Below are 115,343 nucleotides of genomic sequence, written 5' to 3' on the forward strand. Positions count from 1 at the left end.
CGCCGACCGCAGGCCTGGGCACTGTCAGAAACGGCCTCGGCCGGACAAGCCCTAGTACTTGCGGACGGTGGCGGCCTCGGCCAGTGCCAGCAGGGCGGCGCGGGCCCGCTCGTCCGCCAGCGGCGCGGCGGCCAGCGCGGCCAGCGACTGGCGCATCAGCTCCTCGATCCGCCGCTCCACCTTCTCGGCCGCGCCGCTGCGCTCCACCAGGGCGCGCAGCCCGGCGACCTCCTCGGGCGCCAGGTCCGGCGCGCCGAGCCGCTCGTCCAGGTGGCGGGCGTCGGCGGCGGGCAGGGCGCGCATCGCGTGCGCGACCAGCAGTGTGCGCTTGCCCTCGCGCAGGTCGTCCCCGGCCGGCTTGCCGGTGACCGCCGGGTCGCCGAAGACGCCCAGCAGGTCGTCGCGGAGCTGGAACGCCTCGCCCAGCGGCAGGCCGAACGCCGAGTACGCCTCGACCAGCTCCGGTCCGCCCCCGGCCAGCAGCGCCCCGACCTGCAGCGGCCGCTCGATCGTGTACTTCGCCGACTTGTAGTGCAGGACGGTCTGCGCCCGCTCCAGGGCGCCCTCGTCGGTGGAGTCGCCCGCGACCGGCTCCAGCACGTCCAGGTACTGGCCGACCATGACCTCGGTGCGCATCAGGTCGAACACCGGCTTGGCGGCCAGCACCGCGGCCGGCTCCAGGCCCGAGCGCAGGAACAGCTCGTCGCACCAGATCAGCAGCAGGTCGCCGAGCAGCACCGCCGCCGAGGCGCCGTACTGCTCGCGGTCGCCGCGCCAGCCGCTCTCCCGGTGCAGCGCCTCAAAGCGGCGGTGGACGGAGGGCAGGCCGCGCCGGGTGTCGCTGCGGTCCATCAGGTCGTCGTGCACCAGGGCGCTGGCCTGGAGCAGCTCCAGGGCGGCCGCCGCGTGTGCGATCCCGTCGTTTTCGGACGGTCCGCCGGCACCGCGCCAGCCCCAGTAGCAGAAGGCCGGGCGCAGCCGCTTGCCGCCGTCCAGCAGGAAGTCGCGCAGCGCGTCGGTGGCGGGCGCGAGCTGCGGGGAGATCTTCCCCAGCAGGGCCGACTGGCCGTCCATGAACCCGGCGAGGGCGGCGTTGACGCGGGTCCGCACGTCCTCCAGATCAATGGGGTTGGCCGGCCGGTTGCTGGACGAGGTCACGATGAGGCTCCGGGGGTCGCTGGGATGCGGCAAGCCTAGCCGGGCGGCCGGGAACGGCCGTACGGACGGCGGTCCGGCGCGGGCTCCGGCGGGCCTCCGACCGGCGTTCGAACAGAAGCGGAACCCCGTCCACCAGGTGTCTCAATCAGTGGACCCGAGTTGTCCGTGTCCAGCGCGTCACGGTTAACCTGCCAGCATGGCACTCGGTATCGCTTCCACCAGACCAGACCGCGCGCTGACGGTTCGCGAGCTCCTGGCGGCCGGCAAGCGGTCCTTCTCCTTCGAGTTCATGCCCCCGCGGACCGAGGTCGGCGAGCAGCGGCTGTGGGACGCCATCCGGCGGCTCGAACCGCTCGACCCCAACTTCGTCTGCATGACGTACGGGGCGGGAGGCTCCTCGCGCGAGCGCACGGTCAACATCGTCGGCCGGATCGCCACCGAGACCACGCTGACCCCGGTCGCCCACCTCACGGCGGTGGACCACTCGATCGCCGAGCTGCGCAACATCATCGGCCAGTACGCCGACCAGGGGGTGCGCAACGTCCTCGCGGTGCGGGGCGACCCGCCCGGCGACCCGATGGGCGAGTGGGTCAGCCACCCGCAGGGCGTCACGTACGCGTACGAGCTGGTCGAGCTGATCAAGGGCATCGGCGACTTCTGCGTGGGTGTCGCGGCCTCGCCGAACATGCACCCGCGCTCGACCGACTGGGACGAGGACATCCGCCACTTCGTCGCGAAGATCCGGTCCGGGGCCGACTACGCGATCACCCAGATGTTCTTCGAGGTCGACGACTACCTGCGGCTGCGCGACCGGGTCGCGGCGGCCGGCTGCGCGACGCCGATCATCCCGGAGATCATGCCGGTCACGAACGCCAAGCAGCTGGACCGGTTCCCCCAGCTGAGCGGGGCGGCCTTCCCGGCCGAGCTGGAGTCCCGGCTGCGGGCCGTGGTCGACGACCCGGCGGCGCTGCGCGAGGTCGGCATGGAGCACGCCACCGCGATGTCCGAGCGCCTCCTCGCCGAGGGCGCACCCGGGCTGCACTTCATCACGCTCAACCACTCGACGGCGACGCTGGAGATCTACCAGAACCTCGGCCTGCACCAGCGCTGAGCCGTCCGTACGCGGCCTGCCCGGCTCCCGCCCGAGCCGGGCGGGAACGCGATGCGGTGCCCGGGCCGTTGAACCGGTACAGTCGCCGCACACGCGCGGCGGGCGCGGGCACGCGACTCGGAGGTAGCGGGCGGATGGGCATCGGATACCTGCTGCTGTACGGCGCGTTGGCGGTGGTGGCGCTCTGGCTGGTGGCCGAGCTGCTGCTGCAGAACCGGGCCCCGCTGCACTGGCGGGCCCTCGCCCTGGCCGGGTTCCTCGGGGTGGCCGGGGGCATGGCGCTCGGCTCCGTCGTGGTGATCGGCGCGGGCGCGGCGATGTTCGCGGTCGGCCAGGTCTTCGTCACCCTCTCCGTGAAGCGCGGCTACGGGTCCGGCTGGTCGCTGCGCAAGCCGGACGGGACCCTGCCCGGCCCGCTCGCCAAGGTCCCGCTGCTCGGCGCCCTGACCGGCGGGGCGGCGGCCGTGGCGGCCGCCGCGGTGGCAGCGGACCGGATCGGCGAGGTCGGCGCGGTCGAGGAGGCCGTGGTGGCCGCTCCCGTCGCGGTCGCGGAGGACGTCCCGGCCGTCGAGCAGACCGCCGCCTTCCAGATGCAGGAGCTCACCCAGGACGGCGTCTACGCCGCCGGGTACTACGAGCAGCAGCAGCCCGCCCAGGACCCTTACGCCGGGGCCTACCAGTCCGGCTACGACGTCCAGCAGCAGCAGCCTCAGCCGGACGCCTTCGGCTACGAGCAGCAGCAACAGCAGCAACAGCAGCAGCAGTGGCAGGGCCAGCAGCAGCCCGCCTTCGCCTACGACCAGGGCTACGGCGGCTACCAGCAGCAGCCCCAGCAGGATCCGTACGGAGGCTACGCCCCGCAGCAGGACCAGTACGGCGGCTACCAGCAGCAGGCCCAGCCGGACGCGTACGGCTACGAGCAGCAGCAACAGCAGCCGGAACAGCAGCAGTGGCAGCCCGAGCAGGGCATCCCCGCGCAGCAGGCCTACGACTACGGCTACCAGCAGCAGCCCACCTGGCAGCAGCAGGGCTGACCCGGCCCGGGCCCGCGACGGACGTCGGGCCGGACAGGCCCTACGCGGGCCCGATCAGGTTGGCCGCGACGCAGGCGGACATGCCGACCCGGGCCAGGCCGCCGCCGGGGTGTGCGGTGCCGCCGATCAGATAGCGGCCCGGGGCCGGCTCGTTGGCCGCCTGGAGGTACCCGCCGTGCAGGCCGGCCAGGGCGGGGCGGGGGACGGAGCCGCGCCAGGCGCCCGTCTCGCGCTCGGTGTCGGCGGGGGTGCGGACGACCCGCCACAGGATCCGGTCGCGCAGCGGGATCCCGGCGGCCTCCACGGCGGCGACCATCCGGTCGGCGCAGCGCTCGCCGACGGCCGGGTCGGACCAGTCGGTGCCGGTGGTCCCCACCGTGGCGGTGAGGACGACGCTCTCGTGCGCACCGTCCGGCCGCAGCGACGGATCGTCAGGACGCAGGACCTGCACGGTCGGCCGGTCCGCCGGCGGGAGGCCGTCGAAGACCGCGGCCGCCTCCGCGGCGGGGTCGGTGGCGTGCACCACCGTCCGGTGCGCGGTACCGGCCGGCCGGGCGCCGCGCAGGGCGAGCAGCACGCAGAGCCGGCCGGGCGGCGGCGCCTCCCCGAGGGGCTGCGGGCCGGTGTCGGTGATGCCGGTGATGCGGGAGGTCCGGGTGTCGGCGGCCGAGACGACCACGTCGGCGGGCAGCTCCCCGCCCTTCGCCAACCGGACGCCCACCGCGCGCCCCCCGTCGAGCAGCACCTCCTCGACCGGGCTCTCGAAGCGGAACGCCACTCCGCGCTGCTCGCACCGGCGGTACACCGCGTCCGCCAGTGCGCGGATGCCGCCGCCGACGTACCAGACGCCGAAGGACTGCTCCATGTACGGCAGCACCGTCGCGCTCGCCGGAGCGGTCCGCGGATCGAGGCCGAAGCGCAGCGCGTGCTCGTGCAGCAGGGCGGTGAGCCCCGGGTGGCCGCCGAGCTCGCGGGCGGCCACGTCGGCGAGGGTCCAGGGCGCGCGGCGCAGCCGGGCCAGGCCCCTGCGGGGCGGGGCGGGGTACGGATCGGTGTGGAGCGGGGTCGGGTCGGCGGGGAGGGGCTCCTCCAGCAGGGGGCGCCGGGTGGCCTCCCACACCGTCCGGCCGTGGTTCATCACCTCGCTCCAGCGCGCGCCCGAGCCGGGGTCGAACGCAGCGTCCAGGGCCTGGATCACACCGCCGCGGGAGGCGTTGGGCAGCAGCAGGCCGGTGCCGTCGGGGAACAGGTGCCGGCTCTCCGGGTCGACCGGGGTCAGCTCGACCAGCTCCTCCAGCGGCTCCCGGCCGGTCTTCAGCGCCAGGTCGCGGTAGACCGCGGGGAGGGTGAGCAGGCCAGGGCCGGTGTCGAACGCGAAGCCGTCGCGCTCGTACCGGCCGACCATGCCGCCGTAGGTGCCGCCCGCCTCGCAGACCGTGACCCGGTGTCCGAGGGTGGCCAGCCGGGAGGCCGCCGCGAGCCCGCTCATTCCTGCGCCGATGATGACGATCCGTGCCATGGCACCCGATCCTATGGCGCGTAAGCCCCCTGCTCCGGACGGGTGCCCGCCGCGCGGGCGGCCCGGCGCTCGCGGCGGCGGGCCCGGAACCGGCGGATCCGGCTGATCGCGAACCAGACCAGCAGCAGTCCGACGGCCAGCAGCACCGCGGAGATCGAGGCGGCCAGCCAGGGGTGGAAGATCGCCAGGGTGACCAGGGCGGCGACCGAGACGTCCTCGGCCAGGCTGACCGCGATGTTGCTGGCCGGCTCGGGCGAGGTGTTGACCGCCATCCGCAGCGAGGCCTTCACCAGATGGCTGACCAGCGCCGTGGTGCCGCCCATCGCGCCAGCCGCGACCTCGCCGAGCGAGCCGGGGTCGGCACTGGCCAGCAGCGCGCCGACGGTGGCGCCCGCGATCGGGCGGATCACGGTGTGGACGGTGTCCCAGAGCGAGTCCACGTACGGGATCTTGTCGGCCACCGCCTCCAGCAGGAACAGCACGCCGGCGGCGATCAGCACGTCGGTGCGCTCCAGCGCGGCCGGCACCGACTCCGCGTCGGCGAAGCGGCCCAGCAGGCCGAGCAGCAGCACCACGGCGTACGCGTTGATCCCGCTGGCCAGCCCGCTGGTGAAGATCAGCGGAAGGATCGACATCGGTCCCCTCCTTGCAGTGCCGACCGGTACGCCCGGTCTCGCCGTACCGTACCGGGACGCGCGGCGGGCGCCGCCCGGTTCCCGGCCCAGGCCCGGGGCATCGGGGACCGGGGCATCGGGGACCGGGGCACCGGGAGGCCGGGGCACCGGGGGGAACTGAGTACGGATACTCAGAAACGCGGTTGAGTACCTCAACGGATGGCCTCCGACCTGCGCAGACGGGAAAGTAGTGGCACCGGGACAGCGGCGCGTCGGGCGCCTCGGCCCGGGACGCGGACAGGTGTCGTCCACCCGGTCGGGGAAGGCCGGCGGAGGGCATCGAGGGGTCCGCACCGGAGCCGGTCAGGGTCCGCGCACCGCCGACACGGGGCGGCGGAGCGCGCCGGGGGGACCGGCTACCCGGGGAGTTCCGCAGCGCCGCCCTGGGGGGACGGCGCTGCGGCAGGTTCGGGGCGGCGGCAGACGGCGGGACCGGGACGGGGGTAGCCGGCGGCCGGGTGCCGCCCGCACCCGTGTCCGAGACCGGTACGGGCATGCGAATCCACCGGAGCCCGTTGTCAGTGGTGCCCTTCACGATGGAGGGGTACGGACCACCCGGCCCGTGCGCTGCCTCGGATCGGGGGAGACCATGACCATCAGCCACCCGGAGCCCGTCACCGCCCGCCTCCACTCCGCCGCCCAACCCGCCGACCGCCGCCCCGCCGGGGACGTCCACCCGGTGCTGCGCCGGGTCGGCGCCCCGCCCGCCGCCCTCGACCTGCTGACCGACGCGCACCGCACCCTCGCCCGGGCCCGCGACCTGGAGGACCCGCTGGAGCGCTACGCCGCCGCGCACCTCGCGGCGCTGCGCACCGTCGCGGCGGTGCTCGCGGTGCGCGGCCGCCCGGAGAAGAGCCCCCGCCGGCGCAAGGCCATCCGCAGCGCCTGGGAGGTCCTGCCCGAGATGGCGCCGGAGCTCGCCGAGTGGGCCGTCTACTTCGCGGCCGGCGCCCGCCGCCGGGCCGCCGCCGAGGCCGGGATCCGCGGCGCCGCCTCGGCCCGGGACGCCGACGACCTGATCCGCAACTCCGCACTCTTCCTACGACTGGTCGAACGCCTGCTCGGCCTGCATCCGCGGCCGCCGGCCCCGCGGCTGCCGCTCGACGAGGGCGCGGGGTAGCGGGCGCCGGGCGGTCCGACCCGGGGCGTGCCCGGTGACCAGCGGCGCGGCCCGGGCGCCCGGCCGGTCTAAGGTGGTGGCATCCAGATCGATCTGCACGTGCCAAGGAGTTCCACCGTGTACCCGACGCGTCCCCGCAGCGCCCTGCGTACCGCCGTGGTGTGGGAGGTGGTGCGGGCGGCCCTGGAGAAGCGGGCCGCCGAGCTGGACCAGCCCGTGCTCGACGTGGTCGACACCGGCGGCGGCACCGGCAACTTCGCCGTGCCGGTCGCGCGGCTCGGCCACCGCGTCACCGTGGTCGACCCCAGCCCGGACGCGCTGTTCGCGCTGGAGCGCCGGGCCGCCGAGGCCGGGGTGACCGACCTGGTCCGCGCCGTCCAGGGCGACACCCAGACGCTGCCCGAGCTGGTCGCCCCGAAGAGCGTCGACGCGGTGCTCTGCCACGGCGTGCTGGAGGTCGTGGACGACCCGGCCGACGCGCTCGGCAGCCTGGCCGGCACCCTGCGCACCGGCGGCCTGGTCAGCCTGCTGGCGGCCAACCGCAACGGCGCGGTGCTGGCACGCGCGCTCGCCGGCCACTTCAACGATGCTCGAACCGTCCTGGAGGCCGTGGACGGCCGCTGGGGCGAGGGCGACCCGATGCCGCGCCGCTTCACCGGCGACGAGCTCGCCCGCCTGGCGACCGGCGCCGGCCTGCGGGTGGAGTCGGTGCACGGCGTGCGGGTCTTCGCCGACCTGGTGCCCGGCGTACTGGTGGACGCCGAGCCCGGCGCGCTGGACGCCCTGCTCAAGCTGGAGGAGGCCGCCGCCGGGCAGCCCGCCTTCCACGCCGTCGCGACCCAGCTGCACCTGCTCGCCACCCTGGCCTGAGCCGCCGAGCGAGGGCCGCCCCGAGAGCCCTGGGCGGCCCTCGCTTCGCACACCCGTCCACCGGCCGTCCGGCGGCCGTTCCCCGGCCGGTCTCCCGACCATCTCCTCCCCGTCTCCTCGGAAGCTCCCCAGCTCCCGGCCGATTCCATCGGGTCGGGCACTTGTCCGGGGGCCGCCGCGTTGAGCCCAGTGCAGCCCAGGACCCGCTGAAGTGGCCCGGCCCACGCGTGGCCGACCACCCCGCAACGGGACCCTGGACCGTATGATCTGGGTAAAGCCGGAAAGCATGACAGCCGGATGCATGGGGCATATGGACGACACGGGCCGGGTCCTCCGCACAGGCGTCCGACCGTTTGTTCTGAAGGCTGATTGGACTTTGCCACCCCGACCGGGGCGGTGGACCGGTCGCATCCGCGACCGACGAGTAGGAGGACTCCGTGCCGCTCTCGGAGCACGAGCAGCGACTGCTCGACCAGATGGAGCGAGCGCTGTATGCCGAAGATCCCAAATTCGCGTCGGCGCTTGAGGGAACCGGGCTGCGCACCTACACCCGTCGGCGGGTCTACCTGGCCGTGGCGGGCTTCGTGGTCGGCGTCGGCCTGCTGATGGGTGGCATGGTCGTCCCCGACCAGATCTGGGTCAGCATCGTCGGCTTCCTGGTGATGCTCGGATGTGCGGTCTTCGCCGTCACGGGCTGGCGGCGCGGGCCCGCCGGACAGGGCTCGGGCCCCCGCCCGGCCGCCGCGCCCCGCCGCAAGGCCGGGATGATGGACCGGGTGGAGCAGCGCTGGCAGCGCCGCCGGGACGAGCAGAGCGGTCTCTGAAACCCCGCTGAACGACAGATGCCGAGGGCGGGCAGTCGAATCGATTCGACTGCCCGCCCTCGGCATCTGTCCGTGCGCCGTGCTCAGGAGGGCTTCCGCCCGCTCCGGCGCAGCCTCCCCCAGGCCCGGCGGACCGGTCCGGTGACGGCCCCGGTCACCCGGCCGACCCGGCGGCGGCCTGCCAGCCGGGCGGCCAGCACCGCGTCGGCCGTCCGCCACCACAGCTTGGCCGAGGAGGGCGGCAGCAGCACCGCGCGGACCCGCTCGGTCCGCTTGGCCCCGGCCCGCAGGCCGTTCCTGGCGGTCCGGACGTCCGCCGCCAGCGGGGCGGCGACCTCGGCGGACCGGGCGTAGAGCACCCGCTCGGTGGCCAGCGCCACCCGCCCGGCGGCGGCGGCCGAGGTCTCGTCGAGCTCGGCGGTCTCGGCGATCCGGCGGGCGGCCGAGCGCGGGGTGCGCGAGTCGTCCGGCGGGATGCCGAGGTCCCAGGCGGAGTCGGTCAACTCCTCCCAGGCGGCCAGCACCTGTGCGTCGGTGAGCTCCGCCGCGCCGTCCGCGCCGGGTCGGCGCCGGCCGCCCGCGCCGAGCCGGCGACGGCGCAGCAGCGTCCGCCAGACCATCGGGGTGAGCAGCAGGGCGATCAGCAGCAGGACACCGCCGAGGGTGCCGAGCACCTGCCCGGAGAGCAGCCAGGACTCCGCGGCGGCACCGTCGGAGGCCTTCTTCTGGTCCCCGCAGTCACCCGTTCGGCGCAGCTTCGCGTCGCAGTCGCTGCTGCTGGAGGGCACCGGCACGGGCGCCGTGCTCTGCGGGAGGGCGGTCGGCTGCTGGGTCGGCGCGGTGACGGGGGCGGCGACCGGGTCGGTGTATCGGGGCTCCACGCCGCGGCTCTTGGTGGGCTCGAAGCGCATCCAGCCGTAGCCCTGGAAGTAGAGCTCGGGCCAGGCGTGGTACATCAGCCCGGTCACCACGTACCGGTCGGCGCCCTTGGCCTCGCCGGGGGTGAAGCCGACCGCGACCCGGGCGGGGATGTTCAGGCTGCGGGCCATCGCCGCCATGGTGGAGGCGAAGTGCACGCAGAAGCCCTTGCGGTCCCGCAGGAAGGTCTCGATCGCCGCGTTGCCGGATCCGCCCTTGATCGCGGTGGTGTACGTGAAGTCCGGGCCGGTGAACCAGTCCTGCAGCGCGAGCGCCTTGTCGTACGGGGTCGCGGCCTTCCTGGTGACGGCGATCGCCTGCTCCCGGACCACCGGCGGCAGGTCCTTGGGCAGCTCGGTGTAGCGCTCGGCGATCCTCGCCGGGGCCGCGCCGGCCTGGCGCAGCTCGGTGGCGGTGGGCCGGACGTCCAGGGCGGTGACCTTGTAGCTCAGGCCCTTGATCGCGTTGGGCTTGTCCCTGGCGGGCAGCACACTGCCGGTGAGGGTGTCGAGCTTCCAGTCGGAGAACCTGGGGACGGTGACGCTCTTGGCCGGGTACGGCATCGGCAGCCAGGCCGAGTCCAGCCGGTCGCTGATCCGGAACTCGCCGGGGACGGACAGCACGTTGAGGTCGCTCTGCCCCTCGGGGAGGGGGAGGGTCTCCCGGAGGTCGGCCGTGCCGGACCCGCTGAGCTTCCACTCGGTGCCGTCGAACGCGTCCAGCGAGCCGGTGCGCAGGTAGGCGGTGTCGGCGAGGGAGCCGTCCATCGTGTAGGTGAGCAGCTCGTCGTTGCTGGACTTGGTCACGTTGGAGGCGAGCGTGACCAGCGGGTCGAGGGTGGTGACGGCCCCGCCCCCGAGGCCGCCGGCGGCGGCGGGGCCGCCGTTGCCGCGGATCAGGCCGAAGTCCCAGCGCGGCAGGAAGGCCGGCAGCAGCAGCGCGACCGCCAGTGCCAGCACGCCGACCCGCTGGCCGCCGAGGCTGAGCGCGCCGCCGCCCTCGGTACCGCGCGAGCTGCCGCGGAAGACCCGCCCCCAGCGGGAGATCCGGTCCTGGCCCTCGGCGAAGAGCAGCAGCAGGTAGCCGCCGGCCGCGAGGGCGAACCAGAGCCAGCCGCCGCCGTTGCCGGCCAGCCCGTTGCCGATCGAGAAGAGCGCCAGCAGCGGGAGCCCGGCCAGCGCGGAGCGCCGGTAGGTCACCGCGACGGCGTCCACGACGATGGCGATCAGGCCGACCGAGGCGACCAGGATCAGCCGCAGGCCCGCGTTCGGCGGTGCCGGGATGGCGTACTCCTGGATGTCGTCCAGGCCGGTCGAGAGCACGTGGTCCAGGGTGCGCAGCGACTGCGGCCCGGGGATCAGGCCGCCCCAGAGGGCGCCGTCCGCGGCGAAGCCGATCAGCAGCAGCAGGAACAGGACGGCCAGCTGCCCGACCGGCACCGTCCAGCGGTAGAAGGGCGTCCGGCGCAGGCCGGCGCCGGCCGCGGCGATGACGGCGATCACCAGGAAGGCGTGGGTGATCCAGCCCTTGGTGGTGAGCAGCGGGGTCAGGCAGAGCGCGGCCAGTGCGGTGGCCAGCGCCGAGTACCCGGTCAGTTTGGCCCGAGCGGTCACGCACCGGCTCCTTGTCGGTAGGGGGAGGGCGCCTCGGTGCGGTCGGCGGCCCGCCACAGGTCGGGGACGGAGTCCCCGGCGCGGACGGGCAGGACCGTCCAGCCGGCCTCGCGCAGTTGCTGGACCCGGGCGCGAAACTCGTCGCCGCCGGTCTCCGGGGCGAGCAGCCGCAGGCCGGCCCAGGTGCCGGTGTCCAGGACGAAGGCCACGGCGCCGCCGGTGCGGTTGCGCAGCCTGGCCAGCCGGGCCGTCTGCGGCTCGTCGAGCTCGCCGAGGACGGCGACCAGCAGGCCCTCGCCCCCGGCCCGCAGCGGCTCCTCGGCGCGGGACAGCCCGCCGCCGTCGGAGAGGTCGACCACCGCGAGCGCGTCGAGGATCAGGCCCGAGGTGTCGGCGGCGCTGCTCCGGCCGCCCGCGTCCGGTCCGGGCACGCTGTGGCCGATGTCGGTGAGCAGGCGGGTCTGGTAGCCGCGCTCCAGCAGGTGGACGGCGACCGAGGCGGCGCAGCCGACCGCCCACTCGAAGGAGGAGGCCGGACCGCTGCCCCGGTGGCCCGCCTCCCGGGTGTCCAGCAGGACGGTGGCCCGGGCCCGCTGGGGCTGCTCCTCGCGGCGCACCATCAGCTCGCCGTACTTGGCGGTGGACTTCCAGTGCACCCGGCGCAGGTCGTCGCCGGGGCGGTACTCGCGCAGGATCACGTCGTCGTCGCCGGCCAGCGCGAGGCTGCGGGTGTGGCTGTCGCCCTGCCCCGCCCACTCGCCGCTCAGCCGCACCTGCGGCAGGGCCTGGACCTGCGGCACCACGGTGAGCACGTCGGAGGCGGCGAACGAACGATTCACCTCGCACATGCCGAACGGGTCGGACAGCCGCAGCTGGAGCGGTCCGAGCGGGTAGCGGCCGCGCAGGTCGGAGCGGACCCGGTAGGAGACCTCGCGGTTGCCGTGCGGCTCGACCCGGTCCAGCACGAAGCGCGGGCGCGGCCCGAGCACGTACGGGACCTTGTCCTCCAGCAGCAGCAGGCCGGTGGGCACCCGGGAGACGTTGTCGACCCGCAGGTGGACCCGGGCCTCCTGGCCGGCCACGGCGCGGCGCGGGCTGAGCCGCCGGCCGCTGGCCACCCGGTAGCGGGTGTTGGCCAGCAGCAGTGCGGCCGCCAGCGGCAGTGCGGAGAGCAGCACGCCGACGCGCAGCAGCGCGTCCTGGTTGAGCAGGTACGCGCAGATCACCGCCGTCACGCCGGCGGCGAGGAAGGAGCGGCCCCGGGTGGTGAGGCCGCGCAGGCCGGCGCGCAGGCCCGACGGTGCGTCGGACGGGCCCACCTCAGCCCCTCCGGACGGCCGGGCCGCCCTGCGGGCGCGGCAGCGGCAGGCGGGCGACCAGGTCGGCCACGATCTGCTCGGAGGTGCGGCGGCTGAGCTGGGTCTCGGCGGTCGGCATCAGCCGGTGCGCGAGCACCGGGACGGCCAGGCGCTGGATGTCGTCCGGGGTGACGTAGTCGCGGCCGTCCAGCGCGGCGGCGGCGCGGGCCGCCCGCACCAGGTGCAGGGTGGCGCGCGGCGAGGCGCCCAGGCGCAGCTCGGGGCTGGTGCGGGTGGCGGAGACCAGGTCGACGGCGTAGCGGCGGACCGGGTCCGCGATGTGCACGGTGCGCACCAGCTCGATCAGCTTGAGGATGTCGGCGGCGTGCGCGACCGGCTGGAGGTCCTCCAGCGGGCTGGCGCCGGAGTGCACGTCGAGCATGGCGAACTCGGCCTCGGGGCTCGGGTAGCCCATCGAGATCCGGGCCATGAAGCGGTCCCGCTGGGCCTCCGGGAGGGGGTAGGTGCCCTCCATCTCGACCGGGTTCTGGGTGGCCACCACCATGAACGGCGAGGGCAGCTCGTAGCTGGTGCCGTCGATGGTGACCTGGCGCTCCTCCATCGACTCCAGCAGCGCGGACTGGGTCTTGGGCGAGGCCCGGTTGATCTCGTCGCCGACCACGATCTGGGCGAAGATCGCACCCGGGCGGAACTCGAAGTCGCGCTGCTGCTGGTCGTAGATGTTGGTGCCGGTGACGTCCGAGGGCAGCAGGTCGGGCGTGAACTGGATGCGCCGCACGGTGCAGTCGACGGACCTGGCCAGCGCCTTGGCCAGCATGGTCTTGCCGACGCCCGGCACGTCCTCCAGCAGCAGGTGGCCCTCGGCGAGCATGACGGTCAGCGCGATCCGGACGGCCTCCGGCTTGCCCTCGATGACGCTCTCGATGTTGGCCCGCACCCGGTCCACGACGGCGCCGAGCTCGGGCAGGCCGACCCGGTGGTACCCGTCGGCCCCCTGGTCGCCCCCCGCACGACCCTCAAGACCGGCCTGATCGTTGTAGCTCGTCACCCGTACGCTCCCTGGCACACCGTGCCCCCCTCACCCCGAGGCGGGCCCCCACCCCATGCTTGACGCGGCCCCTCCGGGAGCGGTTCCGTGGGGGAGCCGGTACCGGGGTGTGGCCTGCGGCCTGGCCGCCCCAGGTGGTTCGGGGCCTGACCGGCAGGCGCATTCTCCCCCGGCCGGTGGCCAGAAGTCACCATCCGGCCCGGAAGCACGGGGGAAACACCGGCGGGGCGGCGCGCAGGCGTCGACCGGACGGCGGGGAGGGGCGGCGGATCCGCGGGCAACGCCGGTCGGGCGCGGCGGGGTTGCCGGGGGATCACCCCGGCGGAGGCCCGGACGACGCTGGCCGGGCCCACGGGACGGCCGGGCTCAGTGGATCTCGCGGAGCAGCCCGGTGTGGACGTCGAAGACGAAGCCGCGGACGTCGTCGGTGTGCAGCAGGAAGGGCGAGGTGCGCACCCGCTGCATGGACTGGCGGACGTCGCTGTCGAGGTCGACGAAGGACTCGACCGCCCACTGCGGGCGCTGGCCGACCTCCTGCTCCAGCTCGCGGCGGAAGTCCTCGGTGAGACCGAGCAGGCCGCAGCCGGTGTGGTGGATCAGCGCGATCGAGCGGGTGCCCAGGGCGCGCTGGCTGATGGTGAGGGAGCGGATGGTGTCGTCCGTGACGACGCCGCCGGCGTTGCGGATGACATGGGCGTCGCCCAGTTCGAGGCCGAGCGCCGCGAACAGGTCGAGTCGGGCGTCCATGCAGGCCACCACGGTGACCTTCTGGACGGGGCGGGCGTCCATGCCGCCGTCTCGGAAGGTCACCGCGTACTCGCGGTTGGCCGAGACGAAGCGGTCGATGATGTCGGATCCGGTGGTGTCGGCAGCGGCGGTCGGCGTGGGCCGGTCGGGGGTCACTGTCATATCGGAGACGTTAGTGCGATTCCGCTGCCGATGGTGGGGCCGAGGCCTACAGAGCGCGAGGCTGTGACCGAGTGCATATCGACAACGGCCGGGCCCGGTGGGGCGTTCTGTCCGGGTTTGCCCGTCCCTGGTGCGGGCGGCGTACGGCGGCCGCGCGGGCAGGGGCGCGCGGGGGCGCCGCGCGGACCGGGGGCCGCCCCCGACGGGCCGCACCGGACGGCCGCGACCTGCGGTGATCCGTACCGCCGCCTGGGTGGTGCGCCGGAGCGGGCCATTGACTGACGGGGCGTGGGCGATAGAGTTGCGGCGCAGTGGAGCACAGCCGCCGGGGCCCGTCAACCGGGCCTTTTCCGGTCGGTGCGGCGGCCGACGCGGCCCGTGGCCTCCACCCGCTCCCGTGCCTCCTGGCGCACCTTCCCCGGTGCCGGGCGGTCACGATCTTCCCCAGTGAGCGGGCGGGGACCACGGGCCGCGTCCGCCCGGCCGCAGGCCCTTGCGTCGGCTCCGGTGCGCGGTGGGCCAAAATGGTCGAAGCTCCCGGACCTCGGGCGGCTTCGCACCGAAGAAGGGCGCCACAGCGCATGAGCACCAACGATCCGGCCCCCAAGCACGTCCCCGTGATGCTGCAGCGGTGCATGGACGCGCTCGCCCCGGCGATCTCGCGACCGGGCGCGGTGGTGGTCGATGCCACCCTCGGCCTCGGCGGGCACAGCGAGGCCCTGCTGACCCAGTTCCCGGAGGTCCGGCTGGTCGCGGTGGACCGCGACCCGGCGGCGCTCAAGCTCTCCGGCGAGCGGCTGGCCCCCTTCGGAGACCGCGCCACCCTGGTGCACGCCGTCTACGACGAGATCCCCGAGGTGCTGGAGCGCCTGGACATCCCCGAGATCCAGGGCGTCCTGTTCGACCTCGGCGTCTCCTCGATGCAGCTGGACGAGGCCGAGCGCGGCTTCGCGTACGCCCAGGACGCCCCGCTCGACATGCGGATGGACCAGACCCGGGGGCTGAGCGCGGCCGAGGTGCTGAACACCTACACCCACGGCCAGCTGGCCCGGATCCTCAAGGTCTACGGCGAGGAGCGGTTCGCCGGGAAGATCGCCTCGGTGATCGTGCGGGAGCGCGAGAAGGAACCGTTCACCACGAGCGCGCGTCTGGTGGATTTGGTACGCAACGCCATCCCGGCCGCCACCCGGCGCACCGGCGGGAACCCGGCCAAGCGCACCTTCCAGGCGCTGCGGATCGAGGTCAACGGCGAGCTGGAGGTGCTGGACCGGGCGATCCCGGGCGCGCTGGACGTGCTGGCACTGGGCGGGCGGATCGCCGTGATGTCCTACCAATCGCTGGAGGACCGCCTGGTCAAGCAGTACTTCGCGGCCGGGGCGACCACCACGGCCCCGCCCGGGCTGCCGTTCGTCCCGGAGGAGCACCAGCCCTGGCTGAAGCTGATCACCCGCGGTGCCGAGATGGCCACCGAGGAGGAGATCGAGGAGAACCGGCGTGCCGCACCCGTGCGGCTGCGGGTGGCGGAGAGGATCAGGGACCGAAGCACCCGGCGCTGACCAGGCAACGGGCGGTCCGAGGGGCGGAGGAAGAACACAGTGGTGGCGCCGGTGGTTGGCGGTGGGCCCCTCCTGCCCGAGGGCGGGCGGGGCGGACGGGCCCGGGCGGGGAGCGGCGTGCTCCCCGGTCAGGGCAGGGCACGGATCACGGTCCGGCCGGGGCGGCGACCCGTCCGGGGACGGACGCCCTTCGCGGTCCTGGTGGTGGTCCTGCTGACGGCGGGCCTGCTCGGACTGCTGGCGCTGAACACCGCGCTCAACGAGGGCTCCTTCGAGCTGTCCAGGCTGCAGAAGCAGACCACCGTGCTGACGGACGAGCAGCAGGGCCTCCAGCACCAGATCGACCAGGGTTCCGCACCGGACGCGCTGGAGCGCCGGGCCCGCGAGCTGGGGATGGTGCCGGCCGGCGGCATGGCCTTCCTCCAGGAGGACGGCACGGTGCTCGGCAAACCCGGCGCGGCCCAGGACAACCCACCGGTCAAGCGCTCCACCACCGAGCCGTGGCCGGGCGGGCAGCCGAAGCCGGGCGCCCAGCCGACCGCCCCGGCCGGCGGTGACACCACCGTCCAGATCAACCCGGTGGCGCCGGCCGCCCCGAGCGGGGGTGCTGGCCGATGAGCACACCCCGACAGCCCTCCGGCGGGTCCGGCGGCACCGGCGGCCGCCGTCCGGTGGCCAAGGGCGCCCCGCCCCGCCAGGCACCCCGCGGCCAGAGCGACCGGGCCCAGGGCGACCGGGCCCAGCCCGGCAGGCCGCAGGCCCCCAAGGCGCAGCCCGGCAAGGCCCAGCCCGCGAAGCCGCAGCCCGCCCGGGCCAAGCAGCCCCCGAAGGCCCAGCCCGCCCAGGGCCGGGACCCGAAGGCCGCCGCCGCCCGGACCCCGCGGACCCCGCAGCAGCGCCGCCCGGAGGGCCGCCCGCCCGCCCGCGGCCAGGCGCCGGCCAAGGCCCGTCCGAAGCCCCGCCCGCCGCTGCGCCCGCAGCCGAAGGCGATCCGACTGGCCGACCCGCGCCGCCGACTGCGGGTCATCACCGTGGTCATGTCGCTGGTGTTCTCGGTCTTCGCCGGCCGCCTGATCCAGCTCCAGCTGCTGGACTCGGACGCCCTGGCCGCCGACGCCAACACCAACCGCTACCAGAACATCCCGATCACGGCCGAGCGCGGCTCGATAACGACCGCCGACGGCGTGGCGCTGGCCACCACCGTCGACGCGTACGACATCACCGCCGATCCGGCCATGTTCACCCCGGAGGCCTCCGGCATCCCGGACGCCCCCGAGCAGGCCGCCGCGCTGCTGGCGCCGATCCTGGGCGTGCCCAAGGAGAAGATCGCCGCGGACCTGCACACCCCCAAGACCCGCTACAAGCGGCTCGCCGCGCAGCAGACCCCGGACACCAAGAACCAGATCAGCGACCTCAAGTCGAGCCTGGAGCGGCAGGCCGGCTCCAAGGCCTGCGCCGCCCAGCGGCGGCTGCTCAACAAGTCCACCGAGGAGGGCGGGCGGACCAGGCTGGACAACGAGTGCGTCAACCCGCTGGCCGGCGTCTTCAACCGGGAGACCCAGAAGCGCGTCTACCCCTCGGACGGGCTGGCCTCCAACCTGGTCGGCTTCGTCAACGCCGAGGGCGAGGGCGCGGGCGGTCTGGAGTCGCAGTACCAGTCGGTGCTGGCCGGCAAGGAGGGCCGGAGCAGCTACGCCCAGGCGGGCGGCCGGCTGGTGCCCACCGCCGGGGGCTCGCTGGACCCGGCCGTGCCCGGCACCGACCTGCGGCTGACCGTCAACCGGGACATCCAGTGGGCCGCCCAGCGCGCCATCACCGACCAGGTCGCCAACGCCGGGGCGGAGAAGGGCTATGTCGTCGTCCAGGACGTGAAGACCGGCCAGGTCCTCGCGATGGCCACCTCGCCCGGCCTCAACCCCAACGACCTGCGCTCGGCCAAGCCGGGCCAGCTCGGCAACGCGGCCCTCCAGGACGTCTACGAGCCCGGCAGCACCGCCAAGCTGCTGACCATGGCCGCCGTGCTGGACGCCGGAAAGGCCACCTGGGACACCAAGGTCACCGTCCCCAACCGGCTGGTCCGCGGCGGCCAGGAGTTCAAGGACGACGTCAACCACGAGACCTGGTACCTGACCCTCGCCGGGGTGCTCGCCAAGTCCTCCAACATCGGCACCATCGAGGCCGCCGAGCAGCTCGGCGCCACCCAGCCGGAGTCCAACAAGATCCTCTACGACTACCTGCGCAAGTTCGGCCTCGGCGAGACCACCGGGCTCGGGTTCCCCGGCGAGACGGCCGGACTGCTGGAGAAGCCCGAGGACTGGAAGGCCTCCAAGCAGTTCACCATCCCGTTCGGCCAGGGCCTGTCGGTCAGCGCCATGCAGGCGACCTCGGTGTACTCCACCATCGCCAACGGCGGTGTGCGGGTGGCGCCCGGCGTCGTCCAGGGCACCACCTCGCCGGACGGCCGGTACACCCCGGCCGCGCCCGGTACGCAGACCCGGGTGGTCAGCGAGGAGACCGCCAGGACCCTCACCGAGATGCTGGAGTCGGTGGTCTCCGACGAGCAGGGCACCGGCGGCAAGGCCGCCATCCCCGGCTACCGGGTGGCCGGCAAGACCGGCACCGCCGATCGGGTGGACCCGAAGACCGGCGGATACCGCGGCTACACCGCCTCCTTCATCGGCTTCGCCCCGGCCGACGCGCCCCGGGTCACCGTCTCCTGCACCATCCAGGACCCGGTCAACGGCCACTTCGGCGGCCAGCTCTGCGGGCCGGTGTTCAAGCAGGTGATGGAGTTCACGCTGAAGACCCTGCAGGTCCCGCCGAGCGGTAGCGAGGCCCCCAACCTGGCCGTCGACTGGAAGCCGTGATCGACCATGAACGACAAGCGGGCCGGTTTGGACGACGGCGCGGCGAAGGCCCGGTTTGGCCCTGGACACCCTTCGGCGGATAGCCTTCCCGCCGTGCCGAAACCCGATCAAATCACCGTGAGCCCGCCGCGCCCCGCCCGGGCCGGGGCCCTGCCGCTCGCCGAGCTGGCCCGTCTGCTGGGCCTCGCGCCCGTCGAGGGGGGCCCGGTCACCGGCGTCACCCACGACGCCCGCGCGGTGCGCCCCGGCGATGTGTACGTGGCCTTCCCGGGCGCCAACCACCACGGCGCGGCCTTCGCGGGCCAGGCCGCCGCGGCGGGCGCGGTGGCGCTGCTCACCGACCCGGCGGGCGCCGAGCTGGCGGCCGACACCGGCCTGCCGCTGCTGTTGGTCGACCGGCCCCGGGCCCGGATGGGCGAGCTGGCGGCCGCCGTCTACGGCCGGCCCTCCGAGCGGCTGCTGATGATCGGGCTGACCGGCACCAACGGCAAGACCACCACCTCCTACCTGGTCGAGGGCGGCCTGCTCGGCGCCGGGCGCAGCCCGGGGGTGATCGGCACCGTCGAGATGCGGGTCGGCACCGAGCGGATCAAGAGCGAGCGGACCACCCCCGAGGCCACCGACCTGCACGCGATCCTCGCGGTGATGGGCGAGCGCGGCGCGGACGCGGTGACCATGGAGGTCTCCAGCCACGCGCTGGTCTACGGCCGCACCGACGGCGTGGTCTACGACGTCTCCCTGTTCAACAACCTCACCCCCGAGCACCTCGACTTCCACCCGGACATGGAGGACTACTTCCAGGCCAAGGCCCGGTTGTTCCAGCCCGGAAAGTCCCGGAGCGGCGTGGTCAACCTGGACGACGCGTACGGGCGCCGGCTGGCCGCCGAGGCGAAGATCCCGATCACCTCGTTCTCCGCGACCGGCGCGCCCGAGGCCCACTGGCGGGCCGTGGACGTCCAGCTCGGCCCGGTCGGCTCCACCTTCCGGGTGCTCGGCCCCGACGGCGCCGAGGCGGACGCCTCCGTGCCGCTGCCCGGCCCGTTCAACGTCGCCAACGCGCTGGCCGCGATCACCCTGCTGGTCACCGCCGGACTGCCGCTGGAGCAGGCCGTCGCCGGGATCGCCGCGGTACCCGGGGTGCCCGGCCGGCTGGAGCGGGTGGACGCCGGCCAGCCGTTCGTCGCGGTGGTCGACTACGCGCACAAGCCGGACGCCCTGCAGGCCGTCCTCGGCTCGCTGCGCGAGGTCACCAAGGGCCGGCTGCACGTCGTCGTCGGGTGCGGCGGCGACCGCGACCCGCACAAGCGCGGCCCGATGGGCGCCATCGCCGCCCGGCTCGCCGACACCGCCCTGCTGACCAGCGACAACCCGCGCAGCGAGGACCAGTTGGCGATCCTCGCCACCATGCTGACCGGCGCCGCCTCGGTGCCCGAGGCCGAGCGGGGCGCCGTCCTGGTCGTCCCCGACCGGGCCGAGGCGATCGGGCTCGCGGTCGCCCGCGCCCAGGCCGGGGACACCGTGCTGGTGGCCGGCAAGGGCCACGAGCTCGGCCAGTACGTACGAGACGAGATCCGCCCCTTCGACGACCGGGAGGTGCTGCGCGAGTCGATCGTGCGGACCACGGCCGCCCGGGGCACCGGAGGAGTAGACCAGCCGTGATCGCACTGACCCTCGCAGAGGTGGCCGCAGCAGTCGGGGGCACCCTGGACGGCGCCGACCCCGACACCGTGGTGACCGGACCGGTCGAGGTCGACTCCCGAAAGGTGCGGCCCGGCGGCCTGTTCGCGGCCTTCGTCGGCGAGCACGTGGACGGCCACGACTACGCCGACACCGCCGTCGCGGCCGGCGCCGTCGCGGTGCTCGCCTCCCGCCCGGTCGGCGTGCCCGCCGTGCTGGTCGACAGCGTGGTGGACGCGCTCGGCAAGCTGGCCAGGGCCGTGGTCGCCCGCGCCGACGACACCACCGTCGTCGCGCTGACCGGCTCGGCCGGCAAGACCAGCACCAAGGACCTGATCGCCCAGCTGCTCCAGCGCCGCGGCCCGACCGTCTACCCGCCCGGCTCGCTCAACAACGAGATCGGCCACCCGATGACCGCGCTGCGGGTCGAGGCCGGCACCCGGCACCTGGTGATGGAGATGGGCGCCCGGCACAAGGGCGACATCGAGTACCTGACCTCGATCACCCCGCCGCGGATCGGCCTGGTGCTGAACGTCGGCACCGCGCACGTCGGCGAGTTCGGCTCCCAGGAGGCGATCGCCGAGGCCAAGGGCGAACTCGTCGAGGCGCTGCCCGCCGACGGCGCGGCGATCCTCAACGCCGACGACCCGCTGGTGCGCGCGATGGCCTCCCGCACCAGGGCCAGGGTGGTGTTCTTCGGGGAGTCCCGGGAGGCCCACGTCCGGGCGCAGGATGTTCGCCTCGACTCCACCGGACGGCCATCGTTCACGCTGACCACCCCGGCCGGTTCCGCACCCGTGCAGCTGCGCCTGTACGGTGAGCACCACGTCTCGAACGCCCTCGCCGCCGCTGCGGTGGCGGTGGAGCTCGGGATGTCCGTCGACGACACCGCCGAAGCGCTGAGCGAGGCGGATGCGCTGTCCCGCTGGCGCATGGAGGTCGTCGACCGGGCCGATGGTGTCACCGTCGTCAACGACGCCTACAACGCGAACCCCGACTCGATGCGGGCCGCGCTGCGGGCGCTGGTCTCGATGGGGGGACGCGGCCCGGAGCGCCGCCGCACCTGGGCGGTGCTCGGCGAGATGCGGGAGCTCGGCGAGGAGAGCCTGGCCGAGCACGACGCCATCGGGCGGCTCGCGGTACGGCTGGACGTCACCAAGCTGGTGGCGGTCGGCGGACGCGAGGCGGCCTGTATGGAACTGGGCGCGAGGAACGAAGGTTCGTGGGGTGAGGAGTCGGTGCTGGTGTCCGACGCGGACGCGGCGGTCGAACTGCTGCGCAGTCAGCTTCAGCCGGGGGATGTGGTCCTGGTGAAGGCCTCCCGTTCGGTGGGTCTGGAGAAGGTGGCCGAGGAACTGCTCGCGGACGGTGCCGCATCATGATGAAGCAAGTCCTCATCTCCGGCATCATCGGTCTGGTCCTGTCGCTGCTCGGCACCCCGGCCCTGATCAAGCTGCTCGCCAAGAACGGCTACGGGCAGTACATCCGCGACGACGGCCCCAAGGCGCACCACAGCAAGAAGGGCACGCCCACCATGGGCGGCATCGCCTTCATCCTGGCGACGCTGATCGCGTACTTCGGGACCAAGGCGATAACGGGCGAGGCCCCGACCGCCTCCGGGCTGCTGGTGCTGTTCCTGACGGTGGGCCTGGGCCTGGTCGGCTTCCTGGACGACTACATCAAGGTCGTCAAGCGCCGCTCGCTCGGCCTGCGGGCCAAGGCGAAGCTGGTCGGCCAGTCGGCCGTGGCCCTGGTCTTCGCGATCCTGGCGCTCCAGTTCAGCGACAGCCGCGGGCTCACCCCGGCCTCCCAGCACCTGTCCTTCGTACGCGACTTCGGCTGGTCGATCGGCCCGGTGCTGTTCGTCATCTTCGCGTACTTCATGATCGCCGCGATGTCGAACGGCGTGAACCTGACGGACGGTCTGGACGGCCTCGCCACCGGCGCCTCGGTGATGGTCTTCGGCGCCTACACCTTCATCGGCGTCTGGGAGTACGGGCAGAGCTGCGCCTACACGATCTCCGCCACCGCCAGCTGCTACGACGTCCGCGACCCGCTGGACCTCGCGGTGGTCGCCGCCGCCCTGATGGGCTCCTGCTTCGGCTTCCTCTGGTGGAACACCTCGCCCGCGAAGATCTTCATGGGTGACACCGGCTCGCTCGCCCTCGGCGGCGCGCTGGCCGGCCTGGCGATCTGCTCCCGCACCGAGCTGCTGCTCGCGCTGCTCGGCGGCCTGTTCGTGATCATCACCCTCTCGGTGATCATCCAGGTCGGATCCTTCCGGATGACCGGCAAGCGCGTCTTCAAGATGGCGCCGCTGCAGCACCACTTCGAACTCAAGGGCTGGAGCGAGGTCCTGATCGTGGTTCGGTTCTGGATCATCCAGGGCCTCTGCGTGGCGGTCGGCCTCGGCCTCTTCTACGCGGGATGGGTTGCCGGATGACCGACCTCCAGTGGACCGGACTGCCGGTCACCGTCGCCGGACTCGGGGTCTCCGGCATCAGCGCCGCCCGCGCACTGCACGGCCTCGGCGCCCGGGTCACCGTCGTGGACGGCGGCTCCGGCGCGGGTCTGCAGGCCCGCGCCGACGAGCTGGCGGCCGAGGGCATCACCGTCCGGCTCCAGGACGGCGACAGCCTGCCCGAGGGCACCCGGCTGATCGTCACCTCGCCCGGCTGGCCGCCGAGCAGCCCGCTGTTCGCCGCCGCCGAGGCGGCCGGCACCGAGGTCTGGGGCGACGTCGAACTCGCCTGGCGCCTGCGCAGGCCGCTGGAGTCCACCGGCGAGCCCGCCCCCTGGCTGGCCGTCACCGGCACCAACGGCAAGACCACCACCGTCCAGATGCTCGCCTCGATCCTCACCGCCGCCGGCCGGCGCACCGCCGCCGTCGGCAACGTCGGGGTCTCCGTCCTGGACGCGGTGCTCGCCGAGGAGCCCTACGAGGTGCTCGCCGTCGAGCTCTCCAGCTACCAGCTGCACTGGGCGCCCTCGCTGCGCCCGTACGCGGCGGCCGTGCTCAACCTGGCCCCCGACCACCTGGACTGGCACGGCTCGATGGAGGCGTACGCCGCCGACAAGGGCCGGATCTACGAGGGCAACGTCGTCGCCTGCGTCTACAACCTGGCCGACCCGGCCACCGAGGCGCTGGTCCGCGAGGCCGACGTCGAGGAGGGCTGCCGGGCGATCGGCTTCGGCCTCGGCGCGCCCGGCCCGTCGAACTTCGGCCTGGTCGACGGCCTGCTGGTGGACCGCGCCTTCGTGCCGGACCGGACCAAGAACGCCGCCGAGCTGGGCTCCGTCGAGGACGTGAACCCGCCGGCCCCGCACAACATCGCCAACGCGCTCGCCGCGGCCGCCCTGGCCCGCGCCTACGGCGTGGACGCCAAGGCCGTCCGGGAGGGCCTGCGGGCCTTCCGCCCGGACGCGCACCGGATCGCCGAGGTCGGCGTGGTCGACGGGGTCACGTACATCGACGACTCCAAGGCCACCAACACCCACGCCGCCGCGGCCTCGCTGGCGGCCTACCGGCCGATCGTCTGGATCGCCGGCGGCCTGGCCAAGGGCGCCGCCTTCGACGACCTGGTCCAGGGCGCGGCCGAGCGGCTGCGCGCCGTGGTGCTGATCGGCCAGGACCGCGCGGTGATCCGCGAGGCGCTGGCGCGACACGCGCCGGATGTCCCGGTGATCGAGGCGGCCGAGGGCCAGACTGGCGCGGTGGCGATGGCGGAGGTGGTCCGCACGGCCGCCTCACTCGCCCAATCGGGTGACACGGTGCTGCTGGCCCCGGCCTGCGCGTCGATGGACATGTTCACCAACTACGGCGAGCGCGGCGACCTGTTCGCCGCCGCGGTCCGGGAGCTGTCGCCCCGCTAGCGGGACCGGGCGGGGCCGCCGGCCGGCAGCCCCGCCGCGCGGCCCGCCCGATCGCCGGGCGCGGCAGGCGGGCCGTCGGCACCGGGCCGGGAGCGACCCCGCGCAGGGCGCTTCGCAGAAGAGGAGAACGTGGTGGCGGGTCAGGGCAGGGCGGGCGGTCCCGGCGCGCCGGAAAAGGGCGCCGCCCACCCGCTGAGACTGATCTCGGCCACCACGACCGCCTACAAGTCGGCCGGCCCGCTGGCCCGTGTGCAGGCCTTCCGGGCCCGGCTGCGGTACACCCTGGAGCGGCCGCTCACGCCCTACTACCTGATCCTCGGCTCGGTGCTGCTGCTGGTGGTGCTCGGCCTGGTGATGGTCTTCTCCGCCTCGCAGATCCTGGCCCTCGGCCAGCACCGCTCCGCGCAGTTCTACTTCCTCAAGCAGCTGGTCGCAGCCATGCTCGGCGCGGTGCTGCTGATCGGCTTCGCCAGCGTGCCGGTCGCGGTGCTGCGGGTGATCGTCTACCCGGTGCTGCTCGCCGTCATCGGCGCGCTCGCGCTGGTCGCGGTGCCCGGCGTCGGGGTGGAGGTCAACGGCAACCGGAACTGGCTGGATCTCGGCTTCTTCCAGTTCCAGCCCTCCGAGTTCGCCAAGCTCGCCCTGGTGCTCTGGGCCGCCGACCTGCTCGCCCGCAAACAGCGCAACGGCACTCTCGACCAGTGGAAGCACCTGCTGGTCCCGCTGGTGCCCGGCGCCCTGCTGCTGCTCGCGCTGATCATGCTCGGCGGCGACATGGGCACCTCGATGATCCTGGTGGCCATGCTGTTCGGCCTGCTCTGGATGGTCGGAGCCCCGCTGCGGCTGTTCGTCGCCACCGTCGGGGTCGCGGTCGTGGTCTGCACCGCCCTGGTGGTCACCGTCCCGCACCGGGCCGAGCGGCTCTCCTGCATCGGCGTCACCAAGCTCGATCCGAACGGCGCCTGCTTCCAGGCCCTGCACGGCGTCTACTCGTTCGCGCTCGGCGGCCCCTGGGGCTCCGGCCTCGGCGCCGGGGTCGAGAAATGGGGTCAGCTGCCGGAGGCGCACACCGACTTCATCTTCGCCGCGACGGGCGAGGAACTCGGACTGGTGGGGACGCTGTCGGTGATCGGTCTCTTCGCGGCACTAGGCTACGCGGGTATCCGTGTGGCCATCGGTACGAAGGACCCCTTCGTCAGGTACGCCGCGGGAGCCGTCACCACCTGGATCATGGCGCAGGCCGTGGTCAACCTGGGGTCGGCGCTGGGACTGCTGCCCATCGCGGGCGTCCCGCTCCCGCTGTTCTCCTACGGCGGTTCCGCCATGCTGTCGGCCATGAGCGCGATCGGTGTGCTGCTGTGCCTCGCACGCAGCACCCCGGGTGCGAAGGCGGCCCTGGCCGCCCGGAGCAAAAACTCCCGGTTCAGGAAACGACTGGTCCGGGTGCTGCCACGACGACGAACCACAGCGCGCCCGGCCCCGGTGCCGGCACGCAGGGAGCGGTGAATTTCGGTGCATGTCGTACTCGCCGGCGGGGGGACCGCCGGTCACATCGAGCCGGCCCTCGCCCTCGCGGACGCCCTCCGCAGGCACGACCCGTCCATCGGGATCACCGCCCTGGGCACCGAGCGCGGCCTGGAGACCCGGCTGGTACCCGAGCGCGGCTACCAGCTGGAACTGATCCCGGCCGTTCCGCTGCCCCGCAAGCCCACCCCCGAGCTGATCACCGTTCCGGGCCGGCTGCGCGGGACGGTCCGGGCCGCCCAGGAGATCATCGAGCGGGTCAAGGCGGACGCGGTGGTCGGCTTCGGCGGCTATGTCGCGATGCCCGCCTACCTGGCCGCCAAGCGGGCCGGTGTGCCGATCGTGGTGCACGAGGCCAACGCCCGGCCCGGTCTGGCCAACAAGATCGGCGCCAGGTACAGCGACTTCGTCGCGGTCTCCACGCCGGACAGCAAGCTGCGGGACTCCCGCTACATCGGCATCCCGCTGCGCCGGACCATCGCCACCCTGGACCGCAACGCGGCCCGCCCGGAGGCCCGCCACTACTTCGGCCTCGACCAGCGGCTGCCCACCCTGCTGGTCTCCGGCGGCTCGCAGGGCGCACGCAGGCTCAACGAGACCGTCACCGCCATCGCGCCGCGGCTCCAGCAGTACGGCGTGCAGATCCTGCACGCGGTCGGCCCGAAGAACGAGCTGCCGCAGGTCGACGACATCCCCGGGATGCCGCCGTACCGCGCGGTGCCGTACGTGGACCGGATGGACCTCGCGTACGCGGCGGCCGACCTGATGCTCTGCCGGGCCGGCGCCATGACGGTGGCCGAGCTCGCGGCGGTCGGCCTGCCCGCCGCCTTCGTGCCGCTGCCGATCGGCAACGGCGAGCAGCGGCTGAACGCCCAGCCGATGGTCAAGGCCGGCGGCGGCCTGCTGGTCGACGACGCCGAGCTGACCCCGGACTGGGTGCTGCAGAACGTGCTGCCGGTGCTCACCGACCCGCAGCGGCTCTGGGACATGAGCCGCGCCGCCGCCGAGTTCGGCCGCCGGGACGCCGACGAGCTGCTGGTCGGGATGGTGTACGAGGCGATCGAGGCTGCGCGGGGCGGCCGCCGTCGTGGCTGACGGTCGCCTCGCCGACCCGCCTCCGGCCCGACGGGCCGGAGGCGGACACCCCCGGGACGAGGTGGAGTTCGAGGCCGAGGAGTACGCTCCCCGGCTTCGGCTCTCCCGGCGGGGCGTCCTGGTGCTGGGCGCGCTCGGCGCCGCGGTGCTGGGCGTGCTGACCTGGGTGCTGTTCCTCTCCTCGGTGCTGGACGTGCGCAGCGTCGCGGTGCAGGGCGTCCAGGACGACCGGCTGACGGCCGACCAGGTCCGCGCCGCGATCGGCGGGGTCGGCTCCGGCCCGCTGGCCCGGGTGGACCTGGAGGACGCCAGACGGCGGGTCGAGGCGATCCCCCGGGTGGCCTCGGCCGAGGTCTGGCGCGGCTGGCCGCACACCCTGCGGGTGAAGATCACCCAGCGGAAGGCGGTGGCCGCCGTCAAGGGGGAGGACGGCCGGTTCACCCAGGTCGACGCGGTCGGCGTGAGCTTCGCCACCGAGTCGGCCGCCCCCGAGGGGGTGCCGGTGGTGGAACTGCAACTCAGTCAGCAGGCGAAGGACGTCGAGGCGGTGATCACCCGTCCGCAGCTGGTGCAGGGCGCGGTGATGGTGGCCGCGCGACTTCCGGCCGAAGTGGCGCAGCGGGCCGGGGCGGTGCTGGTGCACTCCTACGACGACATTCAGCTGCAGCTCAACGGGGGTGCGACGGTGCGCTGGGGCAGCCCGGAACAGAGCGATCGCAAGGCCCGGGTCCTGGTGGCGCTGCTGCATCAGAAGGGTACGAACTTCGATGTGAGCACTCCGGACGCGCCGGCGGTGTCGGGATGATCCGGTAGGTTCTCTGTCTGGGGGAGGGGTTGACGCCTTTGGGTGTCGGCCCGAACCTAGGTGGTCACCCCGGTTTCATTAGCCGGTTGATGATCACATAGGCTCAAAAGAAAAAGGGAAGCTCGGCGTGTTCGTTGAAACACGAGCCCGGCGCGACCTAGTGTCCTGTGTCACCAGACTGTGTTCTCTGGCGATGTGACGGAGGCACAGCACTAACCCTAAAGGTCAAGTTTAGGGTTGGGGTCGGCGGTCGGCATTTCGGACATTCAGTCAGAAACCAGGCTCCCTACCCATCGACATCCGTCGGCACGGCATCCCACAGGCGCCGAGCCGACCCGGAAATTCGAGGCGAGAGGCCTTCGACGTGGCAGCACCGCAGAACTACCTCGCAGTCATCAAGGTCGTCGGTATCGGCGGCGGTGGTGTCAACGCCATCAACCGGATGATCGAGGTCGGTCTCAAGGGCGTCGAGTTCATCGCGATCAACACCGATGCGCAGGCCCTCCTGATGAGCGACGCCGACGTCAAGCTCGATGTGGGCCGTGAACTCACCCGGGGCCTGGGCGCCGGCGCCAACCCCGAGGTCGGCCGGAAGGCCGCCGAGGACCACCGCGAGGAGATCGAGGAGGTCCTCAAGGGGGCCGACATGGTCTTCGTGACCGCGGGCGAGGGCGGCGGCACCGGCACCGGCGGCGCGCCCGTCGTGGCCAACATCGCCCGCTCGCTCGGCGCCCTGACCATCGGCGTGGTCACCCGCCCCTTCACCTTCGAGGGCCGCCGTCGCGCCAACCAGGCCGAGGACGGTATCGCCGGCCTGCGCGAAGAGGTCGACACCCTCATCGTGATCCCCAACGACCGGCTGCTGTCCATCTCGGACCGCCAGGTCAGCGTGCTGGACGCGTTCCGCTCCGCCGACCAGGTGCTGCTCTCGGGTGTCCAGGGCATCACCGACCTGATCACCACCCCCGGTCTGATCAACCTGGACTTCGCCGACGTCAAGTCCGTCATGTCGGACGCCGGTTCGGCGCTGATGGGCATCGGCTCCGCCCGGGGTGAGGACCGTGCCAAGGCGGCCGCCGTGATGGCGATCTCCTCGCCGCTGCTGGAGGCGTCCATCGACGGCGCCCGCGGTGTGCTGCTCTCCATCTCCGGTGGCTCCGACCTCGGCCTGTTCGAGATCAACGAGTCGGCCCAGCTGGTCAGCGAGGCCGCCCACCCCGAGGCCAACATCATCTTCGGCGCGGTCATCGACGACGCGCTCGGCGACGAGGTCCGGGTCACCGTGATCGCGGCCGGCTTCGACGGCGGGCAGCCGCCCGCGATCGTCCGCGACCCGGTGGTCAAGGCCACCCCGGCGACGCCCCCGGCGGGTACGCCGAGCGCCGCGCCCGAGCGCCCGGCCGGTCGGCCGCCGTACGGGAACATCGGTTCGGTGACGTCCCGCTCGGACCACGACGGTTCGGCCGGCTCCCGGCAGGCCGAGGCTCCGGCCACCGCGACCGCGGCCCCGGTGCCGCCGCAGGTGCAGCCGGCCCGCCAGCCGTTCGTGGAGAGCCCCGCCGAGGAGCTCGACGTCCCGGACTTCTTGAAGTAGTCCGTGGTGGAACACGCAGTACGCAACGGTGCTCACTTCGCCTTCACCGACCGGTGGGGCGGGGTGAGCACTTCGCCGTACGGGGAGTTGAACCTCGGCGGCGCGGTGGGGGACGACCCGCAGGCCGTCCGGGAGAACCGGGCGATCGCGGCCCGCTCGCTCGGGCTCGACCCGGCGGACGTGGTCTGGATGAACCAGGTGCACGGCGCGGAGGTCGCGGTGGTGACCGGGCGCCAGCCCCAGGGGCAGGCCCCGACCGTGGACGCGGTGGTCACCGACCGGCCGCTGGCGCTGGCGGTGCTGACCGCCGACTGCACCCCGGTCCTGCTGGCCGACCCGGTGGCGGGCGTGGTGGGCGCGGCCCACGCGGGCCGGCCCGGGCTGGCGGCGGGCGTGGTGCCCGCGGTGGTCCGGGCGATGGTGGAGCTGGGCGCCGAGCCCGGGCGGATCACCGCCGCCACCGGCCCCGCGGTCTGCGGCCGTTGCTACGAGGTGCCGGCCGCGCTGCGGGCCGAGGTGGCCGAGGCGGTGCCGGCCGCGTACGCCGAGACCTCCTGGGGGACCCCGGCCCTGGACGTGGCGGAGGGAGTGGCGGCGCAGCTGGCCGCTGCGGGCGTCACCGAGTTGGTGCGATCATCTGTCTGCACCCTCGAATCCGCCGATCACTACTCCTACCGTCGCGAGCAGCGGACGGGTCGGCTCGCGAGCTACGTCTGGTTGGGCTCTGAACTCTCATGACGAACGACATCTACGGACCGTTCCCGGGCAGCGCCGAGTTCTCGGCGGCCCTGACGGAGGGCCAGCGGGCCCGGTACGAGGAACTCGGGTCCAACCTCGAGGTCGTCGAGCGCCGGATCGCCGACGCCTGTGCGGCCGCGGGGCGGGCGCGGGACGAGGTCAGGCTGGTCGTGGTGACCAAGACCTACCCGGCCGAGGACTCCGCGCTGCTGGCCGGGCTGGGCGTCACCGATGTCGCGGAGAACCGCGACCAGGACGCCGGGCCCAAGGCGGAGCAGTGCAGAAACCTTCCGCTGGACTGGCACTTCGTCGGCCAGCTGCAGACCAACAAGGTCCGCTCGGTGGTCCGGTACGCGAACCACGTGCACTCGGTGGACCGCGCCCGCCTGGTCGGCTCGCTCTCCGCCGCGGTGCTCAAGTCGGAGCGTCCGGAGCTGGGCTGCCTGGTGCAGGTGGCGCTGGACAAGGAGAGCGGCGAGGGCGAGGGCCGGGCCGGGGTCGCACCAGAGGACGTCGCGGCGCTGGCCGACGCGATCGCCGACGCGCCCGGGCTGCGGCTGGACGGTGTGATGACCGTCGCCCCGCTCGCCGGGCCGCTGGCCGGCGACCCGGCCCGCGCCTTCGAGCGGCTGGCGGAAATCGCAACCGCCGTACGCACGGCCCATCCTGCTGCCACGATGGTTTCCGCAGGAATGAGTGGTGACCTGGAGCAGGCGATTGCCGCCGGGGCGACACATGTGCGCGTCGGAACGGCGGTACTCGGAGTGCGGTCACCCCTCAGGTAACGTCACCGGGTAGTAGATCAGACTGCAGGACAAAATAGGACAGAAACTAGCAGCTTTCCAGAGCGCTAGCGAACCGTGGATCGCAGCTCCGCGGCACCCACCCACGATCTCTGACCGGCCGTCGGCCTGACGGTCCGTCGCGGGCGGGCCGCGGGTATCCGCAGACGGGGCCGGACGGCCCGGTCGTCGGGACGGAGTCGATCCACCACGGAGCAGGCGGAGCGAGCGACCATCGACGGCGCGCGTTCGCGAAGCGACCACCGAGCGCAGCGAGGTGGGCATGAGCGGAGGAGACAGGAGCATGGCCGGCGCAATGCGCAAGATGGCGGTCTACCTCGGCCTCGTGGAGGACGAGACGTACGACGGCCAGGGGTACGACCCCGACGACGACTACGACGCGGACCCCGAGCCGATTCGCACGGGGCGGACGGAGGACATCCCCCGCCCGGCGTCGCCGGCGCCCGCCCCGGTCTCCTCGATCACGCCGCAGCCGGTGCCGGCCGCGGTACCGATCCGGCAGGAGCCCCCGAGGATGGCCCCAGTGTCGTCCATCACACCCGAACGCCGCCACAACCTGGAGAAGAGCGCCCCGGTGATCATGCCCAAGGTAGTGAACGAACGAGAGCCCTACCGCATCACCACGCTGCACCCCCGGACCTACAACGAGGCCCGTACGATCGGGGAACAGTTCCGTGGCGGCACCCCTGTGATCATGAATTTGACCGAGATGGACGACACCGATGCGAAGCGGCTCGTAGACTTCGCCGCTGGACTCGTCTTCGGTCTGCACGGCAGTATCGAGCGCGTGACGCAGAAGGTGTTCCTGCTGTCTCCTGCTAACGTCGATGTCACGGCGGAGGACAAGGCTCGGATCGCCGAGGGTGGGTTCTTCAACCAGAGCTGACCCGGCCACGACTTTACGTGTGGATCTGATCGACAGTGAGTTAACGACAGGCGACAGGCCGAATGGCCCGAGTACAGGGGAGAGGGAAGCGCGATGGGGATCGTGTGGGCGGTGCTCTACTACGCGCTGACCGTCTTCCTGGTGTTCCTGCTTGTGCGGCTGGTGATGGACTGGGTCTTCCAGTTCGCGCGTTCGTGGCGGCCCGGCAAGGCCATGGTCCTGGTCCTGGAGGCCACGTACACTGTCACGGATCCGCCGCTCAAGCTTCTTCGGCGGTTCATCCCGCCGTTGCGTCTCGGGGGCGTGGCGCTCGACCTGTCCTTCTTCGTACTGATGATCATTGTGTATGTCCTGATCTCGCTTGTGCGGCCCTAGTCGTAGGTGAGCGATGCGACAGGATGCCGGTGTGCCGACGATCACGTTGAGGTGAAGAGATGCCATTGACCCCCGAGGACGTTCGGAACAAGCAGTTCACGACCGTCCGCCTGCGCGAAGGCTATGACGAGGACGAGGTCGATGCCTTCCTCGACGAGGTCGAGGCGGAGCTGACCCGCCTTCTCCGCGAGAACGAGGACCTGCGCGCCAAGCTGGCCGCCGCGACCCGTGCCGCCGCGCAGAACCAGGCCAACATGCGCAAGGAGCCGCCGCAGGACTCGCGTCCCGGCGCCCCCGTGCCGGCCGCCATATCCGGCCCGCCGGTCCCCGGGCAGCAGGGCCCCGGCCCGCAGCAGATGGGTGGCCCCGGCGGTCCGCAGCAGATGGGCGGCCCGCAGCAGCAGCAGCAGATGGGCAACCAGCCGCTCGGCCTGCCGTCCGGCGCGCCGCAGCTCCCGTCCGGGCAGGGCGGCCCGATGGGCGGCCCGCAGCAGCAGATGAACCAGACCATGGGCGGCCAGCAGCAGCTGGTCCAGCCGATGGGCGGTCAGATGCTCCAGCCGATGGGCGGCCCGATGGGCCAGCAGGGTCCCGGCCAGGGCAACCCCATGGGCCAGGGCATGGGCCAGGGCATGGGCCAGCAGCAGATGCAGCAGATGGGCGGCCCGATGGGCGGCCAGCAGCAGATGGGCGGCCCGATGGGCGGCCCGATGCAGCAGCAGGGCCCCGGTGGCGACAGTGCCGCCCGCGTCCTGGCGCTCGCCCAGCAGACCGCCGACCAGGCGATCTCCGAGGCCCGTTCCGAGGCCAACAAGATCGTCGGCGAGGCGCGCAGCCGAGCCGAGGGCCTGGAGCGCGACGCCCGTGCCAAGGCCGACGCCCTGGAGCGGGACGCGCAGGAGAAGCACCGCGTCGCGATGGGCTCCCTGGAGTCCGCCCGGGCCACGCTGGAGCGCAAGGTCGAGGACCTGCGGGCGTTCGAGCGTGAGTACCGGACGCGCCTGAAGTCCTACCTGGAGACCCAGCTGCGCCAGCTGGAGTCGCAGGCGGACGACTCGCTCGCCCCGCCGCGCATCCCGGCCACCGCCTCGCTGCCGCCGGCCGCGTCGTCGATGGCTCCGGCCGGTGCGTCCGCGATGAGCAGCGGTGCCCCGAGCTTCGGTGGCAACCAGCCGTCCTTCGGTGGCAACCAGCCGTCGTTCGGCGGGCAGAGCTCCTTCGGTGGCAACAACGGTGCGCCGAGCTTCGGCGGGCAGTCCTCCGGTGGCAACTCCGGTGCGCCGCAGATGGCCCCGGCCGGGATGACCCAGCCGATGGCCGCCGTCCGCCCGCAGCCGCCGCAGCCGATGCAGCAGGCGCCGGCGCCGATGCGCGGGTTCCTGATCGACGAGGACGGCGACAACTGAGGTTGTAGCCGGGCACTTCGAGGGCGCCCCCGTCTGACCTTCCGGGTCATGGCGGGGGCGCCCTCGTCGGTGTGTCCGGGTTCGGCCGGATCGGGGGCGGTCGGGCCGGGGGCGGTTCCCCAGGGGCGGGCCGGCGCTCGGGCCGGGTACGGCGAAGCCGCCGCCACCCGGGGGTGACGGCGGCTTCGGGGCTTTCCGGTCAGGCCTTGCGGAGCTGGAAGGCGAGGCCGAGGGCCTCGTCGGAGAAGGTCTCCGACTCCCAGTCGGCGGCGCCGGCCGCGAAGTCGGTGGCCAGCACCTCCTCGGCGACCAGCGGGCCGTGCTCGGCGATCGCCTCGGCGGTCTCCTCGTTGGCGGCCCGCCAGCGCAGCACAATCCGGTCGGAGACGTCCAGGCCGGAGTTCTTCCGGGCCTCCTGGATCTGGCGGATGGCGTCGCGGGCGACGCCCAGGCGCTTGAGCTCCGGGGTGATGTGCAGGTCGAGCGCGACGGTGGCGCCGGACTCGTTGGCGACCGCCCAGCCCTCGCGCGGGGTCTCGGTGATGACGACCTCGTCCGGGCCCAGCTCGATCCGCTCGCCGTTCAGCTCCACGCCGGTGGTGCCGGTCGAGCGCAGCTCGGCGGCGAGCCGGGCGGCGTCGGCGGCGGCGACCACCTTGGCCACGTCCTGCACGCCCTTGCCGAAGCGCTTGCCCAGCGCGCGGAAGTTGGCCTTGGCGGTGGTGTCGACCAGCGAGCCGCCGACCTCCGCCAGCGACTCCAGGGCGGAGACGTTGAGCTCCTCGGCGATCTGCGCGCGCAGGTCCGCGGGCAGCTCCTCCCAGCCCTGGGCGGCGATCAGCGCCCGGGAGAGCGGCTGGCGGGTCTTCACCCCGGACTCGGCGCGGGTGGCCCGGCCGAGCTCGACCAGCCGGCGCACCAGCGCCATGTGGCGCGAGAGGTCGGTGTCGATCAGGGTCTCGTCCGCCTGCGGCCAGGTGGCCAGGTGGACCGAGGCCGGGGCGTCCGGGGTGACCGGGACGACGAGGTCCTGCCAGACCCGCTCAGTGATGAACGGGGTGAGCGGGGCCATCAGCCGGGTGACCGTCTCCAGGGCCTCGTGCAGGGTGGCGAGCGCGGCCGCGTCGCCCTGCCAGAAGCGGCGGCGGCCGCGGCGGACGTACCAGTTGGAGAGGTCGTCGACGAAGGCGGAGAGCAGCTTGCCGGCCCGCTGGGTGTCGTAGGCCTCCAGTGCCGCGTCGGTCTCCCGGACCAGGGTGTTCAGCTCCGAGAGCACCCAGCGGTCCAGCTGCGGGCGGTCGGCCGGGGCCGGGTCGCCCGGGGAGGGGGCCCAGCCGGAGGTCCGGGCGTACAGGGCCTGGAAGGCGACGGTGTTCCAGTAGGTGAGGAGGGTCTTGCGGACCACCTCCTGGATGGTGCCGTGGCCGACCCGGCGGGCCGACCAGGGCGAGCCGCCGGCCGCCATGAACCAGCGGACGGCGTCGGCGCCGTGCTGGTCCATCAGCGGGATCGGCTGCAGGATGTTGCCCAGGTGCTTGGACATCTTGCGGCCGTCCTCGGCCAGGATGTGGCCCAGGCAGACGACGTTCTCGTAGCTGTTCTTGTCGAACACCAGGGTGCCGACGGCCATCAGCGTGTAGAACCAGCCGCGGGTCTGGTCGATCGCCTCGGAGATGAACTGCGCCGGGTAGCGCTTCTCGAACAGCTCCTTGTTCTGGTACGGGTAGCCGTACTGGGCGAAGGGCATCGAGCCCGAGTCGTACCAGGCGTCGATCACCTCGGGCACGCGGGTGGCGGTACCGGAGCACTCGCGGCAGTCGAAGGTGACGTCGTCGATGAACGGGCGGTGCGGGTCGAGGCCGCTCTGGTCGGTGCCGGTGAGCTCGGAGAGCTCGGCCAGCGAGCCGACGCAGGCCAGGTGGCCCTCCTCGCAGCGCCAGATCGGCAGCGGGGTGCCCCAGTAGCGGTTGCGGCTCAGCGCCCAGTCGATGTTGTTGTTCAGCCAGTCGCCGAAGCGGCCGTGCTTGACCGTCTCCGGGTACCAGTTGGTGGCCTCGTTCTCGCGGATCAGCGCGTCCTTGACGGCGGTGGTCCGGATGTACCAGGACGGCTGCGCGTAGTAGAGCAGCGCGGTGTGGCAGCGCCAGCAGTGCGGGTAGCTGTGCTCGTACGGCAGGTGGCGGAAGAGCAGGCCGCGCTCCTGGAGGTCCGCGACCAGCGCCTCGTCGGCCTTCTTGAAGAACTGGCCGCCGACCAGCGGGACGGCCGGATCGAAGGTGCCGTCGGCGAGCACCGGGTTGACCACGGGCAGGCCGTAGCGGCGGCAGGTCGCGAGGTCGTCCGCGCCGAAGGCGGGGGACTGGTGGACGATGCCGGTGCCGTCCTCGGTGGTGACGTAGTCGGCGTTGAGGACGTAGTGCGCGTTCTCGATCTCGACCAGGTCGAACGGGCGCCGGTAGGCCCAGCGCTCCATCTCGGCGCCGGTGAAGGACTGGCCGGTGGCCTCCCAGCCCTCGCCGAGGGCCTTGGCCAGCAGCGGCTCGGCGACGACCAGCCGCTCGTTGCCGTCGGTGGCCACCACGTAGACGACCTCGGGGTGGACGGCGGCAGCGGTGTTGGAGACCAGGGTCCAGGGGGTGGTCGTCCAGACCAGCAGCGCGGCCTCGCCGGCCAGCGGGCCGCCGGTCAGCGGGAAGCGGACGAAGACCGAGGGGTCGACGACGGTCTCGTAGCCCTGGGCCAGCTCGTGGTCGGACAGGCCGGTGCCGCAGCGCGGGCACCAGGGGGCGACCCGGTGGTCCTGGACCAGCAGGCCCTTGTCGAAGATCTGCTTGAGCGACCACCAGACGGACTGCACATAGGACGGGTCCATGGTGCGGTACGCCTCGTCGAGGTCGACCCAGTACCCCATGCGGGTGGTCAGCTCGGTGAAGGCGTCGGTGTGGCGGGTCACCGACTCGCGGCACCTGGCGTTGAACTCGGCGATGCCGTACGCCTCGATGTCCTGCTTGCCGGAGAAGCCGAGCTCCTTCTCGACGGCCAGCTCGACCGGGAGGCCGTGGCAGTCCCAGCCGGCCTTGCGGGCGACGTGGTAGCCCTTCATGGTCCGGTAGCGCGGGAAGACGTCCTTGAAGACGCGGGCCTCGATGTGGTGGGCGCCGGGCATGCCGTTGGCGGTCGGCGGGCCCTCGTAGAAGACCCACTCGGGGCGGCCCTCGGACTGCTCCAGGCTGCGCTGGAAGACCTTGTTGTCCTGCCAGAAGGAGAGGATCTGGTGCTCCAGCACAGGCAGATCGACCTGTGCGGGGACGGAGTTGTAGGTGGTCATCGCGGTTGTCATACCTCCGGCGGATGTGGACGGGATCCGACGGAGGGACGAGACGGCATGCCGCCCCGCGGTACCACCCTCCTTGGCCGCAGTACTGCTCGCGGCCCTCTTGTTTGGGCTTGCTGCCGGGTCTAGTAGGCCGGTGGCCGTTCTTCCGGCGGCTCCGGGGTGATCTTCCCGCCGCGCACGCCCCCGGGCTCACACCGTCCCCGGGTCTCTGCTGGCTGCGTGCGTCGGTACTCGTCCCATCTGCGCCTTGCAGGCCCAGTGTATCGGCCGCGGCAAGTCGGTTTGCCCGGCGCGCAGGGGTGCGGTTAGCCGGGGGTGTTCTGGGCACAACTCAGGTCAGCGCGCGGGGCGGGGCGGCTGTGACGGCTGCCTGGGTGGGATCATTGTGAGGCGCCGGTATGTCAGGTTGTGACCGGTTTTGATGGGGATTATCGTTCCGGCACTGGAAGCCGCCGGGAACCGGCGGCTCGATTCGTTCGTAGATGGGGTCGAAGCCATGGCTGAGAAGGCAACCGGCGCGGGCACCGCCACCAAGCGGGCACGCAAGGCCGTGGCAGGCGATCCAGGGGAGGGGACCGTGACCACTACCGCACGGCACAAGACCAGCACCGACAGCGCCCGGGTGGCGGCGAGCCGGGTCCGGACACCGGTGGTGACCGGGGCCCGCGGCGGCGCCGAGTCGGTGGACCCGGCCGAGCTGCCGGTCCGCCCGGGCGAGGACCCGTGGACCTCCGAGGAGGTGCACGAGCTGCACGCCGAGCTGATCAGCGAGCTGGACCGGCTGCAGAACGAGATCGACGCCTCCGAGGCGGCCATCTCCGGGCTGATGCGCGACTCCAACGACGGAGCCGGCGACGACCAGGTGGACGCCGGTACGAAGAACATCTCGCGGGAGAGCGAGCTGGCGCTGGCCAACAACGCCCGGGACAGCCTCGCCCAGACCGAGCGCGCGCTGACCCGGCTGGAGGGTGTCGGCTTCGGCACCTGCGAATCCTGCGGCCAGGCCATCGGCAAGGCGCGGATGCAGGCCTTCCCCCGGGCGACGCTCTGCGTCCAGTGCAAGGCCAAGCAGGAACGCCGCTGACCGGGGCGACGCGGGGGGTCGGGCTTGCCGTACGCTCGACCCCGTAACGTCGCCCGACTCGTCGCGATCGACGATCGTCGGCCCACACTCCCCCACCCTTCGACCGGGGGGACCCCCATCGGCAGCGGAGCGGATCATCAGTACGCAAGGTTCCCCTCAGACGCGGGACGAGTCCGTCCCGACCCCCGCCGACGTTGTCGAGGAGGCCGTGGCCGAGCCCGATGAGGCGGTCGCCGCGACCGGGGAGGCGGCGGCGCCGAAGGGCCGCCGCCGGATCGGCGTGCTGCTGGTCGTCGCCCTGCTCGCCTACCTGATCGACCTCGGCAGCAAGCTGCTGGTGGTCGCCCGGCTGGAGAACCACGCGCCGATCAAGGTCATCGGCGATGTGATGACCTTCCAGGTGATCCGCAACTCCGGCGCGGCCTTCGGCATGGGCCAGGCGCTGACCGTGGTGTTCACGATGATCGCGTCGGCCGTCATCGTCGTGATCTGGCGGATCGCCCGCAAGCTGTACAGCCTGCCCTGGGCGATCGCGCTCGGCCTGCTGCTCGGCGGGGCGCTCGGCAACCTCACCGACCGGCTGTTCCGCGCCCCGGGCGTCTTCCGGGGCCACGTGGTGGACTTCATCTCCGTCCAGCACTTCGCCGTCTTCAACCTGGCCGACTCGGCGATCGTCTGCGGCGGCATCCTCGTGGTGCTGCTCTCCTTCCGGGGCAGCAACCCGGACGGGACCGTCCACCAGCCGGCCAAGGGCGAGTAGCGGCCGTCCCCGGGGCCGGCCGCCGCCGGGCGTCGGGGGCGGGCCCCGCAGTCCGGCATACTCGTACGGGTGAGTACCGCAGCGCAGATCCGCAGCCTCCCCGTTCCCGACGGCCTTGAGGGCGAGCGCCTCGACGCCGCCCTCGCCCGGATGTTCGGCTTCTCTCGGACCAAGGCCGCCGAGCTGGCCGCCGACGGCAAGGTGACGCTCGACGGCGCCGTGGCCGGCAAGTCGGACCGGGTGACGGCCGGCTCCTGGCTGGAGGTCGAGATCCCCGCCCCCGCCGCGCCCGTGCAGATCGTCGCCGAGCACGTCGAGGGCATGCGCATCGTCCACGACGACGAGGACATCGTGCTCGTCGACAAGCCGGTCGGCGTCGCCGCCCACCCCAGCCCCGGCTGGACCGGCCCGACCGTGATCGGCGGCCTGGCCGCGGCCGGCTACCGGATCTCCACCTCGGGCGCCGCCGAGCGCCAGGGCGTCGTGCACCGCCTGGACGTCGGCACCTCCGGTCTGATGGTGGTCGCCAAGTCCGAGCGCGCCTACACCGACCTCAAGCGGCAGTTCCACGACCGGGTGACCGAGAAGAAGTACCACACCCTCGTGCAGGGCCACCCGGACCCGATGAGCGGCACCGTGGACGCGCCGATCGGCCGCCACCCCAGCTCCGACTGGAAGTGGGCGGTCACCAAGGACGGCAAGGCCTCCGTCACCCACTACGACCTGATCGAGGCCTACCGGGCCGCCTCGCTGCTCGACATCAAGCTGGAGACCGGCCGCACCCACCAGATCCGGGTGCACATGTCCGCGCTGCGCCACCCCTGCGTCGGCGACCTCACCTACGGCGCCGACCCGACGCTGTCCAAGCGGCTCGGGCTGAGCCGGCAGTGGCTGCACGCCGTCTCGCTGGCCTTCGAGCACCCGGCCGACGGCGAGTGGGTGCAGTTCTCCAGCGAGTACCCGGCGGACCTGCGCAAGGCGCTGGACATCATCTCCTCCGAGAGCTGAGGGGTGCGGCCATGAGTGCCTTCGCGGCGCGGATCCGGGTGGCCGGGGGCGAGGACGACCTGGCGCTGGTGCACGGCGTGCGGCGCGCGGTGTTCATCGTCGAGCAGGAGATCCCCGAGGACGAGGAGTGGGACGACCTCGACGCCACCTCCGAGCACCTGCTCGCGGTCGGCCCGCAGGGGGAGCCGCTCGGCACCGCCCGGCTGATCCACGGGGAGCAGGCGCTCAAGCTCACCGGCGGGATCGAGGGCCGGGTGCTGCTCGGCCGGCTCGCGGTGGTGAAGGCGGCGCGCGGCACCGGGCTGGGCGCCGAGCTGGTGCGGGCGGTGGAGGCGGCCGGACGCGCGCGGGGAGCGCGTGAGGTCGAGCTGCACGCCCAGGTCCAGGCGCTGGGCTTCTACGAGCGGCTCGGCTACGCCGCCGAGGGGCCGGTCTACGACGACGCGGGGATCCCGCACCGGACCATGACCCGGGTCCTTTAGGGCCTGTCTTCAAGCCCCTAGGTCCCGTCCCGTCCCCTTCCCTCCTCCGTCCGTGGGCGGGGGAGGGCGGCGTGTGGTGCGGGCGGCCCACGGGTGGCCCGGGGGTGTTCCGGCGGCCTTTATCGGACGCCTACCGGCCCGGCGGATACGATCACCGACCATGGAGCTCGGTGGGGCGTGGCGCCGGTGGCGCGGCCGTGGGACGACGGCCGGACGGAGGCTGCTGGCCGGTGCCGCGGCCCTGGTGCTGGTGGCCGGGGTGGGTACGGCGGTGGCCGTGGGGGCCGGCGGGGAGCAGGCGGTCCGCCAGGAGGATCGTTTCCTCGCCATGCCGGAGACCCCCGGCAGCGACCAGCAGGTCCAGCTGGACACCTCCTTCTTCACCGCGGGCGCGGGCGCGGGCCCGCGCCCGGCGATCCTGCTGGCCCACGGGTTCGGCGGGTCCAAGGAGGGCGAGCGGGAGCGGGCCGAACAGCTCGCCCGGCAGGGCTACGCCGTCCTGACCTGGTCGGCCCGCGGCTTCGGGCGCTCCGGCGGCCGGATCGGCCTCAACGCGCCCGACCGGGAGGTGGAGGACGTCCGGCACCTGGTCGACTGGCTCGCCCAGCGGCCCGAGGTGCGCCTGGACGCCGCAGGCGACCCCCGGGTGGGAATCACCGGCGCCTCGTACGGCGGCGCGGTGGCGCTGCTCGGCTCCGCCTACGACCAGCGGATCGACGCGGTCGCCTCCCAGATCACCTGGTGGAACCTGGCCGACGCGCTGTTCCCGCAGGGGGTGCAGGGCTCGGGGGCCGTGGACGGGGTGTTCAAGAAGCTCTGGGCCGGCATCTTCTTCACCACCGGTGCGGCCGGCGACCTCGGCCCCTCGGGCGGCGCGCCGCGCGGCGGCACCCCGCCGGAGCCGGCCCCGGACGGCCCGGTCGGCTGCGGGCGGTTCCTGGACACGCTGTGCCGGATGTACGACCGGGTCGCCACCGCCGGGCACGCCGACGCGGAGGCCGTCGCCCTGCTGGACCGCTCCAGCCCGAGCTCGGTGGCCGACCGGCTCAAGGCGCCCACCTTGGTCGTCCAGGGCCAGCAGGACTCGCTGTTCCCGCTCGACCAGGGCGACGCGATCGCCCGGGCCGTCGCCGCCAACGGCGCACCGGTGGCCGTCGACTGGTTCGCGGGCGGCCACGACGGCGGCACCGACACCAGCGAGCGGGTGGACGACCGGGTCGGCGCCTGGTTCGACCGCTACCTGAAGAACCCCGCCGCCCCGGGCGCGGGCGGCGACACCGGTCCGGCGTTCCGGGTCACCCGCACCGGCGGCGTCGACTCCACCGGATTCCAGGCCGTGCTGCGCGGCGCCACCGCCGACGCCTACCCCGGCCTCGGCGGCACCGGCTCGCGCACGGTGCCGCTGACCGGCCCCGAGCAGGCCTTCGCCAATCCGCCCGGCGGCGCCCCGCCGAACATCTCCACGCTGCCCGGCATCGGCGCGCTCAGCCAGGCCGCCGCGCTGGGGGCCGGGATCTCGCTGGACTTCCCCGGACAGCACGCCACCTTCGACTCCGCGGCGCTGGACGGCGCGCTGCACCTGACCGGGCAGCCGACGGTCGCGGTGAAGGTCCAGGCCGACCGGCCGGACGCGGTGCTGTTCGCCAAGCTCTACGACGTCGGGCCGGACGGCAGGCAGACGCTGCCGCAGCAGCTGGTCGCCCCGCTGCGGGTGACCGGCGCCGACGCCCCCGGCGGACGCACCGTCACCGTCGCCCTGCCCGCCGTCGACCACACCTTCGCCGCCGGGCACCGGCTGCGGCTGGTCCTGGCCGGCACCGACCTGGCGTACGCCTCGCCCGCCGAGCCGGCCGCGTACAAGGCCGCCGTGGCCGGGGCGCTCACCGTGCCGACAGTGGACGCGCTGGTCACCGAGGCCGCGCCGCTGCCCGCCCGGACCTGGCTGCTGCCGCTGGTGGCCGTCGCGGTGGCGGCGGCGCTGCTGCTGGTGCCCCGGCTGCGGCGGCGGGGCCGGCCGCGCGGGCCCGCGTTCGACCCGGCGCTGGCCGGCGTCCCGCTGCAGATCACCGGCCTCAGCAAGCGCTACAAGGGCGCCGCCGACCGGTACGCCGTCCGGGAGCTGGGCTTCCGGGTGGAGCAGGGCCAGGTGCTCGGCCTGCTCGGCCCGAACGGCGCGGGCAAGACCACCACGCTGCGGATGCTGATGGGCCTGATCAGGCCCGACGAGGGCGAGATCAGGATCTTCGGGCACGCGGTGCGCCCCGGCGCGCCGGTGCTCTCCCGGGTCGGCGCCTTCGTCGAGGGCGCGGGCTTCCTGCCGCACCTCAGCGGCCGGGCCAACCTGCGGCTGTACTGGCAGGCCACCGGCCGCCCGACCGAGGACGCGCACCTCGACGAGGCACTGGCCATCGCCGACCTCGGCGAGGCGCTGGACCGGGCGGTGCGCACCTACTCGCAGGGCATGCGCCAGCGGCTGGCGATCGCCCAGGCCATGCTCGGCCTGCCGGACCTGCTGATCCTGGACGAGCCGACCAACGGGCTGGACCCGCCGCAGATCCGCGAGATGCGCGAGGTGATGATCCGCTACGCGGCCGCCGGACGGACCGTGATCGTCTCCAGCCACCTGCTGTCGGAGGTGGAGCAGAGCTGTACCGACCTGGTGGTGATGGACCACGGCCGGCTGGTCACCACCGGCGCGGTCGCCGAGATCGTGGGCGGTGGCGAGCTGCTGCTGATCGGCACACCCGCCTCGTACGGCCCGCAGGAGCTGGCGGTGGCCGCCGACAAGGCGGGCGAGCTGGCGGGCGTCGGCTCGGTGGACGCGGTCGAGGGCGGGCTGCTCGTCCGGCTGGACGGCATGCCGGCCAGTGAGCTGCTGGCCGAACTGGTCCGGCTGGGGGTGCCGGTGGAGCGGGCCGGTCCGCACCGCCGGCTGGAGGACGCATTCCTGTCGCTGATCGGAGGTGCCGCATGACGACGGCCGTTTCGCCGGACCACGCGCCCGGGTACCGGGCGGGCCGCACGCTCCCGCTGCGGATCGAGGCCATGCGCCAGCTGCGGCGCCGGCGCACCATGGTGATCGGCGGGGTGCTGGCGGCGATGCCGTTCGTGATCCTGGCGGCGTTCCAGATCGGCGGCACCCCGAGCCGGGCCGACCGGACCACCTTCATCGAGCTGGCCACCGCCTCCGGGCCCAACTTCGCGACCACCATGCTCTTCATGGGCACCGGCTTCCTGTTGGTGATCCCCGTCGCGCTGTTCTGCGGGGACACCGTGGCCTCCGAGGCGAGCTGGTCCTCGCTGCGCTACCTGCTGGCCGCGCCGGTGCCGCGGGCCCGGCTGCTGGCCCGCAAGTTCGCGGTGGGGCTGGCGTTCTCGGCGGCGGCCGTGGTGCTGCTGCCGGCGATCGGACTGCTGGTCGGCACCGCCGCGTACGGCTGGGGGGACCTGCGGCTCCCGGCCGGGGCGAGCCTGTCGGCGGGGGAGGCGCTGCCGCGGCTGGCGGTCGCGGTGGCCTTCGTGTTCCTGAGCGAGATCGTGATCGCCGCGCTGGCGTTCTGGCTCTCCACCGCCACCGACGCGCCGCTCGGCGCGGTCGGCGGGGCGGTGTTCGCCTCGATCATCACCGGGGTGCTGGACGCCGTGACCGCGCTCGGCGACCTGCGGGAGTGGCTGCCCGCGCACTGGCAGTACGCGTGGGCGGACGCCCTGCAGCCGCAGCTGGAGTGGGGCGGCATGGTGCAGGGCGTGTCGCTGTCGCTCTCCTACGCGGTGGTGCTGCTCGCGCTGGCCTTCCGGGGCTTCGCCCGCAAGGACGTGGTGTCCTGACGCCGGGTGGCTGCCGGACGCCGGGTGGCTGCCGGACGCCGGGTGGGGCCGGGGCGGCCCCACCCGGGCGGGCTCACTTGACCGGCGAGTAGACCCGCTCGATCTGCTGGGTGCCGGTACGGGTGCGGTAGGAGCGCGTCCACTTGGTGGTGGCGTCCTTGCGGGTCCGGTCGGACAGGACGTAGTAGTCCATCTGGGTCTGGCCCGGGGTGATGTCCAGGACGCCGTAGCCGTGCGAGTCCAGGTCCACCCACTTGATGTGCGGGTTGGCGGCCTTGATCGCGGCGGCGGCCGCCAGCGAGATGGTCTGCGGTGCGACCTTGAGGATGTCGTCGATGTTGTCGGAGGTGACCGAGGTGACCACGAACTCGGTGGCGGCGCTGCCCGAGAGCGGGTAGGTGGCGGCCTCGTTCGGGACGTCCGACGCCCAGGCGGAGTGGATGTCACCGGTCAGGAAGACGGTGTTGTTGATGCCGTTCGACGTGAGGTGGCCGAGCAGCTCGCGGCGGTCGTGGGTGTAGCCGTCCCACTGGTCGGTGTTGATCGCCAGGCCCTCGCCGGGCAGGCCGAGCAGCTTGGCCAGCGGGCGCAGGATGTAGTCGGGCAGCGAGAAGAAGGCGACCGGGGAGATCATCACCTCGTTGCCGATCAGCCGCCAGGTGGTGTCGGAGGCGGTGAGCCCGGCCTTCAGCCAGTCCATCTGGGCGCGGCCGGTGATGGTGCGGTCCGCCGAGTCGACGTCGCCGTTGCCGACCTTGACCTGCTGCGAGCGGAACGAGCGCTGGTCCATCAGGTGCAGGTCGGCCAGCTTGCCGTAGCGCAGCCGGCGGTAGGTGGTGCCGGCGACGGACGGGCGGACCGGCATCCACTCGAAGTAGGCCTGCTTGGCGGCGGCCATCCGGTTCGACCAGTCGCCCTCGGTGCCGGGGGTGTGGTTCTCGGCGCCGCCGGACCAGGCGTCGTTGGCGAACTCGTGGTCGTCCCAGATGGCTATGGTCGGGATCTGCGCGTGCAGCGCCTGGAGGTCCTCGTCGGTCTTGTAGCGGCCGTGCCGGGTGCGGTAGTCGGCGAGGTCGAGGATCTCGTGGGTGGGCGCGTGCGGGCGGACGACGGTGCCGCGGGCGCAGAACTCGCCGGTCTTGTACTCGTAGATGTAGTCGCCGAGGAAGAGGAAGGCGTCGAGGTCGCCCCGGGCCGCGAGGTGGCGGTACGCGGAGAAGTAGCCGGCCTCCCAGTTGGCGCAGGACGCCACGCCGAACCGCAGGCGGGCGAGGGCGGCGTTGGCGGCCGGGGTGGTGTGGGTGCGGCCGACGGGGGAGACGGTGCCGCCGGCGCTGAAGCGGTACCAGTAGGCGGTGTCCGGGGTCAGACCGCGGACGTCGGCCTTGACGGTGTGGTCGGCGGCGGCGGTGGCGGTCACCGTGCCGCTCGCCGCGATCCGGGTGAAGGCCTTGTCGGTGGCCAGCTCCCAGCGGACGTCGGTGTCCGGGCCGGTGGCGGAGCCGGGGACGGCCTCGGGAGTCGGGGTGACCCTGGTCCAGAGCAGGATGCCGTCGGGCAGCGGGTCGCCGGAGGCGATGCCGTGGAGGAACTGCGGGGCGGTCGCGGCCTCGGCGGTGGTGCCGAGGGCGAGCGGGAGGGCGGCGGCGCCGGCCACGAGGGCGGTGGCCTTCAGCACCTGGCGGCGGTGCGGGCGGGCAGCGGTCATGTCATCGACAAGGTCAGTCACGGCGGACAGGCTACCGGGCGGTAATGATGCGTTCCATATGTTGAACTGACTGTTTGTCGCTGATTCACCGGCGTGTGACGTCCCGCCACCGGTGCGGGTGCGCGAGGTCACCCGGCGGTCATGAGCGATGATGGGGACACCCCCCGACCACCGCTGCAAGGAAGTCCGACCGTGGCCCAGATCCTGCTCCTCCACTCCGTCTACGGGCTGCGTCCGGCCGTCCACGCCGCCGCCGACCGGCTGCGGGCCGCCGGACACACCGTGCACACCCCCGACCTGTTCGACGGCAGGACCTTCGAGGACGTCGAGGAGGGCATGGCGTACAAGGAGGAGCTCGGCAGCGACGAGCTGCTCCGCCGGGCCGTCACCGCCGCCGCGCCGCTGCTCGGGTCGGACGCCGCGCTCGTCTACGCCGGCTTCTCGCTCGGCGGCTCGCTCGCGCAGAACCTCGCGCTGGCCGACGAGAAGGCGCTCGGGCTGCTGCTCCTGCACGGCACCTCGGACATCCGGGAGGACGCGGCCACCTCGATCCCGGTCCAGCTGCACATCGCCGAGCCCGACCCGTTCGAGCCCGAGGACTGGCTGAACGCCTGGTATCTGGGCATGCGCAAGGCCGGTGCGGACGTGGAGGTGCACCGGTACCGGGGTGCGGGCCACGTCTTCACCGACCCGGACCTGCCGGACTACGACGCCGAGGCGGCCGAGCAGACCTGGGCGGTGGCGCTGGACTTCCTGGCGGAGCTGGACGACCAGGCGGGCTGACCGGGCGGGCGGTGCTGACGGGCTGTCGGCTTTGTCGTTCGGGGTGTGGTGGGGGGTGGTTGACATGCGTCGTATGGACCTTGCGCGGGCGTTTCGTACCGGTACGGATGTGCCGAAGGCCCGTGCTGGCCGGCCTGTGGGCGCCCGGCCGGGCGGGCGGTCGTGAGCCCCGAGGGGGTGCCGCCGGTGCCCGCGTTCGATCCCGAGCTGGGGGCGGCGCTGGCGGCGTTGGGGGGTGCCCGGGGGCGTGCGCTGCGGGAGCCGTTCACCCCGGAGAACCTCGCCGACCGGCAGCAGCGGGACGCCGCGACCCGGCCGAGGCCGACGCTTCGGGAGCTGCGGGCCGACGGCCGGTTCGAGGTCGAGGAGCTGCGCGCGCCGGGTGCGGCGGGCGCGCCCGAGGTCACCCTGGTGAGTGCGCGGCCCGCCGGGCTCCGGGGGCCGCTGCCGGTGCTGTACTACCTGCACGGCGGCGGCATGGTCGTGGGCAACGCCTGGTCCGTGCTCCGGCAGGCGCTTCAGGAGTGGGCCCTCGCCCTGGAGTTGGCCGTCATCTCGGTCGAGTACCGGCTGGCACCGCAGGCCGGGTACCCCGGGCCGGTGGAGGACGGCTACGCCGGACTGGTCTGGACGGCCGCGAACGCGCGGGCCCTGGGCATCGACCCGGACCGGATCATCCTCGGGGGGAAGAGCGCCGGCGCCGGACTCGCCGCGGCGATCGCCCTGCTGGCCCGCGACCGGGGCGGCCCCGCGGCGATCGGGCAGCTGCTGCTCTGCCCGATGCTCGACGACCGCAACGACAGCTTCTCCAGCCACCAGATGGCCGGCGTCGACCTCTGGGACCGGACCTCCAACGCCACCGGCTGGCAGGCGCTGCTCGGCGACCGGGTGGGCGCGGCGGACCTGTCGCCCTACGCGGCCCCCGCCCGCGCCACCGACCTGTCCGGCCTGCCCCCGGCCTACATCGAGGTCGGGTCGGCCGAGACCTTCCGGGACGAGGACGTGGCCTACGCCAACGCGATCTGGCAGGCCGGGGGCCAGGCCGAACTGCACGTCTGGCCCGGCGCCTTCCACGGCTTCGACAGCCTGGCCCCGGACGCGGCACTCACCCGGGACGCCCGGGAGGCCCGTATCCGCTGGCTGCGGCGCGTCCTCGCGCAGTCCGGCGGGAGCGCCGCGGCGGCCGGGTAGGGCGCGGGCGGGCGCGCTGAGGGGTGGCGCAGGAAGTCGGGTGGGCCGACCTCCTGCGTTGGTGGGTCAGGTGTGGCCCTCGTCGGATCCGCGGAGTCCGATGGCCCCGCCGCCCGTGCGGGGCGGGGGCTGGGGGACGATGGGGGCGTGGCAGAGCGGAGATACGAGCACGCGCCCGCGCACACGCTTCCGGGGCTGTTGCAGCGCGGGCGGGGGCTGGGCGCGCGGATGGCGCAGGAGGACCCGGCGGCGGCCGCCGAGCTGGTGTACGGGTGCATCCGCTGGGAGTGGCGGTGGGACCGGCAGGCCGATGACCGGGCCCTGTACCTGGCGCGGCTCGTCCGGGACCTGGCGCTGCCGCTCGGGCCGGTGGTCGAGCTGCTGGCGGCCGGAGCGGACGCCTGCGAGCGGGCCACCCGGGTGCTGGAGCTGTTGGCGCTCGACGGCTCGGCGCAGGCGCGGGAGGCGCTGCGCGGGTACGTCCGGGACGGCGAGCACTGGCAGGACGTGCTGGAGTCCGTGGCCGCGGCCTGGCCGGTGGAGTGGTGGGACGACCTGGCGGGCATGGCTCGCGAGCGGCTCCGGGGTCGGGACCGGGCGGAGCTGTGGGGGGAGCCGTGGGACCGCTGGGGGCTGGCCGGGCCGCGCCCGGTGCGCGGGCCCCGGGGGCCGAAGCCGCTGGCGGAGGTCGACAACGCCGGGCTGCTTCGGCTGTTGGCGGATCCCGGGGAGACGGAGGAGAGAAGGACCGCCGCACTGGATGTGATCGATGACCGGGGGCCGGAGCCCGGGGTGATTCCGTTGGTGCCGTCGCTGGGGAAGGCCGACGGGAAGCACCTGCTGTGGCCGCTGATCGGGGTCGTCGAGAAGCTCGGGGCGCTCGCGGTGCCCGACGCGCGGGAATGGGCGAGGGCGGAGAAGGGCTGGTTGGCGGGGCTCGGGTACGGCGTGCTCGCCGGGCACGGCACCGTCCAGGACACCCCCGTGCTGGTCGCCCGGCTGGAGCGGGACTGGGTGGAGCGGCGGTGGTGCGGGCCGAAGCGGACGGCTGAGGGGCTGCGGCGGTTCGGGCCCGGGGCCGGGGAGGCCGTTTCGCTGCTGCGGCGGTTCTGGTTGTGGACGCCGCACTCGTACGAGCGGGCGGCCTACCTGGAGGCGCTGGCCGCCATCGATCCGACAGGCCTGGACGCGGTGTACCCGGAGTGCCTCTGGGACTGCGAGGCGGACGCCCGGCTGCTGGGGATCGCGCACGCCCCGGACGGGCCCGGGATCGGCGGGCGGCTGGCGTACCTGCGGGACGACCCGATGGAGGAGCCCGAGGTCAGGGCCGCCGCCGGGGAGCGGCTGGCGGCCCTGAGCGGGTAGCGCCTACAGGCCGGGGATGCGGCCGTTGCGGTAGAGGTCGACGAACAGCTGGTGGTCGGCGCGGGCCCGCGCCCCGTACGCGTGGGCGAAGTCGACCAGCATCGCGGTGAACCCGGCCTCGTCGCGGGAGATCGCGGCGTCGATGGCGTGCTCGGTGGAGAACGGCACCAGGGTGTGGCCGCTGGAGGACTCGTCGGCGGCGGCGTGCATGGTGGCGGTCGCGTGGCCGAGGTACTCGGTGACGGCGAGCAGCTCGGGCAGCTCGTTGAGGTCCGTCCAGTCGAGGTCGGCCGCGTACGGGGAGACCTCGGCGACCAGCTGGCCGCGGCCGTGCAGGGTGGTGTGGCCGAGCCACGGGTCGCTGTGGTCCTGGAGGGCGCGCTGGGAGATGACCGTGCGGTGGCCCTCGTGCTCGAAGTAGCCGGCGATCGCCGGGTCGGTGACGTGGCGGGCGACGGCGGGCGTCTGGCCCTGCTTCATGTAGATGATCACATCGTTCTCCAGGGCGTCGGTGTGGCCCTCCAGGAGCAGGTTGTACGAGGGCAGGCCCGCCGAACCGATGCCGATGCCCCGGCGGCCGACCACGTCCTTGACCTTCAGCGACTCCGGGCGGGTCCGGGAGGCCGGCGGCAGGGTCGCCAGGTAGGCGTCGAAGGCGGCCAGCACCTCGGCCTTGGTGGGCTCGTCGAGCTCGATCGCGCCGCCGCCGAGCCGGAAGCGGCGGTCGTAGCCCTCGACGACGGTGTCGCCGTCCAGCAGGGCGACCCGGGTCTGCAGCCGGGCCCGGCGCAGGGTGTCCAGGATCGGGCCGGTCGCGCTGTCCAGGGTGAACGGGGTGGCGTCGCCCGAGGAGACGTGGGCGGCGATCCGGGTGCGGTAGGCGGCGGCGAAGGAGGTGACCAGCCGGGTGATCGTCTCGTCGGAGAGCGCCTTGGCGTAGCCGATCAGCGCCAGCGAGGCGGCGAGGCGCTGGACGTCCCAGGTGAAGGCGCCGACGTAGGCCTCGTCGAAGTCGTTGACGTTGAAGACCAGGCGGCCCTCGGCGTTCAGGTAGGTGCCGAAGTTCTCGGCGTGCAGGTCGCCGTGGATCCACACCCGGCTGGTGCGCTCGTCCAGGAACGTGCCGCCGTGGCCGGCGAACGGGCCGTCGACGAGGTCGGCGTAGTACAGGGCGGCGGTGCCCCGGTAGAAGGCGAAGGCGGAGGCCGCCATCTTGCGGAACTTGACCCGGAAGGCGGCCGGGTCCTTGGCGAGCAGGTCGCCGAAGGCCGAGTCGAAGACGCCCAGGACGGTCTCGGCGCGCTGATCGGCGGTGGACTGCTGGTGGGGCATGGTGTCGGGTTCCTTGCGGCGAGTGGGTGCGGGGGGACGGTCGTGACTGGAGGCTAGAGTAGGAGCGTGAACGTGTGAGAGCTGGTCCGGGCCCTGGCAGTGGCTCGGGCCTCATCTGTTTCCAGGCACCGTCGTGACCTGCGCGTTCGCCGGCCAACCAGACAGCACGAGCCTCCGGAGGCCCCGCCTTGAGCGACCAGCCGTACGCGCATCTGCACGTCCACACCGAGTACTCGATGCTGGACGGTGCCGCCCGGCTGAAGCAGTTGTTCAAGGAGGTCGAGCGGCTGGGCCAGACCCATGTCGCGATGACCGACCACGGCAACATGTACGGCGCGGCCGAGTTCCACAAGCAGGCCACCGCCGCCGGCATCACCCCGGTGATCGGCATCGAGGCGTACGTCGCGCCGGAGTCGCGCTCCAACACCAAGCGCATCCTCTGGGGCCAGCCGCACCAGAAGAAGGACGACGTCTCCGCGTCCGGCGCCTACACCCACAAGACCATCTGGGCCCGGGACAAGCAGGGCCTGCACAACCTCTTCAAGCTGACCTCGCGCTCGTACGCCGAGGGCTGGCTGGTGAAGTGGCCCCGGATGGACAAGGAGATCATCTCCGAGCACGCGGCCGGCCTGATGGCCACCACCGGCTGCCCGTCCGGAGAGGTGCAGACCCGGCTGCGGCTCGGCCAGTTCGACGAGGCCGTCCGGTCCGCCGCGGACTACCAGGACATCTTCGGCAAGGAGAACTACTTCCTTGAGCTGATGGACCACGGCCTGGACATCGAGAAGCGGGTCCGCGACGGGCTGCTGGAGATCAGCAGGAAGCTGAACATCCCGCCGGTGGTCACCAACGACTCGCACTACACCACCGAGAGCGACGCCGGGGCGCACGACCTGCTGCTCTGCGTGCAGACCGGCAAGAACCTCTCGGACCCGGACCGCTTCCGCTTCGACGGCACCGGCTACTACATCAAGTCGGCCGCCGAGATGTACGCGCTGGACTCCTCGGACGCCTGGCAGGAGGGCTGCCGCAACAGCCAGCTGCTGATCGCCCAGCGGGTCGACACCGCGGGCATGTTCGAGTTCAAGAACCTCATGCCGCGCTTCCCGATCCCCGAGGGCTACGAGTCCGAGTCGGACTTCTTCAAGGCCCAGGTGTGGAAGGGCATGGACTGGCGCTTCCCGGACGGGTACGACGAGGAGCACAAGAAGCTCGCCGAGTACGAGATGGACACCATCATCCAGATGGGGTTCCCGGCGTACTTCCTCGTGGTCGCCGACTTCATCATGTGGGCCAAGGAGCAGGGCATCGCGGTGGGCCCGGGCCGTGGCTCGGCGGCCGGCTCGCTGGTCGCGTACGCGATGGGCATCACCGACCTCGACCCCATCCCGCACGGCCTGATCTTCGAGCGCTTCCTCAACCCCGAGCGCATCTCCATGCCCGATGTCGACATCGACTTCGACGAGCGCCGGCGCGGTGACGTGATCCGGTACGTGACGGAGAAGTGGGGATCCGACAAGGTCGCCATGATCGTCACGTACGGCACCATCAAGGCGAAGGCCGCCATCAAGGACTCCTCGCGGGTCCTCGGCTACCCCTACGCGATGGGCGACCGGATCACCAAGGCGATGCCGCCGGACGTCATGGGCAAGGGCATCCCGCTCTCCGGGATCACCGACAACTCGCACCCGCGCTACGGCGAGGCCGGCGAGATCCGCGGGCTCTACGAGAACGACCCGGACGTCCGCAAGGTGATCGACACCGCCCGCGGCATCGAGGGCCTGATCCGCCAGCCCGGTGTGCACGCGGCCGGCGTCATCATGTCCGCCGAACCGCTGACCGACCACATCCCGGTCTGGACCCGGCACACCGACGGCGTCACCATCACGCAGTTCGACTACCCCACCTGTGAGGGCCTCGGCCTTCTCAAGATGGACTTCCTCGGCCTGCGCAACCTGACGATCATGGACGACGCCGTCAAGGCGATCGAGAAGAACAAGGGCGAGAAGATCGAGCTGCTCAAGCTGCCGCTCGACGACAAGCCCACCTACGAACTCCTCGCCCGCGGCGACACGCTCGGCGTCTTCCAGCTCGACGGCGGGCCGATGCGCTCGCTGCTGCGCCTGATGAAGCCCGACAACTTCGAGGACATCTCCGCCGTTCTCGCGCTGTACCGGCCGGGCCCGATGGGCGTCAACTCGCACACCAACTACGCCCTGCGCAAGAACGGCCAGCAGGAGATCACCCCGATCCACCCGGAGCTGGAGAAGCCCCTGGAGGAGATCCTCAAGCCGACCTACGGCCTGATCGTCTACCAGGAGCAGGTGCAGAAGGCCGCGCAGATCCTGGCCGGCTACTCGCTCGGCCAGGCCGACCTGCTGCGCCGCGCGATGGGCAAGAAGAAGAAGGAGATCCTGGAGGCGGAGTTCGTCCCCTTCCAGCGCGGCTGCCGCGAGCACGGCTACTCGGACGCGGCGATCCAGGCGGTGTGGGACGTCCTCGTCCCCTTCTCCGGCTACGCGTTCAACAAGGCGCACACCGCCGGGTACGGGCTGGTCTCGTACTGGACGGCCTACCTCAAGGCCAACTACCCGGCCGAGTACATGTCCGGCCTGCTGACGTCCGTCAAGGACGACAAGGACAAGTCCGCGGTGTACCTCAACGAGTGCCGCAAGATGGGCATCCAGGTGCTGCCGCCGGACGTCAACGAGTCGGACTCCGACTTCACCCCGCACGGTGACGAGCTGGTGCGGTTCGGCCTCACCGCCATCCGCAACGTCGGCGGTCCGGTGGTGGACTCGATGATCCGCACCCGGAAGGGCAAGGGGAAGTTCAGCTCCTTCCCCGACTTCCTGGACAAGGTGGAGTCGGTGGTCTGCAACAAGCGGACCGTCGAATCCCTGATCAAGGCCGGTGCGTTCGACTCGCTCGGGCACACCCGCAAGGGCCTGACCGCCCAGTTCGAGCCGATGATCGACAACGTCGTCGGGGTCAAGCGCAAGGAGGCCGAGGGGCAGTTCGACCTCTTCGGTGGCGACGCGGTCAGCGACGAGCCGAGCTTCGGCCTGGACGTGGTCTTCTCCGAGGAGGAGTGGGAGAAGTCCTTCCTGCTCACCCAGGAGCGGGAGATGCTCGGCCTGTACGTCTCCTCGCACCCGCTGCACGGCATCGAGCACGTGCTCGCCGACAAGGCGGACTGCGCGGTCGCCGACCTCGCCGAGCGGCCGGACGGCACCATCGTCACCATCGGCGGCATCATCTCGGGCCTCCAGCGGAAGATGACCAAGCAGGGCAACGCCTGGGCGATCGCCACCGTGGAGGACCTCGCGGGCTCCATCGACTGCATGTTCTTCCCCGCCAGCTACCAGCTGGTCTCCTCCCAACTCGTCGAGGACGCCGTGGTGTTCGTCCGCGGCAAGCTGGACAAGCGGGAGGACGTGCCGCGGCTGATGGGCATGGAGCTGTCCGTCCCGGACCTCTCCAACGCGCACGCCGAGGCGCCGATCATCATCAACATCCCCAGTGTGAAGATCACCCCGCCGCTGGTCGCCCGGCTCGGCGAGGTACTCAACAGCCACCGGGGCACCACCGAGGTCCGGCTGCGGCTGGAGGGCAACCGGCGCACCACCGTGCTGCGGCTGGACCGGCACCGGGTGAAGTCCGACCCGGCGCTGTTCGGGGACCTCAAGCAGCTGCTCGGGCCGAGCTGCCTGGCGGGCTGAGCCGGTCCCCGGGCCGCGGCGGCGGGGGCTGCTACGCCCCGCCGCCGAGGCCCGGCGGGACGGCCGAGTGCAGGGCCGAGACGAAGGCCGAGATCGCCGGGTGCGAGCCCGCGCCCGCGCGGAAGGCGGCGCGGGTGCGGCGGTACATCGGCAGCCGGGTGAGGACCACGCCGGGCGGCGCCCCCGCGATGCCCAGGTGCGGCACCAGCGCCACCCCCTGACCGGCCGCCACCAGCGCGAGCACCGTCGCGAAGTCGTCGATCTGGTGCCGGATCCGGGGTGCGAAGCCGGCGCTCTCGCAGGCCCGGACGGCCATCGCGTGGCAGAGCGTGCCCGGCGGTGACATGATCCACGGCGCCGTGCGCTGCTCGGCGACGGTGGCCGCCGCGCGGGCCGCCAGGTACATCGGCTCGGTGAACACCGGGCGGGTCACCGCCAGGCCCGGCTCCGGGTCGGCCGGCACCAGGTCGTACTCGTGCACCAGGGCCACGTCCAGCTCGCCCGCGCGCAGCGCCGCCGCGACGCCCGCCGGGTCCACCTCGGTGACCATCGGCTCCAGGCCCGGGTGCCAGCCCGCCAGTTCGGCCAGCACCGCCGGGATGACCGCGCGGGCCGCCGAGGGGTAGGTGCCGATCCGCAGCGGACCGGCCAGCCCCTGCCGGGCGTTGGCGAGTTCGGCGTCCGCCTGCTCCAGCCGCTCCAGCACCGCCTCGGCGTGCCGGACCAGGTTCGCCCCGGCGGGGGTCAGCGCCACCCGTCGGCCGGTGCGCTCCAGCAGGGGCAGGCCCGCCTCCTTCTCCAGGACGGACAGCTGCTGGGACACCGCCGAAGGGCTGAAGGAGAGGGCCTCGGCGACCGCGGCGATGGTCCCGAGATGGGCGAGTTCGCGCAGCAGGCGCAGGCGTCGTACGTCGAGCATCGGCTCAGCTTACGAGAAGCCTCGGAAATGTGAACTGGACCTGGGGGATCGGCGGGTCGCAGGATCACGCCTATGGAACTCGCAGTGGTGGAACCCGCAGCCGTGGAACTCGGGGGCGTCTACGTCCCCCTGGTCACCCCGTTCGCCGAGGACGGCTCGGTGGCCCTGGACGCGCTGGACAAGCTGGCCCGATCCGTCCTGGAGGAGGGGGCGGCCGGGCTGGTCGCACTCGGCACCACCGGGGAGCCCGCCGCGCTGAGCGCGGCCGAGAAGCGCGCGGTGGTCGGGGTCTGCGCGGCCGTCTGCGCCGAGCACGGCGCACAGCTGGTGGTCGGGGCGGGCGGCGCCGACACCCGGGGCGTGGCGCGGTCGCTGGCCGAGCTCGGCGAGCGGGCGCCGCAGGCCGCGGCGGCGCTGGTGACCGTCCCCGGCTTCCTGCGGCCCGGCGAGGACGGGACGCTCGCGCACTTCCGCGCGCTCGCCGAGGCCGGCCCGCTGCCGCTGATCGTGTACCACATCCCCTACCGCACCGGGCAGCCGCTGAGCGCCGCCGCGCTGCTCCGGCTGGCCGCCGTCCCGGGCGTGGCCGGCGTCAAGTACGCGACCGGCGGGCTGGACCAGGACGCCGTGGACCTGCTCGCCGCCGGACCGGCCGGATTCGCGGTGCTGGCCGGGGAGGACGCCTTCCTCTCGCCGATGCTGGCGCTCGGCGCCGCCGGGGGCATCCTGGCCTCCGCCCACCTGGCCACCGCCCGGTTCGTCGAGCTGGCCGCCGCCTGGGCGGCCGGGGACGTGCCGCGGGCCCGCGCGCTGGGGCGCCGGCTCACCGCCCTGGCGAACGCCGTCTTCGCCGCGCCCAACCCGGGCGTGGTCAAGGGCGTGCTGCACGCCCAGGGCCGGATCCCCACCCCGGACGTGCGGCTACCGCTGCTGCCGGCGGGCGCGGCTGAGGTCGCGGCCGCACTGGAGCTGGTTACTGGTCTGGACCACTAGGTCTCGCTCTCACACCGTGGAACAGCAGGTCGCCCCGCCCCCGTGACAAGGCATGATGGGCGGAGTGCGGCTGTGGACAGCACCATCAAGAGGAGTAGTCGGAATGAAGATCGGCATTGTCGGTGCCACCGGCCAGGTCGGCGGCGTCGTCCGCGAGATCCTGGCGGAGCGCAACCTCCCCGTGGAGCAGCTGCGGCTGTTCGCCTCGGCCCGCTCGGCCGGCCGCACGCTGCCCTGGCAGGGTACCGAGGTCACCGTCGAGGACGCGGCCACGGCCGACTACAGCGGTCTGGACATCGTGATCTTCTCGGCCGGCGGCTCCACCTCCAAGGCCCTCGCCCCCAAGGCCGCCGCCGCCGGTGCCGTCGTCATCGACAACTCCTCCGCCTGGCGCCGCGACCCGGACGTCCCGCTGGTCGTCTCCGAGGTCAACCCGCAGGCGATCGCCGACCGCCCCAAGGGCATCATCGCCAACCCGAACTGCACCACCATGGCCGCCATGCCGGTGCTGCGCCCGCTGCACGAGGAGGCCGGCCTCGTCGCGCTGGTCGTCTCCACCTACCAGGCCGTCTCCGGCAGCGGCGTGGCCGGTGTCGCCGAGCTCCAGGACCAGGCCGCCAAGGTGGTGGACGGCGCCTCCGCGCTCGCCCACGACGGCTCCGCGGTCGAGTTCCCCGAGCCCAAGGTCTACAAGCGCCCGATCGCCTTCAACGTGCTGCCGCTGGCCGGCTCGATCGTCGACGACGGCTCCAACGAGACCGACGAGGAGCAGAAGCTCCGCCACGAGAGCCGCAAGATCCTCGGCATCCCTGAGCTGAAGGTGGCCGGCACCTGCGTGCGCGTGCCGGTCTTCTCCGGCCACTCGCTGCAGATCAACGCCCGCTTCGAGCGCCCGATCAGCCCCGAGCGGGCGGCCGAGCTGCTCGGTGCCGCGCCCGGCGTCGAGCTCAGCGACATCCCCACCCCGCTCCAGGCCGCCGGCCGGGACCCGAGCTACGTCGGCCGGATCCGCGCCGACGAGACGGTGGAGCACGGGCTGTCGCTGTTCGTCTCCAACGACAACCTCCGCAAGGGCGCCGCGCTCAACGCCGTCCAGCTGGCCGAACTGGTCGCCGCCGAGCTCAGGGGCTGACCTCGCGACCTCCGGAGCGGGCCCCGTCCACGGACGGGGCCCGCTTCGTGTTTATCCCGGGCAGGCCGTTGCCGGACCGCGACAAACGCCGAGGTTCGGCAAGCGAACCAGGGGTAAAGGTGACCCAACGATCGGGCGGCTGCGGGTACCCCCTCGCCCCACCTGGGCCCGAGCGCCGGGCGGACCGCGCCCACCCGGTACCGCCGAACCGGTGGCGCCTGGCCCCGAGGGCGAGCGAAAAGAGGTGCGCGATGGACCGCTGTGTCGTCCTGGTGGACGCCGGATACCTACTGGGCGCCGCCGCCAGCCTGCTCGCCGGGGACCCGTCCCGCTCCCGGGTGACGGTCGACCACACCGCGCTGATCACCGCCCTGCGCGAGCGCGCCGAGGCCGAGACCGGCCTGCCGCTGCTGCGCATCTACTGGTTCGACGCCGCCCCCGACCGCCGGCCGATGCCCGAGCACCGCCGGCTGCGGGTACTGCCCCGGGTCACCGTCCGGCTCGGCGCGCTCACCCGGGCCGAGGGCCGCTGGGTGCAGAAGGGCGTGGACGCCGCCATGCACGCCGAGCTGTCCGAGCTCGCCCGCAACCGGGCCTGCGCCGACGTCGTCCTGATCACCGGCGACGGGGACCTGCTGCCCGGCATGATGTCCGCCAAGGAGCACGGCGTCGTCGTCCACCTCTGGGCGCTGCAGGCCGCCGACGGCGACTTCAACCAGTCCGAGGACCTGGTCGGCGAGGCCGACGAGCGCCGGGTGCTGGACCGCGAGTGGATCGAGGGCTCCTTCAGCCTGCGCGAGGCCGCCACCGTCTTCCCGGCCCCCGGCCCGCGCCACGAGATCGCCAAGATCCTCGCCGCCCCGCCCGCCGCCGCGGTGGCCGCCGCCGGCCGGACCGCCAACGGCGCCCCCGCACCCGCCGCCGTCGCGGCCGTCGCCGGGCCGGTCGGACGCCCGCAGCCCGCCGCCGCACTCAAGGTCGTCCCCACCCCGAAGGACCTCGCCGGGCGCGTCGTCGCCCCGCACCCCGTCACCGCCGCCAACGGCGGCGGCCCCGTCCTGCGCTGGTCCTCCGACCGGGGCTGGGTCGACCGGCCCGTCCCCGAGCCCGCCGTCACCGCGGGCGACACCCTGCCCACCCTCGCCCAGCTCACCACCGCCGAACAGCGGTGGGCCGACCGCGAGGAGGACATCACCACCATCGGCGGCGACGCCCACGAGGTCGGCCAGGTCTTCGCCCGCCGGTGGACCGAACGGCTCGGCGACGTCGAACGGCTCACCGTGCTCTGGCCCGACTACCCGCGCATCCCGCACCGGGTCGACGGGGAGCTGCTCCGCTACGCCGCCCGGTTCGGGCTGCTCGCGCACAAGGACGACCAGATCGACGAGCACGACCGGTACGCGATCCGGGCCGGCTTCTGGAAGGAGCTCGCCGCCAGGGTGCCCGGCGGCGACCTGGTCGTCGACGACTGATCCCGGTTGACTGGATTCGGGGGATCAGGCCCCCTTGTCCGGTTCGGGGGCTCCACCGCGTAGAGTCTTCGCTCGTGAGCGAGGGCAACGGGCGAACCGTCGAAAGGGGCGCGCACCGCGAAGCGACCGCCGAGCGGAGCGGGGCGGCGGGCGCATGAGCGAGGGCAGCGGGCGAACCGTCCCGCGGTGCGCCTTCCGCGAGGCGACCGCATGAGCGAGGGCACCGGGCGGGCACCCCGGGAGGCCCCGCCGTGCTGTTCCGTGCGCGACCTGGTCAGGACCTACCGCTCCGGGCGCGGCGCCTCCGCCACCGGGATCCGGGCCAACGACGGCGTCACCCTGACCGTCCGCCGGGGTGAGATCTTCGGGCTGCTCGGCCCCAACGGCGCCGGCAAGTCCACCCTCGTCCGCCAGCTCACCGGACTGCTGCGCCCCGACTCCGGCGCGATCGACATCCTCGGCCACGACGTGGTCCGCCACCCCGACCGGGCCGCCCGGCTGCTCGGCTACCTCGGCCAGGAGTCCACCGCGCTGGACGAGCTGACCGTCGCGCTCGCCGCCGAGACCACCGGCCGGCTGCGCGGTCTGAGCCGTACCGCTGCCCGCGCCGAGGCCGGCGAGGTGCTCACCGAGCTCGGCCTCGAACCGCTCGCCGACCGGCCGCTCGCCAAGCTCTCCGGCGGACAGCGCCGGCTCGCCTGCTTCGCCGCCGTCCTGGTGGGGGAGCGGCCGCTGCTCGTCCTGGACGAGCCGACCACCGGCATGGACCCGATTGCCCGCCGGGCCGTCTGGAGCGCCGTCGAACGGCGCCGGGCCGAGCGGCGGACGACCGTGCTGCTGGTCACCCACAACGTGATCGAGGCGGAGACCGTGCTGGACCGGGTCGCCGTGATGGACGAGGGCCGGGTGATCGCCTGCGACACGCCGGGCGGCCTCAAGGCCCTGGTGGACGGCGACGTCCGGCTGGACCTGGTCTGGCGGACCGAGGCGCCGATGGACGTGCCGGCCGTGGCGGCGCTCGCCGGGCGGGCCGAGCGCACCGGCCGCCGCTGGACCGTGCGGACCAGCCCCGAGCAGGCCCGCGAACTGGTCGCCGCCGTCACCACCGGGCCGGCCTTCGCCGCCCTGGACGACTTCACCCTGGCCACCCCGAGCCTTGAGGACGCCTACCTCAAGCTGGGCGGCCGCCACGGAGGACTGGCGAAGTGACGCTGCAAGCACGGAGCGGCCCCGGCGGCCGGAGCGGGCCGAGGTGCCCGCGGAGCCTGCGAGGGGGTGCCCGGCGATGACCCTGCTCTCGGCGCCCCCGCAGGCCACGGCCGCGGCGGACGAGGGGCCCGCCCCGCTGGCGCCCGCCGCGCGGCTGCTGCCCGCGCTGGCCGCCGTCTACCGGGCGCAGCTGGCGCGGGCCAAGGTGGCGCGCATCCCGCTGCTGTTCGTGGCCACCTTCCAGTCGCTGGGCATCCTGGTGATGATGCGGGGCGTCGTCGACCCGGGGGAGACCTCGGCGGCGCGCTCGGTGGTGGCCGGCTCCAGCGTGCTGGTGGTGGCCTTCGTGGCGCTGAACCTGCTCGCCCAGTACTTCGGCCGGCTGCGGGCCACCGGCGGGCTCGACCACTACGCGACGCTGCCGGTGCCGGCCGCCTCGGTGGTGCTCGGCGCGGCCGCCGCGTACGCGTCCTTCACGCTGCCCGGGGCGCTGGTGACGGCCGCCGTCGGGGCCTGGATGTTCGGGCTGTCGATGGCGCAGCTGTGGATGCTGCTCGCGGTGGTGCCGCTGGCCGGTGCGGCGCTCTCCGGGCTCGGCGCGGCCTGCGGGCTGCTCGCGCCCCGGCAGGAGATCGCCACCATGCTCGGGCAGCTCGGGATGTCGGCGGCGCTGCTGCTGGGGGTGCTCCCGGTGGACAACCTGCCGCAGCCGGTGCTCTGGCTGCGGGACCTGCTGCCGTCCACGTACGGGGTGGAGGCCTTCGCCCGTACGTTCACGCCCGATCCGGACTGGACCCGGGTGATGGGCGACCTGGCGGTCTGCGCGGGGGTCGGCGTGGTCTCGCTGGCCGTCGCCACCTGGGCGTACCGGCGGGCGACCACCCGCTAGGCCGTGTCCGGGCCCGGCACCTCGCCCGGCCGACCGCCCGGGCGGCCGGTGTGCGGGTGGCGCGGTCGTCCGGGTGGCGATCGTGAAACGATGGCCCTGTGACCGTACCGAACACACCTCCGGATCCCGCGCGTGCCGCGGCGGGCACCGATGCGGACGCCGTCGTCGAGCGCCGCCCGGACGCCGCCCCGAACCCGTACGGGCCGCCGCCCGCCCTGGATCTGGCGCCGCTCGGCCGGCCGACCGGGCGGGAGCGGCTGCAGCGGCTGCTGCCCGAGCTGCGGCTGGGCGTGCTCATCACCCTGGTCTGCGTCCTGCTGGGCCTGGTCGTGGCGGCGCTGTGGGTGTGGCTGGCGCCGAAGGTGCCGCTTGTGGTCGACGGCAACCGGATCCTCTACGGCGACCCCGAGGGCGAGCAGCGGGCCGGCGCCGACTCCGTGTTCGCGCTGATCGGGCTGGGCGCGGGCATCGTGACCGCGCTGGGCGCCTTCCTGCTGTCCCGGCGGCGCGGCGGCGGCATCGCCGTCGCGGTCGGGCTGGCGCTCGGCGGCCTGCTCGGGTCGGTGGCCGCGTGGCGGCTGGGCATCTGGATGGGGCCGGGCGACGACCTGATCGCGCAGGCCTCGAAGGCCGGCAACGGCGGACACTTCGACGCGGCCCTGGAGCTGGGCGCGCACGGGGCGCTGCTGGTCTGGCCGATGGTCGCGATGGTGGCGCTGCTGGCCTTCTCGGCCGCGTTCGGCAAGCGCGAGGAGGACCCGCCGCCGTACTGGGCCGGGCCCTACGCGGCCCCGGCGCCCGGCCAGGACGGGCAGCCGCTCCAGGCCGCTCCGCCCCAGGCCGCTCCGCCCCAGGACCACCGGCCGGACAGGCCCACGGCCTAAGCGGCCTAGCGGCCGATCGGGGCGGTCCGGGCGGCGGTGAGGGCGATCAGGTCGGCGGGGGAGAGTTCGACCTCCAGGCCGCGCCGGCCCGCCGAGACGTACACCGTGGGGTGGGCGAGCGCGCTGTCGTCCACCACGGTGCGCAGGGCGCGGCGCTGGCCGAGCGGGGAGATCCCGCCGAGCACGTAGCCGCTGCTGCGCTCCGCGGCCGCCGGGTCGGCCATCGCCGCCCGCTTGCCGCCGACGGCCGCCGCGAGGGCCTTGAGGTCCAGCTGCCCGGCCACCGGGACGACGCCGACCGTCAGGACGCCGTCGACCTCGGCGACCAGGGTCTTGAACACCCGGTCGGCCGGGATGCCGAGGGCCTGCGCGGCCTCCCCGCCGTAGGAGGCGGCGGCCGGGTCGTGCTCGTACGCGTGGACGGTGAAGGCCACGGTGGCGTTCTCCAGGGCGACGGTGGCGGGGGTGCCCTGGCCGCCCTTCTTGGGTTTCCTGGCCATGGAGGTCCTCGGTAGGGGGCTCAGTTGGGGCTGAAGGCCTGGCGGGTGAGGTCGACGGCGGGCAGCGACGGCAGCCAGGACAGCACGGCCGTCTCGCGGCGCAGCAGCTCCAGCTCGGCGGTCAGCCGCTGGGCGGTGTCGGGGCAGGCCAGCAGCCGCTGCTTGACCGGGGTGTCGAACACCGAGGCGGCCGCGACCAGGTAGGAGAGCACCTGCGGGTCGTCGGGCAGGTCCTGGCGGCCGACGGTGCTGGCCTCGCGGGCCCCGGCGAGCCGCTTCTGGTACGCCCGGAAGGCCCGCTCCACGCCGGCGGCCAGCGCCCCGGCGCCCTCGCCGGGCACCTCCTCGATCGGCTCGATCTCACCCGTCAGGTACGGTCCGCCGGTGTCCGCCGAGCGCAGCCGGAACCGGGTGGTACCGGTGACCAGCAGCTCGTAGCGGCCGTCCGGCTGCTCCTGCACCGAGGCGATGTCGGCCACGCAGCCGATGTGGTGCATAGCCTCCAGCGGATCCCCGGTGACGGTGCCGAGGCCGTCGAGCGGTCCGGCCGGGCCCTCGCCCGGGCGGACCGGGGCGACCTCGCGGCCGTCCCGGATGGCGAGGACGCCGAAGCGGCGCGGCCGGTCCTCCGGGCCGGCCAGCAGGTCGGCGACCAGACGGCGGTAGCGCTCCTCGAAGACGTTCAGGGGCATCACCAGCCCCGGGTAGAGCACGGTGTTCAGCGGGAAGAGCGGCAGCCGTTCTGTCACGGCGGACAGCGTAGTTCCCCGGACCGGGCGAATGCCGCCGGGTTATCCGCGCTGGAGCATCCGGGAGGCGCCGGCGGCGACCGTGGTGGCCAGGATCCAGCCGACCACCACCAGTCCGGAGGCGACCCACTGGGCGGCGCCGCCGGGGTTCCAGCCCTGCTGGCCGAGGTCGACGACCGGCAGCAGCTGGCCGAGCGCGTACAGCACCGGGTTCCAGTGCGGCCGCTCGTCGGCCTTGAGCGGCTGCAGCTCGTGGGTCGCGAAGTAGACGCTGCCGAGCGCCCAGGCGAGCAGCAGCCACAGGGCGGCCCGGCCGGGGCGGTAGCCGTAGCCGACGGTGACGTCCTGGATCCGGCCCCAGAGCCGGGCCGGCAGCGGCAGGCTCTGCCGGCGGCGGCGCTGCTTGGCGTAGAGCACCTCGCGGGCGTCGTCGTCGGCGCCGTCGCGGCGCAGCGCGGAGGCCAGCTGCTCGTACGACTCGGGCTGGAACTCCACCGAGGAGTCCTCCAGCCAGGCGATCCGCTGCTGGATGGTGAACGGGACGGCCGGGCGCAGGCACTCGTAGGTGAAGCCGGTGAGGCCGAGGAACCTGCCGTGCGGCCAGGAGCCGGGGGCGTCGACCAGGTTGCCGACCCGGGCGCGGGAGAGCGAGACGGCGCCGCCGGCCGGGAGCCGGCAGGTGAACCGCAGCTCGGGGGTCTGGATGCGGCGCAGGGCGAGCTCGTCGCCCGGGCGGAGGTGGAACTCGGCGTCGGAGAGCAGACAGGCGGCCTCGAACCGGCCGTCGGAGAGCCGGACCTGTCCGTGGGCGCGGAACGGGGTGGTCGGCGCGCCGGGCGGCGGGGTCTGCCCGTAGCCGGAGCCGTAGTAGGTCTGCGAACTGTGCCAGCCGCCGTCCACCGACCCGCTGAGGTAGGCGGTGTGGCCGACGGTTATCCGGACCGCGTTGAGGACGGTCGGGTTCTCCGGGACGGCGTGCAGCTGGGCGCCGCGCAGCGAGAGCCGGCCGCCGATCCGGGCGGTCCGCAGGCTCACCTCGCCGCGGGACTCCATCCGGTCGGCCTCGAAGTCCTGGCTGACGGCCATGCCGTCGGCGGACAGCGCCCGGCCGAAGCGGTCGCCGCCGAGGACGGCCTGGTTGAGCAGCAGGTCGGTGCCGATCCGGGCGTCGGTCAGCCGCAGCCCCTGCGGGATCCGGCAGCGGGCCAGGTGCAGGTCGCCGGAGGTGGCCAGGCGGGAGGCCTCCAGCCGGGGTATCCGGCAGTTGACGAAGCGCAGCGTGCCGGCCTCCGCCTCGGAGATCAGGATCTTCTGCTCGAAGCGGCAGTCGTGCACCTCGACGTAGTGGTCGATGGCGCCGCCGGCCAGGTTCAGCGATCCGGTGACCAGCACCCCGCTCAGCCGCAGCGAGGCGACCCGGCCCGGGGCGGCCGTCGGCCCGCCCAGCAGCAGGTGTGCCAGCACCTCGGCGCGGACGGTGCGCCCGGGGCCCCAGACGGCGTCGCCGAATGGGTCGTCCTGTTCGGCGTCACGCGTGCGCCGGTCGTACACCTCGCCCTGCCGGAACGCCTCCCAGAGACCCTGCTCCACCTGCGTCCAGCCGTCCGGCGCGCGATCCGCCATCGTTCCCCCGTCTCCCCCGGTCGTCTCGCCTTTCGTATCACGGACTGAAATGCGGGGCCGCCGGTTCCGGCCACTCCTTACACTGGGTGGCGTGATCTCTCGAATCGACCTCCGCGGCTCGCTCGACGACCCGCGTGACCTGCTGCCCCGTGCCGAGTTCGACGTCGCGGCCGCCCTGGAGACGGTGCGGCCGATCGCCGAGGACGTGCACCATCGCGGGGTCGCGGCGCTGATCGAGATCACCGAGCGGTTCGACGGTGTGCGGCTGGAGTCCACCCGGGTGCCCGCCGAGCAGATCGCCGAGGCCCTGGAGACGCTGGACCCGAAGGTCCGCGCCGCGCTGGAGGAGTCGATCCGCCGCGCCCGGCTGGTCCACGCGGACCAGCGCCGCAGCGGGCACACCACCCAGGTCGTGCCGGGCGGCACGGTCACCCAGCGCTGGGTCCCGGTGGACCGGGTCGGCCTCTACGTGCCCGGCGGCCTCGCCGTGTACCCGTCCTCCGTGGTGATGAACGTGGTGCCCGCGCAGGAGGCCGGGGTGGCCGGCATCGCGGTGACCTCGCCGCCGCAGAAGGCCTTCGGAGGCCGGGTGCACCCGACGATCCTGGCGGCCTGCGCGCTGCTCGGCGTCACCGAGGTGTACGCGGTCGGCGGCGCCCAGGCGGTCGCCATGTTCGCGCTCGGCACCGAGGAGTGCGAGCCGGTGAACATGGTCACCGGCCCGGGCAACATCTACGTGGCCGCGGCCAAGCGCTACTTCGCGGGCCGGATCGGCATCGACTCCGAGGCCGGTCCGACCGAGATCGCCGTCCTCGCCGACGACAGCGCCGACCCGGCCGAGGTCGCCGCCGACCTGATCAGCCAGGCCGAGCACGGCCCGACCTCGGGCTCGGTGCTGGTCACCGACTCGCCCGCGCTGGCCGAGGCGGTGGAGGCCGAGCTGAAGATCCAGACCGCCCGGACCAAGCACGGCGAGCGGGTGGCCGAGGCGCTGGGCGGCCGGCAGTCCGGCATCATCCTGGTCGACGACCTGGAGCAGGGCCTGGCCGTGGTGAACGCCTACGCCGCCGAGCACCTGGAGATCCAGACCCGGGACGCCCACGCGGTCTCCGCCAAGGTCCGCAACGCCGGCGCGATCTTCATCGGCCGCTACACCCCGGTCTCGCTGGGCGACTACGCGGCCGGCTCCAACCACGTGCTGCCGACCGGCGGCTGCGCCTGCCACTCGGCCGGGCTGTCCGTGCAGACCTTCCTGCGCGGGGTCCAGGTCGTCGAGTACGACCGCGAGGCACTGGCCGGCATCGCCGCGCACGTCGTCAACCTCGCGGACGCCGAGGACCTGCCGGGCCACGGCGATGCCATCAAGGCGCGTTTCGTCGGAGACGAAAAGAACTGGCAGAGCGACTGGAGTGTGCCCGGCGCATGAACCTGAACGACCTCCCCATCCGCGACGAGCTGCGCGGGCAGTCCCCCTACGGTGCGCCGCAGCTGGACGTCCCCGTCCAGCTCAACACCAACGAGAACCCGTACCAGCTGCCCGAGGAGCTGGTCGCCCGGATCGCCGAGCGGGTCGCCGAGGCCGCCCGCAACCTCAACCGCTACCCCGACCGGGACGCGGTCGAGCTGCGCGAGGGCCTGGCCGGGTACCTGACCCGGACCACCGGCTTCGCCCGCAGCCGCGAGCAGGTCTGGGCCGCCAACGGCTCCAACGAGGTGCTCCAGCAGCTGCTGCAGACCTTCGGCGGCCCCGGCCGGGTCGCGCTCGGCTTCGAGCCCTCGTACTCGATGCACGCCCTGATCTCGCGGGGCACCGGCACCGAGTGGATCTCCGGGCCGCGCAACGAGGACTTCACCATCGACCTCGACGCCGCCGTCGGGGCGATCGCCGAGCACCGGCCGAACGTGGTCTTCGTCTGCTCGCCGAACAACCCGACCGGCACCGCCGTCGCCGCCGACACCGTGCTGGCGCTGTACGAGGCCGCGCAGGCCGCCCGGCCCAGCCTGGTGGTCGTCGACGAGGCGTACGTCGAGTTCTCGCACCGCGCCTCGCTGCTGCCGCTGCTGGAGGGCCGCCCCAACCTGGTGGTCACCCGCACCATGTCGAAGGCCTTCGGCGCGGCCGGGCTGCGCCTGGGCTACCTGGCCGCCGACGCGGCCGTGGTGGACGCGGTGCAGCTGGTCCGGCTGCCGTACCACCTGTCGGCCGTCACCCAGGCCACCGCGCTGGCCTGCCTGGAGCACACCGACACCCTGCTCGGCTACGTCGGCCGGCTCAAGACCGAGCGCGACCGCCTGGTCGACGCGCTGCGCGGCCTCGGGCTGCAGGTGACCGACTCGGACGCCAACTTCGTCCAGTTCGGCCGCTTCGACGACACCCGCGCGGTCTGGCAGGCCATCCTCGACCGCGGCGTCCTGGTCCGCGACAACGGTGTCCCCGGGTGGCTGCGCGTCACCGCCGGCACCCCCGCCGAGAACGACGCCTTCCTGGACGCCGTCCGACTTGTGATCAAGGAGCTGTAACCCCGTATGTCCCGTATCGGACGCATCGAGCGCACCACCAAGGAGACCTCGGTCCTGGTCGAGATCGACCTCGACGGCACCGGCCGGACCGACATCTCCACGGGCGTCGGGTTCTACGACCACATGCTCGACCAGCTCGGCCGCCACGGCCTCTTCGACCTCACCGTGAAGACCGACGGCGACCTGCACATCGACACCCACCACACCATCGAGGACACCGCCCTCGCGCTGGGCGCCGCCTTCAAGCAGGCGCTCGGCGACAAGGTGGGCATCTACCGCTTCGGCAACTGCACGGTGCCGCTGGACGAGTCGCTCGCCCAGGTCACCGTCGACCTCTCCGGCCGCCCCTACCTGGTGCACACCGAGCCGGAGAACATGGCGCCGATGATCGGCGCCTACGACACCACCATGACCCGGCACATCCTGGAGTCCTTCGTGGCCCAGGCCCAGATCGCCCTGCACGTCCACGTGCCGTACGGGCGCAACGCGCACCACATCGTGGAGTGCCAGTTCAAGGCGCTGGCCCGGGCCCTTCGCTACGCCGCCGAGCGCGACCCGCGCGCGGCCGGCATCCTCCCGTCTACCAAGGGTGCGCTGTGAGCAAGTCCGCGATCGTCCTCCTCTTCGTCGGACTCTTCCTGGCCGGCGGGGTGATCTCGTTCTGGAAGCAGAAGCTCCCGAAGGGCGTCATCGCCGTGCTCGCCATCGGCTCGGTGCTCTGCCTGGCCTCCGGAGCCATGCGCCTCTAGGCCCGTCCGGCACCGGGCCGTGTCGGACACGGCCCGGTGCGACGAGAGCCGCTAGGACCCGCTGAGAGACTTGGACACCTGAACATGGGCAAGAACGTCGTCGTACTCGACTACGGGTCGGGCAACCTCCGCTCGGCCCAGCGCGCCGTGGAGCGCACCGGGGCGAACGTCACCGTCACCTCCGACTTCCAGACCGCGCTGGACGCGGACGGCCTGCTCGTCCCCGGCGTCGGCGCCTTCGAGGCCTGCATGCGCGGGCTGAGGGCCGTCCGCGGCGAGCAGATCATCGGCCGCCGGCTGGCCGGCGGCCGACCGGTGCTGGGCATCTGCGTCGGCATGCAGATCCTCTTCGAGAAGGGGGTCGAGCACGGCGTGGAGACGGCCGGCTGCGACGAGTGGCCCGGCACCGTCGAGCCGCTGGAGGCCCCGGTCGTCCCGCACATGGGGTGGAACACCGTCGACGCCCCCGAGGGCAGCCGGCTCTTCGCCGGGCTCGACGCCGACACCCGCTTCTACTTCGTGCACTCCTACGGCGTGCGCCGCTGGGAGCTGGAGGTCCACAGCGCCCGGATGCACGCCCCGCTCGTCACCTGGGCCACGCACGGGCAGCCGTTCGTCGCCGCCGTCGAGAACGGCCCGCTCTGGGCCACCCAGTTCCACCCCGAGAAGTCCGGCGACGCCGGCGCCGCCCTGCTGACCAACTGGGTCAACACCCTCTGACCGTCTGAGAGTTGTCACAACGATGAGTCGCCTCGAACTGCTCCCCGCCGTCGACGTCCGCGACGGCCAGGCCGTCCGCCTGGTCAAGGGCGCCTCCGGCACCGAGACCTCCTTCGGCGAGCCGCTCGCCGCCGCCCTCGCCTGGCAGAACGCCGGCGCCGAGTGGCTCCACCTGGTCGACCTGGACGCCGCCTTCGGCACCGGCACCAACCGCGACCTGCTGCGCGAGGTCACCGGCGCGCTCGACATCAAGGTCGAGCTGTCCGGCGGCATCCGCGACGACGAGTCGCTGGCCGCCGCCCTGGCCACCGGCTGCACCCGGGTCAACCTCGGCACCGCCGCCCTGGAGAGCCCCGAGTGGGTCGCCAAGGTCATCGCCGAGCACGGCGACCAGATCGCCGTCGGCCTGGACGTGGTCGGCACCACCCTGCGCGGCCGCGGCTGGACCCGCGACGGCGGCCAGCTCTTCGACGTGCTGGCCCGCCTGGACGCCGAGGGCTGCGCCCGCTACGTCGTCACCGACGTCAACCGGGACGGCACCCTGACCGGCCCCAACCTCCAGCTGCTGCGCGACGTCTGCGCCGCCACCGACAAGCCGGTGGTCGCCTCCGGCGGCGTCTCCTCGCTCGACGACCTGCGGGCCATCGCAACCCTGGTCGGCGAGGGTGTCGAGGGGGCCATCGTGGGCAAGGCACTCTACGAGCAGAAGTTCACCCTCGAAGAGGCCCTGGAGGCGGTTTCAGGATGACGGAACGTCAGATCGTACGCGGTCGGGTCGGCGGATTCTCCCCCTGGGAGGACCAGTTCGGCTACGCGCGGGCGGTGGCGGCCGGGGACCACGTCCACGTGGCCGGCTCCACCGCCTGGGTCGACGGAAGGATCGAGCACGAGGGCGACCCGTACGGGCAGACCCTCGCCGCCTTCGGCGTCGGCCTCACGGCCCTGGCCGCGTACGGACTGACGGCGGACGACGTGGTCCGCACCCGGATGTACATCACCCACGCCCGCGACGCCGACGAGGTGGGCCGCGCGCACCGCACCCTCTTCGCCGACACCCGCCCGGCGGCCACCATGGTGGTCGTCGACGGCCTGATCGACTCCCGGATGATGGTCGAGGTCGAACTCGACGCCTACCGTGCCGGGCTCGCAAGCACTCTGGAAGGCCAACAGCCGTGACCCTCGCCGTACGTGTCATCCCCTGTCTGGACGTCGACGCCGGCCGGGTGGTCAAGGGTGTCAACTTCCAGAACCTGCGCGACGCCGGCGATCCGGTCGGGATGGCCAAGCTCTACGACGCCGAGGGCGCCGACGAGCTGACCTTCCTCGACATCACCGCCTCCTCGGGGGACCGCGAGACCACCTACGACGTGGTCCGCCGCACCGCCGAGCAGGTGTTCATCCCGCTGACCGTCGGCGGCGGGATCCGCGCCGTCGAGGACGTCGACAAGCTGCTGCGGGCCGGCGCCGACAAGGTCGGCGTCAACACCGCGGCGATCGCCCGCCCCGAGCTGATCCGGGAGATCGCGCAGCGCTTCGGCCGCCAGGTGCTGGTGCTCTCGGTGGACGCCCGGCGCTGCCCCCCGGGCACCGAGACCGCCTCGGGCTTCGAGGTCACCACGCACGGCGGACGGCAGGGCACCGGCCTGGACGCCGTCGAGTGGGCGGGCCGCGCGGCGGAGCTGGGCGCGGGCGAGATCCTGCTCAACTCGATGGACGCGGACGGCACCAAGGACGGCTACGACCTGGAGCTGATCGGGGCCGTCCGCAAGACCGTCTCCGTCCCGGTGATCGCCTCCGGCGGCGCCGGCCGGCTCGCCGACTTCGCCCCCGCGGTGGAGGCCGGCGCGGACGCCGTGCTGGCGGCCAGCGTCTTCCACTTCGGCGACCTGCGGATCGGCGAGGTCAAGAACGCGCTGCGCGAGGCCGGGCACCCGGTGCGCTGAGCTGCGCCCGGTGCTGTCCGCGCCCGCGGACAGCACCGGGGCCGGGCCTCAGGACCCCTGCCGCGGCTCGCCCTTGATCAGGGCGAACGGCGCGCCGGACGGGTCCGCCAGCCAGGCGATCCGGCCGACCTCGGGGACGTCCTCGGCGGCCATCAGCACCGCGCCGCCGGCCTCCTGCGCCCGGCGGACCAGCTCGTCGACCTGCTCGGTGGCGAAGTACGGCGTCCAGGAGGGCGGCTGGCCCTCCGACATGATCGGGGCGATGCCGCCGAAGCTGGTGGCCTGCTGGTCGCCCTCGGCGGTGGAGACCACCAGATACGTCATACCGGGGGCCGGGAACTTCTCCGAGCGCCAGTCGAACACCGTCCGGTAGAAGCCGAATCCCGCCTCCTGGTCGGTGGTGTGCAGCTCGGACCAGACCAGGGCGTTGTCGCTGGACACCACGTCCAGCCCGGTGGTCGAGCCGGCCTGCCAGATCGCGAACTGCGCGCCCTGCGGGTCGGTGAGCTGGGCCATCCGCCCGGCGTCCATCACGTCGAAGGGCGCGACCCGGACGGTGCCGCCGGCCTGCTCGACGGCCTTGGCCGTGGCGTCCGCGTCCGGCGTCTTGAAGTACGTCGTCCAGGTGGACCGGGCGCCCTCCTCGGTGAGCGGCCCGACGGCGCCCACCGTCTTGCCGTCCAGCTGGAGGAAGCCGTAGCCGCCGGCCTCCGGGCCGAGCTGCTGGAACGTCCAGCCGAACACCGCCCCGTAGAAGGCGGCGGCCGCGGCCGGATCCGGGCTGCCGAGGTCGATCCAGCAGGGCGAGCCGGTGGGAAAGTCGGTGGTGAGCATGAGGTGGTGCTCCTAACGACGGAAAAGAGCGGCCGGGCGGCTTGTCGAGGGCGCTCGGGCACCCCTCCCCGACCATCTGCGAGTCTGCACCCCGCCACTGACATCCGCAGCCGGGACCGGTCCAGGTCCTAGGGCAGCGGCAGCACGTGGCGCAGCGCGGTGACCGCGTCCGGCGGGCCGTCCACGGCCAGCTCGGTGCGGGCCCCCCGGCCGTAGACGAAGAGCACCAGCTCGCCCGGCTCGCCGGTGATCCGGACGACCGGGGCCCCGGCGGGGCCGACGGTCACGCCCTGGCCGTCCGGACGGCGCAGCTCCAGCCGTACGGGGGAACGGCGGCCCGCCTCCAGCCTGGCCAGCATCGGCAGCCGCCGCCAGAGCGCCGCGGCCCGGCCGGGCGGCACCGGCTGCGGCTGCCAGGACCCGCCGGCCCGGCGGACGTCCTCGGCGTGCACGAAGTACTCCACCGTGTTCGCCGCCTCGTCGGCGCCGGGCAGCGCGAACAGCGAGAGGACCGGCGGGCCGGCCCGGAACAACCGCAGCAGCTCCTCGTACGGGCGCTCGGCGTAGCCGCTCTGCACCCGGCGGGTCCAGTCGGCCAGCGGGCCGATCCGGATGCCGGCCGCCGCGTCCGGCCGGTGCTCCCGGATCACCAGGTGGGCGGCGAGGTCCCGGGTGGACCACCCGGTGCAGAGGGTGGGGGCGTCCGGCCCGGCGGCGGCCAGGAGTTCGGCCAGTCGGTGGCGCTCGGCGAGGGCATGGTTCGACATGCGGCCCAGCCTAGGGTGAGGAAGCACCCGGGGGGCTGACGGGGGCTCAGCGCAGGTGGCCGGTGAGCCTGGTGCCGCCCTGGCGGTTGCTCGCCGTCATCGTGCAGCTGAAGTCCCGCCAGCCCTGCTGGTAGACCGTCATCGCCGGGCCGAAGGGGAAGCCGTAGTAGGGGCCGCCGCCGCCCTGGCGGGCCTCGGCGGCGGCCAGCGGCTCCTTGCAGGCGTCCCGCATGGCCTTGGTGATCTGGCTCTCGGCGGTCAGGCCGTCCGGCAGCAGCAGGGCCGCGATCGACTCGCCGTCGTGCTCGCCCTCGCAGGGCCGGGCCTCCGGCCTGGTGATCCCCTTGCTGAGCTGCGGGTGGTCGAAGCAGGCGCCGAGCGGGAGGAACGGGTACGGAACCACCCTGGTCGGGGTCGGCGTCGGCGTGGGGCTCGGCGTCGGCGTCGGACTCGGGGTGGTCGCGGTGGGGGAGGGCTGCGGCGGAGGCAGCGCGACCGGCCGGTCCTCCGGCCAGAGCAGCACGGTGGCGACCACGGCCAGCAGCACGGCGAGGACCGCCGCGACGGCGATGACCAGCCCGCGGGAGGGACGGGAGGCGGCTTCGGGCGGCTGCTCGGTGCTCATGGGCACGAGGATGGCCCAACCGGGGCCGTCTCGGCAGGCGGTTGGCACAACTCGTACGAGCGGACCTGTCGCACTGGTCGGATAGGCTCCCCGTGGCACGACACGATCCCAGGAGTATGCGGATGCGCGTCGGAATCACCGGTCACCGGGGCCTGTCGGGTGGCATCACCGAGATGCTGGTCCGCGGGGAGCTCTGGCGGCTGGTCACCACCTTCGGCCCGTACGAGCTGGTCGGCGTCAGCTGCATCGACGAGGGCCCGGAGAGCTGGTTCGCCCGGTCCGTGCTGGAGCACGGCGGCAAGCTGGAGGTGCTCGTCCCCGCCGGGGCGTCCGTCGTCGGCCGCGCCGACGACCACCACCGGGGGGCGAGGCTGCGGCTGATGAACGAGGCCAACGCCGTCCACCGGCTCGCCGCCGTCGAGCACGGCGGCCTCGGCGACGACACCGGGCGCGCCCTGGTCGGCATGGTCGACGAGGTGATCGCGGTCTGGGACGGCACCCCGGACGGCGAGCCCGCCCGGGTCGCCGGGCTCGCCCAGCAGGCCGGGCTCTACGTCCACCGGATCTGGCCGGCGGGCTGCGAGCGCCCGTAGGGCCCGTCCCGCCGGTCCGGCCGATCGGACCGGCCTCGGACGCGCCCGGCGGGCCGGACCGGACTGACACAATGGGGCCATGTCCACCACACCCGCCGCCCCCGGCAGCACCGCCCTGGCCCCCGAGATCGCCGCCCGCCTCAAGCGCACCGAGGAGGGCCTGCTCCCGGCCGTCGCACAGCAGTACGACACCGGCGAGGTGCTGATGCTCGGCTGGATGGACGACGAGGCCCTGCACCGCACCCTGACCACCGGCCGCTGCACCTACTGGAGCCGCAGCCGGCGCGAGTACTGGGTCAAGGGCGACACCTCGGGCCACGTCCAGCAGGTCAAGTCCGTCGCCCTGGACTGCGACGGCGACACCCTGCTGGTCCGGGTCGACCAGACCGGCGCCGCCTGCCACACCGGCGACCGCACCTGCTTCGACGCCGACGTGCTCCCGCTCGCCTGACCCCCACACCCCGCCACGACCAGAAGGTGCCGCTCTTCATGGACCTCGAAGCCTTCCGCAAGCTCGCCGTCGACACCCGGGTCATCCCGGTCACCCGCAGGCTCCTCGCGGACGGCCTCACCCCGATCGGCCTCTACCGCAGCCTCGCGGGCGAGCGCCCCGGCACCTTCCTGCTGGAGTCCGCCGAACAGGGCCGCAGCTGGTCCCGGTACTCCTTCGTGGGCGTGCGCAGCGCCGCCACCCTCACCGCGGACCAGGACGGCAACGCCCGCTGGCTCGGCGCCCCGCCGGTCGGCATCCCCACCTCCGGCGACCCGCTGCAGGTGCTGCGCGCCGCCCTGGACGCCCTGCACACCCCGCGCCGCGCCGACGACGGCCTGCCGCCGCTCACCGGGGGCCTGGTCGGCTACCTCGGCTACGACGTCGTCCGCCGGCTGGAGAAGCTGCCCGACCTCAACCCGGACGACCTGCGGCTGCCCGAGCTGACCATGCTGCTCGCCACCGACCTCGCCGTGCTCGACCACGTGGACGGCACGGTGCTGCTGATCGCCAACGCCGTCAACCACAACGACCTGGCCAGCGGCGCCGACGAGGCCTACGCGGACGCGGTGGCCCGGCTGGACGCGATGGAGGCCGACCTGCTGAAGCCGGTCGACCCGGGCCTGGCGACCTTCACCCCGGCCGGCGCCGGCGACGTCCACTCGCCGTTCGGCGGGGCGCCCTACCGGGCCGCCGTCGAGGAGATCAAGGAGCGGATCCGGGCCGGCGAGGCCTTCCAGGTGGTGCCCTCGCAGCGCTTCGAGGCGCCCTGCCCGGCCTCCGCACTGGACGTCTACCGGGTGCTGCGCACCACCAACCCCAGCCCGTACATGTACCTGTTCCGGTTCCCCGGCCCGGACGGCGGCGCGGCGGGCGGCTTCGACGTGGTCGGCTCCAGCCCGGAGGCGCTGGTCAAGGTCACCGACGGCGAGGCGATGCTGCACCCGATCGCCGGCACCCGGCACCGCGGCGCCACCCCGCAGGAGGACGCCGGGCTCGCCGCCGAGCTGCTGGCCGACCCCAAGGAGCGGGCCGAGCACCTGATGCTGGTCGACCTCGGCCGCAACGACCTCGGCCGGGTCTGCGAGCCCGGCAGCGTGGAGGTGGTCGACTTCATGCACATCGAGCGGTACAGCCACGTCATGCACATCGTCTCCACCGTCACCGGCCGGGTCGCCCCCGGGCGGACGGCCTTCGACGTGCTCACCGCCTGCTTCCCGGCCGGCACCCTCTCCGGCGCGCCGAAGCCGCGCGCGATGCGCATCATCGAGGAGTTGGAGCCCACCCGCCGGGGCCTGTACGGCGGCTGCGTCGGCTACCTGGACTTCGCCGGGGACTCCGACACCGCGATCGCCATCCGCACCGCGGTGCTGCGGGACGGCACCGCCTACGTCCAGGCCGGCGCGGGCGTGGTCGCCGACTCCGACCCGCACGGCGAGGACACCGAGTGCCGCAACAAGGCCGCCGCCGTCCTGCGGGCCGTGGCCACCGCGAACACGCTGCGCACGCCGCTATCGTGAGGACGACGGGCGCGTTGAACCGCTGAGGGAAGGCGGCCGGGATGACGTCGGCGAGCACGGAGAGCGCCTGGGACGCGCTCGAAGGTGTCAACCCTCCGCGCGGCTACCGGGTGGAGATCACGGACGGGAAGATCATCATGACGCCCCACGGGGAGAGCCGGTGGGAGGTCGTCCTCAGCGCGGCGCCGCAGATCAGGGCGCAGCTCGCGGGACACGGCCGGGTGCTGTCGGACGTCATGATCGACTTCCCCTCGCCGCGCTTCGGCTACGCCCCCGACCTGGCGGTCGTCGCCCCGGGGGCGGAGCGCAACGCCCGTCACCGGTTCGAGTGGCACGACCTCGAAGCGGTGATCGAGGTGGCCTCGCCCTCGGGCCGGGACGAGGACCACCTCGGGAAGGTCCGGACGTACGCCCAGTGCGGGATCCCGCTCTACGTCGTGGTGGACCCGGCCGAGGCGGTCTGCACGGTGCACAGCGCCCCGCAGCGCACCGGGAACTACCGGGAGGCGGAGCGGGTGCCCTTCGGCAACGACCTGTTCCTGCCGCTGGCGGACCGGACCCTGGTGCTGTCCACCGACGGGTTCCCGGCGGACCCGAGGTAGGGGCGGCGCGCAGGGTCGTGGATAGTGGACGGGTGAGCGTTCCTACCCAGCCCCGTGCCGAAGCCGCCCCCGCAGCTACCGCCCCCGCCCCCGCCGCGGTCGGGCGGCGGATGCTCGGCGTGATGCTGCTGCTGACCGCGCTCGGCGCCGTCCTGGTGCTGACCGCCGTCGGCCGGGTCTGGGCCGAGGGCCGGGTCGCCGGATCGGCCGCCGGGACGCTGGAGGTGTCCGCCACCGGCAGCCGGATCTCCGAACTGCCCGGCGGGCTGGCCCTGGTGGCGCTGGCGGCGGCGGTCGCGGTGTTCGCGGTGCGCGGCGCCGGACGGATCGCGGTCGGTGTGCTCACGCTGCTGTCCGGCCTCGGGGTGGCCGCCACGGCGGCGGCCGGGGCGGGCGACAGCACGGCACTGCACGCCGAGGCGGCCCGCAAGCTGGCGCTGTCCGGCGCCCGGGCCACCGGGATCAGCCACACCGCCTGGCCCTGGCTGGCGCTGCTCGGCGGGCTGCTGCTGGCGCTGGCCGGGCTGCTGACCGTCCGGTACGGCCGGGGCTGGCCGACCATGGGCAGCCGCTACGACGCGCCGACCCGCAAGGCGCCCGCAAAGGCCGCCGAGAGCCCGGCCGACCTGTGGAAGGCGCTGGACCGGGGCGAGGACCCGACCGCGGGCTGAGCGCCGCGGGCGGGCCTGCACGGGTGTGACCCGATAGACGAGCACCCCCTTTGGGGGAGCGCCGTGTGGCCCGGCACAATGGAACACGTCAACCCGCCAGGGGCCCGCGGGCCCGGCCGGGCCCCGGAGAACCAAGGAGCACCGCAGATGTCGGCAGCAGCACACGGCCACAACCCCGCCGCCTGGACCGGCGTGACCATCGCGTTCGTCGGCTTCGCGATCTCGGGCGTGGCGATGATCCTCCCGTCGGTGCTGATCGTCTGGGCCGGCCTGGCGGTCGTCGTGCTCGGCGGCGTGGTCGGCAAGGCCATGTCGATGGCCGGGATGGGCAAGCAGCCCAGCCCGCACGTGGAGACCCTTGAGGACCGTGCTGCGGCGGCCGCCGCCGTCACCGCCTGACGCGCGACCCCTCGTACGGCCGAACGGCGGGCGCCACGCCCGCCGTTTCGTTCTGCCCCCCGCTTGCGCCGGGCGGGCACAATCATGGGCGTGAACGCCGCTCCCACCGCCTCCACCCGGCCGCCCGTGCTGCGCAGGCTGGGCCCGCCGCTGGCCGCCCTGGCCGCCGTGGCCGTCCCCGCCGTGTACATCGCCGCGGTGGACCCCAACGCCCCCGGCCACTACCCCGACTGCCCCTTCCTGGCGGCCACCGGCTGGTGGTGCCCCGGCTGCGGCGGCCTGCGCTGCGTCCACGCGCTCGCCCACGGGGACCTCTCCGGCGCCCTGCACGACAACGCGTCCGCCGTGCTGCTGTTCGCGGTGCTGGCGGTGCTCTGGCTGCGCTGGCTGTGGGCCGTGTCGGTCGGCGGCCCGGCGCCGCGGATCGCGCCGGGGGCGCGGCGCTGGGCGCTGATCGCGCTGCTGGTGCTGGTGTTCACGGTCGTGCGCAACCTGCCCGTCGGGGCGGGGCTGGCGCCACCGCTGGTATGAGTCCGACAGCCGGTGTAAAAGGTGTGAAACCGCAGCTGGGAGCCGCCTCGGGGGGCGTCCGGTCCGCGAGACGCACGCCGGGTGGATGCGCCCCGCGCTCCCCGGTGCCGATACCATCGAAGGGCCGGCTGGCCGTTTGGCCGCCCGGCCCCTGGCCGGCCGAGCCGGCAGAAATGATGGGGGCGCCCGCGTGAGCGAGCGAACAAGTGTCAGGTGCGTGTTGCGCGCAGCGCCTGCCGAGCGGAGCGAGGTGGGCGTATGACTGTGCTCGAAACGATTGTCGAAGGGGTCCTCGAGGACCTCGCCGAGCGCCAGGCCAAGGTCTCCCTGGACGAGCTCAAGGAGATCGCCGCCAAGGCCCCCGACGCCAAGGACGGCGTGGCGGCCCTGCGCGGCGACGGTGTCCGGGTGATCTGCGAGGTCAAGCGCTCCAGCCCGTCCAAGGGCGCGCTGGCCGCGATCGCCGATCCGGCCGCGCTGGCCCGCGACTACGCGCTCGGCGGCGCCGCCGCGATCAGCGTCCTGACCGAGCAGCGCCGCTTCGGCGGCTCCCTCGCGGACCTGGACAGCGTCCGCGCCGCGGTGGACACCCCGGTGCTGCGCAAGGACTTCATCGTCACCGCCTACCAGCTGTGGGAGGCCCGCGCCCACGGCGCCGACCTCGCGCTGCTGATCGTCGCCGCCCTCGACCAGCCGGCCCTGGTGTCGCTGATCGAGCGCGCCGAGTCGATCGGCCTCACGCCGCTGGTGGAGGTGCACGACGAGGAGGAGATCGCCCGCGCGGTCGACGCCGGGGCGCGCATCATCGGCGTCAACGCCCGCAACCTCAAGACCCTCGAGGTGGACCGCAACACCTTCGGCAACGTCGTCCACGCCATCCCGGACCACGTCGTCAAGGTCGCCGAGTCCGGTGTGCGCGGCCCGCTGGACGTGATCTCCTACGCCAACCTCGGCGCCGACGCGGTGCTGGTCGGCGAGTCCCTGGTGACCGGCAAGGACCCGCGGGCGGCCGTCGCCGACCTGGTCGCGGCCGGCGCGCACCCCGCGCTGCGGCACAAGGACTGACCCCGCCGCCATGAAACTAGCCTCCCGTCTCGCCCCCGGCTGCCGCCCGCGCGGCTGCCGCGCGCCCGCACGCCGGGTGCTGGGCAGGCGGGTGCGCTACGTGATCGGTTGCGAGCCCGGACAGGTGCCCGGCCGTCGATGGCGCAGGTCGCACGGCTGAGCCAGCCGTTCCGACGTCACTGTCGTCATCTTCCAGAAGGACTCCACCATGTCCGAGAAGGACTACCTGCCCGGCGCCGAGGTGCCGGACGCCCGCGGCTACTTCGGTGCCTACGGGGGCCGCTTCATTCCGGAGGCGCTGGTCGCCGCCGTCGAACAGGTCGCCGACGAGTACGAGAAGGCCAAGGCCGACCCGGCGTTCGCCGCCGAGCTGGACGGGCTGCTCAAGGACTACACCGGCCGTCCCAGCCCGCTGACCGACGTCCACCGCTTCTCCGCCGAGGCGGGGGGCGCGCGCGTCCTGCTCAAGCGCGAGGACCTCAACCACACCGGCTCGCACAAGATCAACAACGTGCTGGGCCAGGCCCTGCTCACCAGGCGGATGGGCAAGACCCGGATCATCGCCGAGACCGGCGCCGGCCAGCACGGCGTGGCCACCGCCACCGCCTGCGCGCTGTTCGGCTTCGACTGCACCATCTACATGGGCGAGGTCGACACCCAGCGGCAGGCGCTGAACGTCGCCCGGATGCGGATGCTCGGCGCCGAGGTGGTCTCGGTGACGTCCGGCAGCCGCACGCTCAAGGACGCCATCAACGAGGCGTTCCGCGACTGGGTCGCCAACGTGGACTCCACCCACTACCTGTTCGGCACCGTGGCCGGCCCGCACCCCTTCCCGATGATGGTCCGCGACTTCCACCGGGTGATCGGCGTCGAGGCCCGCCGGCAGGTGCTGGACCGGACCGGGCGGCTGCCGGACGCCGTCGTCGCCTGCGTGGGCGGCGGCTCCAACGCGATGGGCATCTTCCACGAGTTCATCCCGGACGCCGGGGTGCGCCTGATCGGCTGCGAGGCGGCCGGCGAGGGCGCCGAGACCCCGAAGCACGCCGCCACCCTCACCAAGGGCGACCCGGGTGTGCTGCACGGCTCGCGGACCTACGTCCTGCAGGACGAGGACGGCCAGACCATCGAGTCGCACTCGATCTCGGCCGGCCTGGACTACCCGGGCGTCGGCCCGGAGCACGCCTGGCTGAAGGACACCGGCCGGGCCGAGTACCGCCCGGTCACCGACGACGCCGCCATGCAGGCGCTGCGGCTGCTGTCCCGCACCGAGGGCATCATCCCGGCCATCGAGAGCGCCCACGCGCTGGCCGGCGCCCTGGAGCTGGGCCGCGAGCTCGGGCCCGAGGCCACCATCCTGGTCTCGCTCTCCGGGCGCGGCGACAAGGACATGCACACCGCGGCCGAGTACTTCGGCCTGTACGACGAGGCTGCCAACGGCGCCGCTGACGGGGGTAAGTGACCATGGCTTCGAAGCTCAGCGGCATCCTGGCCGCCGCCAAGGCGGAGAACCGCGCCGCGCTGATCGGCTACCTGCCGGCCGGCTTCCCGAGCGTGGACGGCGGCGTGCGCGCGGTCAACGCGCTGATCGAGGGCGGCTGCGACATCGTCGAGGTGGGCCTGCCGCACTCCGACCCGGTGCTGGACGGCCCGACCATCCAGACCGCCGACGACATCGCGCTGCGCGGCGGCGTGCGGATCAAGGACGTGCTGCGCACCGTCCAGGAGGTGGCCGCCGCGCACCCCGAGGCGGCGGTCCTGGTCATGACGTACTGGAACCCGGTCGACCGCTACGGCACCGCGCGCTTCGCCGCGGACCTGGCCGCGGCGGGCGGGGCGGGCTGCATCCTGCCGGACCTGCCGGTGGAGGAGTCCGAGGAGTGGCGCAAGGCGGCGGACGAGCACGGGCTGGACACCGTGTTCGTGGTCGCCCCGAGCAGCCGGGACAAGCGCCTCGCCGAGGTCACCGCGGCGGGCAGCGGCTTCGTGTACGCGGCCGCCGTGATGGGCGTGACCGGCACCAGGGCCCGGGTCGGCAACCTCGCCGAGGACCTGGTCGCCCGGACCAGGGCCACCACCGACCTGCCGGTCTGCGTCGGCCTCGGCGTCTCGACGGCGGTGCAGGCCGCCGAGGTGGCCGGCTTCGCGGACGGTGTGATCGTCGGCTCGGCCTTCGTCCAGCGGATCCTGGACGCCGACGGGGACGAGCAGGCCGCGCTGGACGCCGTCCGCGGCCTGGCCGGCGAGCTGGCCGCGGGAGTCCGCCGCCGGTAGTCCGCCCTGCTCGACCGCGTTCCACCACGCTCCGTCCGACGGCCCGTCGCCCCGCAGTACCGGGGGCGGCGGGCCGTCGGCCGTTCCCGGAGGCGGCCCGGCCACCCCGAACGGGTGAACACTGGCGGGGACACGCATCAGCCGGGGTTGACCGGCGTTGAGTGGAGGGACGAGTGCACGAACGACGAGCCCGGGGCCAGAGGCGGGCGCGAAGCGAGCGAAGGGGTCTGCCGGTGCCGTGTCTCCAGCGAGCCGTCCTGCTGCGGGCGGCCGCGGCCGTCCTCGCCCTGTGCGCCGCCGTCGGGGCGGACACCGCGGTCGGGCACGCGCTGGCCAGGCGGGGTGCGGAGCGGGCCGAGCGGGACGCGTACGTCTGCGCCGAGGCGGCCCGGGTGGACGCGGCGGTCCGGGCCACCCGCTCGGAGCACGAGGGCCGGCAGGACCTGTACGACCCGGGGCGGCCGCCGGGATGCGTCCCGAACGGGCGCTAGAACGCGGTGGGAACGTATTCGGACACATCGTCATCAGGTGTCACCCATACGGCTTAATTCCTGAATATGGAGGAACCGCCCTTCATCCCTTACGGTTCATCAGGAAGTGAACGTGTTTCCCGAGGGGGGTTTCCCGATGGCCGGCCCGGCAGCGCAGCCCGGTGACCCAGTGCAGCCCGGTGACCCGGCGCGGCCCGGCCCGGCGCGGCGCGGTGGCACCGCGCGGGCGCCGTGGCCGGCGTGGACGGAGTGGATCGGTACGGCCGCCCGGCTCGGCCTCGCCGTGGTCTGGGGCTGGGCCGGTCTGGCCAAGATCGCCGACCCGGCCGAGGCCGCCCAGGCGGTGCGCGCCTACGAGATCCTGCCCGAGTCGCTGGTCAAGCCGGTCGGCTACGCGCTGCCCTTCCTGGAGCTGGCGCTCGCGCTGCTGCTGGTGATCGGGCTCGGCGTCCGGCTGGTGGCCGCGGTCTCCGCGCTGCTGCTGCTCGCCTTCATCGCCGGGATCGCCTCCGCCTGGGCGCGCGGCATCTCGATCGACTGCGGCTGCTTCGGCGGCGGCGGGGCGGTGGACGCCTCGCAGACCGAGTACCTGCAGGAGATCCTGCGCGACACCGGGTTCCTGCTGCTGGCCGGCTGGCTGCTCTGGCGGCCCCGCACCAGGCTCTCGGTGGACGGCTGGCTGGCGAGCTAGCCGACCGGACCGGGCCCGGCCGGCCCGACCGGCCGCACCCCCACCCCCGACCCTGCCCCCACCCCCGACCTGGATGTCCAAGGCAATGAGCGAGAAGAACCGAGAAGGCAAGCGCACCGCCCGCGAGCGGATGCTGGCGGAGCGGGCGGCCGACGAGGCCGGCGCCCGGCGCAAGAAGAAGCTGGTGGTCGGCGGGGTGGTGCTGGCGGTGATCGCCGCCGCCGTGGTCACCGGCGTGGTGGTGCAGAACCAGCGCTCCAAGCCGGAGACCCCGACCGCGGCCCCGGCCGGCGCGATCGGCGACAAGAACCTGGTCATCCCGGTCGGTGCCGCGAACGCCCCGTCCGTCCTCACCGTCTACGAGGACCCGCGCTGCCCCGCCTGCGGCACCTTCGAGCGTGACTTCGCACCGACCATCGACCAGTTGGAGGACGCGGGCAAGATCTACTCCAACTACCACATCGTGTCGTTCATCGACCGGGCCGTCCCGGGCAAGGGCTCCAAGTACGGGGCCAACGCGCTGGCCTGTGCGCAGGACGCCGGGCACTTCCGCGACTACCACGACGTGATCTACCGCAACCAGCCGGACGAGACCAACGACGCCTTCGGCGACAAGGCGACGCTGATCAGCCTCGCCAAGCAGGTCAACGGCCTGGACACACCCGCCTTCGAGGCCTGCGTCAACGACAACAAGTTCGGCGGGTGGGTGTCCGCGGTCCAGCAGGACTTCGACAAGTCCAGCTACAAGTCGACACCGACGGTGCTGCTCAACGGCCAGCCGATCTACCCGAAGAACGGCAGCGAGGAGATCAGCCCGGCGAACCTGGTGAAGTGGGTGGACGCGGCCAACCAGGGCAAGCAGCTCGGCACCCCCGGCTCGAACGGCCAGACCCCGGCGCCGACCAGCACCGCCTCGGAGAGCAACAACCCCTCGCCGAACGCCGGCTAGGCCCAGCCCCCGGTCGGCCGCCGCCGCCCCCTCCCCGTCCGGAGGGGGCGGCGCAACCCCGCCTGCGATCCAGGCTGCAACCACGGGTGAAACCCCGGCCGGGGCCGCGCACCAGGCCCGGCCCGCCGGCCGTTGTTCGGCATCTGTGACCCACGGGGTGCCCGGGGCGGGCCGAAGACCCTGTAGCGTCGGAGCTGCCATGGATATCGCCTACATTCCCAGCCCGTCGCGGGGCGTCCTCTACCTCGGACCGATCCCGCTGCGCGCCTACGCCTTCTGCATCATCCTCGGTGTCGTCGTGGCCGTCTGGCTCGGCAGCAAGCGCTGGGTCGCCCGGGGCGGTGGCAAGCACACGGTCGGCGACATCGCCGTCTGGGCTGTGCCGTTCGGCCTGGTCGGCGGCCGGCTCTACCACGTGATCACCGACCACCAGCTGTACTTCGGTGCGGGCCGCAACCCCTGGAACGCCCTCAAGATCTGGGAGGGCGGCCTCGGGATCTGGGGCGCGATCGCGCTCGGCGCGGTCGGCGCCTGGATCGGCGCCCGCCGCCGGGGTGTGCCGCTGCCCGCCTACGCCGACGCGATCGCGCCGGGCATCGCGCTCGCCCAGGCGCTCGGACGCTGGGGCAACTGGTTCAACCAGGAGCTGTACGGCCGGGAGACCACCCTGCCGTGGGGCCTGGAGATCGACAAGACGCTGCCGAGCGGCGAGGTGGTCACCGGGATCTACCACCCGACCTTCCTCTACGAGTCGCTCTGGTGCGTCGGGGTCGCGCTGCTGGTGATCTGGGCGGACCGCCGGTTCACCCTCGGCCACGGCCGGGCCTTCGCGCTGTACGTCGCCGCGTACACGGTGGGCCGGTTCTGGACCGAGTGGCTGCGGATCGACGAGGCCCACCACGTCCTCGGCCTGCGGATCAACGACTGGGTCGCGATCCTGGTCTTCCTCGGGGCCGTCGCCTACCTGGTGATCGTGGGCAGGAAGCGCCCGGGGCGGGAGGATCCGGCCAGCATCGACCCGATGGCGACCGACTCCTCGGACGTCCCGGCGGCCTCCGACGCCCCGGGTGCCGCAGGTGCCCCGGGCGCCTCGGACGAGAGCGCCGAGCCGTCTCGGCCCGTGGACGAAAAGGCGGACGCCGACGCGGCCGACACGGCCGCGGACCAGGCCGACAAGAACGCCAAGAACCTCACCTGACCTGCGAGTCCGCTCGCCTCCGGCCGCCCTTCCGCATTGCGTGGAGGGCGGCCGGAATGCTGTTCGGACAGCCTTACTTTGCTGGAAATGCCCAGGCCGCGCGGACTACGTTCGATTCATTCAGACGATCGGACGGAGGCCCGACAACCGTGAGTGCGACCACCCTTGAACCCGAGGCCGGGAACCACCCCCGCATTCCCGCCGCGGGGCACCACCGTGATGTGAACGGCGGCTGGCTGCGGCCCGCCGTGTTCGGTGCGATGGACGGGCTGGTCTCCAACTTCGCGCTGATGACCGGGGTCACCGGCGGCGCGGTCTCCAGCGGCACGGTGGTGCTGACCGGACTGGCGGGCCTGGCGGCCGGCGCCTGCTCGATGGCGGCGGGGGAGTACACCTCGGTGGCCTCGCAGCGCGAGCTGGTGCAGGCCGAGATCGAGGCCGAGCGGCTGGAGCTCAGCCGCAACCCGCACGGCGAGCTGGCCGAACTGGCGCAGCTGTACGTGGCGCGCGGGGTGGAGCCGGGGCTGGCGCAGGAGGTGGCCCGGCAGCTGTCCGCCGATCCGGACCGGACGCTTGAGGTGCACGCCCGGGAGGAGCTGGGCGTCGACCCCAACGACCTGCCCTCGCCGTGGGTCGCCGCCGGCTCCTCCTTCGTCTGCTTCGCGGTCGGTGCGCTGCTCCCGCTGCTGCCGTACCTGCTGGGGGCGACCTCGCTGCTGCCGGCGCTGGTGCTCTCGATGCTCGGCCTGTTCGCCTGCGGTGCGGTGGTGGCCCGGGTGACGGCGCGCAGCTGGTGGTACAGCGGGCTCCGGCAGCTGGTGCTGGGCGGGGCGGCGGCCGGGGTGACCTACCTGCTGGGCTGGCTGATCGGCGGCCACGTCGGCTGACGGCCGCATACCCGGGCGGGGTCGGCGGGGCTGCCGGGGCCGGTGGGCCGACCGGGCAGGTGGGAGGCCCGGGGCCTTCGTGGGATGGTACGGACTTCTGCATGATTATGCGCTACTGTGCGTGACGTTCCACACATGGGTCCGGCTGTCCGGCTCTCCTAGCATCGGTCGCAGGCCTGCCGGTCCGAGGATTGCCCCGGTCGGACCGGCCTTGGGGGATCGAATCGCAGGCGGACCTGTGGCGATCTTGTCGACGAGGCATTTCGCCCCTGTTTCGGCCCTCCGGGGCACGGGCACACTTGAGTGAGCGTGCGGACGAGTTTCCGTCTCCCGTCGCTCGCATTACTCGTCGGTAATAGCCCCTGACCTGGGGTCATGTCCGCGATGTGGACGCAGGATTCCACTTCCCGGGATCTCCGGCATCATGTAACCTGCACGAAATCGCAGAGGGCCAACGTCGTCCCTATTGCACAAGCTCATTGCTCAAGACGACGACGGGAGAGCCGATGCTGTCTGCATCCATGCACTCCGCCAACGAGCCCCAGGCCGGCGCCGCGCGCCCGCCGTACGCGCTCGTTCCGGATGCGCGACCTGCTGCTCAGGGCCTGTACGACCCGCGAAACGAGCACGACGCCTGCGGCGTCGGCTTCGTCGCCACGCTGACCGGCATCGCCGACCACAAGATCGTCGAGCAGGCGCTCACCGTGCTGCGCAACCTGGAGCACCGGGGTGCCACCGGCGCCGAGCCGGACTCCGGTGACGGCGCGGGCATCCTGACCCAGATCCCGGACGCCTTCCTGCGGGCCAAGGTCCCCTTCGAGCTCCCGGCCGCCGGCGCCTACGCGGTCGGCATCGCCTTCCTGCCCGACGAGGACGAGGCCGACGCCGCCGCCGTCGCGCGGATCGAGGCCATCGCCGCCGAGGAGGACCTGACCGTCCTCGGCTGGCGCGACGTCCCGGTCAGCCCGGACCTGCTGGGCGCCACCGCCCGCTCGGTGATGCCGCGCTTCCGCCAGGTGTTCCTGGCCAAGGACGGCGTCGAGGGCATCGCGCTGGACCGGCTCGCCTTCGTCGTCCGCAAGCGCTCCGAGCGCGAGGCCGGTGTCTACCTCCCGTCGCTCTCCGCGCGCACCATCGTCTACAAGGGCATGCTCACCACCGGGCAGCTGGAGCCGTTCTTCCCCGACCTGTCGGACCGGCTCTACGCCTCCGCGCTCGGCCTGGTGCACTCCCGCTTCTCCACCAACACCTTCCCGAGCTGGCCGCTCGCCCACCCGTACCGCTTCGTCGCGCACAACGGCGAGATCAACACGGTCAAGGGCAACCGGAACTGGATGACCGCCCGGGAGTCCCAGCTCGCCACCGACCTCATCCCCGCCAACCGCAACGGGCAGGGCCTGGAGCGGATCTTCCCGATCTGCACCCCGGACCACTCCGACTCGGCGTCCTTCGACGAGGTCCTGGAGCTGCTCCACCTCGGCGGCCGCTCGCTGCCGCACTCGGTGCTGATGATGATCCCGGAGGCGTGGGAGAACCACGCCACCATGGAGCCGGCCCGCCGCGCGTTCTACCAGTACCACTCCAACCTGATGGAGCCCTGGGACGGCCCGGCCTGCGTGACCTTCACCGACGGCACCCAGATCGGCGCCGTGCTGGACCGCAACGGCCTGCGCCCGGCCCGCTACTGGATCACCGAGGACGGCCTGGTCGTCCTCTCCTCCGAGGTCGGCGTGCTCGACATCGAGCAGGAGAAGGTCGCCAAGAAGGGCCGCCTGCAGCCCGGCAAGATGTTCCTCATCGACACCGCGGAGCACCGCATCGTCGAGGACGAGGAGATCAAGTCCGCGCTGGCCTCCGAGCACCCCTACGGGGAGTGGGTCGCGGGCGGTCAGATCCAGCTCGCCAAGCTGCCCGAGCGCGAGCACATCGCGCACACCCACGCCTCGGTGACGCGCCGTCAGCAGACCTTCGGCTACACCGAGGAGGAGCTGCGGGTCATCCTCGCGCCGATGGCCGGGACGGGCGGTGAGGCGCTCGGCTCGATGGGCACCGACAGCCCGATCGCCGCGCTCTCCGAGAAGCCGCGCCTGCTGTTCGACTACTTCGTACAGCTCTTCGCGCAGGTCACCAACCCGCCGCTGGACGCCATCCGCGAGGAGCTCGTCACCTCGCTGCTGAGCAACCTCGGCCCCGAGGGCAACCTGCTGGCCGCCGAGGCCGCCGCCTGCCGCTCGGTCGGCATCACCTTCCCGGTGATCGACAACGACGAGCTGGCCAAGCTCGTCCACATCAACGCCGACGGCGACCAGCCCGGCCTCAAGGCCGTGACCCTGTCCGGCCTCTACAAGGTCGCCACCGGCGGCGAGGGCCTGGCCGCCCGGCTGGCCGCGATCGCCGCCGAGGCCGACGCCGCGATCGCCGACGGCGCCCGGATCGTCGTGCTCTCCGACCGGCACTCCGACGCCGAGCACGCCCCGATCCCCTCGCTGCTGCTCACCTCCGCGATCCACCACCACCTGATCCGCACCAAGCAGCGCACCCAGGTGTCGCTGCTGGTCGAGGCCGGCGACGTCCGCGAGGTCCACCACGTGGCCCTGCTGGTCGGCTACGGCGCCGGCGCGGTCAACCCGTACCTGGCGATGGAGTCCGTCGAGGACCTCGTCGCCCAGGGCACCTTCCTGACCGGCATCGAGCCCGAGAAGGCCATCAAGAACCTGATCAAGGCGCTCGGCAAGGGCGTTCTGAAGGTCATGTCCAAGATGGGCATCTCCACCGTCGCCTCCTACCGCGGCGCGCAGGTCTTCGAGGCCATCGGCCTCTCCGAGGAGCTGGTCGGCGCCTACTTCGCGGGCACCACCACCAAGCTCGGCGGCATCGGCCTGACGGAGATCGCCAAGGAGGTGGCCGCCCGCCACGCCAAGGCGTACCCGGCCTCCGGCATCCCCGCCGCGCACCGCGCGCTGGACATCGGCGGCGAGTACCAGTGGCGCCGCGAGGGCGAGCCGCACCTGTTCGACCCGGACACCGTCTTCCGGCTCCAGCACTCCACCCGCAACCGCCGGTACGACATCTTCAAGCAGTACACGGACCGGGTGAACGAGCAGTCCCAGCGCCTGATGACGCTGCGCGGCCTGTTCCAGCTGGACGGCCTCGGCCGCACCCCGATCCCCGTCGACGAGGTCGAGCCGGTCTCCGAGATCGTCAAGCGCTTCTCCACCGGCGCCATGTCCTACGGCTCCATCTCGCGCGAGGCGCACGAGACCCTCGCCATCGCGATGAACCGCCTCGGCGGCAAGTCCAACACCGGTGAGGGCGGCGAGGACCCGGACCGCCTGTACGACCCGGAGCGCCGCTCCGCGATCAAGCAGGTCGCCTCCGGCCGCTTCGGCGTCACCTCCGAGTACCTGGTCAACGCGGACGACATCCAGATCAAGATGGCCCAGGGCGCCAAGCCCGGCGAGGGCGGCCAGCTGCCCGGCCACAAGGTCTACCCGTGGGTCGCCAAGACCCGGCACTCCACCCCGGGCGTCGGCCTGATCTCCCCGCCGCCGCACCACGACATCTACTCGATCGAGGATCTGGCCCAGCTGATCCACGACCTCAAGAACGCCAACCCGGCGGCCCGCATCCACGTGAAGCTGGTCTCCGAGGTCGGCGTCGGCACGGTCGCGGCCGGCGTCTCCAAGGCGCACGCGGACGTGGTGCTGGTCTCCGGCCACGACGGCGGCACCGGCGCCTCGCCGCTCACCTCGCTCAAGCACGCGGGCGGCCCCTGGGAGCTCGGCCTCGCCGAGACCCAGCAGACCCTGCTGCTCAACGGCCTGCGCGACCGCATCGTGGTGCAGACCGACGGCCAGCTGAAGACCGGCCGCGACGTCGTCATCGCCGCGCTGCTGGGCGCCGAGGAGTTCGGCTTCGCCACCGCCCCGCTGGTGGTCTCCGGCTGCATCATGATGCGCGTCTGCCACCTGGACACCTGCCCGGTCGGCGTCGCCACCCAGAACCCGGTGCTGCGCGAGCGCTTCTCCGGCAAGCCCGAGTTCGTGGTGAACTTCTTCGAGTTCATCGCGGAGGAGGTCCGGGAGATCCTGGCCGAGCTGGGCTTCCGCACCATCGAGGAGGCCGTCGGCCACGCCGAGCACATCAACGCGGCCGCCGCGATCGACCACTGGAAGGCCGCCGGCCTCGACCTGGCCCCGCTCTTCCACGTCCCCGAGCTGCCCGAGGGCGCGGCCCTGCACCGCACCACCACGCAGGACCACGCGCTCGACAAGGCCCTGGACAACCAGCTGATCGACCTGGCCCAGGACGCGCTGGAGAACGGCGACGCCGTCCGCATCCAGCTGCCGATCCGCAACGTCAACCGCACGGTCGGCACCATGCTCGGCCACGAGGTGACCAAGCGGTACCGCGGCGAGGGCCTGCCCGAGGGCACCATCGACGTCACCTTCACCGGCAGCGCCGGCCAGTCGTTCGGCGCCTTCGTCCCGAAGGGCATCACGCTGCGGCTGGAGGGCGACGCCAACGACTACGTCGGCAAGGGCCTGTCCGGCGGTGTGGTGATCGTCCGCCCGGCGCGCGACGCCGCCGCCATCGGCGCCGACGCCCAGAACCACGTCATCGCCGGCAACACCATCGGCTACGGCGCCACCAGCGGCCGCGTCCACCTGCGGGGCAAGGCCGGCGAGCGCTTCGGCGTCCGCAACTCCGGTGCCACCCTGGTCGTCGAGGGCGTGGGCGACCACGGCCTGGAGTACATGACCGGGGGCCGGGTCGTCGTCCTCGGCGAGACCGGGCGTAACCTGGCAGCGGGCATGTCCGGCGGTATCGCCTACGTGCTGGACCTTCGCCCCGCGAACGTCAACGACGGCATGGTGGGCATCGAGGCCCCGACCGCCGCCGACCGCGAATGGCTGCGCGAGACCGTGCAGCAGCACTACGAGGAGACCGGCTCCACCGTCGCCGCCGAGCTCCTGGCCGACTGGGGCAGCGGGGTCTCCCGCTTCTCCAAGATCATGCCGACCGACTACAAGGCTGTGCTCGCCGCCAAGGACGCCGCTGAGCGCGATGGACTCTCCGAGTCCGAGACCACTCGCAAGATGATGGAGGCGGCACGTGGCTGACCCCAAGGGCTTCCTGACCACCGGCAAGCAGCTGGCCGAGCGCCGGCCCGTGGACGTGCGTCTGCGGGACTGGAACGAGGTCTACGTCGAGCGCAGCCTCCTGCCGATCATCACCAAGCAGGCCGGCCGCTGCATGGACTGCGGCATCCCGTTCTGCCACAACGGCTGCCCGCTCGGGAACCTCATCCCCGAGTGGAACGACCTGGCCTACCGGGAGGACTTCACCGGCGCCATCGAGCGGCTGCACGCGACCAACAACTTCCCGGAGTTCACCGGGCGGCTCTGCCCGGCCCCCTGCGAGTCCGCGTGCGTCCTGGGCATCAACCAGGACGCGGTGACCATCAAGAACGTCGAGGTCACCATCATCGACAAGGCCTGGGACCGGGGCGGTGTCACGCCGCAGATCCCCGAGCGGCTCTCCGGCAAGACCGTCGCCGTCGTCGGCTCCGGCCCGGCCGGCCTGGCCGTCGCCCAGCAGCTCACCCGGGCCGGGCACACCGTGGTGGTGTACGAGCGCGCCGACCGCATCGGCGGCCTGCTGCGCTACGGCATCCCCGAGTTCAAGATGGAGAAGCGCCACATCAACCGCCGCATCGAGCAGATGCGCGCGGAGGGCACCCGCTTCCGTACCGGCGTCCACGTCGGCGAGGACATCACCGGGCAGCAGCTGCGCGAGCGCTTCGACGCGGTCGTCGTGGCCGCCGGCGCCACCACGGCCCGCGACCTGCCGGTGCCCGGGCGCGAGCTCAGGGGCATCCACCAGGCCATGGAGTACCTGCCGCTGGCCAACAAGGTGCAGGAGGGCGACTTCGTGGAGCCCCCCATCTCCGCCAAGGGCAAGCACGTCGTGGTCATCGGCGGCGGCGACACCGGCGCGGACTGCCTCGGCACCGCGCTGCGCCAGGGCGCGGCCTCGGTCACCCAGCTGGAGATCATGCCGCGGCCGGGCGACGACCGCCCCGGCCACCAGCCCTGGCCGACCATGCCGATGACCTACAAGGTCACCTCGGCGCACGAGGAGGGCGGCGAGCGCGTCTACGCGGTCAACACCACCCACTTCACCGGCGACGAGGACGGCAACGTCCAGGAGCTGCACCTCGTCGAGGTGGAGTTCAAGGACGGCCGCTTCGAGCCCGTCCCCGGCACCGAGCGCGCCATCCCGGCGCAGCTGGTCACCCTGGCCATGGGCTTCACCGGCACCGACGTGAAGAACGGCCTCGTCGAGCAGCTCGGCGTCGACCTGGACGCCCGCGGCAACGTGGCGCGGGACGGCAGGTTCGCCACCAACGTGGACGGCGTGTACGTCTGCGGTGACGCCGGCCGCGGCCAGTCGCTGATCGTCTGGGCCATCGCGGAGGGCCGCTCGGCCGCCGCCGCGGTGGACGTGTACCTGGGCGGCAAGACCGCGCTGCCCGCCCCGATCCGGCCCACGGACCGCCCGCTGGTGGTCTGAACGGCCCCTTAGGCCGCCCGGCGCCGCATCGCCGGGCTGCACGAACCGCTTCCCGCCAGTGTCGCCGGGCCAATGCGGTCCCCGCGGCGTCTGCCCTCTCCCCGACCAGTAGAGGGCAGGCGCCGCCTTTGCGTTCCCGGGGTCAGCCGCCCAGCAGGAGCTCGGCGGCCTCGGTGCGCAGGTACAGGACGGTACGGCCGGTGCGGTGGCGGTCCGTCAGCCCTGCCTCGCGCAGGGCGGTCAGGTGGTGTGAGACGTTCGCCGCGGACAGCCCGGTGCGGGCGGCCAGTTCGGTGGTGGAGGCCGGGGCGTCCAGCTCGGCGAGCAGCCGGGCCCGGGTGCGGCCGATGACCCTGGCCAGGCCGTCGGGGGCGGTGGCGCCGGAGGCCTCCCAGAGGGTGGCGACCCCGCGCGGCGGATAGATCAGACCGGGTTGCCCCTCCGTCTCGGCGTGCCAGACCAGGCCCGGCCAGACGAACACCGACGGCACCAGCACCAGGCCGCGCCCGCCCTCCAGCCGCCGCTCGATCTCGTAGCGCCGCTGCGCCACCGTCATCCGGCCGTCCTCCCACCGCAGCTTCGGGTGGAGCCCGTCGAACAGCGCCGCCGGACCGCCCGCCGCCATCCGGCGCGCCCGGTAGAGGATCTCGCCCTCGACCAGCCGCACGATCCGGCCCCAGTACGGCTCCACGGCCGCGGTCCAGTACGCCCGGATCTCGCCGGTCAGCCGCTCCAGGCCGGCCGCCGGGTCCTCGTGCAGGGCGGCCACCAGGGGCGGCAGCGGCAGCGCCACCCCCACCAGGTCGGCCCGGACGGTCTCCGGCCGGGTGGCCGCCAGCACCGCCAGCTCGGCCTCGATGCCGGGCGCCGTCGCCGCCGGGGTCGCGATCAGGAAGTGCGGCAGGTGCCAGGCCGGCATCGGCACCAGCTGCGACAGCAGCTCGTAGCGGACGCCGGCGGCCGCCAGCCGCTCCCGGGCCTGGCGCACCCAGGGCAGGTGGACGGCCTTGGCGCCGGGATCCTTCAGGACCTGAACGCTCGTCACCACCTCCATGACGCGTGAGCTCGCGAACCGGGTGGCGGCCACGTCCTGGGCCGAGAAGTCCAAGGTGAGCACGGTGTTCCTTCGTCGGGCGGCGGTGGCGGGGCGGGAAGCGGGTGAGGATTCGACCAGGATGGAATCTCTGGGCCTGGTTGATCATCGCCGAGAGGCTCGGTGCATGACCACCGTCGAACTCCCCCCGCTCCGGGACCGGCTCGGCCTCCCGGACACCACCGGCCGCCACCGCCTGGTCGGAGCACACCTGATCGACAGCCTCGGCACCGGGCTGATCCTGGCCTTCACCCTCGTCTTCTTCGCCCGCACCACCACGCTGGGCGTGGCCGCGATCGGCGCCGCCGTCTCCACCGCCCGGCTGCTCGCGCTGCCCACCGCGATCGTCGTCGGCCCGCTGATCGACCGCCACGGCGCCCGCGCGGTCGCGGTCTGCGGCAACGTGCTCTCCGGCGTCGCCTACGGCGGGTTCCTGCTCGCCGGACAGGCCTGGCAGATCGTGCTGGTCTGCCTGCTCGCCCAGATCGGCCACGTCGCCTACTGGACCTCCAGCACCGGCCTGGTGGTGCTCGCATCGGAGGAGGGCGAGCGCACCCGCTGGTTCGCCCTGGTGCAGACGCTGCGCAACACCGGCATGGGCCTCGGCGCGGCGCTCGGAGCCTTCCTGGTGGCCGGGGGCGGCACCGCGAGCCTGCGGGCCCTGGTGGTGCTCAACGCGGCCAGCTACGCCCTCGCGGCAGGCCTGCTGGCCTCCTGGCGGCCCGCCGGCGCCGGCGCGGCGCAGGACGCCGCCACGGACGCGTCGGAGCCCGCGGCGGGCGAGGCGCAGCGGGGCGGCTACGGCGCGGTGCTGCGCGACCGCCGGTACCTGCTGCTGGTCGCAGTCAACCTCACCTTCGTCTTCGCCTCGATGATCATCAGCATGCTGCTGGCCGTCTACCTCACCGAGGGCCTGCACCGCGAGGCCTGGCTGGCCGGCTCGCTGCTGGTGCTCAACGGCGTCCAGGTGGTCCTCACCCAGAACGTGGTGGCCCGCCGGCTGGAGCGCTTCCGCCCCACCCGGGTGGTCGCGGCCGGCGCCCTGCTCAACGCGCTCGCCTTCGGCCTGTTCGCCGCCCTCGCCGCCGCCCCCGGCTGGGCCGTGGTGGCCGGCCTCTACCTGGCGATGTTCGTCTACAACGTCGCCGAGGCCGTCGGCACGCCGTTCCGCGAGGACCTCAGCGTCGCCCTCGCCGACCCCGCCCGGCGCGGCCGCTACCTGGCCGTCTACCAACTCTCCTGGAACATCGGCCAGGCCGTCGCCCCGGCACTGCTCACCCTCCTCCTCGGCCGGGGTGCCGCCTGGCCCTGGCTCTTCCTGCTGGTCGTCAGCGTGGCCGCGGTGCCCGGCCTGCTACGCCTGGAACGCATGCGCTGACGGACTGTTGTTTGTCCGTGTCAGGTGGCAGACTGCGGCCGACGGCCGGGGGGCTGCGCGAGGTGCGGAGGTTGGACGCGATGAGCACGACTCAGGCTGGTGGGGGCGCCACGGTGCGGCGCCTGCTACTGGGCTCCCAGCTGCGCAGGCTCCGAGAGGCCAGGGGGGTGAGCCGGGAGGAGGCCGGGTACTCGATCCGCGCCTCCGAGTCCAAGATCAGCCGGATGGAACTCGGCCGGGTCGGCTTCAAGGAGCGCGACGTCGCCGACCTGCTGACGCTCTACGGCGTCGAGGCCGAGCAGGAGCGCTCCTCGCTGCTCGGACTGGTCCGGGACGCCAACGCCACCTCCTGGTGGCACGGGTACGGGGACGTGCTGCCCGGCTGGTTCCAGAACTACGTCGGCCTGGAGGAGGCCGCGGCGGAGATCCGCAGCTACGAGGTCCAGTTCGTGCACGGGCTGCTGCAGACCGCCGACTACGCGCGCGCCGTGATCGCCGTCGGCGGCCACGTCACCGAGCCGCAGGAGATCGAACGGCGGGTGGAGGTCCGGCTCAAGCGGCAGGAGGTGCTCACCGCCGAGCGGGCGCCGAGGCTGCTGGCCGTCCTGGACGAGGCCGCGCTGCGCCGCCCCTGGGGCGGGCCGGAGGTGATGCGGGCGCAGATCGACCGGCTGCTGGAGCTGACCGAGCTGCCGAACGTGGTGCTCCAGGTGATGCCGCTCGGCTTCGGCGGCCTGCGGGCCGAGGGCGGCGCCTTCTCGGTGCTGCGCTTCGCCGAGCCGGAGCTCGCGGACGTGGTGTACCTGGAGCAGTTCACCAGCGCGTTGTACCTGGACAAGCCGGTGGAGGTCGCCGAGTACTCGGAGGCGATGGACTCGCTGGCGGCCGACAGTCTCTCCCCCGAGCTGACACGGGAACTTCTTCGCTCCGTACGCCAAGAGCTGTCCGGCGTAAGTACGATGAGTGCCGATCAGATCTGATCGCGAAGGCCTCCCAAAGCCTTCCGAATCGGCATGAGAGGCTTCAGATGTCGTACTTCTCCGAGTTGGCGCTGCAGTACATCGATGGCGAGTGGCTGAACGGCAGCGGCTCCTGGGACATAGTCGACGTCGACCCCTACACCGGCGACAAACTGGCCACCATCACCGTCGCCACCGTCGAGGAGGTCGACCGGGCGTACCGGGCCGCCGAGCGGGCGCAGAAGGAGTGGGCCGCCACCAGCCCCTACGCCCGCCGGCTCGTCTTCGAGCGTGCGCTGCGCATCGTCGAGGAGCGCGAGGAGGAGATCACCCGGGCGATCATGGTCGAGCTCGGCGGCACCGCCCTCAAGGCCGGGTTCGAACTCGCCCTCACCAAGGACATGCTGCGCGAGTCGATGGCCCTGGCGCTGCGGGCGGAGGGGCGGCTGCTGCCCTCGCCGGTGCCCGGCAAGGAGAACCGCCTCTACCGGCTGCCGGTGGGCGTCGTCGGTGTGATCAGCCCGTTCAACTTCCCGTTGTTCCTCTCGCTGAAGGCCGTTGCGCCGGCCCTCGCGCTGGGCAACGGCGTGGTGCTCAAGCCGCACCAGGAGACGCCGGTGGTCGGCGGCACGCTGATCGCCAAGGTCTTCGAGGAGGCGGGCCTGCCGGCCGGCCTGCTGAACGTCGTGGTGACGGACATCGCCGAGATCGGCGACGCCTTCATCGAGCACCCCGTGCCCAAGGTGATCTCCTTCACCGGCTCCGACAAGGTCGGTCGGCACGTCGCGACCGTCGCCGCCTCGCACTTCAAGCGGACGGTGCTGGAGCTCGGCGGCAACAGCGCGCTGATCGTCCTGGACGACGCCGACGTCGACTACGCCGTGGACGCGGCCGTGTTCAGCCGCTTCGCCCACCAGGGGCAGGTCTGCATGGCCGCCAACCGGGTGCTGGTGGACCGGAGCGTCGAGGCGGAGTTCACCGAGAAGTTCGTCCGCAAGATCGCCTCGCTGCGGGTCGGCGACCCGAAGGACCCGGCCACCCAGATCGGCCCGTTGATAAACCCCGTCCAGGCGGACGCCATCACCGCCCAGGTGGAGCAGGCCGTCGCCGCCGGTGCCACCGCCCTGCTGCGCGGGGAGACCAACGGCAGCCTGATGGACCCGGTGGTGCTGGGCGGCCTGCCGGCGGACGCGCCGATCCTGCAGCGCGAACTCTTCGGCCCGGTCGTGCTGGTGGTCCCCTTCGACGGTGAGGACGAGGCCGTCCGGATCGCCAACGACACCCCGTTCGGCCTGAGCGGCGCGGTGCACACGGCGGACGTGGAGCGCGGGGTGCGGGTGGCGCAGCGGATCGAGACCGGCATGATCCACATCAATGACGGGACCATCGCCGACGAGGCGGTCGTGCCGTTCGGCGGCGAGAAGAACTCCGGGGTGGGCCGCCTCAACGGCGAGTCCACGGTGGACGCGTTCACCACCGTGAAGTGGGTCTCGATCCAGCACGGGCGCAGCCGCTTCCCGTTCTAGCCCGGGTTCCGGTCCGGGCTCCGGTCCGGTGTGCGCGTGCCGCCGTCCTCGGGCCGAGGAGGGCGGCACGCGTCCTCACGCGTCCTCACGCGTCCTCACGCGTCCTCACGCGTCCTCACGCGGTCTCACGTGGTTCTACGCGGCCAACCGGCGTTCTACGCGGTCAACCGGCCGGGCAGGCCGCGGCGTTCGGAGAGCCAGCGCAGGACGACCTCGCCGCTCCAGGTCTGGTGGCGGCGCAGCGCCGGGGTGGTGCCGGGCGGATCCGGCTGGGCGCCGGTCACCAGGAAGTAGCCGGCCAGCCCGGCCAGGACGGCGTCCAGCTGTTCGGGCGCCACGCCCCGGGCGACGGGCTGGGCGGCGAACAGGGCGTCCGCGTCGTGGCCGTCGGCGTGGGCGGTGGCCAGCAGCAGGGGCAGGTCGAACCAGGACGCGCCCAGACAGGGCCAGTTCCAGTCGCAGATCCAGGCGCGGCCGTCGGTGTCCAGCAGCACGTTGTCCCGGCGCAGGTCCAGGTGCACGACGGAGTCACCGGTGGCGGCCGCGGCCCAGTCCGCCTCCAGCTCCGCCAGCGGGGCGATCAGCTCGCGCGGGAACCAGGCGGGCAGCGGGTCGGTGCCGCCGCCGGCGAGGCGACGCCAGTGGTCGAAGGTCTCCGCCTCGGCGATCGGCTGCAGGCCGAGGGCGAGCAGCTCCGGGGAGGGCGCCGCCAGGGCCTCGGCGTAGGCCGCGCAGGCGTCCAGGGTGGCGGCCAACTCCTCGGGCCGCCAAGGGTCGGCGGGCATCCGGGCGCGGTCGACGGCGTCGAAGCCGAGCACCAGCCAGCCCGCCGCCTCCTGCGCCCAGCGCACCCGGGGTGCGCTCACGCCGGCCGGCAGCGCGCGGTTGATCCCGACCTCGCGGCGGTAGCAGTCGGCGATCACCGGGTGGGCGGCGGTGTCGACCGCCTTGACGAACTGCGTGTCGTGCGGCCCCCGGACCACGCCGGCGAACCCCGGGGTGAAGCCGCCGCCCGCGGTCGTCACCCCCGCGACCGCCCCGCCGCCCCGCCGCACGACCAGCTGCCGGACGGCGGCCGGAAGGTCGCGCCAGGCCGGGCGGGCGGCGGTGGACTCGTACTGCGGGCGGGCGCTGATGGTGACCGTCATGCGGCCATGCTGCCGGGCGGGCGGCACCGCCCGCCAGCCGGTTTCCCCGGGGGAGCGGGGTCGGTCGTGCGGTCAGCCGAGGTCCTTCGGCCCGTAGCGGGCGGCCGGCTCCCCGGAGAGCAGGGCCCAGTAGCGGTCCCCGTAGGACCAGTGCCACCACTCCGTGGGGTAGTTGACCAGTCCGGTCGCGCGCAGCGCGGAGCCCAGGATGATCCGGTGCCGGCGGGCCTCGGCGGTGATGCCGTCGGCCCCGGTGTAGCAGGCGCCCGCGCTCTCCTCCGGGCTCGCGTTCAGCCGGGTGCCCAGGTCGAGTTCGCGCCCCTCCGGGTCGGCGAGGGTGAGGTCCACGGCGCCCCCGGCGCTGTGCGGGGCGATCCCGGGCGGGGAGACGTAGCGGCCGGCGGCCGAGAAGACCTCCTCGGCGGACCACCGCGGGTGCTCGGCGCGGAGTTCGGCCGCGTACTCCTCGAAGTACCGGCGCTGCAGCGACAGCGGCCGGTAGCCCTCCACGAACAGCAGGCGCAGACCGGAGGGGAGCAGGTCCTGCGCCTGGAGGAGCCGGGTCAGGACACCCTCGCGCAGGTGTGCGAAGGCGCCGGCCGGGTCCTGCTTGCGGGCGTCGACGAGCAGCCCGCCCTCCCGCCGGACGTCCACCAGCCGTTCGCCGCACTCCTGGACGGGCACGGCGGCGATTCTCGGATCGGACATCAGGACGATCTCGGTCACCGTCGTCTCCTGTTCGGGGGTGGGGGCGGAGGGGAGTTCGTACGGGAGGAAACTACCTGCCCGGGGAGGCCGTGGAGAAGGGACCGGCGGTGAAGCGGGCAGTGCACCGCCGCGGGACGCGGCACCCGGCCCGGAGGGACGAGCGGCGGAGTGGAGAGTCGTCCGGCCGACTTCCCACTCCGCGCGGCGCACACCGTCATGGCGGCTCGCGCCTGGCCGCGGGCCCGTACACGGCGATGCCGGACAGTTCGGCGAAGGCTTCGGCATACGTGCCGATCTCGTATGGCTGGGTGATCGTCAGGTGTGCGGAGACCAGTTCGACATTGACCTGGTCGTCATCGAACATGAAGAAGCCTTCGGTCGGCCGGAGTGCGGAGCGGTCCGCATCCAGCGGAATGACACCGAGACTGACCGATGGCAGGGACGCAACGGCCAGTAGGTAGCCGAGTTGGTCGGCCATGGTTTCCGCGCCGCCGATCCGGTACCGCAGAGCACCCTCTTCAAGGACGATGGCGAAACGGCGATGACCGGCATGCAGCACCTGCTGGTTGTCGATGCGGATCTGCACTGCCGCTTCGAGGTCGTCTGCGAGGCCGCGTCTGTCCCTGATCGCCGTCAGTAGTGCCCGAATATAGGCGGGTGTCTGAATCGGCCCGGGAATGAGGCATGGTGAGTAGAACCGGTAGCGGCGTGAGCGCTCCCAGAGCGGCACCACGGACTCCTGTGCGTGCTTGAGTCCGGAGCGTTCCATCCGACGCCACTCGACGTAGGTACCTTCGATTCCCCGTGTTGCGGCAATTAGGTCCGCCGTCTGCTCCTGGGCGCCGCAGTGCAGCATCCACGCCCTGATGTCGGCATCGGATGGCGGTGTCTTGCCGTGCTCGATGCGCGAGCACTTCGATTCGTGCCAGCTGGCCGAGAGCGTTCTTTGCCTGTTGGACGCTTGATGATGGTGAGGGCGGGGGCATACGGCTCAGTTTGGCCGGTAGTCCTCGTGTGGGATGGCTCGGTCCCAGGTTGCCTCGAAGGCCGAGGCGCACAGCTTGACCACGGCTGGGTCGGTGGTGACTTCATCGTCCATGAAGTCACCACCGCCGGAGAAGTGGTGGACCGTGACCAGGCTGTTCGGTCGGTAGGGTCGTGGCGGTGGCCGTCGAGCCAACGGATGTAGAGCGGGTCGTCGGTCGTGTAGCCGTCTCGCAGCTCCAAGTGGACTGCCGAGTGCTTGGAGTTGAGCAAGAGGTCCTCGAGCGTGGGTGCCGCCACCGTTCACCTCCGGGAAGAACTGCATCATGCGGCGCGGGAACCCGATCACGGTCTCGTGTGCGGGGATGTCCAGTTGCGCCAGCCGCTCGGGGTCTGTGATCCTCCAGCCCTGGAGAACGTAGGTGTCCGTCACGTCGTCGTAGTAGACGGTCGGAGGCTTGCCGTCGGGGCTGTCGGGGTCTTTGCCGAGCAGGTGCAATGCCGTAGTTGCTCTCCTTCGTACCGGAAGACGGCTGCCGTGACAGAGCCTGCACCGTAAGTAGTCGTGGCGCGGACGGACCTGCGCGAACTTGCACGAGCTCGTGGGGGCCCGCCGAGGGGTGCTGGTGGGCGGCTTAGGGTGGCCTCTGATGTGTGCGGGACTGGTGATACCGGGGGTGCTCGTGGCCGTTGGATGGGTTCGGCTGACGCTCGATCTGAACGGCTTCGAGGCCGTTCGGTTCGAGCCGTACGTGCGCGAGTGCCGGCGGGCCGGGATCGAGTTCACCACCCTGGCGGGGCTCGGGGACACGCCCGGGAACCGTTGGGCGCTCTACGAGTTGGACCGGGCCTGCGCCGCGGACAGCCCGGAGCAGGGGGAGTTCCAGACCTTCGACGAGTACCTCGCCTGGCGCACCGCGACCCCGGCCTTCGACCCGTACGGTGTGGTTCTCGCGCTGGACGGCGGGGCCTGGGTGGGCCTGGCGATGACGTCGGTCCAGCCCGGAGGGGACGCCTTCAGCGAGATGACGGGTCTGCTGGCCGGCTACCGCGGGCGGGGGATCTCTCCGGCCCTGAAGCTGTTGGCGGTCAGCTTCGCCCGGTCCCGCGGCGCGCGCCGGCTGCGGGCCGTGCACCACCCCGCCAACGCCCCGGCGATCGCCGTGAACCGCCGGTTCGGGTTCGTCGGCGACGGGCCGCCCGCCGCGCTGCCGGCGACGCGAGAGGGCGGACACGGGAAGGGCCGGCGGGGGTGGGGACCCCCGCCGGCCCTGGACGCCGTCGGACTAGAAGACCGGCTGCCCGGCGCGCACCAGGCGCCACGACTCGGTGGCGAAGTCGGCCGGGTCGATGACACCCCTGGCCTTCACCCAGGAGATCATCGCGTTGCGGATCTCGTCCGAGTTCGCCCACACCTTCGTCGCGGCCGCGACGTGCGGGAAGTTGCCGCCGCCGTTGGCGCGGTAGTTGTTCACCGCGAGCACGAACTGCGCCGTCGGGTCGATCGGCTTGCCCTCGAAGGACAGGTTGACGATCCGCGAGCCGGCCGGCTGGGCGATGTCGATGTCGTACGAGACGCCGTACACCGAGTCGTAGTTGTAGTCCGGCGTGTTGCCCGCGTTGGTCAGCGCGGCCCGGTCGATCGGCGCGCCCGGGGCGACCTGGGCGTAGTACCGGGCCGAGAACTCCAGGTAGTCCTTGATCTGGGCGCCCGTCAGGATGCGGGCCTCCAGGGTGTTCTCGTAGATGTACAGGCCGGCCGCGTCCCGCAGCTTGACCTGGCCGGCCGGGATCAGCGCGGTGCGGTTGAACGGCGCGGCCTGCGCCAGCACCGGCAGCTTGGCGTACTGGCCGCCGGCCAGCGCCTCCCGGACCACGTCGGCCTGGACCCGGCCGATCAGGTCGATGATCGGGACGTCCTTGAAGGGCGCGTCGGCGATCGACAGCGCGATCTTCGAGGTGCCGATGACCTGGTTGACGTACGCGACCACCTTCTTGTGCTGGTCGGTCATCAGGTCGACGATCTCCGGATCCTCCGGGACGGTGTTGGAGTTCAGCACCCGGGAGGAGAGCGAGACGACCTTCCAGGCGCCCTGGTCGAACTCCACCTCGAAGTCGAAGCAGGTCAGCCGCTGGCCCCAGCAGAGCGGCTCGGAGAGCACGACCGTCCGGCCGGTCTGCTTGTTGACGACCAGCCGCTGCGGGATCTCCTTGTGCGCGTGGCCCACCAGGACCGCGTCGACGCCGGGGACCTGCTCGGCCAGCGCGACGGAGGCGTTCTCGGCCCAGGGCAGCTGGTCGCCGTAGGAGGTGGCCTCGTCCATGCCCGAGTGGCAGGCGACCACGATGACGTCGGCGCCGGCGGCCTTCACCTTGGGGACCCAGATCCTGGCCGTCTCCACGATGCCGGGGAAGGTCATCTTGCCGGAGACGTTCGCCTTGTCCCAGATCGCGATGCCCGGGTTGGTCAGGCCGAGGATGCCGACCTTGACGGCCGGGCCGCCGGGCAGCTTGATCTTGCGGATCACGTACGGCGGGAAGGCCGGCTTGTCGTTCTTGGCGTTCAGCGCGTTGGCGCCGAGCAGCGGGAAGTCCAGCTGCTCCTCGTACGCGCGCAGGGTGTCGATGCCGTAGTTGAACTCGTGGTTGCCGAGGGCGGCGGCGGTGTACTCCATGGTGTTCATGGCGAGCGCCATCGGGTGCTCGGGAGCGGTGTCCGCCTCGGTGGCGATCGGCTCGATCCGGGCGTAGTAGTAGGTCAGCTGGGTGCCCTGGATGGTGTCGCCGGCGTCGATGAGCAGGGTGCGGTCCCAGCCCTTCTCCTCGCGGACCTGCTTGGCCAGGGTGGAGATCTTGGCGAGGCCGACCTCGTTGTGCGCCTTGTCGGCGTAGACCGCGTCGGTGAAGTAGTCCCAGTTGAGCACCCGGCCGTGCAGGTCGGTGGTGCCCATGACGGTGAAGGCCTGCTTCTTGCTCTTGCCCTTGCCACGGGCGTCGTCCGGCCCGGCCGCCGCGGCGGGGGTGGCGGCGGCGATGGCGGTGCCGCCGACGAGGGCGGCGCCGGCGGCGGTGGCGGCGGACCGGGTGACGAAGTCACGGCGGTTCAGGGACATGGACGACTCTCCCGGGTGGGGACTGCGAACGGATCGTCAACGGTGCTGGTGACGCGCGTAGAGGTACGCGCGTAGAAGTGTGCCGCGAGGTCAGACGGATTGATAGTCCCCGGACGTTTCCAGCAGGTGAGATCTTGGCGACTCGTTCGTGTCGCGGGCGGGCGGGCGCCGCACCACCCGCCCGCCCCGCCGCGGAAGCTCCGTGAGCGGCCTAGATGTAGCCCTCGCGCACGGCGTAGGCGACGGCGTGCGCCCGGTTGCGCAGCTGCAGACGGGTGGTCAGCCCGTGCAGCACGTTCTTGACGGTGCGCTCGGAGTACGACAGCTTGGCGGCGATCTCGCCGGTGTCGAAGCCGTCGGCGACCAGCCGCAGCACGTCGGCCTCGCGCTCCGAGAGCCCCGGCGGGGTGTAGCCCGGCTGGCCCTGGACGCTGCGCTGCAGCCGGCCCATCTGGGTGATCAGCCGGCCCAGCAGGTCGGCCGGCAGGTCGCCGTCGCCGCGCGCCGCCGCGAGCACCGCCCGGCCCAGCCGGTCGGCGGTCGCCTCACGGCGCCACAGGATCGCGGCGACCCCGCACTCCACGGCCTCCAGCAGCTCCGCCTCGCGCATCCGCTCGACCACCAGGACGACCCGGTGGTCGCCACCGCGCACCAGTCGGCGCAGGGTTGCGGTGGTGCTGCTGTCGGCGGACTCGGCGAGCAGCACGGTGACCGTGCCCGGGGCGGCCGCCGCGGCGTCCTCCGCCAGCTCCAGCCCCGGGCACCGCCGCAGCTGCGCCTCCGCGCCGGCCCGCGAGATCGGGTCCGCGGCCTGGACGACCACACCGGTGCGCACGGCGCCGGGCGCCGTCGCGGCCGACCGGGTGGCGTGGTGGCCGGGCGTCGGGCGCTGCGGCGGGACGGTGCGGTGTGCCTGGGTCGGCGACGGCAGGCGGTAGGACGTACCGCGGCGGTCGTACTCGGTGTGCAGGACAGTCAATCTGGCCCCCTCCTGGAAGTCCGACCCACCTGCCCCGTGGCCGGTATGCGGCGCCGGGGAGCATTGCATGTACCCGACAGAGGGTGGGTGGTGAGTCGATGCGGCCGGGTGCGGTGCTGCCCCGGCCGTGCCTTCATGCTCCACGCCGTGGACGGCCGCGGCCATCGTGGTCAACCACGAGATCAGGCCACCGACCACGATCGCAACGGTGCGCGAGGGCGGCCGCGGCCGGTACCGGGCCCACCGGGTGACGGCCGGAACCCGGGCCGCAGGCCGCCGGGGCCGACCGGCCGGCCCGCCGAGGCCGCCCCGCCGGGCCCGTGGACAGGTGCGCGGGCGTGCCCTGAACCGGTGGCCGACCACCCGCGCGGACCGCACGCCCTCCCTCGCGCGCGGACGCGATGACCCGCAGAACGGGGGGCGCCGTACGGCGAAGAACGGGGTGCGACAAGAATCACATCTCTAGCCCAGGCGCTGGAGGGGCGTCAAGCCGTTTCCCCGCATGAGGGCCAAGACTGCCCGCCCGGTCATCCCCGGCAAGGGCCTGGGGGAGGGGACAGCAGATGAAGACCGTCAGTACACGGAGCCGGCAGCCGGGTCCGATCGCGCCCACGCCACCACAACTCGCCGAACGCCACCCGCAGTTGCGCCGGATCGCCGAACTCGCCGAACGCGCCCGGGCCGGCACCGGCAGCGTCCTGCTGCTCGCCGGCGCCACCGGCACCGGCCGCAGCGCACTGCTCGCCGAAGCCGCCCGCCGCGAAGCCGCCCACGGCATGACCGTCCTGTGGGCCCGCTGCTCGGCCGACGAGTCGGCCATCCCCCACGCCGCCGCCCGCCAGCTCTTCGAGACCGGACCGGACGCCTACGGCACCCGCACCGAGGGAGCGGACCGCCACCCCGGCGCCGACACCACCCTCTGGTCGCTGCTGCGCCTGCACGCCGCACACCACCCGCTGCTGCTCGCCGTCGACGACATCCACCTCGCCGACGAGCCCTCCCGCCGCTGGCTGCTGCAGATCGCCCGACGCATCGACCGGCTGCCCGTCCTGATGCTCGCCACCGAACGCCGCCAGTCCGAACTCGGCGCCACCGTCGAACGGTTCGCCCGCGGCCTGCCCCCGACCCTGGCCGGCACCAGCCGGCTCGGCCCGCTCGACACCCCCGCCGCCATCCGGCTCGCCGAGCACCGGCTCGGCCCCGGCACACCGCCCGCACTCGCCGCCGAATGCGTCCAGGCCACCGGCGGCAACCCGCTGCTGCTCACCGCCCTCCTCGCCGACCTGGGCGAACGCCCGCCCCGCCCCGCCCACCCGGGCCCGCACCCCGAGGCCCTGCCCGACGTCCTGCCCGACACCTGCGCCCGGCTGCCCGGCGGGGCCTTCCCCGACGCCGTCGAACAGTGGCTGCGCGGCGGCGGCGACCGGGCCCTCGCCGTCGCCCAGGCCCTCGCCCGGATGCAGGAGCACCCCGCCGCCCGGACCGCACCGCTGCCCGGCGCCGGCCACTGCGACCCCGCACCGATGCTCGCCGAACTCGCCGGAGCCGACCCCCGCCAGGTCGGCGGCTGGCTCACCGAACTCACCGCCCAGGGACTGCTCGACAACCCCGGCCCGGGCCGCTGGCCCAGGTTCGCCCACCCGCTGCTCGCCGACGCCGTCCTCGCCCGCCAAGGCCCGGGCCACCGCGCCGAGATCCACCGCGCCGCCGCCGAGTTCCTGCACCGCCACGGCGCACCCGACGAACGCGTCGCCGGCCACCTGCTGTTCGCCCCCGCCCCCGCCCCGCGCTGGGCCGCCGACGCCCTGCGCTGCGCCGCCCGCAGCGCCTCCGCCGCCGCCCGCCCCGCCGACGCCGTCACCCTGCTGCGCCGACTGCTCGCCGAACCGCTCACCGCCCGCCGCCGGGGCCTGGTCCTCACCGAACTCGGCGGCCTGGAGGTCACCCTGGGCCCCGCCGAACGCACGGCAGGGGTGCGCCACCTCGCCGAGGCCGTCCACGTCCACCAGTCCGACGAGGGGGTCTTCCGCACCGCCAACACCCTCGGGGCCGTCCTGGCCGCCCGCGGCGACACCCCCGCCGCGCTGGAGGTGATGGAGGAGCTGGCCGAGCGCTTCGGCGACCGGGAGGACATCGTCCACGCCGTGCAGGCCGCCGCGGCGCTGATCGCCGCGCACGACGGCCGCAGCTGGCTGCAGGTGGTGGAGGGCCTGCAGCGGTTCGCCGCCCGCACCCCGCACCGGCTCGCCCCGGCCGCCCTGGCCCTGCTCACCGAGTTCGACTCCACCAGCGGGGTGCTCTCCGCGGCCGAGGTCGCCGAGCGGGTGGGAGAGCTGCTCGACTCCCCGGTGGACCCGCTCTGCCGCTCCTACGTCCTGGTCTCCGCCGCCACCCTGGCCCAGTGGGCGGACCTCCTGCCCGAGGCGGACCGGCTGGTGGCGACCGGCCTGGCCGGCTACCAGGGACCGACCCTGGAGCCGGGCTACCAGTGCCTGCTGAGCGTCCGGGCCGAGCTGAGGGTGATGCGCGGGGAGTACCAGGCGCTGCTGGACGAGTTCGCCCTCACCGAGCCCGCCGCACCCGCGCCCCGGCCCGGCGGCGGCCCGGCCTCCGGCCCCGAATGGTCCTGGTGGTGCGGTGTCCCGGCGGAGCCGGAGGCGCCCCCGGCCGAGGTGCCGCCCGCCCCGGCGGGTGCGGAGCACGTGAGTGATCCGGCGGATCCGGGGCCGGCCGCGCCCGGCGAGGCCGGTGCGATCGGCGCCCACTACGCCGGGCTGCTTGGGCAGCAGAACGCCCACCTGGTCGCCCAGGCCGTCATCGCCCTCACCGAGACCGGCCGGCTCTGGCAGGCCCACGGCCTGGCCCGGGCCGTCGTCGCCGACCACTCCCAGGGCTCCTGGGAGTGGAACGAGTACCTGTACGCCCGCGGAATGCTGCGGCTCGCCTCCGGGGAGCCCGCCGAGGCGCTCGTCGACCTGATGGAGTGCGGGCGCCGACAGGGCGAGCGACGCGTCTGGAGCCCGATCGTCACCCCCTGGCGCTCCGCCGCCGCCGACTGCCACACCCTGCTCGGCGAACCCGGCCCGGCCGTCGCGCTCGCCGAGGAGGAGCTGCGGCTCGCCCGGATCTGGGGCACCCCGCGTACCGTGGGCCGCGCCCTGCGCGCGCTCGCCGCCGCCACCGGGGGCCGGCACGGGCTGGACCTCGCCACCGAGGCCGTCGAGCTGCTGCGCAGCGGCGAGGTGGAGGCCGAGCTGATCCCCGCGCTGGTCACCTACGGGCGGCTGCTCGCCGACGGCGGCCGGCGCGGGGCCGCCCGCCGGGCGCTGCGGGAGGCCGCCGGGCGGGCCGAACGGCTCGGCGCGGTCCGGCTGCGGGCGGTGGCCGTGGAGTCGCTGCGGGCCTCCGGCGCGAGGATCGGCCGGGGCGAGCACGCCGGGGCGGAGGCGCTGACCGACAGCGAGCTGCGGATCTGCCGACTGGCGGTGGCCGGCCACTCCAACGCGGAGATCGCCGGGATGCTGCACCTGGCGCGGCGCACGGTGGAGACGCACCTGACCAACAGCTTCCGGAAGCTGGGCGTGCGGCGGCGCGCGGAGTTGGCGGGGACGCTCGCGGGCTGAGCGCGAAGGCCGGCCGGCGGGGCGCCGGAGGCCCGCGGACGCGAGGACGGGTCCGGGTTGCCCGATCGGGCAACCCGGACCCGCTCACCGCCGACCGTCGGCTCAGCCCGCCAGCGCCGCGGCCATCCGCCCGACCTCGCGGTCCAGCTCGACGGCCGGATCGGGCGAACCGGGTGCCCAGCGCTGCCAGGTCCGGGCCCGCAGATAGCCGTCCACCGCGAGCGGCAGCCGGTCCCGCAGGATCCGCTCGGCCTCGCCGTCCGGCCCGGCGATCCGCAGCCGGTCCAGCAGCTCGTCCAACCGGGCCGAGGCCGGCAGCGGCAGGTCCGCCAGACTCCGGGCCAACGCGTCCACCTCGACCGTGAAGGGGTCGACGGGTTCGACCGGGAGCGCGGGCGGCGCCTCGTGCTCCGGGACCACCGGGTGCTCCGGTACCACCGGCCCCGCGGGCGGCGCGGCCCCGGGCGACGGCCGCCTCGACGGGGTGAGCAGCGCGCCCGCGCCGTACAGGGCGACCACCACCGCCGGCCACCACGGGCCGCCCATCCCCAGGAAGTGCAGCACCAGGCCGCCCGCCCCGGCCGTGCAGCCGACCAGGTTCCGGGCCGACTCCAGGTAGCCCAGGACCCGTCGGCCGCCGCTGCTACTGGTAGCCACGGATCTCCTCGAACGCGCCGTCCAGCGAACTCGTGCCGTCGAACAGCTTGCCGCCGGTCGTCTCCGCGATCCCCTGCAGCTGGCCCTTCGCCGCGTCGCCGAACAGGATCGGGAACACCGGCACCGCCTTCTGCGCCGAGGACAGCCCGGTGTAGAAGGCCTTGAAGTCCTTGTCCGTCGCGCCCTCGTTGCTCTCGCCGTCCGTCATCAGCACGATCGAGGTGAACCGGTCGTCCGCGGCCGCCGCCTGCTGGCGCTCGATCACCCGGTACGCCTCCTCCAGCGAGCTGTACACCGCCGTGCCGCCGTCCGCCCGCAGCGCCTGGACGTCCGCGTTGATCGCCGCCAACTCGGCCTGCGGGCCCGGCTGCGTGCCGCTCGCCGGTACCAGGTGCGTCTTCGTGGACTTCACCTTGGACGCGAAGTCGATCAGGGTGACCTCCTCGCGGTCCCGGAACCGCCGCACGCCCCGGGTGTCCTCGGCCCCGGTCAGCCGGCCGAGCGCCGCCTTCAGCGAGGCCAGCCGGCCGCCGGTCATCGAGCCCGAGGTGTCCAGGACGTACACCGTCCGGGACGGCCGGCGCAGCTCGTTCTGGTACGAGGCCAGCAGCCCGTCCGCGACCGACTTGCTGCCGGGGAAGGGCAGTTCACGCCGCCGGTCGGTGGGGAGCGCGGGTGCCGGAGCCGCTCCCGAGCTCACCGGGCGGCGCAGCGTCAGCTCCGATATCCGGTGCTGCACGTCGTCCTTCAGCAGATACGCGGTGAGCCGCTGGAAGGAGTCCCGCTCACGCTGCGCGGAGGAGCCCAGCAGCGACAGCGGGTAGTCCGCCGACACCACCCCGTCGGTGGGCCGCACCACCGTCAACTGCTGTTCCTGGGCCAGGGTCTTGTTCAGCGACAGCAGCACCGACTCGTAGTTCACCAGCGCCCCCACCCGGCCCGGCTCGGCGCGGGCGTAGGCCTGCGCGAGCCAGCCGGAGGAGCCCGAGGTGAGCTTCTGCCCGGTGAAGAACTTCTTCAGCGACGGCGTCGCCTTCTGCACATCCGCGTCCGTGAGCGCCGAGTTGGCGCCCGAGAAGGCCGAGGCCACCGCGACCAGCGCCGAGAAGCCGGAGTTGGAGCGCGACGGGTCGGACATCCCGTAGGAGAGCTTCCCGGCCGAGGCCGCGTCCGCGACCTGCGCCCAGGTCACCTTCGAACCGTCGCCCCAGCCGAGGTCGTTGAGGGTCGAGGAGCGCACGCCGACCGCCACCGGCGAGACCATCACCGGGGTCTCGGAGAGCAGCTTGGACTTGCCCGCGTCGTCGAGCCGCAGGTAGTGGTTGGACGGGAACCAGACCGCGTCGTACTTGCCGTCCGCACGGCCCGAGGAGACGGCGTCGGCACCGTCCAGCGAGCCGGTCCAGGCGAACTGCACCGTCACCCCGGTGGCCTTCTGGGCCTCCTCCAACACCGGTGCCATGTCCTGGAGTTCACTCCCGGCCAGGATGCGCAGCACGCCCGCCTGGGCGGTCGGCGCGGGGGCGTCGGTCGGCTTGGGGGAGGGGGTGGGCGAGGGGGAGGAGGTGCACGCCGTCGCCACCAGCAGGGCTAGGCCCGCCGCGAGCGCCCGCCCGCCGCCGCGCCGTGCCGCGGTCTTCACACGCATTGCCGTCGTCATCCCCCGTCACTTCCCCTTGGCCGCGTTGATCAGCTTGTTCAGGATCGCCACCGTGGGCACCTGGGCCTGCTGGACGCCCGCCGCCGACAGGTCGGGGGCGTAGACCGGGCCGCCCTTGGCGTCCTTGACCGCCCTGCCGAGGGCCGTCGGATCGGCCTGAGGCCGGAAGCCGTACCGGGCCTCCAGGTCGCGCAGGACCGGGTCGTCCCGGAGCGCCGCGGCGAGCTTCTCGCCGCCGGGCTGGAGCGCGACCAGGGTGTGGTCGCTGGACACCGTGGTGTCCGGGTAGAGCACCACCAGATCGCCCGCCGAACCGCCCGGTGTCGTGGTGCCCTTGGCGCTCAGCGCCGCCACCTGGGACTCGTACACCAGCACCAGCGGGTTGCCCACGCCGGACAGGAAGTCCTTGAACGGGCCGTCGCTGCTGGTCTTCTGGTCGCCCTGCATCGAGGTCACCTGCTTGACCACGCCCGCCACCCGGGCCACGCCGGCGTCGTCGGAGACCACCTGGTGTCCGTTGGCCAGGTACGAGATCGCCGCCAGGTGCAGCGCCCCGGACGAGGAGGTGGACGGGTCGGTGGTGGTCAGGAAGATCGAACCGGAGAGCTCCGCGTGGTCCTTGGTGCCGGTGAGGTCCTGCCATCTGCGGCCGTCCTGGACGGCCTTCAGGTAGGGGTCCATCTTGAACGTCCAGACCCCCGAATCCGACACCGAGGCCAGGCCGTTGCCCTTGAGCACGTCCGCCACCTGCCGGTGCGCGAGCACCACCAGCGGGGAGTAGAACGGTCGCACCGGCTCGGTGTTGATCTGCCGCCGGCGGCGGATGTCCTCCGCCGGGGAGAGGCTGGAGGGGAAGGCGAAGGCGTAGTCCTTGAGGTCGCTGTCCCCCATCAGCCAGGAGCCGGTGGTGACGGTGTCGACCTTGAGGCCCTTCTTCCGCAACTCCGCGACGACGTCGGGGTCGGCGAAGAACTCCCGCTTCTCCGAGCCGATCACCCCCGAGATGGTGATGACCTTGTCCTTCCCGTCGGGATCGCCGCCGTCCGTCCAGAACAGTGCGACCCCCACCCCGGCAAGCAGCACCAGCGCCGCAAGTACCCCGAAAACACGCCTCATGCCGAACGTTTCCCCCTCGCCGCATCCGGGTCCGGGCGTACACCCGGGTGACGAGCGTCCCGCCGGGGTTGGAGCGGCAACGGAAGTGACGGTGAACCAGGGGTGAACAGCCCTTCACGGAATCGCATCGGATGGCCCGCCCGTCACCGCCCGGCCCGACTCGTACCGGTGCGCACCGCCCGGTTGTCGGACCGTCAGGATCAAGCCACCGGACAGGAGTTCCCCTTGACAGTGCATCTTCAGTGAAGAGATCGTGATTGCCGATCATGGATGGCGTCTCGGCGCCGTCCGGGGGAAGTCAGACGGGGGGCCTCATAGCCATGCCTGCGCTCGGTCACGACACATCAGCGAAGTCCGGTGCATCCGGACCACCCGGAGCACCGGGGTCGGACGGACGGCGGGCGCGCACCCGGCTGTCCAAGGTCGCGGGGGCGGCGGCCCTCTCGCTGTCCCTGCTCCTGGCGCTCGCACACGGCCAGGAGCCCGCCCGGGCGGAGGCGCCGAAGAGCGAGCGCGTCGACGCCGCCCCCGACGCGGCCGCCGCGAGCAGGGCGGCCCGCCGCCAGCACGGCCGGGTCGAGGTCGCGGACGCCCGCGCCGCCGCCGCGCAGACCTTCGCCAACCCCGACGGCACCTTCACCACCGAGATCTCCCCGCAGCCCCGCCGCACCCGGCAGGGCGACGGCTGGGTGGCTGTCGACCCCACCCTGCACCGGAGCTCCGACGGGCGCTACCTGCCGAAGGCCACCTCCACCGCCGTGGAGCTGTCGGGCGGCGGCTCCGGCCCGCTCGCCACGCTCACCGTCGAGGGCGGCCAGCGGCTGGAGCTCTTCTGGCCGGACACGCTCCCCGCGCCGACCGCCGACGGCGCCGCCCTGACCTACCCCGACGTCCTGCCGAGCGGCGTCGACCTGGTCGTCACCGTCACGCCGGCCGGCGGCGTCCAGGAGGTCCTGGTCGTCAAGAACGCGAAGGCGGCGGCCGATCCGGGGCTGGCCGCCCTCAAGCTCGTCACCCGGACGAGCCCCGGACTGACCCTCGCGGCCGAGCCGGGCGACGGCCTGACCGTCAAGGACGCCCAGGGCCGCGCGGTGTTCACCTCCCCGCCCGCCCGGATGTGGGACTCCGCGGTCTCCGCGGCGGCCGGCGGCCAGGACGCGAAGGCCCCGCAGGACACGAAGGCTCCGAAGGACGCGAAGGCCCCGCAGGCTCAGGGCGGCCCCGCCGGCGCGGCCGCGGCCCCCGGCGCCGCCCGGTCCGGCTCCGGCGGCCCCGGCCCCGGCGCCCGGGAGGCCGCGGTCGCCACCAGCGTGCAGGACGGCACGATCGGGATCACCCCCGACGCCGGGCTGCTGACCGCGGCGGACACCGTCTACCCGGTGTTCATCGACCCCTCGTTCGCCACCCTCGGCACCGTGGCCTACACCGAGGTCAAGTCGCAGTACCCGACGGCGGTGTTCTACAACGCACCCCCGTCGGGCTCCGGCCTCGGGGTCGGCTACCAGGGCTGGACCGCGCCGAGCGGCATCCAGCGGACGTACTTCCAACTCGCCGTCCCGGCCGGCCTGGTGGGCAAGCGGGTGCTGAGCGCCGACCTGACGGCGACCGAGACCTTCGCCTCGGCCTGCCTGCCCAACACCGTCCAGGCCTGGAGCACCGGCCCGATCAGCCCCGCCACCACCTGGCTCAACCAGCCCGCCCAACTGCAACTGGTCGGCAGCGCCACCCTCCAGGGGCCGTGCGCCGCCAACCCGGGCCCGGTGGTCGGTCGGATCGACGCCACCGCGACCACCGCGCAGGCCCTCAGCGACGGACGCAGCAGCCTCACCTTCGCGCTGCGCAGCTCCGCCGAGGCCGACAGGAACGCGTTCACCCGGTTCGCCGCCGACCCCAAGCTGTCCGTCACCTACGAGGACGCCGTCCAGGCCCCGGCCGCCCCGCTGGTCTCCTCCGCCGAGTACCCCGCCGACAACCAGCCGCACGGCGGCATCGGACGGTCCGGCACCTTCGCCCTCAAGCCGGGCGGCAGCGAGCAGATCGCCAAGTACAGCTACCAGCTGGACACCGACGCCGCGGCCACCGAGATCGCGGCCGCCGCCGACGGCTCCGCCGCGGTCACCCTCACCCCGACCTCCGCCGGCCGCCGCACCCTGACCGTGCGGGCCTTCGACGCCGCCGGTCACGCCTCCACCCCGGCCGCCCACTCCTTCGTCGTCGACGCGTTCGCCTCCGGCGACCCGCACGACCTGTTCTACGACGCCGCCGGCCAGCTCGTCGGCGTCTCGCAGCCGAACGGCGAGAGCGCCCGCTACGAGTACGACGCCGCAGGCAACACGGTGTCCACCAAGCGCACCTCCTCGGCCGAACTGACCGTCCTGTCCACCGTGCCGAACCAGGCGCCGAGCGGCGCCCGGGTCGAGATCAGCGGTACCGCGTTCGCCACCGACCCGGCGGCCGTCAAGGTGGTCTTCACCGGCACCGCCACACCGGCCCAGGTGGTCACCGCCGAGCGGAACCGCCTCACCGTGGTCGTCCCCGCGGGTGCCACCGACGGCCCGGTCACCGTCACCGTCGGCGCGTCGACCGCGACCGGCACCGAGCGGTTCCGGATCGGCGCGGCCCGACCCGCCCCGGCGCTGACCGGTTTCTCGCCCGCCGCCGGCGCCCCCGACACCACCGTGACCCTCACCGGCAGCGGCTTCGACCCGGACCCGTCGCGCAACTCGGTCCTGTTCCACCGCACACTCGCCAAGGTCACCCAGGCGACGCCCACCAGCCTCACCGTCGTCGTGCCCGGCGCCGTCTCCTCCGGCCGGATCACCGTGCGGACCCCGGGCGGCACCGTCACCAGCGGAACCGACTTCATCGTCCCGCCGACCGGCACCGCCCTGGGCACCCTGGTCGACGGCGGCGCGCTCACCGTCGACGGCGCCCCGGTCACCTCGACCATCGCCGCCGGGAAGGCCCTGGGCCTGCGGTTCGAGGGCAAGGCCGGCGACCGCCTCGGCCTCGGCATGTCCGCCAACACCATCGGCACCCCGTCGAAGTTCCGCCTGTACGACCCCTTCGGCCGCTCCTTCGCCGCCGACCAGTACGACACCCCGTGGCCGCTGGAGGCCCGGACCGGCCGCAACGTGCCGCTGCCCGCCCTGACCACCAGCGGCGTCTACCAGCTCGTCATCGACCCAGACGGCACCGGCACCGGCTCGCTCACCACCGCGCTGACCCGCAACGTCACCGGTACCACCAGCACCACCGACCAGGGCTTCGCGTTCAACCTGGCCGCCCCCGGACAGTTCGTCGAGCTCTCCTTCGAGGGAAAGAAGGAGGGCTGGTACGGGCTGGCCTTCACCGAGGCGACGGCCGCCGTCAAGTACAAGTACCTGACCGCCACCCTCTACGAGCCCGGCGGAGCCAAGTTCAGCACCTGGCGCAGCTTCAGCCTGGACAACTACCTGCGGCTCAAGACCTTCGCGCCCGGCACCTACCGCCTGGTGATCGGCTTCACCGACGCCAGCGTGGGCGGCGCCCGGCTCTGGCTCTCCGAGGAGACCGACGCCGGCACCATCACCCGCGACGGCGCCGAGAAGCAGCTCACCCTCGCCCGGCCCGGCCAGCAGGTGCGGCTGAACTTCGACGGCACCGAGGGCCAGCAGCTCGGCCTCGGCTACACCGCCCTGAACCTCAAGATCGGCTCCACGACCTACCTGCCCGGCGTCTCGCTGACCCGGCCCGACGGTACCCAGAGCAACCTCTCCAGCTCCGGTGAGGGCGCCGACCTGCCGAGGCTCGCCGCCACCGGCCGCCACGAACTGACCGTCGGCGGCGGCGCCGCCACCGGCACCGTCACCCTCTGGCTCAACTCTGACGCGGCCGCGGGCACCATCGCGGCCGGCGAGGACAAGACGGTCGCCATCACCCGGCCGTCCCAGAACGCCCGGCTGACCTTCCAGGGCACCGCCGGCCAGCGGCTCAGCGTCGGCACCCTGCCCAAGGGGTACACCGGCACCGTCGCCCTCACGGTCAACGGGCCGGACGGCAAGCAGATCGCCTCCCGCACCTCCGGCGGCCCCGACCTGCCGCCGCTCCCGACCACCGGCACCTACGAGATCGTCGCGAGCCCCAACACCTCGGCGCTCGGCGACTACACGCTCCAGCTCTCGGAGACCGTCGACGCCGGCCCGCTCGCCGTCGACGGCGCCGCCAGGACCGTCACCGTCGGCCGCGCCGGGCAGAACGCCGTGCTCCGCTTCGACGGCACCGCCGGCCAGCGGCTGAGCGTCGCCGTCACCGCGGTCACGACCGGCTACCGCTACCACAACCTGCGCATCACCAAGCCGGACGGCAGCCAGCTCGGCTCGGCCGGCTTCGTCATCGCCAACGACAGCTACACGCTGCCCGCGCTCCCGGCCACCGGCACCTACGAGATCACCGACGACCCGGACGCCGGAGTCACCGGCACCGCGACCTACACCCTGTCCACCGCCTTCGACGGCGGCCAGGTCGCCGTCGGCGGCGCGGGCGCCGCACTGACGCTCAGCCGCCCGGGCCAGGACGGCCTGCTCTCCTTCACCGGTGCGGTCGGCGACTCGCTCCAGATCACCTTCAGCAACACCACCTTCGTCGGCGGCGGCTACCAGCTGACGGTCGTCAAGCCGGACGGCAGCACCCTGGTCGACCGCGTCACCCGCTACGACCAGAGCCCGTACAAGCTCTCCGCCCCGCTCGCGGCGGCCGGCGCCTACCGGGTGCTCATCGACCCGAGGGCCGCCGCCACCGGCTCCGCCACGGTCGGCGTCGACCGGGTCGCCGCCGCGGCGCCGGTCAAGGCGGCGGCCGCCCCGGCCGCTCCTGCCGCTGAAGCCACCGAAGCCGCCACCGCGCAGGCCGGCGCACCGCAGCAGCCCGCACCGTCCACCGGAGCGGCGCCCGAGCAGTGCGACACCGTCGCCGAGGCCCCGGCCGGCACCAACCGCGCCGTACCGGTCGCCGGACCGGCCGCCGACCCGCGCAGCGCCCGC

General features: G+C 73.4%; 95 protein-coding genes and 2 pseudogenes (1 of these 97 running past the window's edge). 69 read left to right on the top strand and 28 right to left on the bottom strand.

What is annotated here, in order from left to right; all coding sequences use genetic code 11:
• Positions 1-51: 51 nt before the first annotated feature.
• Complete coding sequence (locus tag ACGFZP_RS02245) at positions 52-1,158, bottom strand: polyprenyl synthetase family protein (RefSeq protein WP_392927679.1); 1,107 nt, start codon at positions 1,156-1,158, stop codon at positions 52-54.
• A gap of 196 nt (positions 1,159-1,354) precedes the next feature.
• On the opposite strand from ACGFZP_RS02245, the gene metF reads away from it, so the two are divergent.
• Positions 1,355-2,269, top strand: a complete 915-nt coding sequence (gene metF / locus ACGFZP_RS02250) for a methylenetetrahydrofolate reductase [NAD(P)H] (protein WP_392927681.1) — start codon at positions 1,355-1,357, stop codon at positions 2,267-2,269.
• Positions 2,270-2,403: 134 nt separating this feature from the next.
• On the top strand, positions 2,404-3,303 hold the full coding sequence (locus tag ACGFZP_RS02255) for a hypothetical protein (RefSeq protein WP_392927683.1): 900 nt from the start codon (positions 2,404-2,406) through the stop codon (positions 3,301-3,303).
• Between the two features lie 40 nt (positions 3,304-3,343).
• Here the strand turns inward: ACGFZP_RS02255 and ACGFZP_RS02260 are convergent, their stop codons facing one another.
• Positions 3,344-4,822: a phytoene desaturase family protein gene (locus ACGFZP_RS02260; protein ID WP_392927684.1), complete on the bottom strand. Its 1,479-nt coding sequence runs from the start codon at positions 4,820-4,822 to the stop codon at positions 3,344-3,346.
• 11 nt (positions 4,823-4,833) lie between these two features.
• On the bottom strand, positions 4,834-5,457 hold the full coding sequence (locus ACGFZP_RS02265) for a DUF4126 domain-containing protein (protein ID WP_392927686.1): 624 nt from the start codon (positions 5,455-5,457) through the stop codon (positions 4,834-4,836).
• A gap of 628 nt (positions 5,458-6,085) precedes the next feature.
• Here ACGFZP_RS02265 and ACGFZP_RS02270 point away from each other — a divergent pair.
• From ACGFZP_RS02270 to ACGFZP_RS02280, 3 genes are all read left to right on the top strand, one after another.
• On the top strand, positions 6,086-6,616 hold the full coding sequence (locus tag ACGFZP_RS02270) for an SAV_6107 family HEPN domain-containing protein (protein WP_392927687.1): 531 nt from the start codon (positions 6,086-6,088) through the stop codon (positions 6,614-6,616).
• A gap of 117 nt (positions 6,617-6,733) precedes the next feature.
• On the top strand, positions 6,734-7,486 hold the full coding sequence (locus ACGFZP_RS02275; RefSeq protein WP_392927689.1) for a methyltransferase domain-containing protein: 753 nt from the start codon (positions 6,734-6,736) through the stop codon (positions 7,484-7,486).
• A 437-nt stretch (positions 7,487-7,923) separates the two neighbouring features.
• Complete coding sequence (locus ACGFZP_RS02280; protein ID WP_387940438.1) at positions 7,924-8,310, top strand: DUF3040 domain-containing protein; 387 nt, start codon at positions 7,924-7,926, stop codon at positions 8,308-8,310.
• A gap of 83 nt (positions 8,311-8,393) precedes the next feature.
• Here the strand turns inward: ACGFZP_RS02280 and ACGFZP_RS02285 are convergent, their stop codons facing one another.
• From ACGFZP_RS02285 to ACGFZP_RS02300, 4 genes are all read right to left on the bottom strand, one after another.
• Complete coding sequence (locus ACGFZP_RS02285; RefSeq protein ID WP_392927690.1) at positions 8,394-10,841, bottom strand: transglutaminaseTgpA domain-containing protein; 2,448 nt, start codon at positions 10,839-10,841, stop codon at positions 8,394-8,396.
• Positions 10,838-12,160 carry a DUF58 domain-containing protein gene (locus ACGFZP_RS02290; RefSeq protein ID WP_392927692.1) on the bottom strand — a complete coding sequence of 441 codons (1,323 nt, stop codon included), beginning with the start codon at positions 12,158-12,160 and terminating at the stop codon, positions 10,838-10,840. The genes ACGFZP_RS02285 and ACGFZP_RS02290 overlap by 4 nt, the downstream gene beginning before the upstream one ends.
• Before the next feature lies 1 nt (position 12,161).
• On the bottom strand, positions 12,162-13,127 hold the full coding sequence (locus ACGFZP_RS02295; protein WP_392928305.1) for an AAA family ATPase: 966 nt from the start codon (positions 13,125-13,127) through the stop codon (positions 12,162-12,164).
• A gap of 447 nt (positions 13,128-13,574) precedes the next feature.
• Positions 13,575-14,117 carry a beta-class carbonic anhydrase gene (locus tag ACGFZP_RS02300; protein WP_387940444.1) on the bottom strand — a complete coding sequence of 181 codons (543 nt, stop codon included), beginning with the start codon at positions 14,115-14,117 and terminating at the stop codon, positions 13,575-13,577.
• A gap of 581 nt (positions 14,118-14,698) precedes the next feature.
• Between ACGFZP_RS02300 and rsmH the strand changes: the two genes are divergently transcribed.
• The 16 genes from rsmH to ACGFZP_RS02380 all read left to right on the top strand — a co-directional run bounded on the left by rsmH (position 14,699) and on the right by ACGFZP_RS02380 (position 33,316).
• Entirely contained in the window at positions 14,699-15,673 is a 975-nt protein-coding gene (gene rsmH, locus ACGFZP_RS02305) for a 16S rRNA (cytosine(1402)-N(4))-methyltransferase RsmH (RefSeq protein ID WP_392927694.1), read from the top strand.
• 117 nt (positions 15,674-15,790) lie between these two features.
• A complete protein-coding gene (locus tag ACGFZP_RS02310; protein WP_392927696.1) occupies positions 15,791-16,291 on the top strand; it encodes a septum formation initiator family protein in 501 nt (166 codons plus the stop codon).
• Entirely contained in the window at positions 16,288-18,540 is a 2,253-nt protein-coding gene (locus ACGFZP_RS02315; RefSeq protein WP_392927698.1) for a penicillin-binding transpeptidase domain-containing protein, read from the top strand. Before ACGFZP_RS02310 ends, ACGFZP_RS02315 begins: the two co-directional genes overlap by 4 nt.
• A gap of 6 nt (positions 18,541-18,546) precedes the next feature.
• Complete coding sequence (locus ACGFZP_RS02320; RefSeq protein ID WP_392927700.1) at positions 18,547-20,199, top strand: UDP-N-acetylmuramoyl-L-alanyl-D-glutamate--2,6-diaminopimelate ligase; 1,653 nt, start codon at positions 18,547-18,549, stop codon at positions 20,197-20,199.
• Positions 20,196-21,599, top strand: a complete 1,404-nt coding sequence (murF, locus tag ACGFZP_RS02325) for a UDP-N-acetylmuramoyl-tripeptide--D-alanyl-D-alanine ligase (protein ID WP_392927702.1) — start codon at positions 20,196-20,198, stop codon at positions 21,597-21,599. The genes ACGFZP_RS02320 and murF overlap by 4 nt, the downstream gene beginning before the upstream one ends.
• The gene (gene mraY, locus ACGFZP_RS02330; RefSeq protein WP_392928307.1) at positions 21,599-22,660 is read left to right on the top strand and encodes a phospho-N-acetylmuramoyl-pentapeptide-transferase; all 1,062 of its coding nucleotides are present in this window, start codon (positions 21,599-21,601) and stop codon (positions 22,658-22,660) included. Before murF ends, mraY begins: the two co-directional genes overlap by 1 nt.
• The gene (gene murD / locus ACGFZP_RS02335) at positions 22,657-24,090 is read left to right on the top strand and encodes a UDP-N-acetylmuramoyl-L-alanine--D-glutamate ligase (RefSeq protein WP_392927704.1); all 1,434 of its coding nucleotides are present in this window, start codon (positions 22,657-22,659) and stop codon (positions 24,088-24,090) included. Before mraY ends, murD begins: the two co-directional genes overlap by 4 nt.
• Before the next feature lie 132 nt (positions 24,091-24,222).
• Positions 24,223-25,596, top strand: coding sequence for a putative lipid II flippase FtsW (gene ftsW / locus ACGFZP_RS02340; protein WP_392927706.1), 1,374 nt, complete (start codon positions 24,223-24,225; stop codon positions 25,594-25,596).
• Positions 25,597-25,602: 6 nt separating this feature from the next.
• Positions 25,603-26,709: an undecaprenyldiphospho-muramoylpentapeptide beta-N-acetylglucosaminyltransferase gene (gene murG, locus ACGFZP_RS02345; protein WP_387940460.1), complete on the top strand. Its 1,107-nt coding sequence runs from the start codon at positions 25,603-25,605 to the stop codon at positions 26,707-26,709.
• Positions 26,702-27,514, top strand: coding sequence for a cell division protein FtsQ/DivIB (locus ACGFZP_RS02350; RefSeq protein WP_392927708.1), 813 nt, complete (start codon positions 26,702-26,704; stop codon positions 27,512-27,514). Before murG ends, ACGFZP_RS02350 begins: the two co-directional genes overlap by 8 nt.
• 364 nt (positions 27,515-27,878) lie before the next feature.
• Complete coding sequence (gene ftsZ, locus ACGFZP_RS02355) at positions 27,879-29,108, top strand: cell division protein FtsZ (protein WP_392927710.1); 1,230 nt, start codon at positions 27,879-27,881, stop codon at positions 29,106-29,108.
• A 3-nt stretch (positions 29,109-29,111) separates the two neighbouring features.
• Complete coding sequence (pgeF, locus tag ACGFZP_RS02360) at positions 29,112-29,846, top strand: peptidoglycan editing factor PgeF (RefSeq protein WP_392927712.1); 735 nt, start codon at positions 29,112-29,114, stop codon at positions 29,844-29,846.
• Positions 29,843-30,631 carry a YggS family pyridoxal phosphate-dependent enzyme gene (locus ACGFZP_RS02365; RefSeq protein ID WP_392927714.1) on the top strand — a complete coding sequence of 263 codons (789 nt, stop codon included), beginning with the start codon at positions 29,843-29,845 and terminating at the stop codon, positions 30,629-30,631. Before pgeF ends, ACGFZP_RS02365 begins: the two co-directional genes overlap by 4 nt.
• 301 nt (positions 30,632-30,932) lie before the next feature.
• A complete protein-coding gene (locus tag ACGFZP_RS02370; protein ID WP_392927716.1) occupies positions 30,933-31,535 on the top strand; it encodes a cell division protein SepF in 603 nt (200 codons plus the stop codon).
• A 93-nt stretch (positions 31,536-31,628) separates the two neighbouring features.
• Positions 31,629-31,910 (top strand): YggT family protein, encoded by a 282-nt coding sequence (locus ACGFZP_RS02375; protein WP_148645520.1) that lies wholly within the window; start codon positions 31,629-31,631, stop codon positions 31,908-31,910.
• A gap of 59 nt (positions 31,911-31,969) precedes the next feature.
• Positions 31,970-33,316 (top strand): DivIVA domain-containing protein, encoded by a 1,347-nt coding sequence (locus ACGFZP_RS02380; protein WP_392927718.1) that lies wholly within the window; start codon positions 31,970-31,972, stop codon positions 33,314-33,316.
• Positions 33,317-33,515: 199 nt separating this feature from the next.
• On the opposite strand, the gene ileS is transcribed toward ACGFZP_RS02380, so the two are convergent.
• Positions 33,516-36,644 carry an isoleucine--tRNA ligase gene (gene ileS / locus ACGFZP_RS02385; protein ID WP_392927720.1) on the bottom strand — a complete coding sequence of 1,043 codons (3,129 nt, stop codon included), beginning with the start codon at positions 36,642-36,644 and terminating at the stop codon, positions 33,516-33,518.
• Between the two features lie 586 nt (positions 36,645-37,230).
• Here ileS and ACGFZP_RS02390 point away from each other — a divergent pair.
• The 6 genes from ACGFZP_RS02390 to ACGFZP_RS02415 all read left to right on the top strand — a co-directional run bounded on the left by ACGFZP_RS02390 (position 37,231) and on the right by ACGFZP_RS02415 (position 43,815).
• Positions 37,231-37,737 (top strand): TraR/DksA family transcriptional regulator, encoded by a 507-nt coding sequence (locus ACGFZP_RS02390; protein ID WP_392927722.1) that lies wholly within the window; start codon positions 37,231-37,233, stop codon positions 37,735-37,737.
• A 208-nt stretch (positions 37,738-37,945) separates the two neighbouring features.
• Positions 37,946-38,497 carry a signal peptidase II gene (gene lspA / locus ACGFZP_RS02395; RefSeq protein ID WP_392927724.1) on the top strand — a complete coding sequence of 184 codons (552 nt, stop codon included), beginning with the start codon at positions 37,946-37,948 and terminating at the stop codon, positions 38,495-38,497.
• A gap of 69 nt (positions 38,498-38,566) precedes the next feature.
• Positions 38,567-39,505 carry an RluA family pseudouridine synthase gene (locus tag ACGFZP_RS02400; protein WP_392927725.1) on the top strand — a complete coding sequence of 313 codons (939 nt, stop codon included), beginning with the start codon at positions 38,567-38,569 and terminating at the stop codon, positions 39,503-39,505.
• An 11-nt stretch (positions 39,506-39,516) separates the two neighbouring features.
• Positions 39,517-39,987, top strand: coding sequence for a GNAT family N-acetyltransferase (locus tag ACGFZP_RS02405; protein WP_392927727.1), 471 nt, complete (start codon positions 39,517-39,519; stop codon positions 39,985-39,987).
• 160 nt (positions 39,988-40,147) lie between these two features.
• Entirely contained in the window at positions 40,148-42,961 is a 2,814-nt protein-coding gene (locus ACGFZP_RS02410; protein WP_392927729.1) for an alpha/beta fold hydrolase, read from the top strand.
• Positions 42,958-43,815 carry an ABC transporter permease gene (locus ACGFZP_RS02415; RefSeq protein WP_392927731.1) on the top strand — a complete coding sequence of 286 codons (858 nt, stop codon included), beginning with the start codon at positions 42,958-42,960 and terminating at the stop codon, positions 43,813-43,815. The genes ACGFZP_RS02410 and ACGFZP_RS02415 overlap by 4 nt, the downstream gene beginning before the upstream one ends.
• Before the next feature lie 73 nt (positions 43,816-43,888).
• Here the strand turns inward: ACGFZP_RS02415 and ACGFZP_RS02420 are convergent, their stop codons facing one another.
• Positions 43,889-45,523: an alkaline phosphatase D family protein gene (locus ACGFZP_RS02420; protein ID WP_392928309.1), complete on the bottom strand. Its 1,635-nt coding sequence runs from the start codon at positions 45,521-45,523 to the stop codon at positions 43,889-43,891.
• A gap of 141 nt (positions 45,524-45,664) precedes the next feature.
• Between ACGFZP_RS02420 and ACGFZP_RS02425 the strand changes: the two genes are divergently transcribed.
• The 3 genes from ACGFZP_RS02425 (at position 45,665) to ACGFZP_RS02435 (ending at position 48,862) form a co-directional block, all read left to right on the top strand.
• Positions 45,665-46,306, top strand: a complete 642-nt coding sequence (locus ACGFZP_RS02425) for a dienelactone hydrolase family protein (RefSeq protein WP_392927732.1) — start codon at positions 45,665-45,667, stop codon at positions 46,304-46,306.
• 186 nt (positions 46,307-46,492) lie between these two features.
• A complete protein-coding gene (locus ACGFZP_RS02430; RefSeq protein ID WP_392927735.1) occupies positions 46,493-47,497 on the top strand; it encodes an alpha/beta hydrolase in 1,005 nt (334 codons plus the stop codon).
• A 147-nt stretch (positions 47,498-47,644) separates the two neighbouring features.
• On the top strand, positions 47,645-48,862 hold the full coding sequence (locus tag ACGFZP_RS02435; protein ID WP_392927737.1) for a hypothetical protein: 1,218 nt from the start codon (positions 47,645-47,647) through the stop codon (positions 48,860-48,862).
• Positions 48,863-48,865: 3 nt separating this feature from the next.
• On the opposite strand, the gene ACGFZP_RS02440 is transcribed toward ACGFZP_RS02435, so the two are convergent.
• Positions 48,866-50,194 carry a DUF2252 domain-containing protein gene (locus tag ACGFZP_RS02440; RefSeq protein WP_392927739.1) on the bottom strand — a complete coding sequence of 443 codons (1,329 nt, stop codon included), beginning with the start codon at positions 50,192-50,194 and terminating at the stop codon, positions 48,866-48,868.
• Positions 50,195-50,382: 188 nt separating this feature from the next.
• On the opposite strand from ACGFZP_RS02440, the gene dnaE reads away from it, so the two are divergent.
• On the top strand, positions 50,383-53,916 hold the full coding sequence (gene dnaE, locus ACGFZP_RS02445) for a DNA polymerase III subunit alpha (protein WP_392927740.1): 3,534 nt from the start codon (positions 50,383-50,385) through the stop codon (positions 53,914-53,916).
• A gap of 31 nt (positions 53,917-53,947) precedes the next feature.
• Here dnaE and ACGFZP_RS02450 read toward each other — a convergent pair whose 3' ends face one another.
• Positions 53,948-54,835 carry a LysR substrate-binding domain-containing protein gene (locus ACGFZP_RS02450; RefSeq protein ID WP_392927742.1) on the bottom strand — a complete coding sequence of 296 codons (888 nt, stop codon included), beginning with the start codon at positions 54,833-54,835 and terminating at the stop codon, positions 53,948-53,950.
• 72 nt (positions 54,836-54,907) lie between these two features.
• Here ACGFZP_RS02450 and ACGFZP_RS02455 point away from each other — a divergent pair, with 72 nt between their 5' ends.
• The 6 genes from ACGFZP_RS02455 to ACGFZP_RS02480 all read left to right on the top strand — a co-directional run bounded on the left by ACGFZP_RS02455 (position 54,908) and on the right by ACGFZP_RS02480 (position 61,414).
• Positions 54,908-55,828, top strand: a complete 921-nt coding sequence (locus ACGFZP_RS02455) for a dihydrodipicolinate synthase family protein (RefSeq protein WP_392927744.1) — start codon at positions 54,908-54,910, stop codon at positions 55,826-55,828.
• A gap of 103 nt (positions 55,829-55,931) precedes the next feature.
• The gene (locus ACGFZP_RS02460; protein ID WP_392927746.1) at positions 55,932-56,960 is read left to right on the top strand and encodes an aspartate-semialdehyde dehydrogenase; all 1,029 of its coding nucleotides are present in this window, start codon (positions 55,932-55,934) and stop codon (positions 56,958-56,960) included.
• 251 nt (positions 56,961-57,211) lie between these two features.
• Positions 57,212-58,432 carry an NYN domain-containing protein gene (locus ACGFZP_RS02465; RefSeq protein ID WP_392927748.1) on the top strand — a complete coding sequence of 407 codons (1,221 nt, stop codon included), beginning with the start codon at positions 57,212-57,214 and terminating at the stop codon, positions 58,430-58,432.
• Positions 58,433-58,642: 210 nt separating this feature from the next.
• Entirely contained in the window at positions 58,643-59,641 is a 999-nt protein-coding gene (locus ACGFZP_RS02470; protein WP_392927750.1) for an ABC transporter ATP-binding protein, read from the top strand.
• A gap of 76 nt (positions 59,642-59,717) precedes the next feature.
• Positions 59,718-60,530 carry an ABC transporter permease gene (locus ACGFZP_RS02475; protein WP_392927751.1) on the top strand — a complete coding sequence of 271 codons (813 nt, stop codon included), beginning with the start codon at positions 59,718-59,720 and terminating at the stop codon, positions 60,528-60,530.
• A gap of 98 nt (positions 60,531-60,628) precedes the next feature.
• Entirely contained in the window at positions 60,629-61,414 is a 786-nt protein-coding gene (locus tag ACGFZP_RS02480) for a hypothetical protein (RefSeq protein WP_392927753.1), read from the top strand.
• Between the two features lie 5 nt (positions 61,415-61,419).
• Here ACGFZP_RS02480 and ybaK read toward each other — a convergent pair whose 3' ends face one another.
• The 3 genes from ybaK to ACGFZP_RS02495 form a co-directional block, all read right to left on the bottom strand.
• Entirely contained in the window at positions 61,420-61,914 is a 495-nt protein-coding gene (gene ybaK, locus ACGFZP_RS02485; protein WP_392927755.1) for a Cys-tRNA(Pro) deacylase, read from the bottom strand.
• Positions 61,915-61,934: 20 nt separating this feature from the next.
• Positions 61,935-62,606 carry an LON peptidase substrate-binding domain-containing protein gene (locus tag ACGFZP_RS02490; protein WP_392928311.1) on the bottom strand — a complete coding sequence of 224 codons (672 nt, stop codon included), beginning with the start codon at positions 62,604-62,606 and terminating at the stop codon, positions 61,935-61,937.
• 99 nt (positions 62,607-62,705) lie between these two features.
• Positions 62,706-64,286: an oxidoreductase gene (locus ACGFZP_RS02495; RefSeq protein ID WP_392927756.1), complete on the bottom strand. Its 1,581-nt coding sequence runs from the start codon at positions 64,284-64,286 to the stop codon at positions 62,706-62,708.
• A 91-nt stretch (positions 64,287-64,377) separates the two neighbouring features.
• Here ACGFZP_RS02495 and hisD point away from each other — a divergent pair, with 91 nt between their 5' ends.
• From hisD to hisF, 8 genes are all read left to right on the top strand, one after another.
• Positions 64,378-65,712, top strand: coding sequence for a histidinol dehydrogenase (gene hisD / locus ACGFZP_RS02500; protein WP_392927758.1), 1,335 nt, complete (start codon positions 64,378-64,380; stop codon positions 65,710-65,712).
• Entirely contained in the window at positions 65,709-66,806 is a 1,098-nt protein-coding gene (locus ACGFZP_RS02505; RefSeq protein WP_392927760.1) for a histidinol-phosphate transaminase, read from the top strand. Before hisD ends, ACGFZP_RS02505 begins: the two co-directional genes overlap by 4 nt.
• A gap of 6 nt (positions 66,807-66,812) precedes the next feature.
• A complete protein-coding gene (gene hisB / locus ACGFZP_RS02510) occupies positions 66,813-67,406 on the top strand; it encodes an imidazoleglycerol-phosphate dehydratase HisB (protein ID WP_209411986.1) in 594 nt (197 codons plus the stop codon).
• Positions 67,403-67,555 (top strand): hypothetical protein, encoded by a 153-nt coding sequence (locus ACGFZP_RS02515; RefSeq protein WP_392927762.1) that lies wholly within the window; start codon positions 67,403-67,405, stop codon positions 67,553-67,555. The genes hisB and ACGFZP_RS02515 overlap by 4 nt, the downstream gene beginning before the upstream one ends.
• Before the next feature lie 84 nt (positions 67,556-67,639).
• Positions 67,640-68,275, top strand: coding sequence for an imidazole glycerol phosphate synthase subunit HisH (gene hisH / locus ACGFZP_RS02520; protein ID WP_392927764.1), 636 nt, complete (start codon positions 67,640-67,642; stop codon positions 68,273-68,275).
• 22 nt (positions 68,276-68,297) lie between these two features.
• Positions 68,298-69,023 carry a bifunctional 1-(5-phosphoribosyl)-5-((5-phosphoribosylamino)methylideneamino)imidazole-4-carboxamide isomerase/phosphoribosylanthranilate isomerase PriA gene (priA, locus tag ACGFZP_RS02525; RefSeq protein ID WP_392927766.1) on the top strand — a complete coding sequence of 242 codons (726 nt, stop codon included), beginning with the start codon at positions 68,298-68,300 and terminating at the stop codon, positions 69,021-69,023.
• Positions 69,020-69,451, top strand: a complete 432-nt coding sequence (locus ACGFZP_RS02530) for a RidA family protein (protein ID WP_392927768.1) — start codon at positions 69,020-69,022, stop codon at positions 69,449-69,451. The genes priA and ACGFZP_RS02530 overlap by 4 nt, the downstream gene beginning before the upstream one ends.
• Positions 69,448-70,218 (top strand): imidazole glycerol phosphate synthase subunit HisF, encoded by a 771-nt coding sequence (gene hisF / locus ACGFZP_RS02535; RefSeq protein ID WP_392927770.1) that lies wholly within the window; start codon positions 69,448-69,450, stop codon positions 70,216-70,218. The genes ACGFZP_RS02530 and hisF overlap by 4 nt, the downstream gene beginning before the upstream one ends.
• Positions 70,219-70,266: 48 nt before the next feature.
• On the opposite strand, the gene ACGFZP_RS02540 is transcribed toward hisF, so the two are convergent.
• The 3 genes from ACGFZP_RS02540 to ACGFZP_RS02550 all read right to left on the bottom strand — a co-directional run bounded on the left by ACGFZP_RS02540 (position 70,267) and on the right by ACGFZP_RS02550 (position 72,444).
• Entirely contained in the window at positions 70,267-71,052 is a 786-nt protein-coding gene (locus ACGFZP_RS02540; protein ID WP_392927772.1) for a VOC family protein, read from the bottom strand.
• 128 nt (positions 71,053-71,180) lie between these two features.
• Positions 71,181-71,819, bottom strand: coding sequence for a TIGR03085 family metal-binding protein (locus ACGFZP_RS02545; protein WP_392927774.1), 639 nt, complete (start codon positions 71,817-71,819; stop codon positions 71,181-71,183).
• 46 nt (positions 71,820-71,865) lie between these two features.
• A complete protein-coding gene (locus ACGFZP_RS02550) occupies positions 71,866-72,444 on the bottom strand; it encodes a hypothetical protein (RefSeq protein ID WP_392927776.1) in 579 nt (192 codons plus the stop codon).
• A 122-nt stretch (positions 72,445-72,566) separates the two neighbouring features.
• On the opposite strand from ACGFZP_RS02550, the gene ACGFZP_RS02555 reads away from it, so the two are divergent.
• The 18 genes from ACGFZP_RS02555 (at position 72,567) to ACGFZP_RS02640 (ending at position 91,378) form a co-directional block, all read left to right on the top strand.
• Entirely contained in the window at positions 72,567-73,037 is a 471-nt protein-coding gene (locus tag ACGFZP_RS02555) for a hypothetical protein (protein WP_392927778.1), read from the top strand.
• 79 nt (positions 73,038-73,116) lie between these two features.
• On the top strand, positions 73,117-73,488 hold the full coding sequence (gene hisI, locus ACGFZP_RS02560; protein ID WP_392927781.1) for a phosphoribosyl-AMP cyclohydrolase: 372 nt from the start codon (positions 73,117-73,119) through the stop codon (positions 73,486-73,488).
• 38 nt (positions 73,489-73,526) lie between these two features.
• Positions 73,527-75,047, top strand: coding sequence for an anthranilate synthase component I (locus ACGFZP_RS02565; RefSeq protein WP_392927783.1), 1,521 nt, complete (start codon positions 73,527-73,529; stop codon positions 75,045-75,047).
• Between the two features lie 41 nt (positions 75,048-75,088).
• Positions 75,089-75,649 carry a Uma2 family endonuclease gene (locus ACGFZP_RS02570; RefSeq protein WP_392927785.1) on the top strand — a complete coding sequence of 187 codons (561 nt, stop codon included), beginning with the start codon at positions 75,089-75,091 and terminating at the stop codon, positions 75,647-75,649.
• Between the two features lie 32 nt (positions 75,650-75,681).
• A complete protein-coding gene (locus ACGFZP_RS02575) occupies positions 75,682-76,320 on the top strand; it encodes a TIGR02234 family membrane protein (protein WP_392927787.1) in 639 nt (212 codons plus the stop codon).
• A 147-nt stretch (positions 76,321-76,467) separates the two neighbouring features.
• Positions 76,468-76,719 carry an HGxxPAAW family protein gene (locus ACGFZP_RS02580; protein ID WP_392927788.1) on the top strand — a complete coding sequence of 84 codons (252 nt, stop codon included), beginning with the start codon at positions 76,468-76,470 and terminating at the stop codon, positions 76,717-76,719.
• A gap of 84 nt (positions 76,720-76,803) precedes the next feature.
• A complete protein-coding gene (locus tag ACGFZP_RS02585; RefSeq protein ID WP_392927789.1) occupies positions 76,804-77,250 on the top strand; it encodes a DUF2752 domain-containing protein in 447 nt (148 codons plus the stop codon).
• Between the two features lie 258 nt (positions 77,251-77,508).
• The gene (gene trpC / locus ACGFZP_RS02590) at positions 77,509-78,315 is read left to right on the top strand and encodes an indole-3-glycerol phosphate synthase TrpC (protein ID WP_392927791.1); all 807 of its coding nucleotides are present in this window, start codon (positions 77,509-77,511) and stop codon (positions 78,313-78,315) included.
• Between the two features lie 10 nt (positions 78,316-78,325).
• Positions 78,326-78,475: a tryptophan biosynthesis modulator TrpM gene (gene trpM / locus ACGFZP_RS02595; RefSeq protein WP_392927793.1), complete on the top strand. Its 150-nt coding sequence runs from the start codon at positions 78,326-78,328 to the stop codon at positions 78,473-78,475.
• Between the two features lie 48 nt (positions 78,476-78,523).
• Positions 78,524-79,774, top strand: a complete 1,251-nt coding sequence (trpB, locus tag ACGFZP_RS02600) for a tryptophan synthase subunit beta (protein ID WP_392927794.1) — start codon at positions 78,524-78,526, stop codon at positions 79,772-79,774.
• A 2-nt stretch (positions 79,775-79,776) separates the two neighbouring features.
• Positions 79,777-80,586 (top strand): tryptophan synthase subunit alpha, encoded by an 810-nt coding sequence (trpA, locus tag ACGFZP_RS02605; RefSeq protein WP_392927796.1) that lies wholly within the window; start codon positions 79,777-79,779, stop codon positions 80,584-80,586.
• A gap of 233 nt (positions 80,587-80,819) precedes the next feature.
• On the top strand, positions 80,820-81,077 hold the full coding sequence (locus ACGFZP_RS02610; RefSeq protein ID WP_392927798.1) for a hypothetical protein: 258 nt from the start codon (positions 80,820-80,822) through the stop codon (positions 81,075-81,077).
• Positions 81,078-81,246: 169 nt separating this feature from the next.
• Complete coding sequence (locus tag ACGFZP_RS02615) at positions 81,247-81,768, top strand: MauE/DoxX family redox-associated membrane protein (RefSeq protein WP_392927800.1); 522 nt, start codon at positions 81,247-81,249, stop codon at positions 81,766-81,768.
• Positions 81,769-81,853: 85 nt separating this feature from the next.
• Complete coding sequence (locus ACGFZP_RS02620; protein WP_392927802.1) at positions 81,854-82,717, top strand: thioredoxin domain-containing protein; 864 nt, start codon at positions 81,854-81,856, stop codon at positions 82,715-82,717.
• A gap of 199 nt (positions 82,718-82,916) precedes the next feature.
• Entirely contained in the window at positions 82,917-83,915 is a 999-nt protein-coding gene (lgt, locus tag ACGFZP_RS02625) for a prolipoprotein diacylglyceryl transferase (RefSeq protein WP_392927804.1), read from the top strand.
• Between the two features lie 194 nt (positions 83,916-84,109).
• The gene (locus ACGFZP_RS02630; protein WP_392928313.1) at positions 84,110-84,802 is read left to right on the top strand and encodes a VIT1/CCC1 transporter family protein; all 693 of its coding nucleotides are present in this window, start codon (positions 84,110-84,112) and stop codon (positions 84,800-84,802) included.
• Positions 84,803-85,323: 521 nt separating this feature from the next.
• Entirely contained in the window at positions 85,324-89,925 is a 4,602-nt protein-coding gene (gltB, locus tag ACGFZP_RS02635) for a glutamate synthase large subunit (RefSeq protein ID WP_392928315.1), read from the top strand.
• Complete coding sequence (locus tag ACGFZP_RS02640; RefSeq protein WP_392927805.1) at positions 89,918-91,378, top strand: glutamate synthase subunit beta; 1,461 nt, start codon at positions 89,918-89,920, stop codon at positions 91,376-91,378. The genes gltB and ACGFZP_RS02640 overlap by 8 nt, the downstream gene beginning before the upstream one ends.
• Positions 91,379-91,520: 142 nt before the next feature.
• Here ACGFZP_RS02640 and ACGFZP_RS02645 read toward each other — a convergent pair whose 3' ends face one another.
• Entirely contained in the window at positions 91,521-92,495 is a 975-nt protein-coding gene (locus ACGFZP_RS02645; RefSeq protein ID WP_392927807.1) for an ArsR/SmtB family transcription factor, read from the bottom strand.
• Between the two features lie 103 nt (positions 92,496-92,598).
• On the opposite strand from ACGFZP_RS02645, the gene ACGFZP_RS02650 reads away from it, so the two are divergent.
• From ACGFZP_RS02650 to ACGFZP_RS02660, 3 genes are all read left to right on the top strand, one after another.
• Entirely contained in the window at positions 92,599-93,849 is a 1,251-nt protein-coding gene (locus ACGFZP_RS02650; RefSeq protein WP_392927808.1) for an MFS transporter, read from the top strand.
• Positions 93,850-93,929: 80 nt separating this feature from the next.
• Complete coding sequence (locus ACGFZP_RS02655; protein ID WP_392927809.1) at positions 93,930-94,829, top strand: helix-turn-helix domain-containing protein; 900 nt, start codon at positions 93,930-93,932, stop codon at positions 94,827-94,829.
• A 47-nt stretch (positions 94,830-94,876) separates the two neighbouring features.
• Positions 94,877-96,334, top strand: coding sequence for an aldehyde dehydrogenase family protein (locus ACGFZP_RS02660; protein WP_392927810.1), 1,458 nt, complete (start codon positions 94,877-94,879; stop codon positions 96,332-96,334).
• Positions 96,335-96,489: 155 nt separating this feature from the next.
• On the opposite strand, the gene ACGFZP_RS02665 is transcribed toward ACGFZP_RS02660, so the two are convergent.
• The 5 genes and pseudogenes from ACGFZP_RS02665 to ACGFZP_RS02685 form a co-directional block, all read right to left on the bottom strand.
• Positions 96,490-97,482: a phosphotransferase family protein gene (locus ACGFZP_RS02665; protein WP_392927811.1), complete on the bottom strand. Its 993-nt coding sequence runs from the start codon at positions 97,480-97,482 to the stop codon at positions 96,490-96,492.
• Between the two features lie 72 nt (positions 97,483-97,554).
• The gene (locus tag ACGFZP_RS02670) at positions 97,555-98,208 is read right to left on the bottom strand and encodes a M15 family metallopeptidase (protein ID WP_392927813.1); all 654 of its coding nucleotides are present in this window, start codon (positions 98,206-98,208) and stop codon (positions 97,555-97,557) included.
• Between the two features lie 196 nt (positions 98,209-98,404).
• Positions 98,405-98,959 (bottom strand): DUF5753 domain-containing protein, encoded by a 555-nt coding sequence (locus ACGFZP_RS02675; RefSeq protein ID WP_392927816.1) that lies wholly within the window; start codon positions 98,957-98,959, stop codon positions 98,405-98,407.
• Positions 98,960-99,181: 222 nt separating this feature from the next.
• Positions 99,182-99,289: a DUF6879 family protein gene (locus tag ACGFZP_RS02680; RefSeq protein ID WP_392928317.1), complete on the bottom strand. Its 108-nt coding sequence runs from the start codon at positions 99,287-99,289 to the stop codon at positions 99,182-99,184.
• Positions 99,290-99,378: 89 nt separating this feature from the next.
• Positions 99,379-99,474: pseudogene (locus tag ACGFZP_RS02685) on the bottom strand (hypothetical protein); the annotation flags it as partial.
• A 350-nt stretch (positions 99,475-99,824) separates the two neighbouring features.
• On the opposite strand from ACGFZP_RS02685, the pseudogene ACGFZP_RS02690 reads away from it, so the two are divergent.
• A pseudogene (locus tag ACGFZP_RS02690) lies at positions 99,825-100,346 on the top strand (GNAT family N-acetyltransferase); the annotation flags it as partial.
• 114 nt (positions 100,347-100,460) lie between these two features.
• On the opposite strand, the gene ACGFZP_RS02695 reads toward ACGFZP_RS02690, so the two are convergent.
• Together ACGFZP_RS02695 and ACGFZP_RS02700 are read right to left on the bottom strand one after the other, a co-directional pair.
• Positions 100,461-102,287 (bottom strand): bifunctional metallophosphatase/5'-nucleotidase, encoded by a 1,827-nt coding sequence (locus ACGFZP_RS02695; protein WP_392927818.1) that lies wholly within the window; start codon positions 102,285-102,287, stop codon positions 100,461-100,463.
• Positions 102,288-102,498: 211 nt separating this feature from the next.
• Complete coding sequence (locus ACGFZP_RS02700; protein ID WP_392928319.1) at positions 102,499-103,122, bottom strand: LuxR C-terminal-related transcriptional regulator; 624 nt, start codon at positions 103,120-103,122, stop codon at positions 102,499-102,501.
• Positions 103,123-103,829: 707 nt separating this feature from the next.
• Here ACGFZP_RS02700 and ACGFZP_RS02705 point away from each other — a divergent pair.
• Positions 103,830-106,889, top strand: coding sequence for an AAA family ATPase (locus ACGFZP_RS02705; protein WP_392927819.1), 3,060 nt, complete (start codon positions 103,830-103,832; stop codon positions 106,887-106,889).
• A gap of 102 nt (positions 106,890-106,991) precedes the next feature.
• On the opposite strand, the gene ACGFZP_RS02710 is transcribed toward ACGFZP_RS02705, so the two are convergent.
• Genes ACGFZP_RS02710 through ACGFZP_RS02720 form a run of 3 tightly spaced genes read right to left on the bottom strand, consistent with a single transcriptional unit; the run spans position 106,992 to position 110,322 of the window.
• Positions 106,992-107,546, bottom strand: coding sequence for a hypothetical protein (locus ACGFZP_RS02710; RefSeq protein ID WP_392927821.1), 555 nt, complete (start codon positions 107,544-107,546; stop codon positions 106,992-106,994).
• The gene (locus ACGFZP_RS02715; protein WP_392927823.1) at positions 107,533-109,194 is read right to left on the bottom strand and encodes a VWA domain-containing protein; all 1,662 of its coding nucleotides are present in this window, start codon (positions 109,192-109,194) and stop codon (positions 107,533-107,535) included. The genes ACGFZP_RS02710 and ACGFZP_RS02715 overlap by 14 nt, the downstream gene beginning before the upstream one ends.
• Before the next feature lie 18 nt (positions 109,195-109,212).
• Positions 109,213-110,322 (bottom strand): hypothetical protein, encoded by a 1,110-nt coding sequence (locus tag ACGFZP_RS02720; RefSeq protein ID WP_392927824.1) that lies wholly within the window; start codon positions 110,320-110,322, stop codon positions 109,213-109,215.
• Between the two features lie 320 nt (positions 110,323-110,642).
• Between ACGFZP_RS02720 and ACGFZP_RS02725 the strand changes: the two genes are divergently transcribed.
• A protein-coding gene (locus tag ACGFZP_RS02725; protein WP_392927826.1) for an RHS repeat-associated core domain-containing protein crosses the window boundary here: on the top strand, positions 110,643-115,343 show its 5' portion. 4,224 nt of this gene lie beyond the right edge of the window; only the first 4,701 of its 8,925 coding nucleotides appear in the window; its start codon is at positions 110,643-110,645; its stop codon lies off the right edge, out of view.

Source organism: Kitasatospora sp. NPDC048239, assembly GCF_043202015.1.
Classification (GTDB): domain Bacteria; phylum Actinomycetota; class Actinomycetes; order Streptomycetales; family Streptomycetaceae; genus Kitasatospora.

Excerpts from the sequence above, each read along its gene's own strand:
- ACGFZP_RS02570 (WP_392927785.1), top strand. The coding sequence starts at position 75,089 with ATGACGTCGGCGAGCACGGAGAGCGCCTGGGACGCGCTCGAAGGTGTC.
- ACGFZP_RS02470 (WP_392927750.1), top strand. The coding sequence starts at position 58,643 with ATGAGCGAGGGCACCGGGCGGGCACCCCGGGAGGCCCCGCCGTGCTGT.
- ACGFZP_RS02365 (WP_392927714.1), top strand. The coding sequence starts at position 29,843 with ATGACGAACGACATCTACGGACCGTTCCCGGGCAGCGCCGAGTTCTCG.
- ACGFZP_RS02260 (WP_392927684.1), bottom strand. The coding sequence starts at position 4,822 with ATGGCACGGATCGTCATCATCGGCGCAGGAATGAGCGGGCTCGCGGCG.
- ACGFZP_RS02320 (WP_392927700.1), top strand. The coding sequence starts at position 18,547 with ATGAACGACAAGCGGGCCGGTTTGGACGACGGCGCGGCGAAGGCCCGG.
- ACGFZP_RS02370 (WP_392927716.1), top strand. The coding sequence starts at position 30,933 with ATGGCCGGCGCAATGCGCAAGATGGCGGTCTACCTCGGCCTCGTGGAG.
- ybaK (WP_392927755.1), bottom strand. The coding sequence starts at position 61,914 with ATGGCCAGGAAACCCAAGAAGGGCGGCCAGGGCACCCCCGCCACCGTC.
- ACGFZP_RS02620 (WP_392927802.1), top strand. The coding sequence starts at position 81,854 with ATGAGCGAGAAGAACCGAGAAGGCAAGCGCACCGCCCGCGAGCGGATG.
- ACGFZP_RS02585 (WP_392927789.1), top strand. The coding sequence starts at position 76,804 with ATGGGCGTGAACGCCGCTCCCACCGCCTCCACCCGGCCGCCCGTGCTG.
- ACGFZP_RS02565 (WP_392927783.1), top strand. The coding sequence starts at position 73,527 with ATGGACCTCGAAGCCTTCCGCAAGCTCGCCGTCGACACCCGGGTCATC.
- ACGFZP_RS02655 (WP_392927809.1), top strand. The coding sequence starts at position 93,930 with ATGAGCACGACTCAGGCTGGTGGGGGCGCCACGGTGCGGCGCCTGCTA.
- ACGFZP_RS02555 (WP_392927778.1), top strand. The coding sequence starts at position 72,567 with ATGCGCGTCGGAATCACCGGTCACCGGGGCCTGTCGGGTGGCATCACC.
- ileS (WP_392927720.1), bottom strand. The coding sequence starts at position 36,644 with ATGACCACCTACAACTCCGTCCCCGCACAGGTCGATCTGCCTGTGCTG.
- ACGFZP_RS02415 (WP_392927731.1), top strand. The coding sequence starts at position 42,958 with ATGACGACGGCCGTTTCGCCGGACCACGCGCCCGGGTACCGGGCGGGC.
- ACGFZP_RS02405 (WP_392927727.1), top strand. The coding sequence starts at position 39,517 with ATGAGTGCCTTCGCGGCGCGGATCCGGGTGGCCGGGGGCGAGGACGAC.
- ACGFZP_RS02715 (WP_392927823.1), bottom strand. The coding sequence starts at position 109,194 with ATGCGTGTGAAGACCGCGGCACGGCGCGGCGGCGGGCGGGCGCTCGCG.
- ACGFZP_RS02505 (WP_392927760.1), top strand. The coding sequence starts at position 65,709 with ATGAACCTGAACGACCTCCCCATCCGCGACGAGCTGCGCGGGCAGTCC.
- ACGFZP_RS02540 (WP_392927772.1), bottom strand. The coding sequence starts at position 71,052 with ATGCTCACCACCGACTTTCCCACCGGCTCGCCCTGCTGGATCGACCTC.
- mraY (WP_392928307.1), top strand. The coding sequence starts at position 21,599 with ATGAAGCAAGTCCTCATCTCCGGCATCATCGGTCTGGTCCTGTCGCTG.
- ACGFZP_RS02255 (WP_392927683.1), top strand. The coding sequence starts at position 2,404 with ATGGGCATCGGATACCTGCTGCTGTACGGCGCGTTGGCGGTGGTGGCG.
- ACGFZP_RS02375 (WP_148645520.1), top strand. The coding sequence starts at position 31,629 with ATGGGGATCGTGTGGGCGGTGCTCTACTACGCGCTGACCGTCTTCCTG.
- ACGFZP_RS02265 (WP_392927686.1), bottom strand. The coding sequence starts at position 5,457 with ATGTCGATCCTTCCGCTGATCTTCACCAGCGGGCTGGCCAGCGGGATC.
- trpM (WP_392927793.1), top strand. The coding sequence starts at position 78,326 with ATGAAACTAGCCTCCCGTCTCGCCCCCGGCTGCCGCCCGCGCGGCTGC.
- ACGFZP_RS02300 (WP_387940444.1), bottom strand. The coding sequence starts at position 14,117 with ATGACAGTGACCCCCGACCGGCCCACGCCGACCGCCGCTGCCGACACC.
- gltB (WP_392928315.1), top strand. The coding sequence starts at position 85,324 with ATGCACTCCGCCAACGAGCCCCAGGCCGGCGCCGCGCGCCCGCCGTAC.
- trpC (WP_392927791.1), top strand. The coding sequence starts at position 77,509 with ATGACTGTGCTCGAAACGATTGTCGAAGGGGTCCTCGAGGACCTCGCC.
- priA (WP_392927766.1), top strand. The coding sequence starts at position 68,298 with ATGAGTCGCCTCGAACTGCTCCCCGCCGTCGACGTCCGCGACGGCCAG.
- ACGFZP_RS02420 (WP_392928309.1), bottom strand. The coding sequence starts at position 45,523 with ATGACCGCTGCCCGCCCGCACCGCCGCCAGGTGCTGAAGGCCACCGCC.
- ACGFZP_RS02495 (WP_392927756.1), bottom strand. The coding sequence starts at position 64,286 with ATGGCGGATCGCGCGCCGGACGGCTGGACGCAGGTGGAGCAGGGTCTC.
- ACGFZP_RS02440 (WP_392927739.1), bottom strand. The coding sequence starts at position 50,194 with ATGCCCCACCAGCAGTCCACCGCCGATCAGCGCGCCGAGACCGTCCTG.
- ACGFZP_RS02675 (WP_392927816.1), bottom strand. The coding sequence starts at position 98,959 with ATGGAACGCTCCGGACTCAAGCACGCACAGGAGTCCGTGGTGCCGCTC.
- ACGFZP_RS02680 (WP_392928317.1), bottom strand. The coding sequence starts at position 99,289 with ATGGACGATGAAGTCACCACCGACCCAGCCGTGGTCAAGCTGTGCGCC.
- ACGFZP_RS02705 (WP_392927819.1), top strand. The coding sequence starts at position 103,830 with ATGAAGACCGTCAGTACACGGAGCCGGCAGCCGGGTCCGATCGCGCCC.
- ACGFZP_RS02490 (WP_392928311.1), bottom strand. The coding sequence starts at position 62,606 with ATGCCCCTGAACGTCTTCGAGGAGCGCTACCGCCGTCTGGTCGCCGAC.
- ACGFZP_RS02580 (WP_392927788.1), top strand. The coding sequence starts at position 76,468 with ATGTCGGCAGCAGCACACGGCCACAACCCCGCCGCCTGGACCGGCGTG.
- trpB (WP_392927794.1), top strand. The coding sequence starts at position 78,524 with ATGTCCGAGAAGGACTACCTGCCCGGCGCCGAGGTGCCGGACGCCCGC.
- ACGFZP_RS02460 (WP_392927746.1), top strand. The coding sequence starts at position 55,932 with ATGAAGATCGGCATTGTCGGTGCCACCGGCCAGGTCGGCGGCGTCGTC.
- trpA (WP_392927796.1), top strand. The coding sequence starts at position 79,777 with ATGGCTTCGAAGCTCAGCGGCATCCTGGCCGCCGCCAAGGCGGAGAAC.
- murD (WP_392927704.1), top strand. The coding sequence starts at position 22,657 with ATGACCGACCTCCAGTGGACCGGACTGCCGGTCACCGTCGCCGGACTC.
- ACGFZP_RS02455 (WP_392927744.1), top strand. The coding sequence starts at position 54,908 with ATGGAACTCGCAGTGGTGGAACCCGCAGCCGTGGAACTCGGGGGCGTC.
- ACGFZP_RS02450 (WP_392927742.1), bottom strand. The coding sequence starts at position 54,835 with ATGCTCGACGTACGACGCCTGCGCCTGCTGCGCGAACTCGCCCATCTC.
- ACGFZP_RS02475 (WP_392927751.1), top strand. The coding sequence starts at position 59,718 with ATGACCCTGCTCTCGGCGCCCCCGCAGGCCACGGCCGCGGCGGACGAG.
- ACGFZP_RS02650 (WP_392927808.1), top strand. The coding sequence starts at position 92,599 with ATGACCACCGTCGAACTCCCCCCGCTCCGGGACCGGCTCGGCCTCCCG.
- lgt (WP_392927804.1), top strand. The coding sequence starts at position 82,917 with ATGGATATCGCCTACATTCCCAGCCCGTCGCGGGGCGTCCTCTACCTC.
- ACGFZP_RS02550 (WP_392927776.1), bottom strand. The coding sequence starts at position 72,444 with ATGAGCACCGAGCAGCCGCCCGAAGCCGCCTCCCGTCCCTCCCGCGGG.
- ACGFZP_RS02695 (WP_392927818.1), bottom strand. The coding sequence starts at position 102,287 with ATGTCCCTGAACCGCCGTGACTTCGTCACCCGGTCCGCCGCCACCGCC.
- ACGFZP_RS02410 (WP_392927729.1), top strand. The coding sequence starts at position 40,148 with ATGGAGCTCGGTGGGGCGTGGCGCCGGTGGCGCGGCCGTGGGACGACG.
- ACGFZP_RS02425 (WP_392927732.1), top strand. The coding sequence starts at position 45,665 with ATGAGCGATGATGGGGACACCCCCCGACCACCGCTGCAAGGAAGTCCG.
- ACGFZP_RS02660 (WP_392927810.1), top strand. The coding sequence starts at position 94,877 with ATGTCGTACTTCTCCGAGTTGGCGCTGCAGTACATCGATGGCGAGTGG.
- metF (WP_392927681.1), top strand. The coding sequence starts at position 1,355 with ATGGCACTCGGTATCGCTTCCACCAGACCAGACCGCGCGCTGACGGTT.
- ACGFZP_RS02380 (WP_392927718.1), top strand. The coding sequence starts at position 31,970 with ATGCCATTGACCCCCGAGGACGTTCGGAACAAGCAGTTCACGACCGTC.
- rsmH (WP_392927694.1), top strand. The coding sequence starts at position 14,699 with ATGAGCACCAACGATCCGGCCCCCAAGCACGTCCCCGTGATGCTGCAG.
- ACGFZP_RS02720 (WP_392927824.1), bottom strand. The coding sequence starts at position 110,322 with ATGAGGCGTGTTTTCGGGGTACTTGCGGCGCTGGTGCTGCTTGCCGGG.
- ACGFZP_RS02665 (WP_392927811.1), bottom strand. The coding sequence starts at position 97,482 with ATGACGGTCACCATCAGCGCCCGCCCGCAGTACGAGTCCACCGCCGCC.
- ACGFZP_RS02465 (WP_392927748.1), top strand. The coding sequence starts at position 57,212 with ATGGACCGCTGTGTCGTCCTGGTGGACGCCGGATACCTACTGGGCGCC.
- ACGFZP_RS02315 (WP_392927698.1), top strand. The coding sequence starts at position 16,288 with ATGAGCACACCCCGACAGCCCTCCGGCGGGTCCGGCGGCACCGGCGGC.
- hisB (WP_209411986.1), top strand. The coding sequence starts at position 66,813 with ATGTCCCGTATCGGACGCATCGAGCGCACCACCAAGGAGACCTCGGTC.
- hisH (WP_392927764.1), top strand. The coding sequence starts at position 67,640 with ATGGGCAAGAACGTCGTCGTACTCGACTACGGGTCGGGCAACCTCCGC.
- ACGFZP_RS02545 (WP_392927774.1), bottom strand. The coding sequence starts at position 71,819 with ATGTCGAACCATGCCCTCGCCGAGCGCCACCGACTGGCCGAACTCCTG.
- hisI (WP_392927781.1), top strand. The coding sequence starts at position 73,117 with ATGTCCACCACACCCGCCGCCCCCGGCAGCACCGCCCTGGCCCCCGAG.
- ACGFZP_RS02530 (WP_392927768.1), top strand. The coding sequence starts at position 69,020 with ATGACGGAACGTCAGATCGTACGCGGTCGGGTCGGCGGATTCTCCCCC.
- ACGFZP_RS02270 (WP_392927687.1), top strand. The coding sequence starts at position 6,086 with ATGACCATCAGCCACCCGGAGCCCGTCACCGCCCGCCTCCACTCCGCC.